The following is a 115,343-nucleotide window of genomic DNA, read 5'->3' as shown; positions in this document are numbered from 1 at the left end:
GGAGAGCTGACCGGTATGGCGGTCGAGGGCGCCTCGTCCTTCGCGCAGACGGAGGGCGGCTGGCAGCTGGAGGTCGAGGTCATGGAGCTCGCGAGGGTGCCCGACACGATGAGCCTGATGGCGACCTACCAGGTGGAGCTCGACGCGGAGGGCCAGCTCACCGGCTACCGGCGCGTTCGTCGCTACGAACGCGGACGGGCCGATTCGCAAAAGGCCGGCGGCCGGTAGGCCGCTCGGCGAAGGAACGTCCCGACAACATTCACGAAGCAAGGAGGTGCGGTCGGCATGACCGTAGTCCCGGCACAGCAGTCCGGTGGCGGAGGCGGCTCGAGCGGTCTTTACGACGTGCTGGAGCTCGTCCTCGACAGGGGTCTGGTCATCGACGCGTTCATACGTGTCTCCCTGGTCGGCATCGAGATCCTCAAGATCGATGTACGGGTCGTGGTGGCCAGCGTCGACACCTATCTGCGCTTCGCCGAGGCGTGCAACCGGCTGGACCTGGAGGCGGGGCCGCGCAAGAGCCCGGGCCTGCCCGACCTGGTCGGCGAGATCACCGAGTCCGGCGCTCGCGGCAAGTCCAAGGGCGCGCTTTCCGGCGCCGCGGAGACCATCTCCGGTGCCTTCAAGCAGGCCCGTGACGAGGGCTCCGCCCAGGAGGAGCGGGAGTCCAGGCCGCGGGCGCGCAAGAGCACCACCGCGCGCAGGAAGGAGGAGCAGGAGTGAGCACCTACGTGTACGGCATTGTCGCGAGCTCGCACGCCGACCTTCCGGACGGCCTGGCCGGCGTCGGTGATCCTCCCCTGCCGGTGCGCATCCTGAAGGAGGGCACCCTGGCGGCGGTCGTCAGCGACGCCCCCGACGGGCTGCGGCCCAAGCGCAGGGAACTGCTCGCCCACCAGACCGTACTCGCCGAGGCGGGCGCCGACGGCTGCGTGCTGCCCATGCGGTTCGGCAGTGTCGCCCCCGACGACAGTTCCGTCACCGGGGTCCTCGCCGAGCGCACCGAGCACTACGAGGAGCGCCTGCGGGCCCTCGAAGGCAGGGTCGAGTACAACGTCAAGGCCTCGCACGTCGAGGAGGCCGTCCTGCACCAGGTGATGGCCGAGAGTCCCGAACTGCGGAGCCTCGCGGAGACCAACCGGCAGTCGGGCGGCGGCAGTTACGAGCAGAAGATCCAGCTCGGCGAGATGGTGGCCGCCGCGGTCAAGGCCAAGGAGGCCGAGGACGCGGCAGACGTGCAGCAGAACCTCGAGCCGCTGGCCGCGGCCACCAGTGTGGGCCCCGAGTCCACCGGCTGGCTGGTCAACGTCTCGTTCCTGGTCGACCGCGACTCGGCGGCCCGGTTCCTGGAGGCCGCGGAGGAGCTCCGCAAGGACCGTCCGCACCTCGAACTGCGCGTCAACGGGCCGCTGCCGCCGTACAGCTTCGTCGAGCCCGGCCCGGCCGAACCGGCGGGCACCAGCACGGAGTAGGTGCGCCATGGGACTCATCTCGGAGGTGCTGCTGTTGCCGTTCGCCCCGGTGCGTGGCAGCGGCTGGGTGATCGAACAGGTGGTCAAGGAGGCCGAGCGGATCTACTACGACCCCGCTACGGTCCGGACCGAACTCGCGCGTCTGGAAGAGCGGTTGGACGCCGGCGAGATCACGGAGGAGGAGTTCGACCAGCAGGAGGACGAGCTCCTCGACCGGCTGGAGAGCGCGACGCGCAGAAGCGCGGGGACGGACGACGGGTGGACAGGATGAATCGAACGGCATTGGGTCTCGCGGTCGGGGCCGGGTATCTCCTCGGACGTACCAAGAAAATGAAGCTGGCCTTCGCCGTCGGCTCCTTGGTGGCCGGCAAGCGGCTGAACCTGACCCCCAAGGGCATCGCGGACCTGGTCTCCCAGCAGCTGCGGGACAACCCGCAGTTCAAGGAGATCGGGGACCAGCTGCGTCAGGATCTGCGCGGGGTCGGCAAGGCCGCCTCCGGCGCCATGGTCGAGCGGCAGATCGACGCGCTCGCGGACCGGCTGCACGGCCGCACCGCCGAGGTGCGCGACCAGCTCGAGGGCATCGTGCCGGGTGAGGACGCGGACGACGAGGCCGAGGACGAGGCGGACGAGGAGTACGAGGAGCCTCAGGACGCCGAGGAGGACGAGGAGCCTCAGGACGCCGCCGCGGAGGAAGAGGAAGAGGAGGACGAAGAAGAGGAGGAGCCCAGGACGGCGGCGAAGAAGGCGCCGGCGAAGAAGACGGCCAAGAGGGCCCCCGCGAAGAAGGCCCCCGCGAAGAAGGCCCCCGCCAAGAAGGCCGCGGCCCGCACACCGGCCGCGAAGAAGACCGCGTCGGCCCGCAAGACGGGCACGAGCACCGCAGCGAAGACCGCCTCGGGTACCGGTTCCCGGGCCCGGCGGCCGAAGGGAGGCGGTGACCGATGACCGATACCCTCGGATCCGCCAAGTCCGCGACCTCCGCGGCAGGCAAGGCGGCGGGCGGCAACCCGCTCTCCGGAGTGGCCCACAGCGAGGCCGCCGACCGGCTCAAGGAAGAGGTGCAGGAGTACCTCGCCGCGCAGGCCACGCGCCTGCTGACCGGCGTCGGCCACAAGCTCGGGGACACCACGGCCAAACTCAACGACATCGCCGAGGGCAACAGCCCGGGCTTCGCCAAGCTCGCCCTCGAAGGCGGTCGCAAGGTCGCCGAGGGCAAGGGACCGCTGCGCACCGCGCTGGAGCTCGGCGGCTCGCGGATGAAGGACAAGGTGACCGGCGCGTTCAAGAACCTCGGTGGCAAGGGCGGCAAGGGCAAGAAGAGCGCGGGCAAGAAGCCGACCGTGATCATGGAGACGATCGACGTCGGCGTGCCGCTGCGCACCGCCTACGACCAGTGGACGCAGTACCAGGACTTCAGCACCTTCGCCAAGGGCGTCAAGAGCGCGAACCGCGCCGACGACACCACCAGCGACTGGCAGGCGAAGGTCTTCTGGTCCAACCGCAGCTGGAAGGCGAAGACCACCGAACAGGTGCCGGACGACCGGATCGCCTGGACGTCGGAGGGCGCCAAGGGCACCACGAAGGGCGTCGTCTCCTTCCACGAGCTCGGCGAGAACCTCACCCGGATCCTGCTGATCATCGAGTACTACCCGACGGGTCTGTTCGAGAAGACCGGCAACATCTGGCGCGCCCAGGGCCGCCGCGCCCGCCTCGACCTGAAGCACTTCGCCCGCTTCATCACCATCAAGGGGGAGGCGCAGGACAGCTGGCGCGGTGAGATCCGCGACGGCGAGGTCGTCATCTCCCACGAGGACGCGGTCGCCCAGGAGGACGAGGAGAACGAGGAGAACGGCGAGCCCGAGGAGGGTGCCGAGGCGCGGGATGCCGAGGACACCGCCCCGGAGGACGATGAGCAGTACGAGGACGAGGGCCCGTACGCCGAGGACGAGGAACCGGAGGACGAGGAAGCGGAGCCCGAGGGCGAGTACGAGGAGGAGGACGAAGCCGAGGAGGGCGAGCCGGAGGCCGCCGAGGACGAGTACGAGGAGTACGACGAGGAGGAGCCTCGGGCCGAGGACACCCGTGAGAAGGCCAGGACCCGACGATGAGCATGCCGAGCCGGATGCCGGAGCCGTACGGCCAGAGCGGCGGTGCCAACCTCGCGGACATCCTGGAACGCGTCCTCGACAAGGGCATCGTCATCGCCGGCGACATCCGGATCAATCTGCTCGACATCGAACTGCTCACCATCAAGCTCCGCCTCATCGTCGCCTCCGTCGACAAGGCCAAGGAGATGGGCATCGACTGGTGGGAGGACGACCCGGCCCTTTCCTCCGGCGCCCGCCGCAACGAACTGTCGCGTGAGAACGCCGAGTTGCGAGAGCGGCTGGCCCGGCTGGAGGAACTGGAGCTGAGCCGCGCCCCGAAGGAGACCCGCGCCCTGAAGGAGGGCACGGCCCCGAAGGAGAGCCGTGCCCCGAGGGCCGGCCGCGCCCCCAGGGCCGGCCGTGCACCGAAGGAGGGCCGCGCCCCGAGTGAGGGGCGCGCCCCGAAGGACGTCCGAGAGGAGTCACCATGACCGGACTGCGTTACGTGTACGCCGTCTGCCACCCCCTCGGCGCGCCCCTCCAGGCCGACCTGCCGGGGGTGGCGGGCGATCCGCCCCGACTTCTCACCCACCGCGGCCTGATCGCCGTGGTCAGCCATGTGCCGGAGCGGGACTTCGCCGAGGAGCCGCTCCGCCGCCGTCTGGAGGACCTGGACTGGCTGACGGAGACCGCCCGCGCCCATCAGCAGGTGATCGACTCCCTCACTGCCGTCACCACCCCGCTGCCGCTCCGGCTCGCCACGGTGTTCCGGGACGACAGCGGGGTCCGCGTGATGATGGAGGAGCGCGAGGAGGACTTCCGGCGCGTCCTGGACCGGCTCGAGGGGCGCGTCGAGTGGGGGGTGAAGGTCTACGTCGAGCCCGAGGCCCAGGAGACCGAGCAAGCCGTGACGAAGCCGGCTTCGGGCCGGGACTACCTGATGCAGCGGCGCTCGAAGGCCCGGGCCCACGACGACACCTGGCAGCGTGCCGAACGGTTCGCCGGAAGTCTCCACGAGACGTTGTCCGCGCACGCCGAGGACGCCCGCCTCCACCCTCCGCAGAACTCCGCCCTTTCCAAGGCGTCCGGACAGAATGTGCTGAACGCCGCCTATCTCGTTCCGCGCGCGGAGTCCGAGGAATTCGTGGAAATAGTGGACCGCACCAAGGGTGAGGAATCCGGAATTCGTGTCGAACTCACGGGGCCATGGGCGGCCTATTCCTTCGTGGAGTCCGCCGGTGAGCCGGGGGAGGGCGCATGACCGTGGTGGAGCGCCGTGAGGTCGCCCTCGTCGACCTGCTCGACCGGCTGCTGGCCGGCGGGGTCGTCATCACCGGGGACATCACGCTGCGCATCGCGGACGTCGACCTCGTCCGCATCGACCTCAACGCGCTGATCAGCTCCGTCAATGAGCAAGTACCGTCGCCATGGGGGGACTCGCCGTGACAGAACGCCGCAACCATCTCGACCTCGAGCCCGACACCGTCGAGCGCGATCTGGTGAAACTCGTGCTGACCGTCGTGGAGCTGCTGCGCCAGCTGATGGAACGGCAGGCGCTGCGCCGCTTCGACACGGGTGACCTGAACGAGGAGCAGGAGGAGCGGATCGGGCTCACCCTGATGCTGCTCGACGACCGCATGACCGAGCTGCGCGAACGCTACGGACTGCGGCCCGAGGACCTGAATCTGGACCTCGGGCCGCTGGGACCGCTGCTTCCCCGGGAGTGAGTCGCTCACGCCCGGGGAGGCGGGTGTTGCTTATTCCGTTGTTGCTTCGGTGCCTCGGTTCACCACCTGTACCAGCGGCCCCTGCCTCCCGCGGAATTGGTTCCGCGAGCCAGGAATCCGAGCAGCCACAGGACGAGGACCGCGAGGGCGATCCACCAGAGCAACTTCACCGCGAATCCGGCGCCGAAGAGGATCAGCACCAACAGCAGAACCAGCAGAACGGGAACCATAGTGTCAACCTCCTGCAATGCGGGTTTCCCGGATTGCGGAAATCATTCGCGCGCCATTTGCGAACTGTTCACGAGTCGCCCGCGAGTTCACGCCTGATTCACACCTGACTCGATGTGTTCGGTGTGTTCGGTGTGTTCGGTGAGCTCGGTCGGCGGATCAGCGGGCCTTTCGGCACAGGATCTCCGCGTGCAGGACGCTGAACCAGCCGTCCTCCCGTCGACCCCACTCCCGCCAGGCCTCCGACAGGGCGTGCAGTTCCTCCACCGTGGCGTGCCCGCCCTGCGTGGCGCGCTCGGCGTACGCCGAGGCCACGGTGCGGTCGGCCCACAGGCCGCTCCACCAGGCCCGCTCCTCGGCAGTGCTGAAGGTCCAGGTGGCGGAGGTGGCCGTGATGTCGGTGAACCCCGCGGCCAGCGCCCAGGACTTCAGCCGGCGCCCGGCGTCCGGTTCGCCGCCGTTGGCCCGGGCCACCCGGCGGTACAGGTCCAGCCAGTCGTCCATCCCGGACGAGGCGGGGTACCAGGTCATCGCCGCGTAGTCCGAGTCGCGGACGGCGACGTACCCGCCCGGCTTCGTCACCCGCAGCATCTCGCGCAGCGCCTGCACCGGGTCGCCCACGTGCTGGAGCACCTGGTGGGCGTGGACGACGCAGAAGGTGTCGTCCGGGTAGTCCAGGGCGTGCACGTCGGCGACCGCGAAGTCGATGTTGGCCAGACCCCGCCCGGCCGCCGTCGCCCGCGCCTGCTCCAGGATCCCCGGCGCATGGTCGACGCCGGTGACGTGCCCGTCGGGGACCAGGGCGGCCAGGTCGGCGGTGATGGTGCCGGGACCGCAGCCGATGTCCAGGATCCTCATATGGGGCTTCAGTGAACCGAGCAGGTAGGCCGCGGAGTTGGCGGCGGTCCGCCAGGTGTGCGAACGCAGCACCGACTCGTGGTGTCCGTGCGTGTAGACGGCCGTCTCCTGTGCTTTCGGCATGGCTCTACCCCTTCTCGACGAACCGGGTCCCCGGTTCCCTCACGGTACGCCGATGCTCGGATGGTGAGACCGATCGTCTTGGAATGTGGGCTGACGTTCCGTCAGTCGTCCTCCGTGTCCGGCTGACTTCGCCGACGCAGGCGCGCGGCGTACCGGACGGCGAACGCGGCGCCGACGCCCAGCGCCGTGCCCGCGAGCACGTCGCTCGGGAAGTGGACGCCGGTGTACACCCGGGACATCGCCACCGAGAACGCGACCGGCGCCACCACCGCGCCCCAGACCGGCGACTCCAGGGCGATTCCGGCCGCGAAGGCCGCCGCCGACGCGGAGTGACCGGACGGGAAGGAGGTGGTGACCGGCTGCCGCTTCAGCCGCCGCCCCAGCGGCACCGCGTCCAGTGCGGGCCGGGACCGGCGCACCGAGCGCTTGCCGACGGTGTTGATGGTGAGGGACGCCAGGCCGAGGGAGGCCAGCCCGCGCGCGGCGGCGCGGCGGGCGCGGGGCGTGCCGGACACGGCGAGAGCCGCCGCCGTCGCGAACCAGAGCACGCTGTGGTTCGCGCTGCGGCTCAGTCGCGGCAGGATCGGTTCGGCGGCCGGCCAGTGCCGCTCGGCGGCGAACGCGAACACCTGGTCGTCGAGGGCGAGAAACAGATCGCGCAGGCCGTGCCGGCCGGGCTTCAGGACGCTGAGATCGACGTCGGGCATCATGCGCTACGCGTACCCTGAAGTGGCCGTTTCTTGTGCGGGGGCGGCTTTCGACACCGGAGGGTCACTGCATGCGACTGCTGCTCGTCCGCCACGGCCAGACCCCCACGAACGTGGACTACCTGCTCGACACCGCCGTCCCCGGCCCCGGCCTCACCGCACTCGGCTCGCGGCAGGCCGCCGCCCTGCCGCGGGCCCTCGCCGACGAGGACATCGAGATCCTCTACGCCTCCACCCTCGTGCGCACCCGGCTCACCGCCGCGCCGCTGGCCGCCGCCCGCGGTCTCGACATCCTGGTCCGCGACGGCATCCGGGAGATCTCCGCGGGCGACCTGGAGATGGTGCCCGGCAACTCGGAGCGCGGCGAGCTCTACGTGCGCACCGTGTTCGCCTGGGCGGAGGGCGACGTCGAGCTGCGCATGCCGGGCGGCGAGAGCGGCACCGAGTTCCTGGCGCGGTACGACGCCGTCATCGCCGAGGCCGCGGCGAGCGGCGCGGGCACCGTCGCGGTGGTCAGCCACGGCGCCGCGATCCGCGCCTGGGCGGCCACCCGCGCCGACAACGTCGACGTTCCCTTCGCCGCGGCCAACCGCCTCGCCAATACCGGCACCGTCGTCCTCGAAGGCTCCCCGGGCGACGGCTGGAAGGCCCTGTCCTGGGCGGGAGCGACGGTCGTGCCCGCAGGCGAGGGCGGCCCGGCGGGACAGCCGGTGGCGGGCGCCGGCGGCTGACGGGCGGCGGCGCGCCCTCCCGGGCCGCCGCGCATAACGGTTTGCCGCATCCCGTGAGCGGACCGCAGAATGCGTCCCCATGGGACACCTGGAAGCCGCGCACCTCGAGTACTACCTCCCCGACGGGAGGGCGTTGCTCGGCGACGTGTCCTTCCGGGTGGGTGAAGGGGCCGTGGTGGCGCTGGTCGGACCCAACGGCGCCGGCAAGACGACCCTGCTGCGGCTGATCTCGGCCGAGCTGAAACCGCACGGCGGGACCGTCACCGTGTCCGGCGGCCTCGGCGTGATGCGCCAGTTCGTGGGCTCCGTGCGGGACGAGACGACCGTCCGCGACCTGCTGGTGTCCGTGGCCTCGCCCCGCATCCGTGAGGTCGCGAAGGCCGTCGACAAGGCCGAGCACGCGATCATGACCGTCGACGACGAGGCCGCGCAGCTCCAGTACGCGCAGGCCCTCTCCGACTGGGCCGAGGTGCGCGGGTACGAGGCCGAGACGCTCTGGGACATGTGCACCACGGCCGCGCTCGGCGTCCCCTACGACAAGGCCCAGTTCCGCCTCGTCCGCACCCTCTCCGGCGGCGAGCAGAAGCGGCTCGTGCTGGAGGCGCTGCTGCGCGGCACCGACGAGGTGCTCCTGCTCGACGAGCCGGACAACTACCTCGACGTGCCCGGCAAGCGGTGGCTGGAGGAACGGCTGAAGGAGACCCGCAAGACGGTCCTCTTCGTCTCCCACGACCGCGAACTCCTCTCCCGCGCCGCCGAGAAGATCGTCTCCGTCGAGCCCGGCCCGGCCGGCGCCGACGCCTGGGTGCACGGCGGCGGTTTCGCCACCTACCACGAGGCCCGTCGCGAACGCTTCGCCCGCTTCGAGGAGCTGCGCCGCCGCTGGGACGAGAAGCACGCCCAGCTGAAGAAGCTGGTCCTGAGCCTCCGTCAGGCCGCCTCCATCAGCCATGAGCTGGCCTCCCGCTACCAGGCCGCCCAGACCCGGCTGCGCAAGTTCGAGGAGGCCGGCCCGCCGCCGGAGCCGCCCCGCGAGCAGGACATCACGATGCGCCTCAAGGGCGGCCGCACCGGCGTCAGGGCGGTCACCTGCAAGGGACTCGAGCTCACCGGTCTGATGAAGCCCTTCGACCTGGAGGTCTTCTACGGCGAGCGGGTCGCCGTTCTCGGCTCCAACGGCTCGGGCAAGTCGCACTTCCTGCGGCTGCTGGCCGGCGACACCGTGACGCACACGGGGGAGTGGAAGCTCGGCGCGCGCGTGGTGCCCGGGCACTTCGCGCAGACCCACGCCCACCCCGAGCTCCTGGGCCGCACGCTCCTGGACATCCTGTGGAGCGAACACTCCCAGGACCGGGGCGCGGCCATGTCCCGGCTGCGCCGCTACGAGCTGACCCAGCAGGCCGAACAGACCTTCGACCGGCTCTCCGGCGGCCAGCAGGCCCGCTTCCAGATCCTGCTGCTGGAACTGCAGGGCGTCACCGCCCTGCTCCTCGACGAGCCGACCGACAACCTCGACCTGGAGTCCGCCGAGGCCCTCCAGGAGGGCCTGGAGGCCTTCGACGGTACGGTCCTCGCCGTCACCCACGACCGCTGGTTCGCCCGCTCCTTCGACCGCTACCTGGTCTTCGGCAGCGACGGCCGGGTCCGGGAGACCGCGGAGCCGGTGTGGGACGAGCGGCGTGTGGAGCGGGCCAGGTAGCGAGCCGGCCCGCGCGGAGAGCCCACGGAGAGCCCGGGGGCCCAAATGTTCGTACAGTGGAGGCGGAGACGTGCTCCCGGGTGAGGTACCCGAACCGCATGGACGAACACGACGAGCGGGGCATGACCATGACCGGAGTCGACCCGGACCGGCTGGACGACCAGCAGCTGATGAAAGAGCTGGAGACGATCCACCGCACGCGCCACGACACCCTGCTGTACGGCTCGAACGACGCCCTGCGTGCCCACAACGGCCGCATGGCACAGCTGGAGGGCGAGTACCTGCGCCGTAACCCGCGCCGCTTCGTCTCGCCGGGCCGTACCCGGGACGGGGCGAGGGAGCGGGCCGTCGGAGTCGACGAGGTCCGCTCGCGCCGGGCTCCGGCCGGGAGCCGGACGTCCGGGGAGGGCGGCGGCCAGGCGGGCACCCCGGTCGGCAAGTGGGGTCCGGGACGCCCGGGAACGACGAGCGGCCCCGGCGAGGCCTGAGCCCACCGGAGCCGCCCGACCGCTTGCGCTGGGTCGCATACTGTCTACAGTTTCCCGCAGACCGCAGACCGCAGACCGCAGACCGCAGACCGCAGACCGCAGACCGCAGACGACCGGTCGTCGACCGACGGCCGAGGGGTCAGCGTGCTTCCTGTGTGAACACGTCCAGGAACGCCTCGCAGAAGGCCTTCAGGTCGTCCGGCTTGCGGCTGGTGACGAGCTTGCTCGGGCCGTGGTCGCAGATCTTCACCTGCTCGTCGACCCAGGTGGCGCCCGCGTTGCGCAGATCCGTCGCGAGGCTCGGCCACGAGGTCAGGACCCGGCCCCGTACCACGTCCGCCTCGACGAGGGTCCACGGGGCATGGCAGATCGCGGCGACCGGCCGGCCCTGCTCGAAGAAGTCCCTGACGAACGCCACGGCCTTGCCGTCGGTGCGCAGGAGGTCGGGGTTCGCGACGCCGCCCGGCAGGACCAGCCCGCCGAAGGACTCCGCGGACGCCTCACCGACGACCTCGTCCACCGAGAACGTGTCCGCCTTGTCGAGATGGTTGAACGCCTGGATCTCGCCGGATTCGGTCGACACCAGGACGGGCTCGTGGCCCGCGTCCACCGCTGCCTGCCAGGGGTCGGTGAGCTCGACCTGCTCGACGCCTTCGGGCGCCGTCAGAAAAGCGATGCGCATGAGGGTCAACGTCCTTTCCGTGTCCTTGCGGCCCTTACCTCAGTGGGCCCGTTCCCGTCGGCCGGGTCCCGCGTCGTCACCGGCCGCTCCCGACCAGCGCCTCGGCCAGCTCCTGGACATTGGTGTAGCGGTCCTTGCCCGGCAGCTGCCGGACCGCATCCACCAGCGCGTCCGGCGCGTTCTTGCGGCGCAGGCCCACGGCCAGCGCGCCCGCGCCCGCGGGGAAGGAACTCCGCCCCAGGGTCCGTGCCAGCTCCAGTCGCACGGTTTCCAGCGTCGCCCGGGAACTCCCGGGCACCACCGGCCCGCCCCAGATCTCGGGGTCGTCCTCGGCGGACGGCTCGGGGTCGTGCCACTCCTCCACCCGCGTGGGGTGTCCGGACCTCAGCAGACCCTGCAATTCGTGCTTCATCTCGTCGTCCCGGTGCACGCTCAGCCGGTCGCTGCCTCGCTGCATGTCTCTCCCTCCGGGTCTTCGTCGGTGTCGGTGGCCACCGCGTACCCGAGGACAGGGAGCCGACACGGGGTCGCCGTGCTACTTCTCCTGCCGCCCCGGCAGGAACTCCTGCACCTTCGCCCTGAAGCCCTGTTTGATCATGGAGCCCCGGTCGGCGTCGCCCTTGAAGGCCGAGGCGACCGTGGCCTCGATCTGCTCCCAGGTGGCGTGCGGCGGGACCGCGGGCACCGCCGGGTCGGTGAGGAACTCGACGACCGCGGGGCCGTCCGCCTCCAGGGCCGTCCGCCAGCCCTGCTCCACGTCCTGCGGCGTCTCCACCCGCACCCCGGTCAGCCCCAGGGAGCGGGCGAACGCCGCGTACGGCACGTCCGGCAGCTCCTGCGAGGGCAGGAACGACGGGGCGCCGCCCATGGCGCGCATCTCCCACGTCACCTGGTTCAGGTCGCGGTTGTTCCACACCGCGACGATCAGCCGCGGGTCCGGCCAGCGGTCCCGGTACTTGGCGGCCGTGATCAGCTCCGCGAGACCGTTCATCTGCATCGCCCCGTCCCCGACCAGCGCGATCACCGGCCGGTCCGGATGAGCGAACTTCGCGCCGATCGCATACGGCACGCCGCAGCCCATGGTCGCCAGCGTGCCGGAGAGGGAACCGCGCATGCCGGGGCGCAGCGTGAGGTGGCGGGCGTACCAGTTCGCCACCGAGCCCGAGTCCGAGGTGACGATCGCGTCCGGCGGGAGCAGCGGGGACAGCGTGCGGGCCACGTACTCCGGGTTGATCGGGTCGGCCGACAGCCGCGCCCGCCGGTCCAGCACGTCGTCCCAGCGCCGTACGTTGTCGCAAACGGTTTCGAACCATTCCCGGCCGCGTTCCTCGCCCCTGATCATCGGGATCAGCCGGCGCAGGGTCTCCCGGGCGTCGCCGACGAGGTTCACCTCGTACGGGTAGCGCATCCCGATCATGTGCGGATCGATGTCGATCTGTACGCCCCGCGCCTTGCCGAACTCCGGCAGGAACTGCGTGTACGGGAAGGACGAGCCGATCGTCAGCAGGGTGTCGCAGTCGCGCATCAGCTCGTAGGACGGCCGGGTGCCGAGCAGACCGATCGAGCCGGTGACGTAGGGGAGTTCGTCACTCAGCGCGTCCTTGCCGAGCAGCGCCTTCGCGACGCCGGCGCCGAGCAGTTCGGCGATCCGCTCGACCTCGGTCCGGGCCCCGGCGGCGCCCTGTCCGATCAGGATCGCCACCTTGTCACCTGAGTTGAGGATGTCGGCGGCCGAGCGCAGGGACTCCTGCGACGGGATCGTCGTCCCACCGCTCAGGCCGAGACTGGACGGCACCATCCTGAACCCGTGGGCGGGCGCCTCGTAGACCAGCTCCTGCACGTCGCCGGGGATGATGACCGCGGTCGGGCAGCGGCGGGCGCAGGCGGTGCGGATCGCCCGGTCCAGGACGTTCGGCAACTGCTCGGGGACCGTCACCGTCTCCACGAACTCCGAGGCGACGTCCTTGAACAGTGTGTGCAGGTCCACCTCCTGCTGGTACGAGCCGCCCATCGCCGAGCGGTGCGTCTGACCGACGATCGCGAGGACCGGCACATGGTCGAGTTTCGCGTCGTACAGGCCGTTGAGCAGGTGGATCGCTCCCGGCCCCGAGGTCGCCACGCATACCCCGAGGCGGCCGCTGAACTTGGCGTAGCCGACCGCCTGGAACGCGGACATCTCCTCGTGCCGAGACTGCACGAAACGCGGCTCGTCCCCCGCCCGGCCCCAGGCGGCGAGCAGGCCGTTGATGCCGTCGCCCGGATAACCGAAGACCTGCTCCACCCCCCACTCCCGCAGCCGCTGAAGGACGTGGTCGGAGACCTTGACGCTCATGGAAGTGACCTCCTGGGCAGGGGACATGAACACGATGTGAAGGTCGTGTCCCGTTCCGTGTGACCCCTGGGGCCACCGGAAAACCTGGGCGGTGTTTGGCGGGGGGAGTCCGGGGCAGGCGCGACTCAGTGCTTCGGACCGGAGGCACGTCCGTGGGAGGCAGCGACTCCGCGCCCCGCGGCGGCCCGGTCGGGCCGCTGTCGCGCTTCCCCGGTGACCGGCCAACCCAGAGCACTTCCAAGGGAGTTGCCACACCCCATGCCGAACAGAGCGAACGCGAAGCGCCATCCGCACGACGACGCCCCCGACACCGCCGACGCCTTCCGCAGGCTCGCCGCCCTGCCGCCGGGGCCCCAGCGCGACACGCTCCGCTCCCAGATCGTCGAGGCCTGGCTGCCCATGGCCGACCGTCTCGCCGGCCGCTTCCGCAGCCGCGGCGAGGCCTTCGACGATCTGCGTCAGGTCGCCGCCCTCGGTCTGGTCAAGGCCGTGGACCGCTACGACCCCGAACTCGGAAACGCTTTCGAGAGCTACGCCGTCCCCACCGTCACCGGCGAGATCAAGCGGCACTTCCGCGACCACATGTGGACCCTGCACGTACCGCGCCGGGTCCAGGAACTGCGCAACCGGGTGCGCTTCGCCGACCAGGAACTGGCCCAGACCGTCTCCGGGCGGCGGCCCACCGTCGCCGAGATCGCCGAGCGCGCGCAGCTCAGCGAGGAGGACGTGCGCACCGGGATGGGGGCGCTGGAGAGCTTCACCGCGCTGTCCCTGGACGCGGAGCTGTCGGGCGGCGAGGACGGCTACTCGCTCAGTGACGTGCTGGGGGTGACGGACCCGGCCCTGGGCACGGTCGTCGACCGGGAGGCCGTCAGGACACGGCTCGCCGCGCTTCCCGAACGGGAGCGGGCGATCTTGTACATGCGGTTCTTCGAGGACATGACGCAGAGTCGGATCGCGGAGCGGCTGGGCATCTCGCAGATGCATGTGTCCCGGCTGATCAACCGGTGCTGCAACCGGTTGCGGGAACAGGTCCTGAACGACGTGGCGTAGCAGGAACCCGCGGGTGCGAGGCGGCCGTGGTCACCCGGTTGGCGGCCTGCGTCCCGCCAATGGCGTCCGGCCGCGCGCGGCCGGCGGGTCCTCGGGCTCTGATGGCGGTGGGGCGGCAACGCCCCGCTCGCAGCCGTCGGCCGAAGGAACCGTCCCATGCGTCGCACCGCTCACCTCCTGTCCACCCTCGCCGTGGCCGGCGCCGTCCTGGTGGCCGTCGGTCCGGCGGCGTCCGCGGATCCGGCGGCGGAGGTCAGCCCGGGCAGCGTCGCCCCGGGCGGCAGCGTCACCGTGTCCGTCTCCTGCGGTCCCCTCGGCGCCGCCGCGCCCGAGAGTCTCGACGCCACCTCGCAGGCCTTCGCCGAGGGCACCGTCACACTGAGCAAGGTCCCCGGCGCCGATGGCGCTCAGTCCGGGCCCGCCTACCGGGGCACCGCCCGCATCGCGCCCGCCGCCGATCTGGAGGTGAGCCCGGAGGCGGTCGGACCCGACTCCGCCTGGACCGTCGACGGCAGCTGTCCGGCGGCGCCCGGCGGGCAGGGCAAGCCGTGGAGCGCGACGCTGGACGTCGCCCGTGGCGCCCCGCAGCCGTGCGGGTCGGCGTCCGCCGCCTCCTGCGCCACCGGCCGGCCGTGCCCGCCGGCGCAGGACACCTCCCCGGGGCACACCGACACCTGCCGCACCGTCGAGCCGTGCGCCTCGCCCGAGCCCCGGCCGCGTGCCGCCGCGTCCCACGAGGCCGGCTGCGCCCCCGCCACCGTCGGGCACGGTGTGCAGGCCGGTGAGGGCGGCGCCTTCACCGACTCCGTCCCCGCGCTCGCCGCCGGTGGCCTGCTGATCGCGGGCGCGCTCGGCCTGGCCGTGCACCGGCTGCGCCGCCGGGACTCCGAGGGCGGCGTCTGACCCGCCGGAGAGCCCGTCCGGCCCGCGCTGTGACCGGCGCAACGTGCCGGACGGCCATGGGGTGGGGTCCCACGGGGTACTCAGAGCCCAGGGGCACGACCGGCCCCGTACGAGCGCTCGGCCCCGCAGGGCCGCCGGGCCCCGCACGGGACGCGACGCCCCGCCCGGCCCACGACGACGCCCGGCGGCCGGGTACGGCACAGCGCGGCGGGCACCGCACCGGGCGCGGCATCACACCCGGCACGGCACCCGGACCAGGCAGGACGACAGCACCAGGCAGGGCATCAGGGACGGACTGCGCGGAGGACGGCATGCGGCGGACGGCAGTGGAGGACCACGGGCCCGTCCGCTACGGCCCGCCACTGCCCCTGGACGGCCTGCCGGTGCTGCCGGAGCTCGTCTCGGTGCTCGCCCGGGCCGCCGGCCGTGCCGACGCCGAGCCGGTCGGCGGCGGCCCCGCCCTGCTGGACGCCGCCGGCGGCTACTGGGAGCGGCGCGGGACCCCCGCCGAGCCGGCACGCATCGTGGCCGGGCCCGGCGCCCCGGCCCTGCTGCTCGCGCTGACCGCCGCCCTGGGCGGCGACGTCCTGGTGCCCCGGCCCTGCGCGGCCTGGTGGGCGCCGTACGCCCGCCTGCTGGGGAGACCCGTCTTCCATGTGGCGACACCCGCCGAGTGCGGCGGCGTCCCGGACCCCTACGCCCTGCTGGAGACCGTGCGCCGGGTGCGCGCCGAGGGCGGCGACCCGCGGCTGCTGGTGCTGTCCGTCGCCGACGACCCCACCGGGACCGTGGCGCCGCCCGAGGTGCTGCACGAGGCGGTGGAGGCCGCCGCGGGCGAGGGCCTGCACCTGGTCAGCGACGAGACCTGGCGCGACACGCTGCACGCTCCGCACGACACCGTGCTGGTCAGCCCCGCCGAGATGCTGCCCGAGCAGGTCACCGTCGTCAGCGACCTCGCCGGTGCGCTGCTGCCCACCGGCTGGCCGGCGGCCGTCGCCCGGTTCCCCGCCTCGGCCGTCGGCGACGACCTGCACGCGCGGGTGCTCGACGTCCTCACCGCGCTCGGCGCGCGCGTGGCCGCTCCGGTCGCCGCCGCGGCCGCGTACGCCCTGACCGAGCCCGAGCCGGTCACCGCGCGCGTCGCCGCCGCCGTACACCTGCACGCGCGCGTGGCGGACGCCGTGCACGCCACCGTGGTCGCCGCGGGCGGCCTCGCCCTCCCGCCCCGGGCCGGCCGTCACCTGTACGTCGATCTCGGCCCGCTGCGCACCGCGCTCGCCGCGCACGGCGTCGGCGACGCACAGGACCTGGAGGACTTCCTCGCCGCCCGGCTCGGGATGCCCGCGCCGGGCGGACACCGCTTCGGGGACGAGCTCGGCGCACTGCGCGTCCGGCTGTCCACCGGCATGCTGCTGGACGGTACGGACGCGCAGCGCACGGAATGCCTCACGTCACCCGCACCGTTGGAACTGCCACACGTGCAACGCGCGTTGATGCTCTTGAGGTCGGTCTTCGACGATCTCCGTGACGACGCTCAGCGATGGGAGCCTCCTCGATGACGCAGCAGTCCGAGTCGACCACCACCGGCACGGTGACCACCGAGGACGCCGACGCCCCGGCCCCCCTGGCCCCGCTCGCGCCCCCCGCCCCGCCGCTCGCCGCGCCCCGCCCCCTGGGAGAGCGGCGGGTGTGGCCGCGGACCTTCCACGACCGGCTGACCTCACCCCTGCCCAACCTCAAGGCCTTCGCCCGGTTCGCCCGCGAGGGTTCCGTGCGGCCCGGCCGGGAGGGCCTCGCCGACATTCCCCGGCTGCCCTTCGCACCCGCCCCGCTGCCCCGGGTGGACGCCCGTACCGTCGCCGTCTCCTGGGCGGGGCACGCCAGTTGGGTGGTGAGCGTCGGCGGCCTCACCGTCCTGACCGACCCGGTCTGGTCCCGCCGCATCCTCGGCACCCCGGCCCGGATCACTCCCGTCGGCGTCCCCTGGGAGGCGCTCCCGCGCGTCGACGCCGTCGTCATCAGCCACAACCACTACGACCACCTCGACGCCCCCACGCTGCGCCGGCTCCCGCGCGACACACCCGTGTTCGTGCCGGCCGGGCTCGGACGCTGGTTCCTGCGCCGCCGGTTCACCCGGGTCACCGAGCTGGACTGGTGGGAGGCGGCCGAACTCTCCGGCGTGCGCTTCGACTTCGTGCCGTCCCACCACTGGTCCAAGCGGTCCCTCACCGACACCTGCCACTCCCTCTGGGGCGGCTGGGTGCTCACCGCGCCCGACGGACAACGTGTCTACTTCGCCGGTGACACCGGCTACGGCCACTGGTTCTCCCGGATCGGACAGCGCTACCCGGGCATCGACCTCGCCCTGCTGCCCATCGGCGCCTACGACCCCCGCTGGTGGCTCAGCGACGTCCACTGCGACCCGGAGGAGGCGGTCCGCGCCACCCTCGACCTCGGGGCGCGGCGGACGGCCCCGATGCACTGGGGCACGTTCGTGCTGTCCGCCGAGCCCGTTCTCGAGCCCCTCACGCGCGTGCGTGCGGCCTGGGAGAAGGCGGGGCTGGACCGGGACGACCTGTGGGACCTGCCGGTGGGAGGCGCACGGGTACTGGAGTGACGCGGGTACCGGAGTGACGCGGGTACCGGAGTGACGCGGGTACCGGTGTCGTACGGGTACCGCGGTGACGCGGGCACCCGAGGCGTACGGGTCCTCGGGCTGCTCGGGTACCGAAGTCGTACGGGTACCGGGGTGGCACGCGTACCGAAGCACGTCGCGTGCCGGAGCGGAGCGCGTACTGGTGCGGTACGCGTACCGGTGTGACACCGGTCCGGCACACCGCGGCTGCCGTACCGGCACGGGCGCCGGACGGCAGGGCTCCCGGGCTACGCGGCCCCGGTTCCCCGGGCCCGGCGCCACAGGCTCGGGGCCGCGCTGATCACCACGGTCAGCGCGACCGCCGCGACCACGCCCTCCCAGGGCTCGGGGAACAACGAGCCGCCGAGGATCCCGATCAGCTGGTAGGTCATCGCCCAGGCCAGACATGCCGGGAGATTGCCCCGCGCGAAGCGGCGCAGCGGCCACTCCGCCATCAGACAGGCCAGCATCACCGGTATCCGGCCCGCCGGCACCAGCCGGGACAGCACCAGTACGGTCGTGCCGTGGTGGGCGAGCTTGTCCTGCGCCTGCTCGAGCCGCTCCTCGGGAGCCCGCGAGCGGATCGCCTCCAGCCAGCGCGAGCCGTTCTTCGACCGCATCCCGCGCCGCCCCAGCCAGTACAGCGTTGCGTCCCCGCAGAACGCCGCGAGCGACGCCGTCAGGAACACCATCGCCAGCGCGAACGGCACCGTCTGATGGACGGCGACCGCCGCCGCCGTACTCACCAGTGCCCCCGTCGGCACCACCGGCACCAGCGCCCCGATCAGCACCAGCAGGAACAACGACGGATAGCCGAGGGCCTGCTGCGTGGCCTCCGTCGGCACTACCGTCGCGGTCACGGCGAGCCACCACTTCACCGGGAGACCTCCGGGCGCACGCTCTCGCCGTGCCCGAGCCGGTGCACCACGACCTCCGGCGCGCGCTGCGCCGCCAGCCGTACGAACTCCTCGCCGGGAGCATGGAATTCATGGGGGCGCACGGCGTCCATGCCGATCGGCCAGTAGGTGCCGTAGTGCACCGGCACCGCGGTGCGCGGCGCCAGCCGGACCAGTGCCTCGGCCGCGCGCCCCGCGTCCAGGTGCCCCTCGCCGAGATGCGGTCCCCAGCCGCCCACCGGGAGCAGCGCCACGTCGACCGGCCCGACCTCCTTGGCCATGTCGTCGAACAGGCCGGTGTCCCCGGCGAAGTACGTCCGGGCCTCGCCCTCGACGACGTACCCGAGCGCGGGGGAGTGGTGCCGTCCGACCGGCAGCCGCCGCCCGTCGTGGCGCGCGGGCACGGCCCGTATCCGCACGTCGCCGACGGTGGTCTCGTCCCCCGGCGCCATCTCGCTCAGCCGCAGGTGCCGCAGACGGCGCAGCCCGGGGACGGCGCGCGGCGCGCCCCGGGGCACCAGCAGGCGCGTGCCCGGCGCAAGGCGCGCAAGCGAGGGCACATGCAGATGGTCGGCGTGCAGGTGGGAGACGAGCGCCACGTCCGCGCGCCAGGCGCCGGGCGGAGGCAGCGCGCCCCGGCGGCGGCGCAGATGCGCGAGACGGCGCGCGAACAGGGGATCGGTGAGCACACGTACGTCCGAATCCTCGACCGTGCAGGTGGCGTGCCCCCACCACGTGATCTCCACCGCCACCTCTTTGCCTCCTTCGCGCGACTCCCCCGAAGCCTACGGGCAGGAGTAGGGTCGGCGGCGAAACCCGGAGGTGAGGGGGACGCCATGGGACCGGTGCGGGTCACGGCGATCGCGAGTCTGACGCCGCTCGAGGAACTGGACGCCGATCCCTTCCTGGTGGACTCCCGCAGCCAGCACGCGATGTGCGCGCGGTGGGCCGCCGAGCGCGGCTACGTCGTCAGCCGGGAACTGCTGGTCCGCGGGCTGCGCGCCGACCACTGCGTGCTGTGGGACGGCATCCGGGCCGGCGTCGACCTGTTCGTGGCGCCCAGCCGCCGGGTGCTGGAGAGCGCGCTGTCGTCCGTGGAGGAGTTCTCCGCGGAGTGCGCGCGGCGCGGTGTGCGGGTGGAGACGGTCGGCAGCGCCGAGCCCGCCTACGACGCGCAGATGAAGGCCAGGGTGCACCGGCGACTGTCGATGCCGACGGCCGGCTACGACGGGCGGTAGCCGCGGGGTGCCTGTCACCGCGATATGACAGGGTGGAGGGCGGCCCCCGGGCGTCGGGGCCGGAACGTGAGGTGTACGGGGCGTGCGTGGGGTGCGGTGGCGGCGGGCCGTCAGTCAGGCCGGGCGGAGCGCCGCGGTGTGGGGCGTCTCCACGCTCACGATGCTGGTGCTCGCGGGGATCCTGCCCGACTTCCGGCTCCAGTCCGCCGACGGCGCCAGCGCCACCACCATCGCCATGACCGCCGCCGTCGGCGCCGGGGTGTTCGGTGTGCTGTCGGCCCTGGTCTGGCCCCTGCTGGTGCGCCTGCTGCTGCTCGTACCGGCGCTGGTCCTCGGCCTGCTGGTGTTCTTCCTCAACGGCTCGCTGCTGCTGCTCGCCCTGCGCCTGAACCCCTCCGGGCAGAGCGAGGCCGCCCCGGAGACCGCCGTGATCGTCGCCGCCGTGATGTCCGCCGTCGCCTCCGCGACGGGCGGCGCCCTGGCCGTACGCGACGACGACGCCTACCGCCGCCGCCTGTACCGGCTCGCCGACCGCCGCCGAAGAGGCGGCGCCGCCTGCCCCGCCACGCCCGGCACCGTCTTCCTCCAACTCGACGGCGTCGGCCACGACGTGCTGGCCGCGGCGGTGCGCAAGGGGCTGATGCCGACCGTCGCCGGATGGCTGGGCAGCGCCCCGCAACAGGGCCGTGGGCAGGGCCGCGCGGGCAGCGGCGCCCCGCGCGCCAGCCACCGGCTCACCCGGTGGCACACCGACTGGTCCAGCCAGACCGGCGCGAGCCAGCTCGGCATCCTGCACGGCAGCAACCACGACGTGCCCGCCTTCCGCTGGTACGAGAAGGACACCGGTGAGGTGATGGTCTGCAACCGTCCCACCAGCGCCGCCGAACTCCAGCGCCGCGCGGTCGAGCGCACCGGTGACGGCGGGCTGCTGTCCGCCGACGGCGCGAGCCGCGGCAACCTCTTCAGCGGCGGCGCGGACGAGCAGGCCCTCGTGCTGTCCATCGCGACCCGCCGACGCAGCCGCGAGACACGGTCCCGGTCCGGCTACTTCGCCTACTTCTCCGACCCGGCCAACGCCGTGCGCACCGCGCTGTCGTTCGTCGCCGAGGTCGGCCGCGAGAGCGGCCAGTCCACCCGCGCCCGGCTGCGCAAGGAGCGCCCACGCGTCGGACGCGCCGGCCTCTACCCGCTCGTCCGCGCCTTCGCGACCGTCGTCGAACGCGACGTCGTGGTGGCCGCCGTGATGGGCGACATGCTCGCCGGCCGCACCGCCGTCTACGCCGACCTGGTGGCGTACGACGAGGTCGCGCACCACTCCGGGCCGCTCGGCCGGGACACCGAGCAGGTCCTCGGCCGCCTCGACCGGGCGCTCGCGCTGATCGAGAACGTGGCCGAGCACGCACCGCGCCCCTACCGGATCGTCGTCCTGTCCGACCACGGCCAGAGCCCCGGCGAGACGTTCCGCGCCCGCTACGGCCTCACCCTCGGCGACCTGGTGCGGGCCGGCTGCGGGCTGCCCGTGCCGCGCAAGGCCGAACGCACCCACAGCGGCGCCGAGGCCCGGGCGGCCGTCCGCGCGGCGCTGCGCCGGCCCGTCGAGGAGAGCGGCGAACGCCACCGCCCGACCGGCCGCCGCTCGGAACCGATCGTGCTGGCCTCGGGCAACCTCGGCCTGATCTCGTTCCCGGACGTGCCGCACCGGATGAGCAAGGAGGAGATCGACGCCCGCCACCCCGCGCTGCTGACCACCCTCGCCAACCACCCCGGCATCGGCTTCCTCCTCGTCCGCAGCGAGGAGCACGGCGGGGTCGTCCTCGGCGCGTACGGCGCGGAGATACCGCTGGACCAACTCGACCGGACACCCGGCCCGCTGGCCGCCTTCGGGCCCGGAGCCGCCGACGCAGTGCGCCGCACCCACTCCTTCCCGCACACCGCCGACATCATGGTCAACTCCTTCCACGACCCGGCCGACGGCGAGGTCCTCGCCTTCGAGGAGCAGATCGGCTCCCACGGCGGCCTCGGCGGCGCACAGGCCAGGCCGTTCCTGCTGTCCCCGCTCGCGCTGTCCGCCCCCGTCGAGGACGACGAGGAGCTGATCGGCGCGGAGCACGTGCACCGCGTCCTGCGCCGCTGGCTGCGCGAGTCCGACGGGCCCCAGGTACCGCTCGAGACGGCACCGGAGGAGCGCGCCGCCTGAAATTGGGCTGCGCCGAAGGAGCCGTACGCACACACTGTCCGTACCGGTCCGGTCGTCCGGATCCCGCGCGCTCGCGCCCCTTCCGCATCCCTCGAGGAGCCTCTGACTTGCAGGCTGCCGTCACTGTCACGCCTTCCCGTATCCCCGAACTGCTCCTCGGTCTCGCCACCGTGCGGCCGGTGTTCCTCTGGGGCGCCCCCGGTATCGGAAAGTCCTCGCTGGTCAGGGACTTCGCCGAGTCGCTGGGGCTGGAGTGCGTGAGCCTGCTCGGCACACAGCTCGCGCCCGAGGACCTGATCGGCGTCCCCCAGATCCGGGACGGCCGGTCGGTGTTCTGTCCGCCGGAGGCCATCGCCCGTGACGAGCCGTACTGTCTGTTCCTGGACGAGCTGAACGCGGCCACGCCCGATGTCCAGAAGGCGTTCTACTCCCTCATCCTCGACCGGCGGATCGGCAACTACGAGCTCCCCAAGGGCTCGATCGTCATCGGCGCCGGGAACCGGGCCACGGACAACGCGCTCGCCCGGCCCATCGCCTCCGCGCTCGTCAACCGCCTCACCCATGTGCACCTCGAGGCGTCCGCGAAGGACTGGCTGACGTGGGCCGCGAACAACGACATCCACCCGTGGATCCTCGACCACCTCACCGACCGGCCCGACCACCTGTGGTCCAAGCCGCCGAAAACCGAGGAACCGTTTTCCACCCCCCGTTCCTGGCACATGCTCTCCGACGCGCTGCACTCCTTCGGGCCCGACCTAGACGAGGACACGCTCACGGTGCTGGCGCACGGCACGCTGACGCCCACGCACGCCACCGCCTTCCGCGGCTACGTCAAGATCGTGCGCAGCCGGTACGGCATCGAGGCCATCCTCAAGGGCGAGGCCCCCTGGCCGCGCCGGGTCGAGGACCGTGACCTGCTCTACTACCTCGCCGACTCGTTCCGCGGCCGGCTCGTCAAGGAACTCCCGGCCGTCCGGGAGCACATGTCGGCGAAGGGTCGGCAGACCGCGTACCGCGCCAAGTCCCTGCTCGTGCAGCTCGCCGAGATATCCGTCGAGGTCGCCCAGACCGTCATCGCCTCCGACGCCGACGGCAACCCGGTGCTGCCCGCCTGGTTCCTGGTCGAGGCGGCCCGGGACATGCCCCGCCTGGTGGAGGCACGCCGGTGAAACGGGAGGACCGCGACAAGAAGAAGCGGGACCTCGCCGCGGAGGCGTTCGAGTCCGGAAGGCTGGCCCTGCGCGGCAACCCGGCGCTCGCGGCCGTCGACTTCGACACCTGCCGCCGCGAGGAGTGCACCCTGGCTCCCCGCGACGGACTCGTCCGCGCGGACTCCAACGGCACCCTGCACGCCCACCCGACCCGGCTCGCCGACCCCGACCGCTGGGCCTGGTCCCTCGCGCACGCCGCCCTCCACCTCGGCTTCGGACACCTCCCGGCATCCCCGAACGAGCGCGCCCAGCCCGACCGGTACGACCTCGCCGCGCGCTGCATGGTCGTCAACCGTTTTCTGCTGACGTTTCCGGTCGGCCGCGCCCCCGACGAGCTGCCGCCGTCGTACCCGGGCGGTGACGAGGAGCAGCTCGCCGCCCGCTGGCGGCGCACCGGGCTGCCGGCCGCCTACGAGCACTGCGGCACCGCGGGGACGGCCGCCGACCAGGTGCTCGTGCGGTGGACCTGGTCCGGGCGCCAGATGCCGGACTGGCCGCTGGCCTTCGCCACCGCCCTGACCCGGACCGTGTCCGCCGCGATGGACATGGCGGGCGGCCGCCGCGCCTCCCTCGACGGCGCGGTGACCCCCTTGCGTCCCTGGGAGCGGGCGCTGAGCTGGTTCGTCTCGTCCTACCCGCTGCTCGGCGGCCTCGCGGCGGGCATCACGCTCGTCGCCGACGCCGAACTCGCCCGCGCGCACGGCATCTCGATCGCCGCCGTGAACGCGGAGGCGGGCGAGATCTACATCAACCCGCTGCGCCGCTACGAGGACGAGGAATGGCGGTTCGTCCTCGCCCACGAGATGCTGCACGCCGCCCTGCGCCACGGCGACCGCTGCGGCACCCGCGACCCCTACCTCTTCAACGTCGCCTGCGACTACGTCATCAACGGCTGGCTGCGCGAGATGCAGGTCGGCACGATGCCCGAAGGGCTGCTGTACGACGCCGAGTCGGCGGGCCTGTCCGCCGAGGAGGTCTACGACCGCATCACCGTGGACCTGCGCCGGATGCGACGGCTGGCCACCCTGCGCGGCAAGGGCCTCGGCGACATCCTCGGCGCCCCGCTCGGCCCGCCCTGCGACCACGTCGACCTCGACGGCTTCTACCGGCGCGGTCTCGCCCAGGGCCTCGAACTGCACCAGCGGCAGGAACGCGGCTTCCTGCCCGGCGGGTTGGTGGAGGAGATCCGCGCCCTCAGCCACCCGCCGCTGCCCTGGGACGCCCGACTGGCCCGCTGGTTCGACGAGTTCGTGCCGCGCCCCGAGCCGGTGCGGACCTACGCCCGGCCCGCGCGTCGGCAGGCCTCCACCCCCGACATCCCGCGCGCCGGCCGCTGGTTCCCGCCCGAGGAGATCGCCCGCTGCACCTTCGGCGTCGTCCTGGACACCTCCGGCTCCATGGACCGCACCCTGCTCGGCAAGGCGCTCGGCGCCATCGCCTCGTACGCCGAGGCCCGCGACGTCCCGGCCGCCCGGGTCGTGTTCTGCGACGCGGCCGCGCACGACGCGGGCTATCTGCCGGTCACCGAGATCGCCGGCCGGGTCCGTGTCCACGGCCGCGGCGGTACGGTCCTGCAGCCCGGCATCGACCTGCTGCACCGCGCCGACGACTTCCCGCCGGGCGCGCCGCTGCTCGTCATCACCGACGGCTGGTGCGACGTGCTGCGGGTACGGCGCGAGCACGCGTACCTGATCCCGCAGGGTCGCCGACTGCCGTTCACCGCGCGGGGGCCGGTGTTCCGGGTGCGGTGAGCGACCCGTCGCACCGGTCTGGTCAGTGGCGTGCCCAGTGTCCGGAGCGGACCCGTCCGAAGTCGTTCATCAGCTGGACCGCGGGACCGCCGAAGCCGCCTCCGGGGGAGTCGGTGAAGGACACCATGGTGCCCAGGGAGTCGGCCAGCGACATGAATTTGCTGAGGGTGACCCGGTCGTCGCGGAACTCCGGGGCCGGATGGTGGGCGTGTGCGGCCTCCAGCGCCTTCAGGTGGCGCTCCAGGCGGCGCTTGGCCGCTTCCTTGTCCCGTTCGTACAGGTCGTCCAGCGCGTGGAAGGTCACCTCGCTCGTCCACAGTCCGATGCCGTGCACCAGGACCGTCTCCGCGGCGAGGGAGGTGTCCCGCGCCAGGTCGAACTCGTGCCGACGGCTCTCGCGGGCCAGGGTGTCCACGTACTGCACGGTCGCCGTCCCCAGCGCGGACGGCTCCCGGCCGGTCGGCACCCGTACCTCCAGGACCACCCAGTAGGTCTCCTCGAAGGCGAGGTCGGGTGCGAAGATCCGCATGCCCTTCTCGGTGGTGATGATGTCGGGCAGGGCGTCGGCGCCGTAGTCGCTGCGGGCTCGCTCGGCGGCCTGCCGCGCCTGCTGGAACACCTCTGCCCGCGCTCTCGGGTCGGTGACCGGGTCGTGCCCGTACACGTGCCGGATCTCCACCACCGGGTCGATGTCCAGCCGGAGCTGGATGTCGACCGCGGCCAGGTGGTCGCGCCGGACGAGGTCCTCCAGCAGATCGGCCTTGACCTGCTCGGGCCGGGTGACGAAGGTCGAGTGTCCGCCGGCCACCCCGGCGAGCGCCGACAGTTCGGGCATGCGCGCGTCGGAGCCGAAGCCGAAGCACGACACGGTGAGGCCGCTGCGCACCCGGGCCCCGATGTTCCTGCGGATGTTGACCCAGTCCCGTTCGCCGGAGTTCGGGGAGCCGTCGGACAGGAGATACAGGCAGCTGACGGTGCGCCCGCTCACCGCGTTGCGGCCGATCTCGTCGATGCCGTACTGCACCCCGAGGTTGATGTCCGTGCCGCCGTCCGCTTCAAGTCCGGAGACGACCGACGCGAAGTTCCCCGACCGCTCCAGTTCCTCCTTGGTGGCCGCGGGCAGGACGGTGCGCACCCGGTGGTCGAAGGTGATGATGCCCAGGCAGTCGGTGGGACGCAGCTGTCCGTAGATCGTGTGCAGCGACGATTTGACGGTGTCGAGCTTCTCGCCGTGCATCGAACCGCTGGTGTCCACGACGAAGACGAAGTTGACGGGCAGCGGTGCGGAGGCGAGAGCAGGGTCCTCGGGCGTCGGGCCGGCCTTGAGGGCGATCTCCACGAAGTGGGTCGTCGCCTCGTGCGCCTTGAACTCACCCGTCACCGCGGTGAGTCCATGACTGACGGCGATGGCCTCCCCGCTCAGCGGTCCGGGAACCTGCCCGTCCCGGGACACCACGAAGTCGTCGAACCTGATGTGCTCCTGCCCGACGATCACGCCCTGTTCGATGAGTTCCTTCACCCCGAGCGCGGAACGGGTGCCGAAGGCGTTGTTGCGGCGCACGTAGAGGCCGTCGTGGGGGAGGGGGCGGGAGATGTCGCGGGGGGTGTGGGGACGGCCGGGGGGACCGGCCGGCCACCCGGCGGAAGCGGGCGTCGAGGGGGGCGGCAGCATGAAGTCGGCGTCCGGCCGGAGGAAGTCGGGGAGCGGTGCCGGTGCCGAGTCATAGGAGGGCTGCGGGCCGGCGTAGCTGGGCGGCGGCGCGGCCTGGGCCCTGTAGGAGTCGGAGTAATAGGTGGGCTCGCGGTCGCCGCCGAAGGGCAGGTGGCGGTCCTCGACGGACGCGGCCTGGGCATCCCCCGCACCTTGCGGGGGCGGTTTCTGGGCGGCCCGGCGGCCCCTCGGCATCAACCGGTCCGACAGCCCGGTGTCCGAGGACTCGCCTCGAAGTTCGGCAGAGAAACGCCGGGTGGCCTCGGGCGCCGTGGGCCACGGCCGGATCACCAGCCCCTGCCGCAACCAGTGCCACAGGGGTTCGTCGGGACTTCCCGGGGGCGGAGTCGTGACGTCGGGATGGATCACGACGGTGAACCCGTCCGGCGGCGCGTACAACGGGTCGGGAGCCGTAGTCAGGGTGGGGGCGGCCGACAGACCGCGGGCTTCCGCGAACGCCCGGCACCGCGCCTCCCGCCCACCGTGACGGTGACGGGACAACCATCCGCGCCCCGGTGCCGACGGTAACCGGGTGAGCAGCAGCGCCGGGCCCGGCAGCGGCGGCCCCGGCACCGGCGCGGTCGCTCCCGCGCCCGTGCCGCACATCACCAGCACGCCCCGGGCCCGCAGGAAGTTGGACAGGACCTCGCCGTTCGGCGGCGACGGTGCCGGGGCCCCGTCGCCGGGATGGACCAGGACGACAGCGCCGGGCCGGTTCGCGACGAACGCGTCGACCTCCTCGGGTGTCCGGGCGATCACCGGGGCCGGTGACCCTGACCACCGGGACTGCCGCCGGAGCCTCCTCTCCCATGCCTCGCCGGTGCCGTCACCGGCGAGCGGCCCCACGTACAGGACCGTCTCCGCGCTCGCCGCGGCGTTCGGTTCAGTCGGCATGCACACCCTCCGTCGTTCTTGTGGGAAGCGGACAGCGCGCCTCGAAACCGGTCCGCGTGCGCATCCCGCCGTCGAACATGTTCTCGGCCCGCAACCGCCGCAACCACGTGTCGAGTTCGGCGCTCAGCCCGGTACTCTCCCCGGCCAGCCGCACCGCCTGGTCCCGCTGCGCGGGATCGTTGCCGAGCAGCAGAAGCGTGATCTTCAGGGCGAGGGCGTGCGGGCTGCGGGCGTCCAGGCCCAGTGCCTCGTCGGCATAGCGGGCGGCCCCCTGCTGGTTTCCGCGGGCGAGGGCGATCCGGGCCTTCCAGTACCAGAACTCCTCCGACTCCCGGTCCAGACGGGACGCCTCCAGCGCACGCTCCGCCGGCTCCGGCTCGTCCCGCTCCACATGTCTGCGCACGGTGGTGAGCGACCGCTCGACACCGGTCGTCCCGGCGGCACGCGGTGCCCGGCGGGAGCCGCCGGTGGCCACCCGGGCCGCGATGAACAGCACGGCCAGCAGGAACACCAGGAGCATGCCGACGAGCACGACGAACTGCTGGACGCTCTTGCTCTCGGCGAGCGTGGCGAAGATACCGAGGATCGCGACGGTGAAGGTGAGCACGATGACAGCGCCGAAGAGGGCGGTCGCCTGGGTCGCGGTGAGCGCACGGAACATCTTGTTGCGGATGATGTCGCGCACGAAGTCCCGGTAGAGCAGGTACAGCACACCGAGCGCGACGCCGCCAAATCCCGCTATGCCCCCGAGGACTTGGAAGAGTTCGAGCATGTATGGACTGTATGGCTTCACCATGTCGCCCGTCAGGACTTCCGAGGGCCGCGATGCCCGGCTGTGATATCCGGCCGAAACGGGCGAAGCCCCGGCGACGCGCCCGGCGGTGGCCGCCCTGTCCGGTGGGTGGATCGACGCCGGGTGTGATCGGATGGGTGCCAGGCATCCGTCAACGGAACCGCCCGCTGTCTCCACCGTCACAGTTCGAAAGGATTCGTCGTGGCAACCACGCGCTCCGCACACACCGTCTGGGAAGGCAACCTGCTCGAGGGCAACGGGGTCGTGACCTTCGACTCCTCCGGCATCGGTCAGCAGCCGGTGTCGTGGCCCTCGCGCGCCGAGCAGGCGAACGGCAAGACCAGCCCGGAGGAGCTGATCGCCGCCGCCCACTCCAGCTGCTTCTCCATGGCGCTGTCGCACGGCCTGGCCGGTGCCGGTACCCCGCCCACCAAGCTCGTCACCTCCGCCGACGTCACCTTCCAGCCGGGAGAGGGCATCACCGGCATCCACCTGACCGTGGAGGGCACCGTCCCCGGTCTCGACGACGACGCGTTCGCCGCCGCCGCCGAGGACGCCAAGAAGAACTGCCCGGTCAGCCAGGCGCTCACCGGTACGACCATCACCCTGTCGGCCAAGCTCGCCTGAGCCGCCGCGTCGGGTCCGGGGCGCGGGAGCCGTACGAGGCCCCCGTGCCCCGTCGTGCCGTCCGGCCCTCCCTCGTCGGGCAGTGCCGGGCGGGGGAGGACCGGGTCAGACGAGTCCCGTCAGCCCCCTGATCGCGGACTGCGCCCACTCCTGCGCCCCGACCGCCGTCCCGGCCGCGAGGCCGGTCGCGACGGGTGCCAGGGCTCCCTTGAGCATGGTCACCGAGCGGCGGAGCCTGCCCGGCTCGGGCGACTGCGGACCGGTGATCTCGGCGAGGACCTCCTGGGCCGCGCTCTCGGCGTCCTGGCGCTCCTGGTCGCCGAGCCCGGCCGCGGGCAGCTGCCGGAGCAGCTCGGACACCAGCGTCGCGAGCGCCTCGTGTCCCGGAGCGACCGTGTTGTTGAGCTGCTGGTTCTGGGTGGCCGTCTCGTTGTTCCAGGCGAACTGGGAGTTCGAAACACCCCCGTTGAACACCGGACCGTCGTAATGGTGCACCTGCTGGGGGTCGTTCATCGGCCGACTCCGTCCTGATCGCTCTCGTTGCTCTCGTTGCTCTCATCGTTCTGGTTGGTCTGCTGCTGTATGACGTTGGTGTTGTTCCACGCCAACTGGGCGCTGTGGACCGCCTCGACGAAGACCGGCCCGTGGTAGTGGTTGACGATCGTCGGCGGCGGGGGCGGCTCCGTGATCTCCCTGACCGGCAGCGACGTGCGGAGTTCGACCAGTCTGACGCGGCCGTTGTGCTGTACGGCCACCCCCGTCGCCCCGGTCACGGCACAGCCCGCCAGCCGGCCGCCGCAGGCTTCGTCGCAGCGCAGCCCGGTGGCCGCGCAGTCCTCGAAACGACTGTCGGCGACGTCCAGATACGCGGAGCCCGTGCCGCACAGGCCGTACGACTCCGCGCCGGTGACGGTGAGGTTCCGCGCGACGAGCCGCGCCGTGCCGAACGCCAGGGCCCCACCGGTGCTCACGGCGGAGACCTCGCTGTCGTGCACGTGCAGCTGCGCCTCCTCGCCGGCGCCGAACCCCAGCAGCCCGCGCACCGCCGACACCCTTCTCAGGGTCACCCGGGACTGTCCGACGGCGGCCACGGCGGCCATGTCGAAGTCGAGGATCCTCGCGTCGGTGAGCTCGGCCGTCGTACCGCCGTTGCCCCGCGTCTCCAGGCCGAACGGGCAGTGCTCGACGCGGACCTGCGCGAACTCGGCCTTGCTCTCGTCCCAGACCCGCAGCGCGACGCCGGTCAGGCCGCGGACGTCGACACGGGTGAAGTGGCCTCTGGCCTTGTCGGTGACGGCGATGCCGACATTGCCGGCCGAGACGCGGCAGCCGGTCACCCGCGGGGCACCGCCCCGGGTCGACAGCACCGCGACGTTTCCCGCGCCGGTGATCTCGCAGTCCTCGAACGTGCCACGGCCCGAGTCCTGGACGTGGATGCCGGTGTCGCGGCAGTCGGCGAACACACAGCCGCGCACCGCCGGGTCGGCACCGCTCGCCACCAGGATCCCGTTCTCGGCGTCGGTGACGCGGGTGCCCTGCACGGAGCCCCGGGACTGCTCGATGAAGGCCAGGCCCGCCATGTGGGTGGCGACGACCGTGCACCCCTCGACCGTCAACTCCGCTCGGGTGTCCGCCATGACGGCCGCCTGCTCGGCGCCGGTGACCTCGCACCCGAGGAGGTGGGCCCAGGCGTCGCTGACGCGTACCCCGTGGATCCGGCTGCCGTCGAACCGGCTGTCCCGGACCAGCACCCGGGCGTTCTCGATCACCGCGACCGCGTTGTCGGCGGCGTCGGTGAAGCGGCACCGCTCGACCTGCCCGGCGGCGCCGGCGAAGACGGTCCGGCCGTACCGGAACTCGCTGTCCGTCAACGTCATGGACGTGCCCGGCCGGGCGTGCGCACAGACCCCGTTGTGCGCCCGGATCGCCACACGGTCCAGGGTGAGGGTTCCCGCGTGGCAGTCGACGACGCCGGCGTCGGCGTCCCGGCCGACCAGTACCAGGCCCCGGACCACGACCGAACCCGAGACGTCGAGCACGGTCCCGCGGGGAACGCTCACCACCACGGAGCCTGCGTCACCGAGCGCGGCCAGTTCGATCTCGCCCCGGACGGAGAGCCGTTCCTCGTAGTGGCCGGGAGTGATCTCCACCCTCGCGGCCCGGCCCCGCGCGGCCGCGGCGCGCAGCGCGGACCCGATGTCGGGGTGGGTGCCACGACCCCCGTGCGGCGCGACCACGTACCTCTTGACCATGCCCGCGTCCCCCGCAGCGCCCGCCCGTGACGAATCGTCGACTCCCGGTCACCGATGCTACCGGAGGGGTCGGCGGCACCGGGGGTGCAGGCGGTGGCCTTCACCCGGCCTCCTCCTCGCCGCGGACGCGCCCCGGTGGCGGCTCAGGGTTTGCGGGCGACCCCCGCGTACACCGGCACGATGCCCTCCGCCTGGACCGCCACGTCCTCGGGCTCGGGGCGCCAGCCGGAGACCGGGATCACGCCCGGCCCGAGCAGTTCCAGGCCCTCGAAGAAGCGGGCGAACTCGGCCAGGGAACGCGGGTAGAAAGGCGTTCCACCGCGCCGGAAGTTCTCCGCGGCCTTCTCGATGGCCGCGGGGTTCAGGTCGGGGGTCACCTGGGAGAGGATCAGCCAGCTGCCCGGCGCGAGCGCGGCGACGTACTTCTTCAGCAGGCCGTGCACGTCGTCGCCCGCCGGGTCGTCGCTCAGGTAGTGGGTGAGCGCCACCAGCGACAGGGCGACCGGCCGCGTGAGGTCCAGGGTCTCGGCGGCCCGGTGCAGCAGTGTGTCGAGGTCGCGGACGTCGGCGTGCGCGTACCGGGTGGAGCCCTCCGCCGAACCGTGCAGCAGGGCCTCCGCGTGCCGCAGCACGATCGGGTCGTTGTCCGCGTACACGACCTTGGACTCCGGGGCCACGCCCTGCGCCACCTGGTGCAGGTTGGGTTGGGTGGGGATGCCGGTGCCGATGTCGAGGAACTGGCGTATCCCGGCCTCGGCGGCGGTGCGGACGGCCCGCTGCATGAACCGTCGGTTGGCCCGCGCCCCGCGCAGCACCGTGCCGTCCACGGCGAGGATCCTGCGGGCCAGTTCCTCGTCGACGGGGTAGTTGTCCTTTCCGCCCAGCCACCAGTCGTAGACGCGGGCCGGATGCGGCCTGCTGGTGTCGACGCGGGCGGGTGCCTGCTCGGCCTCGGATCCGGTCATGCGGGTCTCGCCTCCAGGAGAGTCAGGAGCCAGGGGTCGGAAGTCAGCACGTGCTCAGAGGCTTTCGCGGGCGTTCCGCAGGATCTTCTTGGTGTGCTGCGCGGACGCGGCGTGCGTCGTCATGTGGTCGAGGACCTCCAGGTGCGCGGAGACCTCCTTGCGATCGTCGAGGTACAGCGCGCCGGTCAGGTACTCGGTGACGACCATGTCGGGCAGTTCGGGCTCGGCGAAACGGAACAGCGAGAACGGCGCGGACGTCCCCGGATGCGGGCCGGCCGCGAACTCGGAGACCTGCAGGGTGACGCGGTCGCGCTCGGCGAACTCCACCAGCCTGTCGAGCTGTTCGGACATCACGTCGGCGTCCACGCTCACCGGACGGCGCAGCACCGTCTCGTCCATCACCACCCACAGATGGGGCGGATCGCCGCTGTCCAGCAGCCGCTGGCGGGCGAGGCGCAGCGACACATGCCGTTCGATCGACTCCGGGGTCGTCTGCCCGACGGTCCCGGCTTCCAGTACGGCGCGCGCGTAGGCCTCCGTCTGGAGCAGCCCGGGCACGAAGTGCGGCTCGTACGAGCGGATCAGCCGGGCCGCGCCCTCCAGGCTCACGTACAGGCTGAACCACTCCGGCAGCACATCGTGGTAGCGCTGCCACCAGCCGGGCCGGTTCGCCTCCTCGGTGAGCGAGACGAAGGCCTCGGCCTCCTCGGCGCCGACGCCGTAGGCCTCCAGCAGCACCTGCACATAGGGGACCTTCAGGGCGACGTCGGCCGTCTCCATGCGCCGCACGGTCGCCGGGGCCACGCGCAGGGCGCGGGCCGCCTCCTCGCGGCCGAGGCCGGCCGCCTCACGCAACTCCTGGAGCCGCCTGCCAAGTACCACCTGGCCCACCGTGGGTGCGGGCCGTCGTTCACTCACCCCACGTCTCCCCTACGCCTCGAGGCACGCGGGTCAGTGTGCCACGTTCCGGCGTCACTCTCACGGGAACGGAGTCGAACATTCATCTGGATTCTTGTCTGAGGTGGCGTCAGTTGATGAGCGAGTGGAGGTACTTGACCGTGGCGGGATCCGCCGGGAGGAACGTCTCGACGGCCAGCTCGGCGACCGTCACGTCCATGGGGGTGTTGAAGGTGGCGACGGACGAGATGAAGGAGAGCACGCGCCCCTCGTGCTCGATCAGCATCGGCAGCGCGAAGTGCTGGACGGGATCGGCGGGTTCTTCCACGGGCCCGCCTGCCGTCGTCGGCCCGTCCTCCGCCACCGGGTACGCGGCGACCTCCTCGTACAGCTCCCGCAGCGGTGCCGAGCGGTACAGGGCGATCTGCCGCTCCATCTGCGCCAGCAGGTGACCGCGCCACTCGCGCAGGTTGCGGATGCGCGGCGCGAGACCCCGCGGATGGAGGGTGAGGCGCATCGCGTTGAGCGGCGGCGCGAGCAACGACTCCGGGACGCCCTCCAGCAGCATCGTGATCCCACGGTTGGCCGCCACCACGTCGTACCGCGCGTCCATCACCAGCGCCGGATAAGGCTCGTAGCCCTGGAGCAGCCGCTCCAGACCCGCGCGCAGCGCGTCCAGCGCCGGGTCGTCCAGCGGGGTCCGCGGGTAGTGCGGGGCGTAACCGGCCGCCAGCAGCAGCGCGTTGCGCTCACGCACCGGCACGTCGAGATGCTCGGCGAGCCGCAGCACCATCTCCTCGCTGGGCCGGGACCGGCCCGTCTCGACGAAGCTGATGTGCCGGGCCGAGGAGTCGGCGCGCAGGGCCAGCTCCAGCTGACTCATCCGCCGCCGCTCCCGCCAGCCCCGCAGCAGCGGGCCGACGCCCTGGCCCGCGGGGGCGGCGGAGGAGGCGTTCGTACCGGACGGGACAATGGTCATACGCAAGACCGTAGTTGAGGAGCGCTTGGATGAACGACTGGCGGAAGTCTTCCCTGGAGTCGACGGCGGTGTACCGCGCCCGGGTACGGGGCTGCCTCCTCGGCGGGGCGCTCGGCGACGCCCTCGGCTACGCGGTCGAGTTCTCCTCCCTCGATCAGATCCGCGCGGCCCACGGACCCAGGGGCCTGACCCGGCTCGTGCCCGACGCCGAGGGTGTGGTCGGCCGCGTCAGCGACGACACCCAGATGACCCTGTTCACCGTCGAGGGCCTTCGTACGGCGGCCAGGAGGGCCCGGCTCAAGGGGATCGGCGGGGCGGAGACCGCCCTCGTGCGCCAGGCGTACGGCCGCTGGCTCGAGACCCAGCAGCGGCCGGGGCCGGCCGACGGGGTCACGGGCGGCCTCCTCGCCGAGCGCTGGCTGTACGCCCGCCGCGCCCCGGGCAACGCCTGCCTGTCCGGGCTCGCCCAGACCCACGTTCCCGACCCGCGGGCCGAGCTGAGCGGTGCGCCCGGGCCGGTCAACCCCGGGTCCAAGGGCTGCGGCACCGTGATGCGCTCGGCGCCGTTCGGTCTGGCCCACCCCTTGGCCGACTTCGCCTTCGGCATGGCCGCCCGCTGCGCCCAGACGACCCACGGCCACCCGACCGGCTACTACGCGGCCGGAGCGCTGGCCGCGATCGTGGCGCACCTGACGCGGGGGGAGTCCGTCGAGGGCGCCACCCTGCGCGCCCTGCGGCTGCTCGGTCGCCACCCCGGCCACGAGGAGACCTCGGCGGCCCTGAACCAGGCCCTCGACCTGGCCGCCGAGGGCGATCCGAGCCCCGAGAAGGTGGAGCGGCTCGGCGCCGGCTGGGTCGCCGAGGAGGCCCTCGCCATCGGCGTCTACGCGGCGCTGGTCACGCACGGGGTGGAGGACGCCCTGCTCCTGTCCGTGAACCACTCCGGCGACAGCGACTCGACGGGTTCGATCTGCGGCAACATCCTGGGCGCGCGGCACGGCGACGGCGGGCTGCCGCACGAGTGGCTGGCGCAGGTGGAGGGCCGGGCCGTGATCGCTGCGCTGGCGGACGACCTGGCGGCCGAATGCCTGCGCGACTGAGCCGAGAGCCGCACTGGTGACCAGGGCCGTCACGGCTTTCCTGTGGCACGCTGGACAGGTACGCGACATCAGGAAGGGAGCCGTGCCATGGCCGTCGAACCGCTGTCGCAGAAGGAGATCGAGGACCGGCTGTCCGAGCTGCCCGGCTGGTCCCTGGACGGCGACCGCCTCGCCCGCGCCTACCGGCTCGACTCCCATTTCGCCGCGGCCGCCCTGGTCGTCCATGTCGCGCGGATCCAGGACGAGCTCGACCACCATGCGGAGCTCACCCTCGGCTACAACACGGTGTCCCTCGCCGTGAACACCCACAGCGCGGGCGGCACCGTCACCGATCTCGACGTCGAACTCGCCCGCCGGGTGGAGGCCGTGGCCCCCGCGCACGGAGCGCGCTGACCTGCGCCGACCGCGCAGACTTGCGCCGAGCCGCGCGACGGAAGGGGCGGTGCGGGCGCGGCGGGAGGCGGGCGGCTCGGGGACTGTACGGGCAAGGGTGCGGTGGTCGGTGGTCACGGAACGGGGGCGCGGGTGCTGGACTACGACGAGGAAGCCGAACGCTACGACGCCTGGCGCGGCGGCGAGCCCAGGGCGGCGGCGGCCGCGGAGGGCGTCCTCGGTCTCGTGCCGGCCCGGGCGCGCAGCCTGCTGGACGTGGCCTGCGGCACGGGCATCGTCACCCGGCGCCTCGCGGCCGGGCGCCCCGGCCTGCGGGTGACGGGCCTGGACCGGGCGCCGGCCATGGTCGGCCACGCCGCCGCCCGGTTGCCCGGAGCGGTCGTCCTCGCCGACGGCCGCCGACTCCCCTTCCGGGACGGGGAGTTCGACGCCGTGAGCAGCGTGTGGCTGCTGCACCTGGTCGAGGACGTCACGGACGCGCGGCGGATCGTCGCCGAGTGCGCCCGGGTGCTGCGGCCCGGCGGGGTGTACGTCACCACCGTCGACAAGGGTGCCTCCCACAACGTGGGCAGCGACATCGATGTCGTGCTGTCCTCGCGCCCGCACCGCCCGGCCTCCGACACCGCGGCGCTGGTGGCGTCGTACGCTGCCGAAGCCGGCCTGGTCCCGGCCGGGCAGGCCCGTTTCGCCGGGCGGGGGCAGGGCCGCAGCCCGCGCCGGGCCATCGTGGACCTGCGCCGCGGCTGGTTCGTCACCCTGCCGCCCGGTCACCCCCTGGCCGAGGGGTTCGCCGCCCGCCTCGCGGCGCTGCCCGACCAGGACCGGCCCCGCCCGGACCCCGCGTTCACGCTGAGGGCGTTTCGGAAACCGGTTCCCGGTCCGCTTCCGGACGGGTGAAGTCCATGATCCAGTTGGTCAGCCAGGTCTCCCCGCCGTCCAGTGAGAAGGCCTGCTCCCAGCGGGCGGACGTGTCGCACACCCCGGACCAGACGAACCGGGCCCGCACGTCCTTGCCGTCGTGCGTGTCGTCGCCGTAGAACTCACCGCGGTCGCGACGGCCGCCGTGGTGTCCGTCGTCGTCGCCGAAGCCGCCGATCACCGGCGGGAACAGCCTGCCGCTCCGGCTGGACGACCAGTTCAGCGACCACTGGCCGCTCTCCCGGTCGAAGAGCCTCAGGGTCAGCCCCTTCGCTCCGAGGTGCGGCATGTCGATCTCGTCGATGTTCGCGGCCCCGTCGAACAGCGGCCGGCAGTGGGCCGTGGACGGGAACTCCTCCCAGTCGCTGTCGGGGTCGAGGAACTCGGTGCGCCGGCGGTGCCGGACCTCCCACGCGCCGTGGAGGAAGTCGAAGTCGTGCGGGCTGCTCATGAGCGGTCCCCCGTCGTTCCCTCGGGCAGGGAATCGGTCAAGTAGGCGTCGAGGTCGGGGACTTCGGGTGCGCGGCGGGCAAGCATGTGCCGTACCCACGCGTCCCGTTCGTGCAGGATCGGCGGCAGTTCCCAGACGCAGCCGATCCAGGGCCGGTCGGTCGCCGCGAAGTGGCTCGGGTCGTCGTCCGGGCAACCGAGCACCGACTGGCCCGCTGCCGCGCCCCGGAAGTGCAGGACGTTGTCCCACACCCAGCTGTAGACGTTGAGGTAGGCGCCGTCGTCGCCGCCCCGGTGCAGTACGACGAAGGTGGCGGGCGGCGTCCCGTCCGGCGCCGGCAGCAGCTCGGGAAGGATCGCGTATGCCGCCCTCTCCACGTCGGGCGCGATGCCCGCCGGGTCGGAGGTGACGTGGTAACGCTTGATCCACCGCCCCGCCACCTCGATCGGCGGGAGCACTGTGAGCAGTTTCTCCGCGAAGGGGAGCGTGGGGGAGGGAGACGTGGACGGGGAGGGAGCGAGGGGGCGGAGATCATCAGAAACATCGGAAACATTGGAAGCAGGGGTCATGGGCAGGACGCTAGGCCCGCTTCACTGACACCATGTGTCAGTGAAGTCCAGCCGACTCGTGTCGATCCTGCTGCTGCTCCAGACCCGGGGCCGGATGACCGCCGCCCAGCTCGCGGAGGAGCTGGAGGTGTCGGTGCGTACCGTCTACCGGGATGTGGAGGCACTGGGTGCCGCGGGTGTCCCGCTGTACGGCGACGCCGGTCATGCCGGCGGCTACCGCCTGCTCGACGGTTACCGCACCCGTCTGACAGGACTGACCGCCGACGAGGCGGAGGCCCTTTTCCTGGCCGGTGTCCCCGGCCCCGCCGCCCAGCTGGGCCTCGGTCCGGTCCTGGCCGCCGCCCAGCTGAAGGTCCGCGCCGCGCTGCCGCCGGAACTGCGGGCGCACACGGACCGGATCAGCGGCCGCTTCCACCTGGACGCTCCCGGCTGGTACACGGACGCGGGGGTGGACGAGACGCCTCATCTGGCGGCGGTCGCCGACGCGGTGTGGAACAGCAGGATCCTGCATATCGTATACCGTCGCTGGCGTGAGCCCACCGACGTCGAACGCCGGCTGGAGCCCTACGGCCTGGTCCTGAAGGCGGGACGCTGGTACGTCGTCGCCGGCCCGGGACCGCGCACCTTCCGCGTCGACCGGATACTCGAACTCACCGCCTCCGACGAGGTGTTCACCCGGCCGGACGGCTTCGACCTGGCCGCCCACTGGACGGCGTACCAGCAGGGCTTTCGCGAGCGGCTGTACGGGGACGGGGCGGAGGCGGTGGTGCGCCTGGCCCCGGGAGTGACCCTCGCCCGTGCGGTGCCACTCGACGTACCCGCCGCGGCGGACGACTGGACGGTGGCCAGGGTCCCCATCGAGTCCGTCGAGCACGCCCACGCCGAATTCCTGCGGCTGGGCGCGGACATCGAGGTGCTCCGGCCGCCGGAACTGCGTGAGCGGATCGCCCGGACGGTGTCAGAGCTGGTGGCGGTGTACGGCAACTCGACTGGTGGCGGCGGCAACTGAGAGACGGAACCCATCCGTCCCTCCCTGGAGGTACGTCTCGTGCAGCACCCGCATCCGCACCCGCCTTCCCATCCGCACCCGGAACCTCGTCCGCACGTGGATCCCCCGTCGCGCAGGCACCGCAGACGAAGGGTCGTCCTCTCCGCGCTGGCCGCCACCACGGCCCTGGTCGGCGCCGGACTGACCACACTCGGCGCCGGCACCGCCGAGGCCGCCACGGCCCGCCAGGTGGAGGCCCTCGACCGGGGCGTCGTCAGCGTGCACACCGACAGCGGCAACCTGGTCAGCTGGCGCTGGCTCGGCACCGACCCCGACAGCGTCTCCTTCAACGTCTACCGGGCCGGCGCCAAGGTCAACTCGGCGCCGGTCGCCGGCTCCACGAACTACTTCCACTCCGGCGCCCCGTCTCAGGCCGACTACACGGTCCGCGCGATCGTGAACGGTGTCGAACAGGCCGACTCCGTCCACGCGATCCCGTTCCGCACCGGCTACAAGGACGTTCCCATCACCCCGCCGGCCGGCGGCACGACCCCCGACGGCGTCGCCTACACCTACGAGGCCAACGACGCCTCCATCGGAGACCTGGACGGCGACGGCGCCCTGGACATCGTCCTGAAGTGGCAGCCGACCAACGCGAAGGACAACTCCCAGTCGGGCTACACCGGCAACACGATCGTCGACGGCGTCAAGCTCGACGGCACCCGCCTGTGGCGCGTCGACCTCGGCCGCAACATCCGCTCCGGCGCCCACTACACACAGTTCCAGGTGTACGACTACGACGGCGACGGCAAGGCCGAGATCGCCATGAAGACCGCCGACGCGACGGTGGACGGCACGGGCGCGGTGATCGGCAGTTCCTCCGCCGACTACCGCAACTCCAGCGGCTACGTGCTGTCCGGCCCCGAGTACCTGACCATGTTCAACGGCCAGACCGGCAGGGCGATGAGTTCCGTCGACTACGTACCGGCCCGCGGCACGGTCTCGTCCTGGGGCGACTCGTACGGCAACCGCGTCGACCGCTTCCTCGCGGGAACCGCTTACCTGGACGGTTCCCGCCCCTCGCTGATCATGGCACGCGGTTACTACACGCGTACCGTGATCGCCGCCTGGGACTGGCGGAACGGCGCCTTCACCCGCCGCTGGACCTTCGACAGCAGTTCCTCCACCAACACCGGCAAGGGCTACGACGGCCAGGGCTCGCACAGCCTCTCCGTCGGGGACGTCGACGGCGACGGCAACGACGAGATCGTCTACGGCGCGATGGCGGTCGACGACAACGGAAACGGCCTGTGGACCACGAAGACGGGCCACGGCGACGCCCAGCACCTCGGCGACCTCGACCCCTCGCACGCCGGCCTCGAGTACTTCAAGGTCTCGGAGTCGACCGGCCAGCCCGCCGAGCTGTACATCAACCCGGCGAACGGCACCGTCAACTGGAAGCTGGCCGCCTGCTGCGACAACGGCCGCGGAGTCGCCGGTGACATCTGGGCGGGCAACGACGGTGCCGAGGTCTGGTCGGCCTCCGACACCTCGATCCGTGACGAGGCGGGGGCGACCAAGGGCCGGGAGCCGTCCTCCGTCAACTTCCTCTCCTGGTGGGACGCCGACCCCGTCCGCGAACTCCTCGACGGCACCCACATCGACAAGTACGGCACGTCCTCGGACACCCGCCTGCTGACCGGTTCGGGCGTCCACTCCAACAACAGCACCAAGGCGACCCCGTCGCTGTCCGGCGACATCCTCGGCGACTGGCGCGAGGAGGTCATCTGGCCGACCAGCGACAACACGGCGCTGCGTATCTACTCGACGCCGTACGAGACCACGACACGCATCACGACCCTGCTCCACGACACGATGTACCGCACCGGCCTGGCCTGGCAGAACACCGCCTACAACCAACCGCCGCACCCGAGCTACTTCCTCGGCAACGGCATGCCGACGGCACCCCGCCCGACGGTCTACACGCCCTGAGCGAGCGAGGGGTGCGCGTCCCGGTCCCCGGGGCGCGCACCCACGGTCGTCAGCTCACCGTGCAGCTCTGCTCACCCAGCTTGAACGCCGCCGGTTTCGCGTTCGATCCCGACCAGCTGCCCGTGAAGCCGAAGCTGACGGACGAGCCGGCCGCCACGTTGGCGTTCCAGCTCACGTTCTTCGCCGTCACCGTCGAACCCGACTGCGTGTAGTCGGCGTTCCACAGTTGCGAGACGGTCTGGCCGTTGGCGAAAGCCCAGTCGAGGTTCCAGCCGGACCAGGCGCTCGTGCCCGTGTTGGCGAGCTTGACGTCCGCCTGGAAGCCCCCCGACCACTGGTTGGTGATGGTGTACGTCACCGCGCAGGCACCGGTCGGTGGGGGGTCGGTGGGGTCCGTCGGGTCCGTGGGATCCGTACCCCCGTCCCCGCCGCCGGTGTCGGAGGTGTCGCCGTAGACGACACCCCGGCCGTTCGTCGAGACGTAGACCCGCCCGTACACCCGCGGGTCGCCCGTGATCGCCGCTCCCGTCCAACCCCACTGGTGGACATCGTCGTTGACTCGGGTCCAGGTCACGCCCTTGTCCGTCGAGCGGAAGATGCCACGCACTCCGGCGATCTTCGCGCTGGTGTAGAGGGTCTGGTACGACGCGCCCGTCGCCGCCTTTCCGAACCCGATCGTGTCGGCCTGCTCGACACCCGACAGCTTGGTGAAGGTCGCGCCGGAGTCCGTGGAGTGCCACAGCCCGTACGCCCCGTCGCTCGCCCCGCCCGCCAGCCAGACATCGCCCTTCGTGCCCGGCAGCGCCTTGAATCGCACGCTGTCCCCACTGGGCAGACCGGTCGCCGCGGACCCGGTGAAGGTCGCGCCGCCGTCCGAACTCACGTAGAACTTGCCCGACTTGAAACCGTAGAAGGTCTTGGGGTCGACCCGGTCGGACTCGACGACCGCGTCGGCCGGGATCCCGCTCGACGCCTGCCACGAGGTGCCGAAACCGGTGGTGTACTGCACCCCGGCGCCCGCCGGGCTCCACACGAAGCGGCTGCCGTCCGCCGCCGCGGCGATCGTCCCGCCACCGCTGACCCCCGAAGGATCCGTCCCCGCGAACCAGTTGGCGCCGTTGTCCGTCGAGAACGCCACGTGCGGCCCCGAGTCCAGGTTGCCGACGCGCACCACGGTGTTCGGGTTCGTCTCGGCGTAGTCCAGGCTCGTCGTCGACGTGAAGTTCGGGGAGGTGAACATCATCGACGGCACCTTCGTCAGGTCCGTGTGGCGGAAGCCGCCGATGTCGCCCAGCGCACTGAGCAGCGGAGCGCCGGACGGCGGAGAGGCGATGTCCAGGACCGCCGTCTCCTCCAGCCCCTGCACCATCGGCTTGATGGTGAACTGGCCCCCGCTGTCCCAGTTGGCCAGGTTCTCCGTGCCGTAGAGCGTCGCCCCCGTGCCGTACATCATGCGACTGGAGTTGAACGGGTCGATCTCCAACGCCTCGGTCATCCAGCCGAGTTTGGGAGACTGCTCCGGCGGCGACGGGTTGGCGCCCCAGGTCAGCCACGGCGACGACGAGACGTCCATCGTGTACCGGTTCGCGCGGTTGGGATACGACGTGTAGTCCCACGCCTTCGTCCAGGTGCCCCCGCTGTCCGTCGAGCGGAAGATCTGGGTGTCCGGCCACCAGGAACTGTAGGCGGTGGCCATGACGGTGCCCGGCTTCTGCCGGTCGATCGTCAGCCCGCTGAAGCCGTAGTACGTGTCGGCCTCCGCCACCGGGCTGATGTCCGTCCAGGTCCCGGTCGCCGTCGCGTATCTCCACAGCCGGCCCTTGCCGCCGTCGTACGGCCCGCCCTTGTCGCTGTATGCGATGTACAGATAGCCGTTGACGGTATCCAGTACACCCTTGTGTGCCAGGTATCCCGTCGGCTGCCCGGCCAGCCGTGTCCAGGTCGCGCCCGCGTCCGTCGACCGGTACACGGCGTTGTCCTTGTCCGCCACGCCGACGTAGATCGTCTTCGTCGCGCTGCCGGACGTCCCCGTGGACTCGTCGAAGGTGACCCAGACGATGCCCTGGTTGTCGGAGGCGTACCCGCTGGTGTCGGTGGGATCCTGCTGGTAGTTGCCGACGTTGGGGAAGTTCGCCACCTGCGACCAGGTGACTCCCGAGTCCGTCGACCGCCACAGGCCCTTGCCGCTCGGCGCGCCCAGATACAGCACGCTGTTCCTGTTCGGGTCGACCGCCAGGCGCTCGCCCATGCCGCGGCCGGGCATGTTGCCGCCCAGCTTGTAGGGCAGGTCCGTCTTCTGCCAGCTCGCGCCCCGGTCGGCGGAGCGCAGCACGGCCCCGTTGCCCGGATCCCAGCTGTTGGTGTACGTGCCGACCGCCGCGTACACCTTGTTCGGGTCGACGGAGTCGGAGGCCAGGCTCACTACGCCCGTATGTCCCCAGTCCGCCCAGCCGACCGAGTCCAGCAGCGGCGTCCAGGTCTTGCCCGACTCCTGCCAGCGGTACGCGCCGCCGATGTCGGTGCGGGCGTAGGCGAGGTTCTTCTCCTTGCGGTTGAAGACGATGCCGGGCACGAATCCGCCGCCGTCGATCCGGGCGTTCTTCCAGGTGTACGACTCTGCGGCCAGCGTCGTCTGCGGGCTGCCGTCCGCGGCCAGTACGGGCGGACTGCCCGCGATCAGGCCGGCGGCGAGCGCCGACACGGCCATGAGGATGCCGGTTCTTCGCACGGTGGGGGTCCTTCCTCGCGAAGCCATGTGTGCGGGGGATGGGGGACGTGCGACTGCCGGGCGGCCCCCTGTGCGGTGGGGGGCCGCCCGGCCTGGGCCCCGCCGTCAGGTGGCGGGGCCACGTACGCGAAACCTCGAGCGACCGCGCCGCCGGGCGGTGCCACCCCGCGCTTCCTGGCCCCGAAGGGGCGACCAGGGGGCGCGGGGAGCCGCGTGACCGGCCACATCCGGCCCGCGGACGAACACCGTCCGACCCGCGGCGCGCTCAGCGGGGGACTATTCGAGAAGCTCCGCGTACGAGCCCATGGCCAGGGCGATGTCCGCCTGGGCCCAGAAGCGGTGGTACGTGAACACGGGCGCGGCTCCGCCCGCGAGATAGCTCTCGATCTTCGACCAGGCAGGGTCGTTCTTGTAGAAGGACCGCAGCGAGGCGAAGGTCGAGGAGGAGTTGATCGCGTCGCCGTTCGGCATCTTGCCGCTGAAGGTGCTCGGGACGTACACGCCGTCGTCGAAGCGGTTGTAGTCGGCGCGGGTCTCCGGCACCGCGATGCCGAGGGCGTCCTGGTTGTTGGCCCACATACCGTCCAGGAGAGCCTTCGCGGTCGTCCTCGCCTCCGTGTCACCGGACTTGGCGGCGTAGTACGTCAGGGTCTTGGCGTACGCGGCGGCCACACCGACGTCGTTGGTGTAGTCGGCGACGGTGACGTGAAGTCCCGTGTTGGCTCCGGGACTTGACGCGTTCCAGGTGTCGGGCTGACCCGACCACTGGAGCGTGGAGGGGATCAGGAAGCTGCCGTCCGGGTTGATCGTGGTCTTGGACAGCGCCCAGTCGACCCACTTGTCGAGGACCGCCTTGGCGCTCGCGTTCCCCGTCTGCTGGTAGTACTCGGCGACCCGCTCCATGGACCACGCCTGGAAGCCGAACCACTGGTTGGACGGCGGGTCGTGGTAGACGGGCTGCTGGTCGTAGTACATGCCGTAGAAGGTCGACGTGCCGGTCGGGGGAGTCGCGTAGCGGCCCGCCCAACTGTTCGTCGCCCCGCCGGCGATGGCGCCTTCGCTGGACTGCAACCAGCGGTAGAACTCCAGCTGCCGGGACAACGACTTCGCCCAGTCCGCCTGGCCCGTCGCCGACTTGGGCTTCAGGTCGGCGTAACTGCTGAGCGCGTAGGCGGCCAGCGGGTTCTGGTAGCCGCCGTGGGTGTGACTGGACCCGATGCGCCAGGCCCAGCCGGCGCTGGTGTCCGTGGCGCCGCCCCAGGCGTAGTACCAGGACATCAGGTAGTGCGAGGCGTCCTTGCCGGTGCCGGCCGCGCAGGCGGTCGGCCCGACGCAGTTGCCGATCTTCTTGAAGTACTTGTCGTACATCGAGTAGCGCAGGTAGTCGCCCATCTTCGCGGCCTTGCCGACGGTCGCGGAGACGTCACTGCCCTTGCCCTGTGCCTCGGCCCAGATGTCCGCCCAGTACGCGGCCTGCACGGCCCGCGCGTCGGCGTCCGGGGCGTTGGTGAACTTCCACTGCTTGGCGTAGGAGGCATCGCCGGTGAACAGGTCCAGATACCCGTTCGTGCCGCCGTACTTGAAGGCGTCGCAGGTCGGCTGCGGCACCGTCTCCCACACCGACTCCTGCGAGCCGCGCTGGAAGGTGTTGATGTACGACGGGCCGGTGTCGGTCGGGCCGGCCTCACACTTACCGGGCGCGTTGCCGTAGCCGTAGGTGTTGTCGACGTCCTGAAGCCAGTGCATACCGTAGACGTCGTCCGTACCGTATGCAGTCTTCAGTTCACCGGCTATGGGATCCGATCCCACGGACACACCGGTGTCCAGCTTCGCCGGATACTCGTTCGGCGTGTCCAGCTCGGGTGCGTACGTCGCCGGCTTGGAGGCGTTGTAGAACGAGTTGGTCGGCTGGTCGGCGTGGGTGGGGATCATGTACTTCTCCATGATGTCCCAGGCGCCGTTGAACTTGGTCCAGTCGCCGGTGATCTTGCCGTACATCGCCTGCAGCCAGAGAAGGTAGCTGTAGGCCTCGGAGGTGGTCTCGTGCCCCTGGTCCGGGGCCTCGACGATCAGGGTCTCGACCGAGTGGTACGGGATTCCCTCGGGGGAGAAGTAACCGTTTGCCGGGTTGGTGATCTTGCCGTAGAGGTCGAGGAACCGGGCGTCGTACGCCTTGGTGCCCGCGATCTCGGTGGCCGTGACCGAGGCCTTCGCGTGCCCGGTGGCCGTCGACTCGAAGGTCGCGGCGCCCGTGCCCGAGGCGTTGGCCGTGATGGTCACGTTCTGGGCGGCGCTCCAGTTGGACGGTGTGAAGGTCAGGCTCGCGCCGCCCGTCACCGTCAGGCCGGTGTTGCCGGTGGTGCGGGCGGTCGTGACGGTCACGTTGGCCGACGGCTGGGTCGACAGCTTCAGCGAGTAGGTGCCCGTCTTGCCCTGCTGCACGGCGAGTTGGTTGGTGGAGGCGACCACGGCCGGTCCCGAGGCGACCGTGATGCCGACCGGGGTCGACGAGGCCGAGGCGCCCAGGCTGTCGTACGCCTTGGCGACCAGGGAATGACTGCCCACGGACAACCCGGAGGCGGACAGTGTGTACGGCGAGCTCGTGTCCGTACCCAGCAGGGTCGTGTCGTCATAGAACTCGATCTTGCTGATGGTCGCGCTGTCGGCGGCCGCGGCGGTCGCCGCGAGCGGCACCGCGTCCCCCTGCGTGTAGACCGCGCCCGCGGTCGGGCTGGTCAGCACGGTGACCGGCGGCTGGTGCGCGCCGACACACGTGGTGCCGTTGACCGCGAAGCTCGCGGGAGCGGCGTTCGTCCCGCTGTAGGTGAACTGCCCGCCCGTGCTGACCGCGGCTCCGGCGGCGATCGTCCCGTTGTAGGAGGCGTTGTTCACCGTGATCTGCTGACCGGACTGCGACCAGCTGCCGTTCCATCCGTTCGTCAGCTTCTGGTTGCCCGCGTAGGAGTACGTCAGGGCCCAGCCGCTGATCGGGTCGGTGCCTCGGTTGGTGAGGGTGAGGTCTGCGGTGAAGCCGGAGCCCCAGTCATTGGTCTTGTAGTCCACGCTGCACTGAAGTGCGGCCGCCTGGGCGGGAGTTGTGCTTGTGCTCAGCATGGCGAGGGGAAGCGCGAGGGCCGCCAGAGCGGCGGTCCACAGGCGCCGCGCCCCGCGGCGTCTGCGTGAGGGATCCATGGTGCTGGTTCCTCCTTGCGGCTCGGAGAAGTGGGGGAGGAGCAACAAGCCTTGAACCAGTGGGAGCGCTCCCATAGTGGGGATGGGGGTGGGGGCGGTCAAGATGCTTGAAGAGTCGAAAAGATTCGACGAGGGACGTTGAGGGAAAGTCAGTGACGCCTCTGTTCTTTGCCGACACTTGGCGCTAGCTTCGAGACACCAGTGGGAGCGGTTCCATCAGTCGACGCGTCTGTTCTCGACGCGCCTGAGCTGCAAGGAGTCGCTCATGCGACACCCCCCGCGTTCAGTACTTTTAGCCGTGGCCGGCACGGTCGCCCTCGTTGCGGGCGCCCTGTTACCGGTCGTCACGGCGCAGGGAGCCGTGCCCGCGTGCACGGTCGAGTACTCGGTCACCGGCCAGTGGGACGCCGGCTTCCAGGGCGCAGTGAAGATCACCAACAATGCGGCAGCCCTGGCCAGTTGGAACCTCACCTTCGACTTCGCGGACGGCCAGAAGGTCACCCAGGGCTGGAGCGCCAAGTGGTCCCAGTCCGGCACCACCGTCACCGCCGCGAACGAGAGCTGGAACGGCTCCCTGGGCACCGGCGCGAGCGTCAGCGCGGGCTTCATCGCCTCCACCTCGAAGTCGAACGCCGCACCGACGGCGTTCAAGCTCAACGGCACGACCTGTAACGCCGACCCCGACCCGACCCCCACCTCTACGCCCACCCCCACCACACCTCCTACGACGGACCCGCCGGACACCGGTGACGAGCCGCCCGCACTGCGCGTCTCCGGGAACAAGCTCGTGGACGACGGCGGAAACTCCCGTCGTCTGCTCGGCGTGAACCGTTCCGGCGGCGAGTTCATGTGCGTACAGGGACGCGGCATCTGGGACGGACCGGTCGACGACGCCTCCATCAAGGCGATCGCCGACTGGAACGTCGACACCGTGCGCATCCCGCTCAACGAGGAGTGCTGGCTGGGCCTTTCGAACATCGACTCCGCGTACGGCGGCACCAACTACGTCAACGCCGTCAAGGAACTGGTGACCCGCGTCGAGGCGCACGGCATGACGCCGATCGTCGAACTGCACTGGAACTACGGTCAGTACACGGGTAATTCGGCCGGCTGCTCGGATGTGCACGCCAGCTGCCAGAAGCCGATGCCCGACATGCAGTACACCCCGTCGTTCTGGACCTCGGTGGCCAACACCTTCAAGAACGACCAGGCCGTCGTGTTCGACCTGTTCAACGAGCCCTACCCGGACCGCGCCACCTCCACGACCACCCAGGCGTGGCAGTGCTGGCGGGACGGCGGCACCTGTCCCGGCATCGGGTACGAGGTCGCCGGTATGCAGGATCTCGTCGACTCCGTACGGGCGACCGGCGCCCGGAACGTGATCCTGGCCGGCGGGCTCGCGTACTCCAACGACCTGAGCCAGTGGCTGACGTACAAGCCCACCGACCCGACCGGCAATCTCGCCGCCGCGTACCACGTCTACAACTTCAACACCTGCGCGAACGAGAGCTGCTGGAACTCCACCCTCGCCCCCGTCGCGGCCCAAGTGCCGCTCGTTGCAGGGGAGATCGGGGAGAACACCTGCTCGCACGGTTTCGTCGATCAGGTCATGAAGTGGTTCGACGACCGGGGCCTGTCGTACCTGGGCTGGACCTGGAACACCTGGGACTGCTCCACCGGTCCGTCCCTGATCTCCGGCTACGACGGGACGCCCACGGCGTACGGGGCCGGCCTGCGCGATCATCTGCGCGCACTCGACGGATAGGCGCCACCGGACCGATCAGCCGGGCCGATCAAGCCGGGCCGAATCCGTTCTGTTCGAACGCGATCGACGGCCGATCAGCACCACCGAAGAAACGGACACCACCCGCAACCGAGAAGGAACCCGCACTCATGAGCCGTAGCAGAACAGCGGTACTCGCCGCGCTGGCGCTGGTCGCCGGCGCCTCCGGGACGGCGCTCGCCGTCGTCCCCGGCGATCCGGGCATCGCCGCCATCCCGTGCAGCGTCGACTACAAAGTGCAGAACGACTGGGGCAGCGGCTTCACCGCCGCCGTCACCGTCACCAACAACTCTGCCGCGAAGTCGAGTTGGTCGGTGAAGTGGGCGTACGCCGGCACCCAGAAGGTCACCAACGGGTGGAACGCGAAGGTCACCCAGGCCGGTACGGCGGTCACCGCCAACAACGAGACCTACAACGGGACGCTGGCGACGGGCGGTTCGGTCAGCTTCGGATTCCAGGGCACCTACAGCGGCACCAACGCGATCCCGACCACGTTCACCCTCGACGGCGTGACCTGCAACGTCGACAGCGGTACCGGGACCCCGACCGACCCCGGCACACCGACGGACCCCGGCACCCCGTCCGCCAAGGTCGACAACCCCTACGTCGGCGCCAAGGTGTACGTGAACCCCGAATGGTCGGCGAAGGCCGCCGCCGAGACGGGCGGCAGCCGCATCTCCAACCAGCCGACCGGCGTCTGGCTCGACCGTATCGCCGCCATCAACGGAGTGAACGGCGGCATGGGGCTGCGCGCCCACCTCGACGCGGCCCTCGCCCAGAAGGGCAGCGGTGAGGAAGTCGTCCAGCTGGTCGTCTACGACCTTCCCGGACGTGACTGCGCCGCCCTCGCCTCCAACGGCGAACTCGGCCCGACGGAGATCGACAAGTACAAGACGCAGTTCATCGACCCGATCGCGACGATCCTCGCCGACAGCAAGTACGCCGGCCTGCGGATCGTCACCACCATCGAGATCGACTCGCTGCCCAACCTCGTCACCAACACCGGCAGCCGGCCCACCGCCACCGCGGCCTGCGACACCATGAAGGCCAACGGCAACTACGTGAAGGGCGTCGGCTACGCGCTGGACAAGCTCGGTGCGATCCCCAACGTCTACAACTACATCGACGCCGGTCACCACGGCTGGCTCGGCTGGGACGACAACTTCGCCCCCTCCGCCCAGCTCTTCTACCAGGCGGCCACCGCCGAGGGTGCGACCGTCGACGACGTACACGGCTTCATCACCAACACGGCGAACTACAGCGCCCTGAAGGAGAACAACTTCACCATCAACGACTCCGTGGCCGGCAAGTCGGTCCGTGAGTCCAAGTGGGTGGACTGGAACCGTTACGTCGACGAGCAGTCCTACGCCCAGGCGTTCCGGAACCAGTTGGTCACCGCCGGCTTCCGGTCGAACATCGGCATGCTGATCGACACCTCCCGCAACGGCTGGGGCGGCACCGCCCGGCCCACCGGACCGGGCGCCACGACCAGCGTCGACACCTACGTCGACGGCGGCCGCTACGACCGTCGTATCCACATCGGCAACTGGTGCAACCAGTCGGGCGCCGGCCTCGGGGAGCGTCCGCAGGCGGCTCCGGCCGCCGGGATCGACGCGTATGTGTGGATGAAGCCGCCGGGCGAGTCCGACGGCTCCAGCTCCGCCATCCCGAACGACGAGGGCAAGGGCTTCGACCAGATGTGCGACCCGACGTACACGGGCAACCCGCGCAACGGCAACAACCTGTCGGGTGCCCTGGCGAACGCGCCGCTGTCCGGGCACTGGTTCTCGGCCCAGTTCCAGCAGTTGATGCAGAACGCGTACCCGCCGCTGTAGGTCCGTGGCCGATACGCGAGTCGCTCCGCACGGCAGTGCGGTGAGACGACGGTGATTCGCCGGGGTCGGCGGACAGCCCTCCCGGGCCGACCGACCCCGGTGGTCGCGAACTCCACCGGTGAGCAGTTCCCGTCCGGTCGCTCCAGCTCGTCGGGAGCGGCCGGACAGGCGCGATCCGGTTTGCCGTCGGCGTCACGTCTGTTTGCCGCACCGGCAACAAAGGTGGCCCCGGACCGGTGCGTCGGCGCACGCTGACGGCACACCGGACGAGAGGCTGACACCATGGCGCACCACCCACACGAGCCCCGCGACGACCGGCGCACCCCGGGCCGAGGCCACGCCCCTGGTGCCAAGCACGGTGACGGCCAGGGCCACAGTCACAGTCACGGCCACGGCCACGACACCGACATCGACTGGGCCGAGATGGCACCGCATCTCGAAGCGCAGGCCGAACTCTTCACGCCCCTGTACGAGCGGGCCCTGTCCTGGCTCGGGAGGGAGGTGACCGAGCCGGGACTGATCGTGGACGTGGGCAGCGGCCCCGGGGTCGTCTCCTGTCTGTTCGCCGAGACGTTCTCCGGTGCGCGGGTCACGGCGGTGGACGGTTCCGCGCCGCTGCTGGAGCGGGCGCGGCAGCGAGCCGACCGGCTCGGGTACGGCGACCGCTTCGACACCTTGACCGGTGAACTTCCCGATGTGTTGGCCGAGTTGGACTACCCGGCCGATCTGCTGTGGGCCGGCCGCAGTCTGCACCACCTGGGCGACCAGCGCGCCGCTCTGGCCGCCTTCGCGGAGCGCCTCGCGCCCGGCGGCACGCTGGCGATCATGGAGGGCGGTCTACCGCCCCGGTTCCTGCCGCGGGACCTCGGTTTCGGGCGACCCGGCCTGGAGGCCCGGCTCGACGCGCTGCAGGAGGAGTGGTTCGCCCGGATGCGGGCCGACCTGCCCGGCTGCGTCGAGGAGGCCGAGGACTGGGCGGCGCTGCTCGGCGCGGCCGGTCTGAAGCACGCCCGCACCCGCAGCTTCCTGCTCGACCTGCCCGCGCCCGCCTCCGACCGGGCCCGCGCCTATGTCGCCGCGTCCCTGTCGCGGCTGCGGGACGTCTTCGGTGACGTCCTGGGCTCTGATGACCGCGCCATGCTGGACCGGCTGCTCGACCCGCAGGACGAGGCGGGCGTGCACCGCAGGGCGGATGTGTTCGTGCTCGCCGCGCATACCGTGCACACGGCGGTGAAGCCGGTCCAGTAGCCGGCCCGAGTGCCAAGTCTCTTTGATGGGGCTTGACTTGGAGAGCGCTCCAGGTGATGGACTGCGTGCCGCGCAACGTACGTCGAGCATCGGGCGGTCAACGACACGGTGCAGCCGACGTACGCGGCCAGGACGCGCAGCCGACGCAATGGGGGGCACACCATGAGCAACGTCTCGGGCACTTCGGATTCTCCGGTCGCACTGATCACCGGCGGCGGCAGCGGCATCGGTGCCGCCGTCGCACGGCAGCTGCTGGACGCCGGGTACCGGGTCACGGTCACCGGCCGCGGCGAGGAGCGGCTGCGGGCCCTCGCAGCGGAACTCGGTGAGCCGAAGGGGCTGCTGACGGTGGCCGGGAACGCCGCCGACTACGACTGTGTACAGTCGGCGGTCGACCGTACGCTCGATGCCTACGGGCGACTGGATACAGTCGTCGCGAACGCGGGCTCCGCCACCCACGACTCGGTCGCGGAGGGTGACCCGGCCGGATGGACCGACATGGTCCTGACGAACGTACTCGGACCCGCGCTCCTCATCCGCGCTTCGATCGACGCGCTGAAGGAGACGCGGGGACGGATCGTGCTGATCGGGAGTGTCGCCGGCTTCGTACCCACCCCGGGCAACATCTACGGGGCGACGAAGTGGGCGGTGACCGGCCTCGCGGAGAACACCCGCCGCCAGGTCACCGAGTGGGGGGTCGGCGTGACGCTGATCGCGCCCGGCCGCGTGGAGACCCCCTTCTGGGACAGCTACGGCAGCCTGCCGCCCGGGCATCTGCTGACCGCCGACCAGATCGCCGACTCCGTCGTGTGGGCCATCGGGCAGCCGGCTGGCGTCGACATCAACACCGTCGTCGTACGGCCGATCGGCCAGCCCAACTGAGCGGTCTGCCGACACGTCGAGGGCGCCCCCCGCCTCGGGGGGGGGCGCCCTCGACGCACGCGGGGGAACCTCAGCCGACGTCGAACGTCGCCGGGTCCGGACCGATGCGCCGGTCTTCGTTGAGGGCGCTGATCGCCGCCAGGTCCTCGGTGTCCAGGCTGAAGTCGAACACGTCGATGTTCTCCTTGATCCGCGACGGCGTCACGGACTTCGGGATCACGACGTTGCCGAGCTGGAGGTGCCAGCGCAGCACGACCTGCGCCGGGGTGCGGTTGTGCTTCTGGGCGATCGCCACGACCGCCGGGACCTCGAGGAGGCCCTTGCCCTGGCCGAGCGGGGACCACGCCTCGGTGGCGATGCCCTGCTCCGCGTGGAACTCGCGCGAGGCGTGCTGCTGGAGGTGCGGGTGCAGCTCGATCTGGTTGACGGCCGGGATGACCGACGTCTCGCCGATCAGCCGCTCCAGATGAGCCGGCAGGAAGTTGGACACGCCGATGGCACGCACCCGGCCGTCCGCGAGGAGCTTCTCGAACGCCTTGTACGTGTCCACGTAAGCGTCGCGGGAGGGCAGCGGCCAGTGGATGAGGTACAGGTCCAGGTAGTCCAGGCCGAGCTTCTCCAGCGAGGTGTCGAACGCGCGGAGCGTCGAGTCGTACCCCTGGTCGCTGTTCCAGAGCTTGGTGGTGACGAAGATGTCGTTACGGGGCACGCCGGAGGAGGTGATGGCCTTGCCGGTGCCCTCCTCGTTGCCGTAGATCGCCGCTGTGTCGATGCTGCGGTACCCGGCCTCCAGCGCGGTGGAGACCGCCTGCTCCGCCTCGTCGTCCGGCACCTGCCAGACACCGAAGCCCAGCTGGGGCATCTCCACGCCGTTGTTGAGGATGATCGGGGGGACCTTGCTGCTCACGAGCTCTTGATCCTTCGGTTGTCCGTCAGAGTGGTACTCCCATCGTCAACGAGCACGGCGAGTGATGCATTCCTGACCCCCCGAATTCGTCTCGGGAGCCGGTTCGGCAGCCTGCCTTGCCCGTTGTCGGGAGCCGGTCGGAAACGTGTTTCACGCCGCCGCCGGAAACCTTACGAGCGGTACAGCGCATCGACCTCGTTCGCGTAAGCGTTTTCGATGGCCTTGCGCTTCAGCTTCAACGACGGGGTCAGCAGCCCGTGCTCCTCCGTGAAGGGCTGGGCGAGGATGCGGAAGGTGCGGATCGACTCGGCCTTCGAGACCAGCGTGTTGGCCGCTACGACGGATCGGCGCACCTCCGCCTCCAGATCCGGGTCGCTCACCAGCTCGACCGGGGTCAGCTGCGGTTTGTTGCGCATCTGCAGCCAGTGCTCGACGGCCTCCTGGTCGAGGGTGACCAGAGCGGCCACGAACGGCCGGTCGTTGCCGACGACGATGCACTGGTTGACCAGCGGATGATCACGCACCCGCTCCTCCAGCAACCCCGGCGAGACGCTCTTGCCGCCGGAGGTCACCAGGATCTCCTTCTTGCGGCCGGTAATGGTGAGGTAACCGTCTTCGTCGAGTGATCCCAGGTCACCGGTGGCCAGCCAGCCGTCGTGCAGGGTCTCGTCGGTGGCCTTGGGGTTGTTGAGATACCCCTGGAACACGTTTCCGCCGCGCAGCCAGATCTCGCCGTCGTCCGCGATATGCACGGTCATGCCGGGGATCGCCTGACCGACGGTGCCGTATCTGGTGCGTCCGGGCGGGTTGGCGGTCGCGGCCGCCGTCGTCTCGGTCAGGCCGTAGCCCTCGTAGATCTGCACGCCCGCGCCGGCGAAGAACAGACCGAGCTTGCGGTCCATGGCCGAGCCGCCGGACATGGCGTGCCGCACCCGGCCGCCCATCGCCGCGCGCACTTTGGAGTAGACGAGCTTGTCGAACAGCTGGTGCTGCATCCGCAGCCCCGCCGAGGGGCCGGGACCGATGCCCCAGGCCTTCGCCTCGATCGCCTCGGCGTAGTTCACGGCCACGTCGACGGCCTTCGCGAACGGCCCCGCCTTGCCTTCCCGCTCCGCCTTGCGGCGGGCCGCGTTGAACACCTTCTCGAAGATGTACGGCACGGCAAGGAAGAACGAAGGTCTGAAAGCGGCCAGGTCGGGGAGCAGGGCGGCCGCGTGCAGCTGGGGCTGGTGGCCGAAACGGACCTTGCCGCGGATCGCGGCGATCTGCACCATCCGCCCGAAGACGTGCGCGAGCGGCAGAAACAGCAGGGTCGCCGCCTCGTCGCCCTTCTTCGAGTGGAACACCGGTTCCCAGCGTTCGATGACGGTGTCCGCCTCGAACATGAAGTTGCCGTGCGAGATGACACAGCCCTTGGGCCGGCCGGTCGTGCCCGAGGTGTAGATGATCGTCGCGGTCGAGTCGGGGGTAACCGCTTCCCGGTGCCGGTGCACCACGTCGTCCTCGATGGCGGCGCCGGCGTCGTACAGCTCCTGCACACAGCCCGAGTCGAGCTGCCACAGCTGCCGCAGCCGGGGGAGACGGTCGATGACGGTGGCGATCGTCATCGCGTGGTCCTCGTGCTCGACGATCGCGGCCGTGCACTCGGCGTCGTAGAGCATCCAGAAACACTGCTCGGCCGAGGAGGTCGAGTAGACCGGCACCACCTGGGCGCCGATCGTCCACAGGGCGAAGTCGAAGAGTGTCCACTCGTAGCGGGTGCGGGACATGATCGCGACGCGGTCACCGAAGCGGATGCCCTGCGCGAGGAGGCCCTTGGCCAGGGCGAGGACCTCGTCGCGGAACTCACCGGCGGTCACGTCCCGCCACTCGCCCCCCTCGTCCTTGCGGCCGAGAGCGACGTAGTGCGGGTCCTCCTGGGCGTGCCGGAACACGACGTCGGCCAGACCGCCCACCGGCGGTGCCAACGCCAACGGAGGGTTGGTGAACTCGCGCAAACCCGCACCCCGCTTCTCATGGCCGCACAGCGCCGTGAAAGCTACCCCACCCGACGGCGGGAGGGGAGGGGGGCGGAAAACGAGTGATGCTCTTGTCTGCGCTGGTCAGTGCCGGAAAATGGGCTCACATGGGGAAGGGTCGGACAGAAAACTGACGGAAGAGTAAGTTTCGGCACCGTAATCTCCACCGAATCTGCCCGTCCCGCTTACTCTGCCCGCCCCTTCCCGCGGCGGTCACGGCCCGCGCCACCCGACCCCCGTTGTCGAGGCCACGGGCGGGGGCTCCGTCACGGACGGGGGGCCGCCCCTTCCTTCGACGTCGCGGTCGCCTCGGCCTGCGCCGTGCCGGCCACGGCCGCGTGCGGTGTTCTGACGAGGACGAGGACGAGCGCCGCGGCGACCAGGCCCGTGCAGCCCGCCGTCACGAGCGCCGCGTCGAGCCCGGAGGCGAACGCCGACCGCAGGGTGTGCTCGGAGAACGTGCCCCGCAGCGCGTCGGCGCCACCGCCCGCGAGCGCGTGGGAGGCGTCGTGCGGGAGGGCGTCGGTCATCCGGGAGGTCACCACGGTGCCGAATACCGCGACCCCGAGCGCGTACCCGAGCTGCCGTACGGAGTTCACGGCTCCGCCCGCCATCCCGGCCCGCGCCGGTTCCACCGCGGCCAGTGCGGCACCGGCGACGGTAGGCGCGACGAAACCGGTTCCTATGCCCACCAGCACGAACCCGGGCACCAGCGCCGTCCAGTCCGAACCGGCGCCGAGCACAGCCTGGCAGAAACAGCCCGCGCCGATCAGCAGGAGTCCGCCACCGATGGTCAGCCGGGCAGAAACGCCGTGGAACCGCTTACCCACCACGACCGCCGTGACCATCGCCGCCACCGTCATGGGGAGCAGCGTGAGTCCACCGCGCACCGGGCTCATCCCCAGCAGCGTCTGCATCCAGATGGACAGGTACGGCGTCACGCCGAACGCCACGCCGTTGAAGGCGAGCGCGCCCACCATCACCCCCACGAACGCGGGTCGGCGCAGCAGCGACAGGTCGAGCAGTGGATGCGCCGCCCGCCGCTCCGCCAGCACGAAGCACACCAGCGCGAGCGCGGCGAGCCCGAACGAGGTGAGCGTCGCCGACGCCGTCCAGCCGTCCTCGCCGGCCCGTACGACGGCGTACGCCGTCCCGCCCGCGAAGACCGCGAAGGTCGCCGTGCCCGCCCGGTCCACCCGCATCCCGCGCGGCCCCCTGGACTCCGGCACCGCCTTCAGCGTCAGCCACACCGCGACCACACTCACCGGCAGGTTCACGTAGAAGATCCATCGCCAGCCGGGCCCCTCGGCGAGCAGCCCGCCCAGCACCGGCCCGACCGCCGCGGCCGCGCCGCTCACCGCGCCCCACACCCCGAGCGCGGCCGACCGCTGCCGGCCCTGGTAGACCGAGCCGAGCAGCGGCAACGTCGTCGCCAGCATCGCGGCCGCCCCCACCCCCTGGAGGGCCCGAGCGGCGACGAGAGTGTCCGGCCCGCTCGCCAGCCCGCACAGCAGCGACGCCGTCGCGAACACCACCACCCCCACCACGTGCACCCGGCGGCGCCCCAGGACGTCGGCGGTGGCCCCGGCCCCCAGCAGCAGCGCGGCCAGCGCCAGCGCGTACCCGTCGACGACCCACTGCAGATCGCTCAGCGACGCGTGCAACGCCCGCGCCATGTCCGGCAGTGCCACGATCACGATCGTCACGTCCAGCAACAACATGAACGTGCCCAGGCACACCGCTGTCAGCGGCCCCCATGTGCGCATGTCCCACTCCTCGATATGTCCTCTGCGATGGATGCGAAGCGCTCCGTACGATGGACGAGACGCGGCCGATCACCGGGGTATCCGATGTCGTGCCGACGGAATCCGACGGGGGACAGTGCGATGGAGACGGAATTCCACATCCACGGCAAGCTGGACGGACTGGATCTCCAGTTGCTCTCGGCGCTGGAGGTGGACGGGCGGGCCTCCTTCAGCAGACTCGGCGGAATCCTGGGCGTCTCCGACCAGACGGTCGCGCGCCGCTTCCGCCGGCTCAGCGCCGAGGCCGGTCTGAGGGTCGTCGCCGTCCGGGACGCGGAACGCCTCGGCCAGGACCAGTGGATGCTGCGGCTGCGCTGCGCACCCGACAGCGCGACGGTCATCGCGGACGCGCTCGCCAAACGCCCCGACACCTACTGGATCGGGCTGGGCTCCGGCGGCACCGAGATCGTCTGCATGACCCGGCCCCGCCATCCCGGCGACCACGACGACCTGCTCCTCGGCAAGCTCCCGCGCACCCCGAGCGTCGTGGAGATCCGCGCCCAGCAACTCCTCCACCGCTTCTACGGCGGGCCGACCGGCTGGCTGCGGAAGTTCGGTGCGCTGGACAAGGAGCAGATCGCCGCTCTCACGCCGCGCCACGACGCGAACGCGTCGGCGGGGCCGGCGGGGCTGACGAGGCCGGCGGGCCCGGCCCGGATCGAACCCGAGGACGAGCCTCTGCTCGCCGTCCTGGAACGGGACGGCCGGGCCACCTATCCGGAACTGCAGCGCGCCACCGGTCGCTCCGAGTCCGCCGTCAAACGCCGCCTGGCCGCCCTGCTCGCCTCGGGCGCCGTCTACATCGATGTCGAGTACCACTCCGAGTTCCTCGGCTACCCCCTCGCCGCCGTCCTGTGGATCACCACGGCGCCCTCCGCCATGCATGCCGTCGGGCAGGCGCTGGCCACCCACGACGAGATCGCCTTCGCCTCGGCCACGGCCGGGCCCTCCCACATCGTCGTCACGGCGGTGGTCCGGGGCACGGCGGGTCTCTACGCCTACCTCAGCGGGCCTCTGGGGCGCCTGGAGGGCGTCCAGCACGTGGAGGCGACGCCGTTCATGCGGCGTGTGAAGCAGCTGACGTATCAGCATGCTGGGCGGTAGGCGGTAGGCGGTAGGCGGTAGGCGGTAGGCGGTAGGCGGACCTGTCGTGTGCGGTATGCGGGATTCGGTATGCATTGTGCGACATGCCGCATACCGCATACCGCATATCGCATGCCGACAGTTCAGCCGACGCCGCCTCCCGGCAGGTCGAGTCGTCGACCGGACCCTGCCGCCCGTCGGTGCAGTCGGTCGCCGCCCGCCAGGACGGCCGCCGCCAGCGCGTCCGCAGCGCCCTGGGCCGAGGTGCGTCTGCGTCCGTGCACCAGCACGAAGTCGACCTGCCCCAGCTCCGGCAGACCAGCCCGCTCAGGGATCCGCACCAGGCCCGGCGGGATCAGGCCTCGCGAGTGGGCCATCACGCCGAGGCCGGCCCGGGCCGCCGCGATGAGACCGTTGAGGCTGCCGCTCGTGCAGACGATCCGCCAGGCCCGCCCTTGCCGTTCCAGCGCTTCCAGAGCGAGGGCGCGGGTGATGCCAGGAGGCGGGAAGACGATGAGCGGGACCGGGCGGTCCGCGTCCAGACGCAGCCTCTCCGCGCCGATCCACACCAGTCCGTCGTGCCACACCAACTCCCCCCGAGGGTCCTCGGGACGTCTCTTGGCCAGCACCAGGTCCAGTTTCCCGGCGGCGAGCTGCTCGTGCAGGGTGCCCGACAGTTCCACCGTCAGTTCGAGGTCGACCTCGGGATGGTCGTAGCGGAAGCCCTCCAGGATCTCCGGCAGCCGGGTCAGTACGAAGTCCTCGGATGCGCCGAAGCGCAGCCGACCGCGCAGCCGGGTGCCGGTGAAGAATGCCGAGGCCTGCTCGTGGACGTCCAGGATCCGGCGCGCGAATCCGAGCATCGCCTCGCCGTCCTCCGTCAGCTCCACGGAGTGCGTGTCCCGGGTGAACAGCGCCCGCCCGGTCGCTTCCTCCAGGCGTCGTACGTGCTGGCTGACCGTGGACTGACGCAGCCCGAGCCGCCGAGCGGCCTGCGTGAAGCTCAGGGTCTGGGCGACGGCGAGGAAAGTACGCAGATGGGAGGGCTCGTACACGAGCGCCACAGTAGCCCGTCGTGGGTTTGTTATCGCAATGCATGATGACAGTGAGAGCGGTATACCGGATTCCCGATCACGATACGGAGGAGGACGATGGGGAGGGGCTTTCCGAGCCCGGACGCACGCCCATCGAACAGCACGTGGAGCACCGTGAAACGCCTGCACTGGCCGAGTTGGATGCCGGTCGACCCCTACATCCTGCTGTTGCTCGGCACCGTCGGGTTCGCGGCGCTGCTCCCGGCGCGCGGCGCCGCCGCCGATGTGGCCTCGGGCGCTTCCACGGCCGCGATCGCCTTCCTGTTCTTCCTCTACGGCGCCAGGCTCTCCACCCGTGAGGCGCTGGACGGGCTGAAGCACTGGCGGCTGCACGTGACCGTCCTGGCCTGCACCTTCCTGATCTTCCCGCTGCTCGGTCTGGCCGCGCGCGGCCTCGTCCCGGTGTTCCTCACCCACCCGCTCTACCAGGGGCTGCTCTTCCTCACCCTCGTGCCGTCGACCATCCAGTCGTCGATCGCCTTCACCTCCATCGCCCGGGGCAACGTGCCCGCCGCGATCTGCGCGGGCTCCTTCTCCTCGCTGGTCGGCATCGTCGCCACCCCGCTGCTCGCGGCGGCCCTGCTCGGCAGCGGCGGCGGTGGCTTCTCCGCGGACTCGCTGGTCGAGATCGTGGTCCAGCTGCTCGTGCCGTTCGTCGCGGGACAGCTGCTGCGCCGTTGGATCGGCGGGTTCGTCACACGGCACAAGAAGGTGCTCGGGCTCGTCGACCGAGGCGCGATCCTGCTGGTCGTGTATACGGCGTTCAGTGAGGGAATGGTCCAGGGCATCTGGCACCAGGTCAGCGCCGTACGGCTGGGTGGGCTGCTCATCGTCGAGGCCGTTCTGCTCGCCGTGATGCTCGTCCTGACCTGGTACGGCGGCAAGGCGCTGCGGTTCAACCGCGAGGATCGCATCGCCATCCAGTTCGCGGGCTCCAAGAAGTCCCTCGCCTCCGGACTGCCCATGGCGAGCGTCCTGTTCGGCGCGCATGCGTCCCTGGCGGTGCTGCCGCTGATGCTCTTCCACCAGATGCAGTTGATGGTGTGCGCGGTCATCGCCAAGCGCAGGGCGAGGGACCCGCTGGAGGAGTCCCGGGAACCTGCGGACGAGAGTGCGCCGGCGGCTGCGACGTGAGATTCTGGCCGGTCGCCGGTCGCCGGTCGCCGGTCGCCGGTCGCCGGTCGCCGGTCGCCGGTCGCCGGTCGCCGGTCGCCGGTCGCCGGTCGCCGGTCGCCGGTCGCCGGGAGACAGTCGGCGGCGGTCCCGTGGGCGTACGAGGGGCGACGGTATGCAATGTGCGGTCGACCGCATCCCGGCCTCCATCGCCCCAGCTCACGGCACCAGGACGACCTTGCCCGAATTGGCCCGTGACTCGATCGTCGCGTGCGCCTCGGCGGCGTCCTCCAGGGAGAACTGCTTGTGTACGACGGGCTTCAGCGCCCCCTCCTCGAACAGCTCCCACAGCTCTCGGCGCCACCGCTCGTACAACTCCGGTTTCCCGCGCGCGATGTGGGCCATCTGGAAGCCGATCACGGACTTGGCGCCGACCAGCAGGTCGTATGCCTGGATCGTCCCGCCTCCGGAGCTGTACGCCACGAGTCGTCCGCCGGGCGCGAGGGATGCGATGGCGGGCGTGAGCAGCTCGCCGCCGACCGCGTCGAGCGCGTAGTCGACGCGGGTGTCCCAGTCCTCCTGGTCGTAGGTGACGACGTCGTCGGCGCCCAGCGCCCTCACGAAGTCGGACTTCGCGGGGTCGGACACGGCGCCCACGACGCGGGTCGCGCCGCGCGTGCGCGCGAGCTGTACGGCGAGGTGGCCGACTCCGCTCGCCGCGGCGGTGACGAGGGCCGTCTCGCCCGGTTCGGGCCGGGCGGCGGTGAGGGCGCCCAGCGCGACCAGGCCGCTGCGTACCAGGGCGACCGCGTCGACCTCGCCGGCGTAGTCCGGGACGGGCGAGGCCATGGCCTCGTGCAGGAGCGCGAAGTCGGCGTAGCCGTGGCCGAAGCACAGGCCGGTCACGCGATCACCCACCCGGAACCGGCCGACCCCGCTCCCGGCGGCCACGACCTCCCCGGCGATCTCGCCCCCGAGCGGAATCGGCTTCGCGGCCTCCGCGACCTTGCGGACGACGGGAAGGGTGGCGCCGATCGCCTCGCAGCGCACGAGGAGTTCGGCGGGGCCCGGTTCGGGGACAGGTGCCTCCTCCAGGAACAGGGGGCCGCCGGTGGAGTCGTATCGGACGCGGCGCATCACACCTCCAGAAGTCATGGGGAATCCCAACGGTATCCGGAAGTTCATTGGGGAGTCCAATGAATTATCGGTAGGGTGTGACCATGCCCGAAGCGCCCCTCTCCGCCATTCGCTCGCTGCCCAGCTGGCTCCTCGGCCGGGCCGCCGCCCGGGGTCGCGCCCTGGTGGCCGAGGCCCTCGCCGTCGAGGGTCTCAGGATGTGGCACCACGTGGTGCTCTCCGCCGTTCGTGACCTCGCCCCTGTCGCCCAGGCCGACCTCGGCCGCAGTGTCGGACTCGACCCCAAGGACCTGGTCGGCATCCTCAACGACCTGCAGCTCGCGGGACTCGCCGTGCGTGAACCGGATCCGAACGACCGCCGGAAGAACGCGGTCTCACTCACCGAAGAGGGACGACGGCTGCTCCGGCGCTGCGAGAAGGCCGCCCGGCAGGCGAACGACGTGTTGCTCGCCCCGCTTTCCGCCACCGAGCGCGACCTTTTGATGGGCCTGTTGATCCGGATCTCCGGTACGGAGGGCTGACGGCGGATAACGTTCCGTCATGACCGCAGCTCTTCCACTCGTCCCCGCGCGCAGCGCTCTCGTCCTCGTCGACCTGATGGATCGCATCGCCGCGTTGCCCCTGGAGCCCCACAAGGGAACCGAAGTACTGGCTGCCGCCGAGGAGTTGGCGGTAGCGTTCCGATCGGTCGGCGCGCTCGTCGTCCTGGTCCGCGTCGAACGTCCCGGCGTCACCGAGCAGCCGCCCGGCAGTGGGTTGGTGCAAGGGCTCCACCAGGAAGGCGACTTGGAGATCGTCAAGCGGACGATCGGTGCCTTCCAGGGGACCGGCCTGGACGATCGACTGCGCGAACACGGCGTGACGACCCTCGTGTTCGGCGGCATCGCCACCAACCTCGGGGTCGAGTCCACGGCCCGCGCCGCCGGTGACCTCGGCTACGACCTGGTCTTCGTCGAGGACGCGATGTCCGCTCTCACCGGGGCCGAACACGAGGCTTCGGTAAAGCTCGACTTCCCTCGACTGGGGACCGTGGCGCGCGTGGCCGACGTGCGATTCACGAGCGGCTGAGGCGGGGCCCCGCGGCGCAGGGGGCGCTCCCCGCCGGCCGGGGCCCCGCCGCCGTGCCGCGGGGAACCGGGTCAGCCCTGGGCGGCCGCGGTCCGCAGGGTGATGCGGTCCTCACCCGCGTACACGTTCATGGAACTGCCCCGCAGAAAGCCCACCAGTGTCAGCCCGGTCTCCGCGGCCAGATCCACGGCCAGGGAGGAGGGCGCCGAGACCGCCGCGAGCATCGGGATGCCCGCCATCACGGCCTTCTGCGCCAGCTCGAACGACGCCCGGCCCGACACCAGGAGGATCGTCCGAGACAGGGGCAGGTCGCCGTTCTGGAGGGCGCGGCCGACCAGCTTGTCGACCGCGTTGTGCCGTCCCACGTCCTCGCGTACGTCCAGCAGTTCGCCGTCCTCGGAGAACAGGGCCGCCGCGTGCAGTCCCCCGGTCCGGTCGAAGACCCGCTGGGCCGCGCGGAGCCGGTCGGGGAGGCTCGCGAGCAGTTCGGGTTCGATCCGGAGCGGGGGAGTGTCGGCGATGGGCCAGCGGGCCGTCGTGCGGACCGCGTCCAGGCTCGCTTTGCCGCACAGACCGCAGGAGGAGGTGGTGTAGACGTTCCGCTCGAGGGTGAAGTCCGGCATCGTCACGTCTGGGGCCGTCCGGACGTCCACCACGTTGTAGGTGTTGGATCCGTCGACCGTCGCGCCCGCACAGTAGACGATATTCAGTAGATCGGATGCGGCAGCCAGTACGCCTTCGCTGACGAGGAAACCGGCCGCCAGCGCGAAGTCGTCACCGGGTGTGCGCATGGTGATGGCCAGGGGCTTGCCGTTGAGCCGGATCTCCAGTGGCTCCTCGGCGACCAGGGTGTCCGGCCGGGCGGAGACCGCCCCGTCCCTGATGCGGATCACCTTGCGTCGTTCGGTGACTCGTCCCATGTCGTGATCAGCCCCGGTTCTGTACGTGCTGGTAGCCGAAGCGGCCCTTGATGCAGAGATTCCCGTGGGTCACGGGGTTGTCGTGCGGTGAGGTGACCTTCACGATCTCATTGTCCTGCACATGGAGCGTGAGGTTGCAGCCCACCCCGCAGTAGGCGCACACGGTCGTGGTCCGGGTCTGTGCGGACTCGTCCCAGTTTCCGGCCGCTCGCCGGTCGTACTCGGACTTGAACGACAGCGCTCCGGTCGGGCACACCTCGATGCAGTTCCCGCAGTACACGCACGCCGAGTCGGTCAGCGCGGCGTCGTGCTCGACGGCGATCCGGGCGTCGAAACCGCGTCCCGAAACAGAGATCGCGAAGGTGTTCTGCCACTGGTCACCGCAGGCGTCCACGCACTTGTAGCAGAGGATGCACTTGTCGTAATCGCGTACATACAGGTCGTTGTCGATCTTCGGTTCCTCGTTCAGCCGGGCCGCGTCGTGGCCGAAGCGATCCGGCTTCGCGTCGTACTCCTTGATCCATTCCGCAACCATCGGTGTCGTGGACAGGTCGACCGAGGACGCGAGCAGCTCAAGAACGATCTTGCGGCTGTGCCGGGCGCGCTCGGTGTCGGTGCGGACGTCCATGCCGGACTCCGCCCTGCGGGAGCACGCCGGCACCAGGGTCCGGGAGCCCTCGACCTCCACGACGCAGACCCGGCAGGCGTTCTTAGGGGTGAGGGTGTCGCCCTGGCACAGGGTCGGGACGTCCTTTCCGGCGGCCCGGCAGGCGTCGAGGATCGTCGATCCCTCGGGAACCCTGGCCTCCTGCCCGTCGATCGTGAACTCCACCAGCCGTCGCGGCACCCCCAGCGGTATCGCGGTCATGGAGCGGCTCCTGTGCGGACGGTCGCGGTCATTCGTACGCCCCCAGACGGTCGATGGCGGATTCCACGGCGTTCCATGCGGTCTGGCCCAGGCCGCAGATCGAGGCGTCCCGCATGGCGCGGCCGACCTCACGCAGCAGGGCGATGTCGGTGGCGGCCTCGGAGCCGGTCCGTTCCGCGATCCGGTGCAACGCCTCCTCCTGCCGTACGGTCCCGACCCGGCAGGGCACGCACTGCCCGCACGACTCGTCCCGGAAGAACTCGGCGATGCGCAACAGCAGTCGGGGCAGCGGGACGGTGCCGTCGAAGGCCATCACGACCCCGGAACCGAGCGTCGTGCCCGCCTCCCGGGTGCCCTCGAACGTCAGCGGGATGTCCAGTTCGTCGGGTCGTACGAAGCCGCCGGCCGCGCCGCCGAGGAGCACGGCACGCAGGTTCTCGCGCACCCCGGCGCGGGTCAGGAGCTCGCCCAGCGTCGCCCCGAAGGGGAGTTCGTACACGCCGGGGTGCTCGACGCTGCCCGACACGCAGAACAGCTTGGGGCCGGTGGACCTGGGTGTGCCGATCGCCGCGTAGGCCGGAGCGCCCATGGTGAGGATCGGCAGGACGTTCACCAGCGTCTCCACGTTGTTCTCGACCGTCGGCTTGCCGAACAGGCCCTTCTCCACGGGGAACGGCGGTTTCGAGCGCGGCTCGCCCCGGTACCCCTCGATGGAGTTGAACAGGGCTGTCTCCTCGCCGCAGATGTACGCGCCGGCGCCCCGCCGGATCTCGATGTCGAAGGCGTAGCCCTGGCCGAGGATGTCGTCGCCGAGGAGACCGCGAGTGCGTGCACAGTCGACCGCATATTGCATACGACGCAGGGCGCGCGGATACTCGCCGCGGAGGTACAGGTACCCCTTGTGCGCGCCGACCGCATACGCCGCGATCGTCATCGCCTCCACCAGCGCGTACGGGTCGCCCTCCATGAGCACGCGGTCCTTGAAGGTGCCCGGCTCGGACTCGTCCGCGTTGCAGACCAGGTAGTGCGGATGGTCGGGCTGGGATGCCGTGGCCTGCCACTTGCGTCCGGTGGGGAAGGCGGCGCCGCCGCGACCGAGCAGGCCGGAGTCGGTGACCTCGCGGATGACCCCGGAGGGGCCGAGCGCGAAGGCGCGGCGCAGGGCCGTGTAGCCGCCGTGAGCCCGATAGTCGTCGAGCGAGGACGGATCGACCACGCCGACCCGGTTCAGCAGGATCAGGGACGGGTCCCCTGCCTGGGGCACCGCGCCCGCCGCCGGCTCCTCCTCGGGCGCCGAGTCGGGGGCGCTCGCGGCGAGTACGGCCGCCTCGACGTTCGTCGGAGCCGACACCGCCGTACGCGCCGGATCGCCGGCCTTGACGGCGAGCGCGGCCGGGGCGCGCTCGCACAGGCCGAGGCAGGGGCTGCGCTCGACGCACACCCCACTGCCCGTGCCCAGGCGTGACTCGATCCCGGCGCACAGCGCGGCGGCGTCCGCGGCTGCGCAGGCGAGGTCCGTGCACACGTGGAGCACGGTGGCCGGCCGCGGCTTGACCGAGAACATCGCGTAGAAGGTGGCGACGCCGTAGGCCTCCGCCGGGGGTACGGTCAGGCGGCGGCACAGATAGTCGAGGGCACCCTCGCCGATCCAGCCGATTCGGTCGTTGATCGCGTGCAGCCCCGGCAGCAGCAGGTCACGGCGGTCGCGGGCCTCTCGTCCGCCCCGCGCCCACCGCAGGTCCGCGTCGCAACGGTCGGCGCCCTCCCACGAGGACTCGGGTGGGCCGAGAACGGCGTCCACGGCTGCCCGTTCGTCGTCCGTCGGTTTGCTGTCACCGAAGTGCAGGTCCACGACATCACCTCACGTAGGTCGGGGCCGGGAGCTTCTCGATCCGGATCGCCGACGCCTTGAACTCCGCCGTACCCGCGATCGGGCAATTCGCCTCGATCGTCAGCTGGTTGGTGTCCACCTCGTCGGGAAAATGCATGGTCATGAAAGCGAGGCCGGGCCGCAGGGCGGTGTCGATCCAGACCGGCGCGACCACGGATCCGCGCCGCGAGGTCACCCGAACCTCCTCGCCGACGACGATCCCGTAGTGCTCCGCGTCCTCCGGGCACAGCTCGACGTACTCGCCGCGACGCAGGGGGGAGGAGAAACTCCCGCTCTGGACACCGGTGTTGTACGAGTCGAGTCGCCGCCCGGTCGTCAGCCGGATCGGATACTCCTCGTCCGTGAGGTCGACCGGGGGATCGTGCTGGACGATTCCGAACGGCGCCCGGCTACCCCTCAGTTCTGGTCTCTTCTGCCACAACCGCCCGTGTAGATACGCGGGTTCGAGTCCGTCGATGCTCGGGCACGGCCACTGGATGCCCTGATGTGTCTCCAGCCGGTCGTACGTCATCCCGTAGTGGTCCGGGGACACCGACCTGAGCTCGTTCCAGACGGCCTCGGCGTCCGCGTACTTCCATTCGTGACCGAGCCGCGTCGCCAGGTCGCAGAGGATGTCGATGTCCTCGCGCGCCTCGCCGGGCGGTGTCACGGCGCGCCGCACCCGCTGAACTCTGCGCTCACTGTTGGTCGTTGTGCCTTCGGTCTCCGCCCAGCCGGCCGTGGCGGGCAGCACCACGTCCGCCAGCTCGGCGGTCTTGGTGAGGAAGATGTCCTGCACGACGAGGAAGTCGAGGGACCGCATACGGCGTACGGCCTGCTCGCTGTCCGCCTCCGACTGGGCGGGGTTCTCGCCGATGCAGTAGACGGCCTTCAGCGAGCCCTCCTCCATCGCCTCGAACATCTCCGTGAGATTCAGTCCGTAGTGCGGCTGGATGACGGTGTCCCAGGCGGACTCGAACCTCAGCCGGGCATCGGGGTCGAGGATGTCCTGGAACCCGGGGAGGCGGTTGGGGATCGCGCCCATGTCGCCACCGCCCTGGACGTTGTTCTGCCCGCGCAGCGGCTGAAGGCCGGAGCCGTAGCGGCCCACGTGCCCGGTCAGCAGCGAGAGGTTGATGAGCGCGCGCACGTTGTCCGTGCCGTTGTGGTGCTCGGTGATGCCGAGCGTCCAGCACAGTTGGGCACGCTCGGCGCGGGCGTAGGCATGCGCCAACTCCCTGATGGCGGCGGCCGGTACACCCGTGACCTTTTCCGCGAGGGACAGCGTCCAGGGCTCCACGAGCACCTTGTACGCCTCGAAGTCACTGGTCGCGCGTTCCACGAACGCCTCGTTGGCCAGACCCGCGTGGATGATCTCGCGGCCGATCGCGTGTGCCATCGGGATGTCCGTGCCGACGTTGAGGCCGAGCCAACTGTCCGCCCACTCGGCCGTCGACGTCCGGCGCGGGTCGACCGCGTACATCCGGGCGCCGTTCCTGACCCCCTTCAGCACATGCTGGAAGAAGATCGGATGCGCGAAACGCGCGTTGGACCCCCACATCACGATGACGTCGGTGTGCTCGATCTCCTCGTACGACGACGTCCCGCCACCGGAGCCGAAGGCCGCCGACAGGCCGGCGACGCTCGGCGCGTGGCAGGTCCGGTTGCACGAGTCGACGTTGTTGGTGCCCATGACGACCCGGGCGAACTTCTGCGCCACATAGTTCATCTCGTTGGTCGCGCGGGCGCAGGAGAACATACCGAACGCGTCGCGGTTGCGCTCCAGTCCCCGCGCGGTGCGCTCCAGCGCCTCTTCCCAACTCGCCTCTCGAAAAGGTTCGTTGCGGGAGTCTCTGACGAGCGGTCGGGTGAGCCGGGTGTAGGTCTTCGGGGTCCGGTCGCGTTTCCTCATACGTGCTCCCCAGCGTTCATGCGGCGCTCCTCAGCGCGAGCAGGTCCGAGATGGCGTGCACGGTGCGCAGGGTGGGCACTTCCACGCCGGTGATCTCCGCCAACTCGACGACGGCCGCCAGGAGCACGTCGAGTTCGAGCGGCTTGCCGCGCTCCAGGTCCTGGAGTGTGGACGTGCGGTGGTCGCCGACCTTCTCCGCGCCCGCGAGCCGACGCTCGATGGAGACGCCCACCTCGCAGCCCAGGGTCTCGGCGACCACGAGCGTCTCGCGCATCATCGTCTCGATGACCTGGCGGGTACCGCCGTGCAGGCACATCTGCCGCATGGTGGCGCGGGCCAGCGCGCTGATCGGATTGAAGGAGATGTTGCCCAGCAGCTTGAGCCAGATGTCGTTGCGCAGGGCCGGTTCCACCGGGCACTTCAGCCCGCCGGCCTGCATGGCCTCGCTGAAGGCCAGACAGCGGGTCGAGACGCTGCGGTCGGGCTCACCGACGGAGAAGCGGGTTCCTTCCAAGTGGCGTACGACTCCCGGCCCTTCGAGCTCGGTGGCCGCGTAGACCACACAGCCGACGGCCCGTTCGGGCGCGAGCACCGCACTGACCGCGCCGTCCGGGTCCACACTCTCGATGCGCAGACCGTCGTACGGGCCGCCGTGGCGGTGGAAGTACCACCAGGGGATGCCGTTCTGGGCGGCGACCACCGCGGTGGAATCGTGCAGCAGGGGTTCGATCAGCGGCCCGCACGCCGCGTACGAGTTGGCCTTGAGGCCCAGGAAGACGAAGTCGACCGGGCCGATCTCGCCCGGGTCGTCGGTGGCGTGGGCGCGGGCGGTGAAGTCGCCGCGCGGACTGAGCACCCGCACCCCGTCCCGCCTCATGGCCGCGAGATGCGGTCCACGGGCGACGAGATGCACGTCGGCGCCGGCGCGATGGAGTGCTGCACCGACGTAGGCGCCGATCGCACCGGCGCCGAGGACTGCGACTTTCATTGCGAGGGAGCTCCGTTCGGTCGAGGGTACCGAGGAACTGTCGAATCCTGTCGACGAAATATTGTCTACAGTATGGAGGATGGGGCGGCAAGGGTTCGCGCAGCGCCGAGGCGGTTCGCGGCGAGCGCGAAGGTGGTGTGGGGAACGGGCGAGATCCGGGAACGATTGCGGAAGCGGTTACGGAAACCGGTCGGTCCGACCGTTCGGCGCAGCCTGGATACCGTTCACCGCATACTGTCGACGCACCGCCTTTTCAACGCCCGCGCCGCTTCCTACCGTTCAGGACTCATGAGTCCCCCTGTCGCACCGGCCGGTTGGAGCCGCTGGCTCGTCCCCCCGGCCGCTCTCTCGGTCCATCTCTCCATCGGCCAGGCCTACGCGTGGTCCGTGTTCAAGCCTCCGCTGGAATCCTCGCTCGGCCTCAGCGGCACCCAGAGCGCGCTCCCGTTCCAGCTCGCCATCGTCATGCTCGGCCTGTCCGCCGCCTTCGGCGGCACGCTGGTCGAGCGCAACGGACCGCGCTGGGCGATGACCGTCGCCCTGGTCTGTTTCTCGTCCGGTTTCCTGATCTCCGCGCTCGGGGCCGCCACCGAGCAGTACTGGCTGATCGTCCTCGGCTACGGCTTCGTCGGTGGAATCGGCCTCGGTATCGGTTACATCTCGCCCGTCTCCACACTGATCAAGTGGTTCCCGGACCGGCCCGGTATGGCCACCGGCATCGCCATCATGGGCTTCGGTGGCGGCGCACTCATCGCCTCGCCCTGGTCGGCGCAGATGCTGGAGTCGTTCGGATCCGACAGTTCCGGCATCGCCCTCGCGTTCCTCGTACACGGGCTTTCGTATGCGGTATTCATGGCGCTGGGTGTCCTGCTGGTGCGGGTACCGCGCGGCGCGCAACCGGTCGTGGGCGGGCCCAGCGCCGTCGAGGGCGTCCAGGTCTCGGCGAGCAGGGCGGTGCGCACTCCGCAGTTCTGGTGCCTGTGGGTCGTGCTCTGCATGAACGTGACCGCGGGTATAGGGATCCTGGAGAAGGCCGCCCCGATGATCACGGACTTCTTCGCCGACACCTCCACCCCGGTCTCGGTGTCCGCGGCCGCAGGTTTCGTCGCCCTGCTGTCCGCGGCGAACATGGCGGGCCGGATCGGCTGGTCGTCGACCTCCGACCTGATCGGACGAAAGAACATCTACCGGGTCTACCTGGGTGTCGGTGCCCTGATGTACGCCCTCATCGCGCTGATCGGCGACTCGTCGAAACCCCTGTTCGTGCTGTGCGCGCTGGTGATCCTCTCCTTCTACGGCGGCGGTTTCGCGACGATCCCCGCCTATCTGAAGGACCTGTTCGGGGCCTACCAGGTCGGCGCGATCCACGGGCGGCTGCTCACCGCCTGGTCCACCGCGGGCGTGCTCGGTCCGCTGATCGTGAACTGGATCGCCGACCGGCAGGAGGATGCCGGAAAGCACGGCTCGTCCCTCTACACCCTGTCCCTGTTCATCATGATCGGGCTGCTGGCCGTCGGCTTCGTCGCCAACGAACTCGTCCGGCCCGTCCACGCCCGCCACCACCATGTCCCCGCCCAGAGGGAGGCCGCCGATGTCGAACGACAGCAGCCCGAGTCCGCAGCCTGACAGGCGCCCACTGATCGCCTTCGCCTGGTTGTGGGTGGGCGCACCGCTGGCCTACGGGCTCTATGAGCTGGTACAGAAGGCGACGCAGCTGTTCACGAAGTAACCGGGTAGCAGTGTTTCTCGGGGGGTGGGTGTTCGGCGGGTACGCGTTCGGCGGTTGCTCGGGCGTCCGAGGGCTATGGGGAAGCCGACAACCCGGGAACCGGTTTCCTGTCGCTTCACGCGCCCTCGTACCCGTGAGTCACTGATCAGACTGGTGGATCCCGCTACCCAAGGCAACGAGGGGACCCCCCAATGAACGGCTCGCGCATCGCCGCCGTCGGCCACTACCAGCCCGCCAAGGTGCTCACCAACGAGGATCTGGCGGGCCTGGTCGACACGAGTGACGAGTGGATCAGGAGCCGGGTGGGCATCCGCACGCGCCACATCGCGGGCCCCGACGAGCCCGTGGACGAGCTGGCAGCGCACGCCGCCGCCAAGGCGCTCGCGGCGGCCGGCCTCGCGCCGAGTGACATCGACCTGGTGCTGGTCGCGACCTCCACGGCCGTCGACCGCTCGCCGAACATGGCAGCCCGGGTCGCCGCCCGTCTCGGCATCCCGCAGCCGGCCGCCATGGACATCAACGTCGTCTGCGCCGGTTTCACCCATGCGCTGGCCACCGCCGACCACACGGTCCGCGCGGGCGCCGCGACCCGTGCCCTGGTCATCGGAGCCGACAAGATGTCCGAGGTGACCGACTGGAGCGACCGCACGACCTGTGTGCTCGTGGGCGACGGAGCGGGCGCCGCCGTGATCGAGGCCTGTCCGGACGGAGTGGAGCCCGGTATCTCGCCGGTGCTGTGGGGCTCGCTGCCCGAGATGGGGCACGCGGTGCGTATCGAGGGGCAGCCGGCACGGTTCGCGCAGGAGGGGCAGAGCGTGTACCGCTGGGCCACCACGCAGTTGCCGCCGCTGGCGCGACAGGCCTGCGAGCGGGCGGGCCTCACCCCCGCGGACCTCGCCGCCGTCGTCCTGCACCAGGCGAATCTGCGCATCATCGAACCCCTCGCGCAGAAGATCGGCGCCGTCAACGCGGTGGTCGCGCGTGACGTCACCGAATCGGGTAACACGTCTGCCGCCAGCATCCCGCTCGCCTTCTCCAAGCTCGTCGAGCGGGGCGCCGTCTCCACGGGGGACCCGGTACTGCTGTTCGGCTTCGGCGGCAACCTGTCGTACGCGGGACAGGTCGTGCGCTGCCCGTGAGCGGGGGTGGCACCGCGGTCTCGAGTGGATTCCCGCGGGCGGGGCGCGGCGTAGTGTGACGCGATCGACTGTGCCCGGCTCTGGCTACTGTGCGCCGTAGACTGTAGACGAAAGACAATCGATACTCGGCTGTAGACAGTCGACCGGCTACGGACAGCCGAGTACGTCAATCGATATGTGGCTTTCCGGTTGCAGTTGCCCGGTGTTGCCCAGGAGGGGGACCGACCGATGTTGTCGACAGGACTGCCGCAGGGCGCGGTGCCCAAACTCGAACGCCCCGGCCCGCTGCGCGACCGCGTCTACGAGGCACTGCTCGAACTCATCACCACTCGTGCCCTCCAGCCCGGCCAGCATCTCGTCGAGAGTGAACTCGCCACGCACCTCGGCGTCTCGCGGCAGCCGGTGCGCGAGGCGCTCCAGCGGCTGAACACCGAGGGTTGGGTGGACCTCAGGCCCGCCCAGGGCGCGTTCGTGCACGAGCCGACCGAGGACGAGGCGGACCAACTCCTCACCGTGCGCACGCTGTTGGAGGCTGAGGCGGCGCGGCTCGCCGCGGCGCGCGCGGACAAGGCCGGCATCGAGGCCCTGGACGAGATCCTGGCCCAGGGCATGCTCGCCGTGGCCGGTGACGACGTGGACACCGCGGTCGCCCTGAACGCCCGGTTCCACGCGAAGATCATCGAGCTCGCGGGCAACGCGGTGCTCGCCGAACTGGCGGCCCAGGTGGATCGCCGGGTGCGCTGGTACTACACGCCGATCGCCCGGCAGCGCGGTCATCAGTCCTGGATCGAGCACCGCGACCTGATCGCGGCGATCGCCGCCCACGACGAGCAGTCGGCCACCCGACTGATGCGTGAACACACCGAGCACACCCGGCGTTCGTATCACGACCGCCCCAAGTCCTGAGCCTGCTCGGGACAGGTTTCTCACCGGACTTGGACCGGTTTCGGGTGCCTCGGTTCCGCTCTTTGTCCTGTGAGTGGAGAAAGTTGACGGCAATCAGTGCACAGCTTCTTCCCAGGTTCGGCAGGCGCTGCTACGTTCCCTTCGAAAGCCCGACACTGGTGGCCGAACTGAGGCGGGGAGGGGCTCGTGAGACGTATAACGGCGCGACCCGCGAACGCCCATCAGGCCCGTCTGCTCAAGCTGTTGCGCGACGGCGGCCCCAACTCCCGCGCCCAACTGGGTGATCAGGTCGACCTGTCGCGGTCCAAGCTGGCCGTGGAGGTGGACCGGCTCCTGGAGACGGGGCTGGTCGTGGCCGACGGACTCGCCGCCTCGCGCGGCGGGCGCCGCTCCCACAACGTCCGGCTCAACCCCGGGCTGCGCTTCCTCGGTGTCGACATCGGCGCGACCTCGGTCGACGTCGCCGTCACCAACGCCGAACTGGAGACCCTCGGACACCTCAACCAGCCCCTCGACGTACGTGAGGGTCCGGTCGCGGTCTTCGAGCAAGTCCTGTCCATGGCCGCGAAGTTGAGGGCGACGGGACTCGCCGAGGGCTTCGACGGCGCCGGCATCGGCGTACCCGGGCCGGTTCGTTTCCCCGAAGGTGTGCCGGTGGCACCGCCGATCATGCCCGGCTGGGACGGCTTCCCCGTGCGGGAGGCGCTCAGCCAGGAGCTGGGCTGCCCGGTGATGGTCGACAACGACGTGAACCTCATGGCGATGGGGGAGCAGCACGCGGGCGTCGCCCGCACCGTCGCCGATTTCCTCTGCGTCAAGATCGGCACCGGGATCGGCTGCGGCATCGTCGTCGGCGGCCATGTGTACCGCGGTACGACCGGCAGCGCGGGCGACATCGGGCACATCCAGGCCGTGCCCGACGGCCGGCCGTGCGCCTGTGGCAACCGGGGTTGCCTGGAGGCCTACTTCAGCGGTGCGGCCCTGGCCCGGGACGCGCTGGAGGCGGCCCAGCAGGGCCTCTCGGCGGAACTCGCGGCACGGCTGGCGACGAACGGCGGCCTCACCGCCGTCGATGTCGCCGCCGCGGCGGCCGCGGGAGACGCCACCTCTCTGGAGATGATCCGCGAGGGCGGCAACCGTGTCGGCCAGGTCATCGCCGGACTCGTCTCGTTCTTCAACCCCGGCCTGGTGGTGATCGGCGGTGGCGTGACCGGCCTCGGCCACACCCTGCTCGCCGCGATCCGCACCCAGGTGTACCGCCAGTCGCTGCCCCTGGCGACCGGCAACCTACCCATTGTTCTCGGGGAGTTGGGCCCCACCGCCGGCGTCATCGGCGCGGCCCGGCTGATCAGCGACCACCTCTTCTCACCCGCGTAAGCCGCTACCCGGCACGGTCTCACCAGCACAGCGTGTCGCTCCGCCCTGCCCCGCCCCGCACTGTTCTGCCCTGCTCTGCCCTGAGAACAACGACTTGTTCTGCCCTGACTCCGGCCCGCACGTCCGCCGAGGGGAACCCACATGGCAACAGAACCACCCCTGCTCAGCATGTCCGGCATCACCAAGTCCTTCCCCGGAGTACGGGCGTTGGACGGAGTCGACCTCGCCGTCCAGGCCGGTGAGGTGCACTGTCTGCTCGGCCAGAACGGTGCCGGCAAGTCCACCCTCATCAAGGTTCTGGCCGGCGCCCATCAGCCCGACGACGGCGTCATCCGCTGGCAGGGCGACCCCGTCACCCTGCGCTCCCCGATCGCCGCCATGCGTCTCGGCATCGCCACCATCTACCAGGAACTCGACCTGGTGGAGCACCTGTCGGTGGCCGAGAACGTCCACTTGGGACATGAACCCACGGCCGCCGGATTCGTCGTACGGGGCAAGGTGGCGCGCGCCTCGACGAGCGCCCTGCTGAAGCGCCTCGGGCATGCCGAGATCGATCCGGCCCGACTGGTCGGGGAGTTGTCGGCGGCGCAACAGCAGATCGTCTCGATGGCGCGTGCGCTCTCCCACGACGTGCGGCTCATCGTGATGGACGAACCGTCCGCCGCGCTCGACCCCGACGAGGTCGACAACCTGTTCCGTATCGTCGGCGACCTGACCGCCGACGGAGTGGCCGTCGTCTACATCTCGCACCGGCTCGAGGAGATCCGCCGCATCGGCGACCGCGTGACCGTACTGAAGGACGGCCGCGCGGTGGCGGGCGGGCTCCCGGCGAAGACGACGCCGACCCGTGAGGTCGTCGCGTTGATGACGGGGCGCAACGTCGAGTACGTCTTCCCCGAGCGGCCGTCGGGTGACGTGGTCGCCGCCACGGACAGTGCCGGAGGAGTGGCCGGAGTCGGCGGTGCCGGGTCTGCCGCCGGGACACCCCTGCTGGAAGTGCGAGGGCTGGCCCGGGAGGGTGAGTTCGCGTCCCTCGACCTGACCGTGCGGCCCGGGGAGATCGTGGGGCTCGCCGGACTGGTCGGCTCGGGGCGGTCGGAGATCCTGGAGACGATCTACGGAGCGCGGAAACCGAGTGCCGGTCAAGTCCTCGTCGACGGCACGCCGTTGCGCCCGGGCAGTGTGCGGGCGGCGGTACGGGCCGGGCTCGGACTGGCCCCCGAGGAACGCAAGGCGCAGGCCCTGCTGATGCTGGAGTCCGTCACGCGCAATGTCTCCGTCTCCTCCATGTCCCGCTTCTCGCGCGGGGGTTGGATCGACCGGCGTGCCGAACGGGGCGCGGCGCGGGCCGCGACGCGCGAGTTGTCGCTGCGCCCCGACAATCCGTCCGCCCCCGTGCGCACGCTGTCCGGCGGCAACCAGCAGAAGGCGGTCCTGGCCCGCTGGCTGCTGCGTGGCTGCCGGGTCCTGCTCCTCGACGAGCCGACGCGTGGCGTCGACGTCGGTGCCCGCGCCGAACTGTATGCAGTCGTCCGTCGACTGGCCGACGAAGGCCTCGCCGTGCTGCTGGTCTCCAGTGAGGTGCCCGAGGTGCTCGGCCTCGCCGACCGCGTGCTGGTGCTCCGCGAAGGCCGCGTCGTCCACACGGCGCCTGCCCGTGAGCTGGATGAACACCGCGTACTCGATCTCGTCATGGAAGGAAGCCCGGCGTCATGACGCAGCCCGTCTCCCCACCGCGGGACAGCACCGACAAGGTGTCGCAGATCCCGCCCCCGGCCTGGCGTACCACAGTGGCCCGCGCCGACGTCCGCACCCTCTCCCTGCTCGGCGTGCTCGCCGCGCTCGTCGTGATCGGCGGGGTCACCAAACCGGACGAGTTCCTCGACACCCGCAACCTGCAACTCGTCCTCACCCAGGGGTCCGTGATCGGTGTCGTCACCGTCGGGATGACCTTCGTCATCACCTCCGGGGGCATCGACCTCTCGGTCGGGGCGATCGTCGCGCTGGCCTCGGTGTGGGCGACCACGGTCGCCACCCAGGAATACGGTTTCGCGGGCATCTTGTTCACGGCGGTGATCGTCGGACTGGGCTGCGGCCTGGTCAACGGTCTGCTCATCGCGTACGGCGGGATGGTGCCGTTCATCGCGACGCTCGCCATGCTGGCCTCCGCCCGCGGACTGGCCCTCCAGCTCACGGACGGCCGGACGCAGATCGTGACCGTGGACGGCGTCCTCGATCTGGGCGAGCGCGACGCCTATGTGCTCGGCGTCCCGCCACTTGTGATCGTCTTCGCGATCGTGACGGTCATCGGCTGGTTGGTGCTGAACCGCACCACGTTCGGTCGCCGCACGGTGGCCGTCGGCGGCAACGCGGAGGCCGCCCGGCTCGCCGGCATCGACGTACGCCGTCAGCGGCTGTACCTCTACCTGTTGTCCGGCCTGTGCTGCGGCATCGCCGCCTTCCTGCTGATCATCCTGTCCGGCTCGGGACAGAACACCAACGGCAACCTCTACGAACTCGACGCCATCGCGGCCGCCATCATCGGCGGCACGCTGCTCACCGGGGGGCGCGGCACCATCACGGGCTCCGTGCTCGGCGTACTGATCTTCACCACGATCACCAACATCTTCGCCCTGAACAACCTGCAGAGCGACGTCCAGCAGATCGCCAAGGGCGCGATCATCGTCGCCGCCGTGCTGGTCCAGCGCCGTACCGCGAGCACGACCTGAGGAAAGGGTTCACCGTCATGCCAGAGCCGACACCCTTCACGAACCGCTTCACCAGTCGCAGAGGAATGCTCTTCGGGGCCGCCGCAGTCTCGGCCGGTACCCTCCTCGTGGGTTGCACCAGCAATGATTCCAAGGATGAGGAGCCGGCCGCGAACGACCAGCCGGCCGCCGACGACAAGCCCGGCAAGCAGGTCACCATCGGCTTCGCCGGACCGCAGGCCGACCACGGCTGGCTCAACGCCATCAACGACAACGCGGAGAGCCGAGCGAAGAAGTACTCCGACGTGACGCTGGAGATCACCGAGGGCTCGAACGACACCGCCCAGCAGATCGGCCAGATCGAGACCCTCATCAACAAGAAGGTCGACGTCCTGGTCGTACTGCCCGCCGACGGCAAGGCCCTCACCCAGGTCGGCCTGAAGGCGATGCGCGCGGGCATCCCCGTCGTCAACCTCGACCGGATCTTCAACACGCCACAGGCGTACCGGTGTTGGGTCGGCGGCGACAACTACGGAATGGGTCTCAATGCCGGGCACTACATCGGGGAGAAACTCAAGGGAAAGTCCGACGCCCGCGTGATCGAGCTGGCCGGCCTGGACAACCTGGAGCTGACCAAACAGCGCACCCAGGGCTTCGACGACGCGCTGAAGAACTACCCCAACATCAAGAAGGTCGCCCGACAGGCCGCCGAGTTCACGGTCGAGTCGGGGCAGGCCAAGATGGCCCAACTGCTCCAGGCACAGCCCAGGTTCGACGCCCTGTGGAACCATGACGACGACCAGGGTGTGGGTGCGCTGCGCGCCATCGAGCAGGCCGGACGTGACGACTTCCTGATGGTCGGCGGAGCGGGCGCTCTCGCCGCCTTCCAGGCGATCAAGCAGGACAAGGGTGTCCTGAAGGCAACCGTTCTCTACCCGCCGACCATGGCCGCCTCCGCCATCGACCTCGCCCGCGCGCTCGGCCAGGGCAAGGGGGTCGGCGGTCTCGCCGAGTACGAGATCCCAGCCTCGATCACCCTCTACTCGGCGGTCGTCGACAAGACCAACGTCGACCAGTACATGTCCACCGGCTTCAAGTAGGGCGTGCTGTCCGGGGGACGGTCGCATGTCACCCGTTCGGCAGCGGTACACGGGATATCGGCTACGGGATACGAAGTGCGGGATACGGGCGACGAGCGAGCGGCCGCGGGCTCCGTGCGCCGGGCGCTCTGCCGAGCGACCTGAACCGCGGGCGTGGTGCGGGAGTCACCGATTTCCCTTGGGTTCGCGCCGGCACCGCACGGCGCCGGCGCGGTCGTCACCTCTCCCTGCGAAGGGCCGCCGGGTCCGGGGACGGTGCGGCGTCCGATGGGTCGCATCCACCGCATCGGCCCCGTCCATCCCGTCGACCGGGGAGGGCCCGGTCCGACGGGCCTGCCGCGCCCGAGCGTGCCCCGTTCGAGCCGAACCCGCCCACCGGGCGGCATCAGCTCCGTCCGGCGACACCAGCTCCCCCTGGGCGTCCGCCGGACGGCCCGGGTCTTGTGCCTGACGGCGTCCCGCCCCCCACCGTGCCACGACGACAAGGAGGACAACCGTATGGAACAGCCGCAGCAGTCAGCAGGACCGGAGGCGGGCAAGCAGCCGCTCCGTGTGGGGATGGTCGGTTACGCGTTCATGGGCGCCGCCCACTCCCAGGGCTGGCGCACCGCGGGCCGAGTCTTCGATCTTCCCCGCCGTCCGGTCCTCGCCGTGATCTGCGGTCGCGACCCCTCCGCCGTGCGGGCGGCTGCGGACCGGCACGGCTGGGCGGCTACCGAGACCGACTGGCGTGCTCTGATCGCCCGGGACGACATCGACCTCGTCGACATCTGCACCCCCGGCGATTCCCACGCCGAGATCGCTGTGGCGGCGCTGGCCGCCGGCAAACACGTCCTGTGTGAGAAGCCCCTCGCGAACACTGTCGAGGAGGCCGAGACCATGGCCCGTGCTGCCGAAGCAGCTTATGAGCGCGGCCAGTTGGCGATGGTCGGCTTCAACTACCGACGGGTCCCGGCCACCGCCCTGGCCCGGCGGATGGTTGCCGAAGGCCGACTGGGCACACTGCGCCACGTACGCGTGACGTATCTTCAGGACTGGCTGGTCGACCGCGAGTTCCCGCTGACGTGGCGACTGCGCAGGGAACTGGCCGGCTCCGGTTCGCTCGGTGACCTGGGCGCGCACATCGTCGACCTCGCACAGCATCTCGCGGGGGAGCGGCTCGCGGGAGTCTCCGCGATCACCGAGACCTTCGTACGGCAGCGGCCGTTGCCCGGTGGTCCGACGAGCGGCCTGAGCGCGGTCTCCGCCCACGGCACCGGAACGGTCACCGTGGACGACGCGGCCCTGTTCACCGCTCGCTTCACCTCCGGCGCGCTCGCCTCCTTCGAGGCGACCCGGTTCGCCACCGGACGCAAGAACGCCCTGCGTCTCGAACTCAACGGTGAGCGCGGCTCGTTGGCCTTCGATCTGGAGCGCCTCAACGAGCTCTGGTTCCACGACGCCACCGAACCGAGCACACACGCCGGCTTCCGCCGCATCCTCGTCACCGAACCCGACCATCCCTACCTGAACGCCTGGTGGCCGCCGGGCCATGGGCTCGGCTACGAGCACAGCTTCGTCCACCAGGTCCGTGACCTGGTGCACGCCGTCGCCGAGGGCAGCCGCCCCGAACCTTCCTTCGCCGACGGGCTACAGGTCCAGCGCGTCCTGGCGGCGGTCGAGGAGAGCGCCGAGAAGAACTCCGTCTACACCCCGATAGCGGACTGAGGACCAAGGAGGGCCTGGAGCATGCCGCGTACATTCACACTCTTCACCGGCCAGTGGGCCGACCTGCCCCTGGAAGAGGTCTGCCGCCTCGCCCGCGACTTCGGTTACGACGGGCTCGAACTAGCTTGCTGGGGAGATCACTTCGAGGTCGACAAGGCCCTCGTGGATCCCGGGTACGTGGAGTCCCGCCACCAACTCCTGGACAAGTACGGGCTGAAGTGCTGGGCCATCTCCAACCACCTGGTGGGGCAGGCCGTCTGCGACGCCATCATCGACGAACGCCACCAGGCCATCCTGCCCGCCCGTATCTGGGGCGACGGCGAACCGGAGGGCGTCCGGCGGCGAGCCGCCGCCGAGATCGCCGACACCGCCAGGGCCGCGGCCGCCTTAGGCGTCGACACGGTGATCGGCTTCACCGGATCCGCCATCTGGCACCTGGTCGCCATGTTCCCGCCCGCGCCCGAATCAATGATCGAGCGGGGCTACGAGGACTTCGCCGAGCGCTGGAACCCCATACTCGACGTCTTCGACGCGCAGGGAGTGCGGTTCGCGCACGAGGTGCACCCCAGCGAGATCGCATACGACTACTGGACGACCGTACGCACGTTGGAGGCGGTCGACCGTCGACCGGCCTTCGGCCTCAACTTCGACCCGAGCCACTTCGTGTGGCAGGACCTCGACCCGGTCGGCTTCCTGTGGGACTTCCGCGACCGCATCTACCACGTGGACTGCAAGGAGGCCCGCAAGCGTCTGGACGGCCGCAACGGGCGCCTCGGCTCCCACCTGCCCTGGGGCGACCCGCGACGCGGCTGGGACTTCGTCTCCGCCGGCCACGGCGACGTCCCCTGGGAGGACGTCTTCCGCATGCTGCGCTCCATCGACTACCAGGGCCCGATCTCCGTTGAGTGGGAGGACGCCGGGATGGACCGGCTCCAGGGCGCTCCCGAGGCCCTGGCCCGCCTCCGGGCCTTCGACTTCGAGCCGCCCTCCGCGTCCTTCGACGCGGCATTCGGCAACTGAGCCGGCTGAGCCAAGCGCGGCAACCGAGCCCCCCACAGGCTCACCCGACTGTTCATCCGTCACCGGGATGACGGCGCATCCCGGCATTCGCACCCGCCCGTACAACCAGCCCCACTCTGGAGGCATCCGTGCACGGGAACGACCCCACCACCGGCACCCGCAGAGCCGAGACCCGCCCACGACGTCCATCGATGCGCAGAGCCGTCGCCCTGCTGAGCGGCGCCCTGCTGGCCGGCGCGTCGCTCACCCTCACCGCACCCCAGGTCGGCGCAGCCGTCGCCGACCCGGTGGTCGCGGCGGCCGAGGACTTCCAGCAGGTCACCCTCGCCAAGGGCGAGGCCGAGGTAGGCGAGCCCATGTCGCTCGCCGTGCTGCCCGACCGCTCCGTCCTGCACACCTCACGCGACGGCGAACTCCGGCTCACCGACGCAGCCGGCAACACCCGACTGGCCGGCAAGCTCGATGTCTACTCCCACGACGAGGAGGGCCTCCAAGGCATAGGGGTGGACCCGCAGTTCGCGGCCAACCGCTTCATCTACCTCTACTACGCGCCGCCCTTGAACACCCCGGCGGGCGATGCCCCGGAGACCGGAACGGCCGCCGACTTCGCGCCCTTCGACGGCGTCAACCGCCTTTCCCGCTTCGTGCTCGGGACGGACGGCATGCTCGACGTCTCCAGCGAGACGAAGATCCTCGACGTTCCGGCCTCGCGCGGCCTGTGCTGCCATGTCGGCGGCGACATCGACTTCGACGCGGCAGGGAACCTCTACCTGTCCACCGGCGACGACAGCAACCCCTTCCAGTCGGACGGCTTCACGCCCATCGACGAGCGTGACAACCGCAACCCCGCGTTCGACGCCCGCCGTTCCTCCGGCAACACCAACGACCTGCGCGGCAAGATCCTGCGCATCAAGGTGAACACCGACGGCTCGTACGCCGTCCCGGACGGCAACCTGTTCGCGCCCGGTACGGACAGGACGCGGCCCGAGATCTACGCGATGGGTTTCCGCAACCCGTTCCGCTTCAGCGTCGACAAGGCCACCGGCATCCTCTACGTCGGCGACTACGGCCCCGATGCCGGCGCCGCCGATCCGGCTCGCGGACCGGCCGGTCAGGTCGAGTTCGCACGGGTCACCGGGCCCGGGAACTTCGGGTGGCCGTTCTGCACGGGCGACAATGACCCGTATATCGCATACGATTTCGCGACCGGTGTATCCGGTGAGCCCTTCGACTGCGCCGCGCCGAAGAACACCTCGCCGCACAACACCGGCCTCACCGACCTGCCCCCGGCCCAGCCCGCCTGGATTCCGTACGACGGCCCGTCGGTACCCGAGTTCGGCGACGGTTCCGAGTCTCCGATGGGTGGCCCCGTCTACCACTACGACGCCGCGCTCGACTCGCCGGTGAAGTTCCCGGAGGCCTACGACGGGAACTTCTTCGCCGGTGAGTTCGGCCGCCGCTGGATCAAGCGCGTCGTCGCCGACGCGAACGGCGCCGTGCAGTCGATCAACAGCGTCCCGTGGACCGGCACCCAGGTGATGGACATGGCGTTCGGGCCCGACGGGGCGCTGTACGTCCTCGACTACGGCACCGCCTGGTTCGGCGGCGACGAGCACTCGGGTCTGTACCGCATCGAGAACGCCACCGACGGCCACTCCCCGGTCGCCCAGGCCGCAGCGGACCGCACGTCGGGACAGGCCCCCCTGAGGGTACGTTTCTCCTCCGCCGGAACGACCGACCAGGACGGCGACGCGCTCGCCTACCACTGGGACTTCGGTGACGGCGGCACCTCTACGGCGGCCGACCCCACGCACAAGTACAAGAAGAACGGCACGTACACCGCGACGCTGACCGCCGAGGACGGCTCCGGCCGTACCGGCAGCGCGAGCGTGCAGATCGTGGTGGGGAACACGGCGCCGAAGGTGGTGCTGGAAACACCGAAGGACGGCCAGTTGTTCAGTTTCGGTGACGCGATCCCGTTCAAGGTCAAGGTCACCGACCCGGAGGACGGCAAGGCGATCGACTGCTCCAAGGTCGAGGTCACGTTCGTCCTCGGCCACGACAGCCACGGTCACCCGGTAACGTCGGCAACCGGTTGCACCGGCACCCTCCAGACCAGCGCCGACGGCGGCCACGACGAGGACGCCAACATCTTCGGAGTCCTCGACGCCGAGTACACCGACGGCGGAGGCGGCGGCCAGGCGCCGCTCACCTCGCACGACCAGAACGTCCTTCAGCCCCGCCACCGCCAGGCCGAGCACTTCGGTGACTCGTCCGGTGTCGCGGTCATCACCAAGGACGTCGCCCACGGCGGCAAGACGGTCGGCGACATCGACAACGGTGACTGGATCTCCTTCACGCCGTACGTCCTCGGCAACGCCACGAAGGTCACGGCACGTGTCTCATCGGGCGGCGCAGGCGGAACGCTGGAGATCCGCGCCGGCTCGCCGACGGGCACCCTGCTCGGCAAGGCCACCGTCCCGGTGACCGGCGGCTGGGAGACCTTCCAGGACGTCAGCGCCGACCTGTCCCGCACCCCGCGCGGCACCACCACGCTCCACCTCGTCTTCAAGGGCGGCTCCGGCGCCCTCTTCGACGTGGACGACTTCACCTTCACGACCGGCTGAGAGGAGGGCACGTGATGTATGCAACCCGCCGACTGGCCACCGTCGCGGTAGGCGCGGCGCTGCTCCTCGGCAGTGTCTCGGGTCCGGCTGCCTCGCACTCGGGGGACAGCGGGAGCAACGGCACGGGGAAGGGAAACAGCGGGAAACGGGTACTGGTCTTCTCCAAGACGGCCGGCTTCCGGCACGACTCGATCCCGGACGGCGTCGCCGCGGTGCGAGAACTCGGTGCGACGGGCGGCTTCGGGGTCGACGCCACCGAGGACGCGGGCGCCTTCACACCGGGGAACCTGCGGCGCTACCAGGCCGTCGTCTTCCTGTCGACGACCGGGGACGTGCTGGATTCCGCACAGCAGGCCGCCTTCGAGGGCTACATCCGGCACGGCGGCGGCTATGTCGGGGTCCACGCGGCGGCGGACACCGAGTACGACTGGGAGTTCTACGGCGGCCTCGCCGGCGCCTGGTTCCAGTCGCATCCGGCGATCCAGCCGGCGACGGTCGACGTCGAGGACCGGGCCCACCCGGCGACCTCGGGGCTCGCCCGTACCTGGAACCGCACCGACGAGTGGTACAACTACCGCTCCAACCCGCGCGAGCGGGTGCACGTCCTGGCCTCGCTCGACGAGCAGTCGTACACGGGCGGCACCATGAACGGCGACCATCCGATCGCCTGGTGTCAGAACTATCAGGGCGGCCGCGCCTTCTACACCGGGGGCGGTCACACGAAGGAGTCGTACGCGGATCCTGCATTCCGTAGACACCTGCTGGGCGGGATACTGTATGCGGTCGCCGATGTGCAGGCCGACTGCCGACCGGAGAACGGATACCGTCCACTCTTCGACGGCACGTCCCTGGACGGCTGGCAGCAGGCCGGACCCGGCTCCTTCACCCTCTCCGACGACGGCACGCTGACGTCCACGGGCGGAATGGGCATGCTCTGGTATGCCGGTCGTAGCTTCGGGGCGTACTCCGTGAAGCTCGACTGGAGGACCACAGCAGCCGGCCCGGGCGACCCCGGCGACGACAACTCCGGTGTGTTCGTGGGCTTCCCGCCGTCGGACGACCCGTGGTCCGCGGTGAACAACGGCTACGAGATCCAGATCGACGCCACCGACGTCCCCGAGAAGACCACCGGGTCGGTCTACGGCTTCCGGTCCGCCGACCTGAAGAAGCGGGACCGCGCGCTGAACCCACCGGGGGAGTGGAACACGTACGAGATCCGGGTGGAGGGCGAGCGTCTGCGCGTCTGGCTCAACGGCGTGAAGATCAACGACTTCACCAACACCGATCCGGCGCGGAGTCTGCGCGACGGCCACCTCGGCCTCCAGAACCACGGAGCCGACGACCAGGTGTCCTTCCGTGACGTCCGGATCAGGGAACTGCCCGGCCAGGGCCAGTGAACGGCGGCGGGCGGGGGACGCCGTACCCCCGCCCGCCGTCACCACTCCAGCCGCGCACGACAAGGAGGCCGTCCATGTCCGCGTCCCTTTCCCGTCCCCCGCGCGTCGGCGTCTGGCTGATCGGGGCCCGCGGTTCCGTGGCCACCACCGTGGTCGCGGGCTGCGCCGCCGTCACGGCAGGCCTGCACCCGCCGACGGGCCTGGTCACCGAGATGCCCACGTTCGCCGACAGCGGCTTGCCCACCTTGTCCTCCCTCGTCTTCGGCGGACACGACACGACCGGCTGCCCACTGCCCAAGCGCGCTGAGCAACTGGCCGCCGGCGGAGTCCTCCCGGTGGGCCTCCCCGCGGCAGTCGAGGCCGAACTCACCCTTGCCGATGAGGAGATCAGACCCGGAGGCCCCGTTCCGGGAGACACCCGCAGCGACGAGCGGCTGATCGGAGAGTTCGCCGCCGACATACGCGACTTCGTACGGCGGCACGGTCTCGCACGTGCGGTGGTGGTGAACGTGGCCTCGACCGAACCGGCGGCGGCGACCGGCTCCGAGCTGCCGCCGAGCTCCCTCTACGCGGCCGCGGCCCTGCGAGCCGGCTGCCCGTACGTGAACTTCACCCCGTCCACGGGACTGCACCACCCCGCGCTGGTCCCCGTGGCGGAGTCGAGCGGACTGCCGTACGCCGGCCGTGACGGCAAGACCGGGCAGACGCTGCTGCGTTCCGTCCTCGGGCCGATGTTCGCCCAGCGGGCACTGGCCGTCCGGGCCTGGTCCGGCACCAACCTCCTGGGCGGCGGTGACGGAGCCGCCCTGGCGGACCCGGCCGCCGCCGAGGCGAAGAACGCGGGCAAGGAACGCGTCCTCGCCGACACCCTCGGGACCACTCCCGAGGGCCGGGTCCACATCGACGACGTTCCGGTACTGGGGGACTGGAAGACGGCCTGGGACCACGTCGCCTTCGACGGCTTCCTGGGCGCCCGCATGATCCTCCAGACCATCTGGCAGGGCTGCGACTCCGCGCTCGCGGCACCGCTCGTCCTCGACCTGGCCCGCCTCGCCGCCCGGGCCCATGAAGTCGGGCTGTCCGGCCCGCTCGGCGAACTCGCCTTCTTCTTCAAGGACCCCGTGGGCGAAGCGCCGTCGGCCCTGGCGGAGCAGCACGCGCAACTGGAGCGGTTCGCCCGACGGCTGAGGGACGGCGGGGGAGGGGGCGACGGGAGCGGCGAGACCGGCGAATGCCAGCCGCCCGGGGCACGGCGCGATCACCCGACGAGGTCGGGCGAGGAGGCGGGATGAGCCGGGGCGACGTGGTGCGCGGAGCTCAGAGGCGAGCGGACGCGTCGGCCACCGCGCCGGACGGGGGGATGTTCGCGGAGGCCGGTGCGTCGGGTCGTTGTGCGGCTCCCGAGACCGACACGTCGGAGGGGAGGGCGGCTTCGGAGTCGGGCGCATCGGACGGGTGGGCGGCTTCGGAGGCCGGTACGCCGGGCGGGCCTGCCGGCGTGGTGACCGGTGCCTCCGGGCGGAGCCGCGCTCGCGTGCGGGCCTGGGCCGAACTGCTGCGGCTGCCGGCCCTCTTCACCGTCCCCGGCGACGCGCTGGCGGGCGCCGCCGCGCTCACCCGGCGCCCCGACCACCGCACCCTGCTCGCCATCGGCTCCTCCTGCTGTCTGTACGAGGCCGGCATGGTTCTCAACGACTGGGCGGACCGCGCGGAGGACGTCGTCGATCGCCCCCACCGCCCTCTCCCCTCCGGCCGCGTGAGCCCCGCCGCCGCCTTCACGGTGGCCTGCGCCTTCACCGCCGCCGGTCTCGCCCTGGCCGCCGGGGCGGGTCGCCCGGCCCTGACGATCGCGGTTCCGCTCGCGGCCACCGTCTGGTCCTACGACCTGGCCCTGAAGCACACGCCCGCAGGCCCGTTCGCCATGGCCGCCGCCCGTGGGCTGGACCTCCTCCTCGGTGCCGCGGCCACCGGGGGGCGCGCCCGCCCGGCGCTCCCCTCCGCCGCACTCCTGGCCACGCACACGCTCGCGGTCACGACCCTGTCCCGCCAGGAGACCCGCGAGGGCACGCCGACGGCAGCCCTGGCCGCTCTGGCCACGACAGGCGCACTGACCTGGCTGGTGCAGCGTCGGCGGACACTGGGCCCGCCACCGAACCGACGGTCACCCGACAGACAGGCGCACGGTCGTCGTGGGATGCCGGAGCCAGGATCCGCACACCGCTCGCCCGCGCCGCTGACCGCAGCGCTCGCCGCCACCTACGCCGGCACCACGGCACGCGCGTACCTGCACGCCTCCCTCAACCCGTCCCCTCCTCTCACCCAACAAGCCGTCGGCGCCGGCATCCGCGGCACGATTCCCCTCCAGGCCGCGCTCATCGCCCGCTCGGGAGGTACCACTGCCACTGCCACCGCGCTGCTCACGGCTGCCCTGACGCCGGTCGCCCGGAGACTCGCGAGGCGGGTGAGCATCACGTGAGCCTCGGACCTGTGAGCCGCGAGAGCGGCCCCGAGGAGAAGGCCCCGAACGCGATCGCCCCGCTCCCACCCTCGCCGCTGCCGCCCCTGGCATCGCTGCCTTCGCCTTCGCCCCCTCCTTCGCCCTCACCCCCTCCTTCGCTCCCGCTCCGCCTCGGCTACGGCACGAACGGCCTCGCCGATCTCCGCCTCGACGACGCCCTCGCCCTGCTCTCCGACCTCGGCTACGACGGTGTCGGACTGACGCTCGACCACATGCACCTCGATCCGTTCGCCCCGGACCTCGCCGTCCGCGTCCGACACGTCGCGCACCGACTGGACGCCCTCGGGCTGGACGTCACCATCGAGACCGGCGCCCGCTATGTGCTGGACGCGCGTCGCAAGCACGGCCCCTCCCTCCTGGACCCGGAGCCGGACGATCGCGCCCGCCGCGTCGACCTGCTGCTCCGCGCCGTCCGGATCGCCGGTGACCTCGGCGCGCACGCCGTCCACTGCTTCAGCGGAACCCTCCCGCCGGGTACGGCGCCGGAGACCGCATGGCGGCGCCTCGCCGAGACGCTCGCCCCCGTCCTGGACGCCGCCGCGTCCGCCGGCATCTCCCTCGCCGTCGAACCCGAACCCGGTCACCTCCTGGCAACCCTCGCCGATTTCCACCGGCTCCGCCGAGCTCTGGACGACCCGGCGTTCCTCGGCCTCACGCTCGACATCGGCCACTGTCAGTGCCTCGAGCCACTCCCGCCCGCCGACTGCGTACGCGCAGCGGCCCCATGGCTGCGCCACGTCCAGATCGAGGACATGCGCCGTGATGTCCATGAACACCTTCCCTTCGGGGAGGGCGAGATCGACTTCCCGCCCGTCCTGGCCGCACTCGCCGACACCGGCTACCGCGGGCTGACGGTCGTCGAGCTGCCCCGCCACTCCCACGCCGGCCCCCACCACGCCGAAGCCTCCCTCCCGTTCCTCCGCCGGGCGGCGGCATCCGCTCAAGTCACCGTCACCGTCACCGACCACGCCGATCCGAAGCCAGCCGGCCCCCCGGTCCCGAGCGCCGGCCCCACCAGCGGGCCCACTGCCGTCCCAGCCAGCGGCCCCACCGTCGGGCCTTCCGACCGGCAGCGGCCACCAGCCGTCGTCCCACTCCCGAGCCGCTCCGGGGCGGCGAACCTGCCCCTCGCGCCACCTGGCGAGCCCTCCGCCACCCCAGAAGGGAGTACTCCATGACCCACCCCCACGCCGCCCCGGCAATCCCGGAAGCGGAACGCGCGGGCACCACCCCGGCCCGCACACCCCTCGACGTCCTGCACGGCCACCTCGACACCCATCTCGAGGCGACCGCCCGCGTCTGGTTCCGCCGAGCTCTCGACGAGGCTGCCGCCCATCCGGGCACCCATGGGCCCATCTCGGTGTGGGAGTTGCGCCTCGCGGAGGCCGGACGACGGTGCGGCGGTCGTTACGCCGACGCCGCCCGCGTCCTCATCCTCCGCGCGGCCCGCGCCGACCCGGAGTCCCTGGCCCGCGTGTACTTCCAGGGCACCGCCGAAGAACGTCGCGCGGTCCTGCACGCGCTGCCCCACCTCGTGGCCGGGCCCGATGCCCTCCCGCTGGTCGAGGACGCCCTGCGCACCCATGACACCCGGCTCGTCGCGGCCGCCGTCGGCCCCTACGCCGCCCGTCACCTCGACGCCCACGCCTGGCGCCACGCCGTCCTGAAGTGCCTCTTCGCCGGAGTGCCCGTCGACGAGGTGGCGGGCCTCGAACAGCGCGCCCGCGCCGACGCCGAACTCGCCCGCATGCTCGGCGACTACGCCACCGAACGCACCGCCGCGGGCCGCCCCGTACCCCGCGATCTGCACCGCGTCCTGACGCTGACCGGTCTGAACGACCCGACGGCTCTGACCGACCCGACGGCTCTCACCGACCCAAACGTTCCTGCCTCGACCGACTCGGGCGCACCCACCCCAGACCTCCACCGCACGGACCCCCCTGGCACGGACGGTTCCCACCGTCCGGCCCACCCCCACGGCAAGGAGTCCTGATGCGCATCTTCGACCCCCACATCCACATGACCTCGCGCACCACCGACGACTACGAGGGGATGCACGCGGCCGGCGTCCGCGCCGTCGTCGAGCCGGCCTTCTGGCTGGGACAGCCCCGTACCTCGACCGCCTCCTTCCTCGACTACTTCGACTCGCTTCTCGGCTGGGAACCGTTCCGGGCCGCGCAGTACGGCATCGCCCATCACTGCGCGCTCGCCCTCAACCCCAAGGAGGCCAACGACCCGCGCTGCGCCGCCGTCCTGGAGGAGCTGCCGCGCTATCTCGTCAAGGACCACGTCGTGGCCGTCGGCGAGATCGGCTACGACTCGATGACCCCGGCCGAGGACACCGCGCTGGCCGCCCAGCTCCAGCTGGCCACCGACCACGCCCTGCCGGCCCTCGTGCACACCCCGCACCGCGACAAGCTCGCCGGCCTGCGCCGCACCCTCGACGTCGTCCGTGAATCCGCCCTGCCGCCTGACCGGGTCCTGCTCGACCACCTCAACGAGACCACCGTGAAGGAGGCGAAGGACGCCGACTGCTGGCTGGGCTTCTCCGTCTACCCCGACACCAAGATGGACGAGACCCGCATGATCGGGATCCTCCGTCTGTACGGGCCGGAGAAGGTCCTCGTGAACAGCGCCGCGGACTGGGGAAGGAGCGACCCGCTCAAGACCCGAAGGGTCGCCGACCTCATGCTCGCGTCGGGTTTCACCGCGGACGACGTCGATCTCGTCCTGTGGCGCAACCCCGTCGCCTTCTACGGCCTCAGCGGCCGTCTCGCCCTCCATGTGACCGCCCCCGACCCCACCCACGAGGGCAATTCCATCCTGCGCGGCGGGGAGTGAACGATGCGTTTCCGTCACCCCGACGGCTCGACCGTCCACCTCGCCTACTGCACCAACGTCCACCCCGCCGAGACCCTCGACGGCGTCCTCGCGCAACTCCGCGACCACTGCGAACCCGTCCGGCGCCGCCTCGGCCGCGACCGGCTCGGTGTCGGGCTGTGGCTCGCCAGGGATGCCGCGCGGTCCCTCGACGCCGACCCGTCGGCCATGCGCGGTCTGCGCACCGCACTCGACCGGCGGGGGCTCGAGGTCGTCACCCTCAATGGTTTCCCGTACGAGGGTTTCGGCGCCGAGGAGGTCAAGTACCGGGTGTACAGGCCCGATTGGGCAGACGCCGAACGCCTGGAGCACACCACCGCACTGGCCCGTGTCCTGGCCGGACTTCTGCCCGACGATGTCACCGAGGGCACCATCTCCACCCTCCCGCTCGGCTGGCGCACCGCCTGGAACGCGGCACGCGCCGCGACGGCCCACTCCGCCCTGCGCACCCTCGCCGAGCGCCTGGACGCGCTGGAGGAGCTGACCGGCCGCTCCGTCCGGGTCGGCCTGGAACCGGAACCCGGCTGCACCGTCGAGACCACCGCCGACGCCCTCGCCCCGCTCGCGGCCGTCGGCCACCCCCGTATCGGTGTCTGCGTCGACACCTGCCATCTCGCCACCTCCTTCGAAGACCCGGACACCGCCCTGGACGCGCTCGCCGAAGCCGGCGTCCCCGTCGTCAAATCCCAGCTGTCGGCCGCCCTGCACGCCGACCGCCCCCGTCTCCCCGCCGTCCGCGAAGCCCTCGCCGCGTTCGACGAACCCCGCTTCCTGCACCAGACCCGCACCCTCACGGCCACCGGGCTGCGCGGCACCGATGACCTCGGCGAGGCACTCGGCGCCGCCGCTCTGCCCGACACCGGCCCCTGGCGCGCCCACTTCCACGTCCCCCTGCACGCGGCCCCCGCCGCGCCCCTCACCTCCACGCTCCCCGTCCTCAAAGCCGCGCTGACCCGCCTGGTCGGCGGCCCGCACCCGCTGACCCGTCACCTCGAGGTCGAGACCTACACCTGGCAGGCCCTCCCACCCGCACTGCGGCCCCGCGCCCGAGCCCAGCTCGCCGACGGCATAGCCGCCGAACTCGCCCTGGCACGCGATCTCTTGACCGACCTCGGCCTCAAGGAGCTCCCATGAGCAGCCCGGCATCCGGCGGCACCGGGCCCCAGGACCCGCCCGGACCCCAAGCCCACGCCTCTGCCCCCAGGACGCCCGTGCCCCTGCTCGTCCTCGACGTCGTCGGTCTCACCCCCCGTCTGCTCGATCACATGCCCCACCTCAAGACCCTCGCCCAGGGGGGCTCCCGCGCACCGCTCGGGACCGTCCTGCCGGCCGTCACCTGTGCCGCGCAGTCCACCTTCCTCACCGGGACGCTTCCCGCGGAGCACGGCATCGTCGGCAACGGCTGGTACTTCCGCGAGCTCGGCGACGTCCTGCTGTGGCGTCAGCACAACGGTCTGGTGGCCGGTGACAAGCTGTGGGACGCCGCCCGGCGGGCGTACCCCGGTTACACGGTCGCCAACATCTGCTGGTGGTACGCCATGGGCGCCGACACCGACTACACCGTCACCCCCCGTCCGATCTACTACGCCGACGGCCGCAAGGAACCCGACTGCTACACCCGCCCTGCGGCCCTGCACGACGAACTCACCGAGAAACTCGGCACCTTCCCCCTCTTCCACTTCTGGGGACCGGGCGCGGACCTGGTCTCCAGCCGGTGGATCATCGACGCGACCCGCCACATCCTGCGCACCCGCAATCCCGACCTGGCCCTGTGCTACCTCCCTCACCTCGACTACGACCTCCAGCGTTTCGGCCCTGACGACCCCCGCTCCCTCCGGGCGGCCGCCGCCCTGGACACGGCGGTGGCCCCCCTTCTGGCCGACGCCCGGGCCCAGGACCGTACCGTCGTGGCGCTGTCCGAGTACGGCATCACCCGGGTGAGCAGGCCCGTCGACATCAACCGCGCCCTGCGCCGCGCGGGCCTGCTCGAAGTGCACACCCAGGACGGCATGGAGTACCTCGACCCGATGGCGTCCCGTGCCTTCGCGGTCGCCGATCACCAGCTCGCCCACGTCTACGTGCGCCGTCCCGAGGACCTGCCCCGCGTGCGGGAGGTGCTGGAGGAACTGCCCGGTGTCGGTGAACTTCTCGGTGACGAGGGCAAGAAGAGGCACGGCCTCGACCACCCGCGCTCCGGCGAACTCGTCGCCGTGGCGGAGCCGGACGCCTGGTTCACGTACTACTACTGGCTCGACGACGCCCGCGCGCCCGACTTCGCGCAGCTGGTGGAGATCCACCGCAAGCCCGGCTACGACCCGGTCGAGCTGTTCATGGACCCGCTCGACCCTTATGTGAAGGTCAAAGCGGCCACCGCCCTGGCCCGCAAGAAGCTCGGCCTGCGCTACCGCATGGCGGTGGTGCCCCTCGATCCGTCACCTGTTCGCGGCAGCCACGGCCGCCTTCCCGCGAGCGACGACGACGGTCCGCTCCTCATCTGCTCCACCCCCCGTTCGCTCGGCGACCGCGTCGCGGCCACCGACGTGAAAGCACTGCTGCTCCAACTTGCCGGTCTGTGCTGACCGGTTACCGACTGTCACAAGTGAAGCACTCACCACTGACAACGCCCTCCGATCCCGAGGAGTTCCAGACATGAGCCGCATCTCCGACATCGACCCCGAACTCACCCACCGTCTGACCAGACGAGGCATGCTCGGCGTCGCCGCGGGAGCCACCGCCGCCGCACTGCTGGGGGCCGCCGCCTCGCCCGCCGGCGCGGCACCCGCCACCGGCACCGGTGCCTCCACCACCGGCCGCGGCCGCCCCGTCCTGCCCCCCGGCCGGCTCGGCATCCAGCTCTACAGCCTGCGCGACAAGGTCTCCACGCTGGGCTTCGCCCCCGTCTTCGCCGAGTTGAAGAAGTACGGGTACGACGAGGTCGAGTTCGCCGGCTACACCCAGGGCTCCGCGGGCCCCATCACCCTTGCCCGGCTCAAGAGGCTGGCACGCGACAACGGACTGACGCCGATCGGCAGCCACGTCGGCTACTACGCCGACGACCCGAACGCCTACACCTTCGCCCAGAACCTCACCAAGGTCCTCGATGACGCCCAGGCCCTCGGCCTCAAGCACATCGGCACCGCCTCGGGGCCGTTCCGCTACGGCTCCACCGTCGACGCGTGGAAGCGCGCGGCCGAGGAGTTCAACACGTACGGAGCGGCGGCGCGGGCCCGCGGCATGAAGTTCTACCAGCACAACCACTCCGACGAGTTCGGCTTCGCGACCGACAACCCCAAGGTCCGTCTCTACGACGTACTGCTCGCCGAGACCGACCCCGACCTGGTGTTCCTGGAGATGGACATCTTCTGGGCGTACGCCGGACAGTTCCGCTTCTCGAAGCGGGCCGACGGTACGCCCGCGCCCTTCGAGCCGCTGGACTACGTACTGAGGCAGCCGCATCGCTATCCGCTCTTCCACGTCAAGGACGGCGTCAGCGACCCCTCGAACCAGTTCGGGTACCGGATGACCGACGTCGGGGACGGCGACATCGACTACCAGCGGTTCATCTCCGCCGTGACCCGGCTGCGCGGTGAGCGGTCGGCCCACCACTGGCAGGCCGAGCACGACAACCCGGTCGAGTCGTTCGCCTTCGCACGGAAGTCGAGCGCGCACCTGCACTCCTTGCGCGAGAAGTGCTGAGCTTCGGACGCCACCTGCGCTGACCGGGCGCACGCGCGTGTGGAGGCCCACCCCGGCAGATGACGGGGTGGGCCTCCACACGCGCGTGCGTCAGGCCGTTTCCTCGCCGAGCGGATGCGGGTTGGGGACGATTCGACGGCCGGCCGCCGGCCTGCCCGGCGCCTTCAGGAAGAGCGCCAGTACCGAGGAGGCGAGCCCGATGCAGCCCGCCAGGACGAACGCGCCCTCGTAGTCCCACGCGCCGACCACGATCGAGCCGACTCCGGAGCCCACGAGGCCCGAGATGAGCTTGGAGCTGTAGACCATGCCGTAGTTGCTGGCGTTGTTGTTCTCACCGAAGTAGTCCGCGGTCATCGCGGCGAACAGCGGGAAGATCGCGCCGCCGCCGAAGCCGGAGACCATGGAGCAGAACAGGAAGAACGGCATGCTGCCCATCTGACCGGAGACCAGCACCCCGAACTGTGCGGTACCGAGCACCAGGCAGACGATGATCAGGGTGTGCCGGCGTCCGTAACGGTCGGAGATCCAGCCGATGATGCCGCGCCCGGTGCCGTTGACGATCGCCTTCAGGGACATGGCCGTGGCCACGATCCCTCCGGCGAAGCCCATGTCCTTGCCGAACGGCACCTGGAAGGCGATACCGAAGATGTTGATCCCGGCCGTGCACAGCAGACAGAACCACATCATCCACAGGACGGGGGTACGCGCTGCCTCCTTGGGGGTGTACTGCTTCACCGCCGGCGGGTTCTTCTGCAGTGCCCGGCGGATCTTCGGGTCGTCGGTGAGCTTGAGCGGATCCACGTGCGCGGGCCACCAGTTCTTCGGCGGGTCCTTGAAGAACCACCCGGCGACCGCCACGACGGTGCAGCAGGTGAGGCCCACCATCACCAGTACGCCTTTGTAGTTGCTCAGGTCCATGTACGACGTGAACAGGAACACGAAGGGCACCGATCCGTAGGCGAAACCGCCGTTGACCATGCCGGTCTTGCCGCCCTTGCGCTCCGGGTACCACTTGCCGACCATGTTCACGCAGGTCGCGTAGACGAGGCCGGCGCCGATGCCGCTGCACATGCCGAAGCCGAGATAGGCGACGGCGACATGCGGCGCGTACGCGAGGGACAGATAGCCGAGGACCGTGCCCAGCGCGCCGAGCATCATCGCGTACCGCGCGGGCAGCCTGCCGCTCTCCCGCAGCTGCCCGGCCGGGAAGGCCACGGCCGCCTGGAAGAACACCCAGACGCCCATCAGCCAGAAGATGTGCCCACTGCTCCACAGGTGGGCATCGTGCAGTGTGTCCTCGGCCGACGTGAACGCGTACTCCGAGGAGCTGATGCCCAGCATGCCCATCCAGGGAAAGAGCACCATGGTCCAGCGTGGTCGCCCCATGATGTCCCGGTCGCTCTCGCCGATCCGGTACACACGGCCGTTGCGGTCCGTCACCTCCCGGCAGGGGAGGGACGGGGAGTAGTCGGTGGTTGTCATGTCGCTCAGCACCCCTTGCGTCGAAAGTTCTGGCCAGCGCCCCCTGTCCAATGCCTTTCGCGTGCGCTCGGGACCCGGGCCGGCCGACGCGCACCGTCGGCCGGCCCCGCGCCTGGGTCACGTCATGAACCGCCCCCCAACAGTCCCGCCGCACGCGCCCACCGGTACTTGGCGCCGAGCACCGCCACCGGCTGCTCGGTCGTGTACGGGTAGGCCACGACGCCCCGTTCGTAGAGGTACTGGCAGGCCTCCTCGACCTCGACGTCACCCGCGAGCGACGCCACGACGGGCTTCTCCACGCCGCGTTCGCGGAACTCGCCCACCACGCGCGCGGTGAGCTCCGCGAAGACCATCGGGGGAGTGACGATCGTGTGCCAGTAACCGAGCACCAGCGCGTGGATACGCGGATCCTCGAGCCCCAGCCGGATGGTCGCCTCGTACGTCGACGGCGGCTCGCCCCCGGTGATGTCGACCGGGTTGCCCGCCGCCCCGAAGGGCGGGATGAACGCGCGGAACGCCGTGTCGAGGTCCGGCGGGATCTCCATCAGGGTGAGGCCGTTGTCGGTCACGGCGTCCGACAGGAGCACACCGCTGCCGCCCGCGCCCGTGATGATCACGATGTTGTCGCCCTTGGGGGTGGGCAGCACCGGCAACCCGCGCGCGTACTCCAGCATGTCGTTCAGCCCCGGCGCCCTGATGACGCCCGCCTGGCGGAGGATGTCGTCGTAGACGGCGTCGTCGCCCGCGAGCGCCCCGGTGTGCGAGCCGGCCGCCTTCGCGCCCGCCGCCGTACGGCCCGCCTTGAGGACGACGATCGGCTTCCTCGGTACGGTCGCCCGCGCGGCCTCGACGAAGGCGCGGCCGTCCTTGAGGTCCTCCAGGTGCATCGCGATGCATTCGGTGTGCGGGTCCTCGCCGAACCAGGTGAGCAGGTCGTCCTCGTCGAGGTCCGACTTGTTGCCGAGCCCGACGATCGCCGACACGCCCGTCTTCGTGGTGCGTGCGAAACCCAGGACGGCCATCCCGATGCCACCGGACTGCGAGGTCAGTGCGACCCCGCCCTTGACGTCGTACGGCGTGCAGAACGTGGCGCACAGGTCCTGCCAGGTCGAGTAGTAGCCGTAGATGTTCGGCCCGAGCAGCCGGACGCCGTAGCGCTCGCCGATGGCCACGATCTCCTCCTGGAGGGCGTGTTCGCCGGTCTCCGCGAAGCCGGAGGGGATCAGCACCGCGTTGGGGATCCCCTTGCGTCCCACCTCCTCCAGGGCCGAGGCCACGAACTTGGCGGGTATCGCGAAGACCGCCACATCCACCTCTCCGGGAACGTCGGTGACACTCTTGTACGCCTTGCGGCCCAAGATGTCATCGGCCCGGGGATTCACCGGATGGATGTCCCCGGCGAAACCGCCGTCGACGAGGTTGCGCATCATCGAGTTGCCGATCTTGCCCTGCTCGTTGGAGGCACCGATCACGGCGACGGAGCGCGGCTCCATCAGACGGCGCATCGAGGTGAGGATCTCCGCGCGCGTGTAGCGCCGGCGCGCCGTGACCGGCGTGTCGGACAGGATCACGCGGATGTCCGCGGCGATCGCGCCCTCGGCCGTGGCGATCACCGGGTTGAGGTCCACCTCGGCGATCTCCGGGAAGTCCGCGACCAGCTGGGACACCCGGCGGATCTGCTCGGCGACCGCCCACCGGTCCACCCCGGCCCGCCCGCGCACGCCGCGCAGGATCTCCGCCGCCCGGATCGAGTCCAGCATGGACAGCGCCTCGTCGGCGTCCACCGGAGCCAGCCGGAAGGTGACGTCCCCCAGTACCTCGACGAGCACCCCGCCGAGCCCGAACGCCACGACCTTGCCGAACGTCGGATCCGTGACCGCCCCGACGATGACCTCCTGGCCCTTCGGCAGCAGTTCCTGGATCTGTACGCCCTCGACCCTGGCCCCGGCGTCGTACGCACGCGCGTTCTCGACGATCCGGTGGAACGCCGCCCGTACGTCCGACGCGCCCTCCACTCCGACGATCACCCCGCCGGCGTCGCTCTTGTGCAGGATGTCCGGCGAGACGATCTTCATCACGACGGGGCCGCCGAAGCGCGCCGCGTACGCGACGGCCTCCTCGACGTCCCTCGCCAGCTCCTCGCCGGGTACGGCGATTCCGTACGCGTCGGCGACCACCTTGCCCTCGGGCGCGGTCAGCGCGGTCCGTCCTTCGGAGCGCACCGCGTCGAGCAGCGCACGCACCCTGAGCATCCGGTCCTCGGCCATCACGTCAGATCACCCCGTTCGACTTGAGCAGGCGCAGCTCCTCGTTCCCGAGGCCGAGTTCGCCGACGTAGACCTCTTCGTTGTGCTCGCCGAGCAGCGGTGAGCCGGTCACCTCTACGGGGGAGTCGGAGAGCTTGAGGGGGCTGCCCACGGTCACGAACTCGCCGCGCCGCGGGTGCGGAACGCGGACCACCATCTCGTTGGCGACCAGTGACTCGTCCTCGATGATCTCCTTGGTGGACAGGATCGGCCCGCACGGGATGTTGTGGGCGTTGAGCCGCTCCAGCACCTGCCACTTGGGCAGCGTCGAGGACCATTCCTCGATCAGCTGGAACATCTTGCCGAGTCTGGGCAGCCGGGCCTCCGGCGTCGCCCACTCGGGATCGTCGGCCAGCTCGGGCCGGCCGATCAGCTCGCTGAGCGGCTGCCAGCCGACGGGCTGCACGATGACGTACACGTAGTCGTTGGGGCCGCCCGGCGCGCACTTGACCGCCCAGCCGGGCTGGCCGCCGCCGGACGCGTTCCCGGACCGGGGAACCTCGTCGCCGAAGTCGTCGTTGGGATATTCGGCGAGCGGTCCGTGTGCCAGGCGTTGCTGGTCCCGCAGTTTCACCCGGCACAGGTTGAGTACGGCGTGCTGCATGGCCACGTTGACCCGCTGCCCGCGCCCGGTGTTCTCCCGCTGGTACAGCGCCGCGAGGATCCCCGCCACGGCGTGCACACCCGTCCCCGAGTCCCCGATCTGGGCCCCCGTCGCCAGCGGCGGCCCGTCCTCGAAACCGGTGGTCGACATCGACCCGCCCATGGCCTGAGCGACGACCTCGTACGCCTTGAAGTTGGTGTACGGGCCGTCCCCGAACCCCTTGATGGAGGCATAGACGATCCGCGGATTGATCTCCTGGATGCGGTCCCAGGTGAACCCCATGCGGTCGACCGCGCCCGGACCGAAATTCTCGACCATGACGTCGGAGCGCCGGATCAGCTCGGTGAGGATCTCCTTGCCGCGTTCGGTCTTGGTGTTGAGGGTGATGCTCCGCTTGTTGCAGTTGAGCATCGTGAAGTAGAGGGAGTCGACGTCCGGGAGGTCGCGCAACTGCTTGCGTGTGATGTCACCGGACGGCGCCTCCAGCTTGACGACGTCCGCGCCGAGCCAGGCGAGCAGCTGGGTCGCGGACGGGCCCGACTGGACGTGCGTCATGTCGAGGACGCGAATGCCTTCGAGAGCCTTGGCCGCCGTTCCTGTCATCCCTGTCATCGGGGGCACCTCACTTGTACATCGTCTGGTTCATCGTGCCGGGGGCGTACGCGTCGGGGTCCACCCAGACGTTGATCAGCGAGGGCTTCCCGGACTCACGGGCGCGCCGCAGGGCGGGGCCGATGTCGGCGGGGTCGCGCACCTCCTCGCCGTAACCGCCCAGCATCTGGGCGAACTTGTCGTAGTGGACGTCGCCGAGGGTGTTGCCGATCCGCTCGCGCTCAGGGCCGTACTTGGCCGCCTGGCCGTAACGGATCTGGTTCATGGAGGAGTTGTTGCCGACGATGCCGACGAACGGGAGGTCGTAGCGCACGAGGGTCTCGAAGTCCCAGCCGGTGAGCGAGAACGCGCCGTCGCCGAAGAGGGCGACGACCTCCTTGTCGGGCCGTGCCTGCTTGGCCGCCAGCACGAACGGGACGCCGACGCCGAGGGTGCCCAGCGGCCCCGGGTCCATCCAGTGGCCCGGCGACTTGGGCTGCACGACCTGACCGGAGAAGGTGACGATGTCGCCGCCGTCGCCGATGTAGATCGAGTCCTCGGTGAGGAAGTCGTTGATCTCGCTGACCAGGCGGTAGGGGTGGATGGGCGAGGCGTCCGACCGCAGGTGCGGCAGCCGCTTGTCGAGGGCGCTCTGCTCGGCCGCGCGCAGTTCGTCGAGCCACTCCTTGCGCCTGGAAGCCCCCCCGTCGAGGCGCCCGGAGGCGGCCTCGGTCACCGACTTCAGCACCAGTGCGGCGTCGCCGACGATCCCGAGGTCGATGTCGCGGTTCTTGCCGACGGTGCGGTAGTCGAGGTCGATCTGGACGACCGTCGCGTCAGGCGACAGCCGTTTGCCGTACCCCATGCGGAAGTCGAAGGGTGTGCCGACGATCACGATGACGTCGGCGCCCGAGAAGGCGTAGCGGCGGGAGAGCTGGAAGTGGTGCGGGTCGCCGGGGGGCAGGGTGCCGCGGCCGGCGCCGTTCATGTAGGCGGGGATGTTCAGGGTGCGCACCAGCTCGATGGCGGCTTCGGTGCCCCGGGTCGTCCACACCTGGCTGCCCAGCAGGATCGCGGGCTTCTCGGCGTGCACGAGCAGGTCGGCGAGCTTCTCGACCGCCTCGGGGTCGCCGGCCGAGCGGGTCGAGGCCCGATAGGCGCCGGGCCGCGGCACCCGGGCCTTGGCCACCGGCACCTTGGCGTCGAGGACATCGCGCGGGATCTCCAGGAAGGCGGGGCCGGGCGCACCGTGGTAGCACTCACGGAACGCCATCGACACCATGTCCGCAGCGCGCGCCGTGTCCGGCACGGCCGCCGCGAACTTGGTGATCGGCGTCATCATGTCGACGTGCGGCAGGTCCTGGAGGGACCCCATCTTGTGCTGGGTGAGCGCTCCCTGGCCGCCGATCAGCAGCATCGGGGACTCCGCGCGGAAGGCGTTGGCGACACCGGTGACGGCGTCGGTGGTGCCGGGTCCTGCCGTGACGACGGCGCAGCCGGGCTTGCCGGTGATGCGCGCATAGCCGTCGGCGGCGTGGGCCGCGACCTGTTCGTGGCGTACGTCGACGACTTCTATGCCCTCGTCGACGCAGCCGTCGTAGATGTCGATGATGTGGCCGCCGCACAGGGTGTAGATGCGGTCGACCCCCTCTGCCTTGAGTGCCTTGGCAACGAGATGACCACCGGAAATCACGTCCTGGGTGTCGTCGGGCATGGCGAAGTCCCGTCCCTTCGTAGGGGGTGGAAGGCTCTCGCGGTACATTGCATACAGTCGACGAATACTGTATGAAGCTTGTTATCCCGCATCCGGTGGGTGGTGTCCAGGGGGCGTGCGGCACTTTCGGTCATCGGAGTTCGGCCTCGCGGCGGCTCGGCGGACTTCGGGATTCGACTTCACAGACGGGAGCCGAGATGGACCTGTACGAACACCAGGCAAGGGAACTCTTCGCGGAGCACGGCATCCCGGTCCCGCGGGCCGAGATCACCGACTCGCCCAAGGAGGCACGCGGGATCGCTCGTCGGCTCGGTGGGCGGGCGGTGGTGAAAGCCCAGGTCAAGACGGGTGGCCGGGGTAAGGCGGGCGGCGTCAGGATCGCCGCCGACCCGGCCGCGGCAGAACTGACGACACGGCAGATCCTCGGCATGGACATCAAGGGGCACACGGTCGGCACGGTGATGCTGGCCCAACCCGTCGACGTCGAGGCGGAGTTCTACGTCTCCTATGTGCTGGACCGCGCGGCCGGCCGTTTCCTCGCGATCGCCTCCGCCGAGGGGGGCATGGAGATCGAGGAGGTCGCCGCCACCCGGCCCGCGGCGGTCGCCCGTATCCCCGTCGACCCGGCGGAGGGCGTCACCTCGGCGAAGGCCGGCGAGATCGCCGCCGCGGCCGGACTGCCCGCGCAGACCACGGACGTCCTCGTCCGGCTGTGGCAGGTGCTGATCCGGGAGGACGCCCTCCTCGTGGAGGTCAACCCGCTCGTCCGCACCCGGCAGGGGGAGATCCTCGCTCTCGACGGCAAGGTCACCCTCGACGACAACGCGTCCTTCCGGCAGTCGCGTTGGGGAGCGGAGGCCGCCGGGCACGGCGACCCGCTGGAGGCGGCGGCCGCGGCCAAGGGCCTCAACTACGTGAAACTCGACGGCGAGGTCGGCATCATCGGCAACGGCGCCGGACTCGTCATGTCGACCCTCGACGTCGTCGCGGGCTGCGGCGCCCGCCCCGCCAACTTCCTCGACATCGGCGGCGGCGCGTCCGCCGGGACCATGGCCGACGGGCTGTCGGTCATCCTCTCCGACCCGGCCGTGAAGTCGGTCTTCGTCAACGTCTTCGGCGGCATCACCGCGTGCGACGCGGTCGCCGAGGGCATCGTGCGCGCCCTGGACACCGTACGGCTGACCAAGCCGCTCGTCGTCCGGCTCGACGGGAACAACGCGGCCCGGGGGCGGGCGATCCTCGACACCCACCGCCATCCGCTGGTCCAGCAGGCCACCACCATGGACGGCGCCGCCCGCCGTGCCGCCGAACTCGCCACCGCAGTCTGAGGAGACGACGCCATGGCCATCTACCTCACCAAGGAGAGCAGGGTCCTCGTCCAGGGCATGACCGGCGCCGAGGGCATGAAGCACACCCGGCGCATGCTCGCGGCCGGCACGAACATCGTCGGCGGCGTCAACCCGCGCAAGGCGGGCCGGGCCGTCGACTTCGACGACCGTGCGGTGCCCGTCTTCGGGTCGGTCGTCGACGGTATGCAGTCGACCGGCGCCGATGTCACGGTCGTCTTCGTGCCGCCCGCCTTCACCAAGGCCGCCGTCATCGAGGCAGCCGACGCGGGGATCGGTCTCACCGTCGTCATCACCGAGGGCGTCCCGGTCCACGACTCCGTCGCCTTCACCACCCATGCCGCCGCACGCGGAACGCGCGTCATCGGCCCCAACTGTCCCGGCCTGATCACCCCCGGCCAGTCCGACGCGGGCATCATCCCGGCCGACATCACCAAGCCGGGCCGCATCGGGCTGGTCTCCAAGTCCGGCACGCTCACCTACCAACTCATGTACGAGCTGCGCGACATCGGCTTCTCGACCTGCGTCGGCATCGGCGGCGACCCGGTCGTCGGCACCAGCCACATCGACTGCCTGGCCGCCTTCGAGGAGGACCCCGACACCGAACTCGTCGTCCTCATCGGAGAGATCGGCGGCGACGCGGAGGAGCGAGCGGCCGCCCACATCCGCGAGCACGTCACCAAACCCGTCGTCGGCTACATCGCCGGCTTCACCGCGCCCGAGGGCAAGACCATGGGACACGCGGGCGCGATCGTCTCCGGTTCCTCGGGGACCGCGCAGGCGAAGAAGGCTGCGCTGGAAGCGGCGGGGGTACGGGTGGGCGCCACACCGACCGAGACCGCGCGTCTCGCCCTCGCCGTCCTGGACGAAGGGGCCCGACGCCGCTGAAGTATGACGGCTCGTCACCCTACGGAGCCGGGTGCCTGGCCGGCGTCCTCCGTGGCCATGCACCATCCCGCCCCCGACTGTGCACCGAGAGCGGAGCAGCCCACATGGCAACCACCCTCACCCTCAAATCCGGCACGTCCTGGCCCGACGCCTGGCAGCGGTGCCTCACCGTCGCCCCCGAGGCCTTCCGTGAGGACCGTGTCCTCAACCTCTGGAACGCCTCCTGGCAGGCCGACGGCCGGACGCTGCCGGCCACCAGCCCGGTCGACGGCACCCCGATCGCCGGCCCGCCGCGGCTGGACGGGGGCACCGCCCACCGAGCCGTCCGCGCCGGTCTGGATCAGCACCGCGCCTGGCGGCACGTCCCGCTGGAGGAGCGGCGCGCCCGCATCGCCGCCACCCTCGACGCCCTCGCCGAACACCGCGAACTGCTCGCCCTCCTCCTCGTCTGGGAGATAGGCAAGCCCTGGCGGCTCGCGCAGGCCGATGTCGACCGGGCCGTCGACGGCGTGCGCTGGTACGTCGACGGCATCGAACCCATGCTGGACGGGCGGGCACCGCTGGACGGCCCGGTGTCCAACATCGCGAGCTGGAACTACCCGATGAGCGTGCTCGTTCACGCATTGCTGGTCCAGGCACTGGCAGGCAACGCGGTCATCGCCAAGACCCCGACCGACGGCGGTGTGGCCTGTCTGACGCTGGCCTGTGCGCTCGCCGCACGCGAGGGCGTCCCGATCACCCTCGTCAGCGGCAGCGGCGGCGAGCTGTCCCGGGCGCTGGTCCGGGCGCCCGAGATCGGCTGCGTCTCCTTCGTCGGCGGCCGCGACACCGGCGCCGCGGTGGCCACGGCCGTCGCGGACCTCGGCAAGCGACACGTACTCGAACAGGAAGGACTCAACACCTGGGGCATCTGGAACCACTCGGACTGGGAAACCTTCTCCGCGGTCGTGCCCAAGCTCTTCGACTACGGCAAACAACGGTGCACGGCGTATCCGAGATTCGTCGTCCAGCGTGCCCTGTTCGACGAGTTCCTGGCGGCCTACCTCCCGGCGGTGCGCACGCTGACCCTCGGGCACCCGCTGGCCGTGGAGAAGCGCGACGATCCGTATCCCCGACTGGACTTCGGACCGGTGATCAACGCGGCCAAGGCCAAGGAGCTGCACGGCCAGATCGCCGAGGCCGTCGACCGGGGCGCGGTCCCGCTGCACCGCGGCAGGCCGGCCGACGCCCGCTTCCTGCCCGGCCAGGACACCTCGGCCTACGTCCAGCCCGTCACGCTCCTCGGACCACCGCCTTCCTCGCCGCTGCACCACGCGGAGCCGTTCGGGCCGGTCGACACCATCGTCCTGGTCGACACCGAGGCGGAGCTGCTGGCGGCCATGAACGCGTCCAACGGCGCGCTCGTCGCCACGCTGTCCACCGACGACCGGAGCACCTACGAACGGCTGGCCCCGCAGATCCGCGCGTTCAAGGTCGGCCATGGCACCGCCCGCTCCCGAGGCGACCGCGACGAGCTCTTCGGCGGCTTCGGCGCGTCCTGGCGCGGTGCGTTCGTCGGCGGGGAGCTGCTGGTGCGCGCGGTGACACAGGGGCCGGCGGGGGAGAGGCTGCCCGGGAACTTCCCGGACTACCAGCCGATGCCCTGACCGAGCACCGGACGGCCGGACGGCAGGACGGCCGAGGCCGCGACGGTGCCTCGGCCGGCGGGCCCCGCGGGGGCATTTCCACTCGGATTGATCACCATCGCCGCAAACGATCGCTGATTGGTACGGACCGATACTCTCGGGGCGTGGTGAGTGATCGCGAAGCGCCGTCCCGGCCCCAGGAATACCGGCTCGGCCACCTGCTCCAGCACGCACAGGCGAAACTGGCCAGGAAGTCGGCGGAGGCGCTCGTCCCGTACGGGGTGGACGGCCGCGAGCCGGCCGTCCTGGTCGTGCTCGCCGATGAAGAAACGTTGTCGCAGGCCGAGGCGGCGGGCCGGCTCGGCGTCGATCGCACCACGACGGCGGTGCTCGTCGACGGTCTGGAGGATCACGGTCCGGTGGAACGGCGGCGCAGCCCTCGGGACCGCCGCCGCTACATCGTCCGGCTCACGGACGCCGGCCTGGTCTGCCTGGAGCGGGCCGAGGCGGAGCGCCGGGCCGCGGAGCGCCGGTTCCTCGCCCCGCTGGGCGATCAGGCCGCGGCCGAGCTGCTGCGGGCGCTGCGGATGCTCGTCGTCGAGGAGCCGACGTCGAAGTGATCGCGCGGTCACCCGGTGCGAGGTGCCCGCATGGCGGTCCCGTCACCCGTGCGGCCAGCGGATATGCAGGTGAGAGCCACTCCGAAACCTTGGTATTGTTGTGCCTGTCGCCGCGGGGAGAACTCACGCAGCGACAACACCTGGTCCGGGTGGCGGAATGGCAGACGCGCTAGCTTGAGGTGCTAGTGCCCTTTATCGGGCGTGGGGGTTCAAGTCCCCCCTCGGACACTCTTACTCTCCGTATCCAGCGGCCTCCGCTCGGTGAACGGTCAATTGCCCGCATTCGGCGTCCTGCCGGATGCGGGTTTTGTTGTTTCCGTATCCCTTGCCTCCGGAATGTCGCGGAAGCCCGTTTATCGGTTGTCCTGCAAGGCTGTGCGTCATCTCGCCCGCGGGGGCACTTCCCGGTCACTCCGCCGTTGCTCGCGAGCCCCGCTGACGAACCGTCAATGTTCACCTCCGTAGGCATATTGACGGTCTGTGACTCCATCTTGTGGTGATACGATCACGCTCGCTTGTAGAGCGGGCGGATGGGTGCAAGACGACATCTCCGACTACGGGGACAGTCCGGGCGGTCACCCGTCGACGCGGGCGGTCCGCCGGTCCACCCGCGTTGACGGGAATTCAGCAACTGGCCGTCAGTCGCCTGAAGAGAGTCTTATGACGCATTACATACAGAACCCGGTAATCTGGGCTCTCCTCGTGGCCGTACTCGCCGCCGTCGCCCTCATTGTTCGCCAGCGCAGGGCGGCGCGTGTCTTGAGGCAGGAGATAGCGGGGCTCAGGTCTCACTACTCCGCGTTGGAAAACGAGTACGCGCAATCCGTCGAGGCAGCTCAGGAACAAGCCGAAGAGGCTACGAAAACGGTCCTCAAGTCCGCGATGCGGACCCTTCAGGGCCTTGCCGCGGAACAGCAGTTGATTGTCTCCCGGCTGCAGAACAAATATGGTGAGTCGGTTATCCTCCAGGACCTTCTGGAGATCGACCACACGAACTCGCAGTTCGGTCGGCGGGCCCAGTCCATCGCCGTTCTCTGCGACGGCTGGCTGGGGCGCGCACGTGATGTCGCGTCCGTGTACGACGTGGTACGCAGCGCGCAGGGCAGGGTCCGCCATTACCGGCGGGTGGAAATTCTCTCGCAGGTCGACTTCGGCATCACGAGCCGTGCGGTCGAACCGGTCGCACTGGCCCTCGCCGAACTGCTCGACAACGCGACGAGCTATTCCAGCCCGGACACCGTCGTGGAAATCAATATTCGTACCGTGCCCAAGGGTATTTGCATCGTCGTCGACGACGCGGGTGTCGGTATGAACGACGAAGAGCGCGCCCGTGCCGACAAACTCCTGTCGAGCCAGCGGGTCTCGGGTGTTTCCGCGCTCGGCAACCCGCCGCAGTTCGGATTCGCGGTGATCGGTGTGCTCAGCGAGCGCTTCGGCTTCGAGGTGTCGGTGGACTCCACCTCACCCTACGGAGGCGTCCGGGCGGTCCTCCTCCTGCCGCACGACCTGCTCACCAACGCGCCCGAGCAGAAGGAGCCGACTCCGGTCGTTCCCGCCGCCGCCCCGGCCCGCAGCGGCCCCGAAGGCGGGCTTTCCAGCAGCACCACCGCCGACGGCCTGCCGAAGCGGCGTCGCAAGCGGCCCATGGCCATCGTGCCCGGCAGCGCGTCCGCGTCCACTCCCGCCCGCTCGGGCGCCGAGACGGCGGCGATCATGGGCGCCTTCCAGCGGGGCACCCAGTCGGGCCGGGCCACGCCTGCGAGTCCCGCGGAAAAGTCGAGCAGCACCCGTGGTGCTGGCAGCGAAGGGCATGAGGTCTCGTGAACGACGATCTGTCATGGATGCTTGACAGCGCCTTGGAGATTCCTGGGGCCCTGCACGCGGTCCTCATCTCCGCGGACGGCCTGCTGATGGCGCGGACGCAGGACTTCGACAAGGACGACGCGGACCGGGTGGCCGCCGCGATGAGCGGTGTGCAGTCGCTCAGCCGCTCGCTCGCGTTCTTCTGCGAGGACCCGCAGATGGGGTGGCGGCAGACGCTGGTCGAGTTCGACGGGGGGTGGGTCTTCCTGATCTCCGCCGGTGAGGGTGCCTACCTCGGCGTCTCCGCCTCGCCGGACGTCGACATGGCGGACATCACCTTCCGGATGCAGCAGCTCGTCGGCCAGCTCGGCAAGGCGCTGACGACACCGCCGCGCGAGAACCTCGGCGCACGGTCATGAACGGCTTCGACGAACTGGAGCCGCAGACGCCGGAGTTAGTGCGTCCGTACGTCATCACCAAGGGGCGTGGGCTGCCCGACGAGGGGCAGCTCTCCCTCATCACCCTGGTCACGGCGGCCGCCGATCACGAACAGCGGCCGACCCGGCTGTCCCCCGAGGAACAGAACCTGTTGGACCTGTGCTCGGCCGGCTACCTGTCGGTCGCCGAGATCGCCGGGCACACCCAACTGCCTCTGGGCGTGGTGAAGATCCTCCTCGCCGCCCTCACCGAAGGCGGCTACCTCATCACGCGCCCGCCGGTACAGCGGGCTCCGCTCGCCGACCGGGACATCCTGGAGGAGGTGCTGAATGGTCTCAGGGCCAAGTTTGGATGAGCAGGCCTACGTCCGTGACGGGGCGACGCAGACGGCGGTGAAGATCCTCGTCGTGGGTCACTTCGCGGTCGGCAAGACCACGTTCATCGGAGCGATCTCCGAGATCGAGCCGCTGACCACCGAGGAGACGATGACGCGGGCAGCCGAGTCGGTCGACGACCTCAAGGGAGTCCAGGGCAAGACCACCACCACGGTCGCCATGGACTTCGGCCGTCTGACCATCAGCGACCGTGTCGTGCTGTATCTGTTCGGAACGCCGGGTCAGCAGCGTTTCGTCCAGATGTGGGAGGACATGGCGCGGGGGGCCCTCGGCGCACTGGTGCTCGTCGACCCCGAGCGGCTCGCGGACTCCTTCGCTGTGATCGACCTGATCGAGCAGTACGGACTCGACTACGCCATCGCCGTCAACCACTTCGACGGCGCCCCCCTGCGGGACGAGATGGCTCTGCGCGACGCACTGGACCTGCTCGACGACACCCCCGTCGTCACCTGCGACGCGCGAGACGAGCGGTCGTCGGCCGACGCGCTGATCACCCTCGTCCGCCATCTCCAGGACCGTGCACACTAGGAGCAGACATGGACCAACCCACCGCACCCGTGCCCCCGCCCGGGTGCCCGGCGCATCAGGCCGGCGGCAGAGTTCCGCTGTACGGACCGGAGTTCGCAGCCGACCCGCAGGCCTACTACACGTACCTGCGGCACTACGGGCCCACCGCACCCGTGGAGATCACCCCCGGAGTCGAGGCCACCCTCGTCACCGACTACGCCAGCGCCCTCCAACTCCTCCAGGACTCCGGCTCCTTCCGCAAGGACGCGCGCCGCTGGCGGGACTTCAACGAGGGCCGGATCGCCCCCGACAGTCCCGTCCTGCCCGTGCTCGCTCACCGGCCCAACTGCATGTACACCGACGGCGCCGAGCACCTGAGGCTCCGTCAGTCCATCACGGACAGCATGGCGCGCGTCGACCCGATGCAGCTGAGCCAGAGTGTCGAGAAGATCTCCGACTTCCTCATCTCCCAGTTCTGCGAGCGAGGTTCGGCCGACCTGATCGGCTCCTACGCCAAGCAGCTTCCGCTGTTCGTGTTCAACGAGCTCTTCGGCTGCACCGCCGACATCGGCGACCGCGTCTTCTTCGGCATCTCCGGCATGTTCGACGGAGTCAACGCCGACAAAGCCATCGAGGTGCTGTTCCAGGCCGTCGGCGAACTGGTCGCCCTCAAGCGGCGCAAGCCCGGCGAGGACGTCACGTCCTGGCTGATGCAGCATCACACGGGCCTCAGCGACGAGGAGATGCTGCACCAGGTCGCCCTGCTGCTGGGCGCGGGCGCCGAGGCGCTGGTCAATCTCATCGGCAACACCCTGCACCGGCTGCTCACCGACGATCGGTACGCCCACGAGGGCGGGCTGATCGATGAGGCGATGGACGACACGCTGTGGGAGAACCCGCCCATGACGAACTTCGCCGCCCACTACCCGGTCGCCGACATGGAGTTCGCCGGCCAGAAGCTCACCGCCGGTGACCTGATGCTGGTCAGCATCGCCGCAGCCAACACCGGCCCCGCGCTGTCGGCGGCCCGAAAGGCCGGCAGCAACCGGGCTCATCTCGCCTGGAGCGCCGGTCCGCACGCCTGCCCCTCGAAGGAACCCGCCCGGCAGATCGCCGTGTCGGCCATCGAGAACCTCCTCAACCGGCTGCCCGACGTCGAGCTCAGCGTCCCCGAGGAGAGCCTGACTTGGCGTCCGGGACCCTTCAGTCGTGGTCTCGTCACACTCCCCGCGCGGTTCACCCCGGTCAAGCCGGTGAGCCGACCGGCCCGGCGGACCCCCACCCAAGCCCCGGCGCGTGAGGGTGCCGCAGCGCCCCGCCAGGCCGAACAGACAGGTGTGTGGAGCAAGTTCCTCAACTGGCTGACCAAGTGATGCGCCAGAATCTCGCAGCCTTCACGTCGATCGTGTGAACCTTCCGCCGCACGACCCTCCGGCTGACGTCCCGAACCCGCCCCCGGAATTCGAGTTCGCAGGCAGGAAGGCCGGATACCCGCCCCCCGAGGGCGGGTATCTGCTTGTCCGAGGTGTTTCGGAAGTGTTTGCCGGAGGTGGACCGGCGTTCCCCGCCGGTCCCCTGCCCGCCAGACCTCACGCCCCGCGCAGTTGTTCCAGATACGGCGCCACGTCGACCTGGATCGATGCGCCCTCCCGCTGCCCGTACTGACCCGCGATCCCGCTCAGATACGTCGCTATCTCCTTGCGCATGACCTCCGCTTCCGGCAGCACCGCTTCTCCGGTGACGAGCCGCGCCACCCAATGCGCCTGGGCCTCCACCATCCGGGTGATCGAACCGACCGGGCGGACCAGACCGATGAAGAACATCCCGGGACGGTCGGGGGCGACGACCCGCTTGTAGAGCTCGACCGTGCCCTGCGCGCCGACCGGACTGCCGGGCTGCAGGAAGGGGAAACCCATCTGGTAGCCGGTGCAGTACACCAACGCGTCGGCCTTCACCGATGTGCCGTCGGTGAAGGAGACCCGGTCGCCGTCGAGGGCGTCGATCGCGGGTCTCGGCGTGACCGCGCCGTGGCGGATACGGCTGAGGATCTCGTCGGAGATGGTGATCGCCGACGCGAAGATCGGGTGGTCCGGCTCGGGCAGACCGTAGTCGCCGAGCTTGCCGCGGGCCACCAGCAGAGCCTGTTCGACGAAACGGCGCTGCTCGGACAGCGACATACTGATCCACCACGGAGCGTCGGCGATCGTGTCGAGGGCCATGCCGAACAACTGCTTGGGCACGATGTGCAGCCCCCGGCGCACCGAGAGGACCGTCTGTTCCGCGTATCTGGAGAGGTCCGCGGCGATGTCCACAGCCGAGGCGCCGAGCCCCACCACGACGACGCGCTGTCCGGCGTAGTCGCTGCCGTCGCGGTAGTCGAAGGAATGCTGAATCGTTCCTGTGAACGTCTCGGCGCCCCGCGGCAGGGCGGGCATCGACGGCTCCGAGTTGTGCCCGGAGGCGACGATCACGTGCGTGAAGTGCCGGGACGAGAGCGTGCCGTCGGCATCCCGGCTGACGACCGACCACCCACCGTCGGCCCCCTGGCGCACGGACTCCACGGTCGTCCCCAGCTCGATGCGGTCCAGCACACCGGCCCACTCGGCGAACGAACGCAGATAGTCGGCGATCTGGCTGTGCCGGGGGTAGAGCGGGTAGGAGGCGGGCATCGGGTAGGCGGAGTAACCCGTCAGCTGCTTGGCGGTGTTGAGGTGCAGTGACAGATAGCCGGGGCCGCGCTCGCCCGCCCGCGGCTGACGCCAGATCCCGCCGACATCGCTCGCCTGCTCCAGACAGACGAAGTCGACACCGGCTGTCTTCAGGGCGTGCGCCGTCGCCAGCCCCGACAAGCCCGCACCGATCAGACACAGACGCACGGATTCCCCCACAGGTGAGACACCATCTTTTCGCGCACGGGCAGGTGACTGCCCACCCGGCGTTCCTCTCACTCTTCGACCGCCAGCGACGAGGATCACAGCGAACTCCGGAGGCGGCCGGGTGCCGGGGAGAAGAGGAGGAGCGGGGGAGAGAAGGTACGGAGCTACGAGTACGAGCACAGGGGCGAGTGCGTGTACGGAGGGGACGGCAGGGGCGGGAGGTGTGACTCCGGCAGGTCACTTCGGCTGTTGACTCCCGGTCTTTCACTCCCGGCTGTTCACTCCCGGGCGGATGCCCACAGCCCTCGCACATGTCCGAGATGTCGTGTCATGACCTCGTGCACGGCCCGCTCGTCGCGTGCCAGCAGGGCGTCCAGGAGCTCCAGGTGCTCCTCGGCGGAGGCCAGCAGCCGGCCCGAGGTGGCCAGTGCGGTCAGGCCGTAGAGACGGGCCCTGCCGCGCAGCCCGCGCACCACCTCGACCAGGTGGGAGTTGCCGGCGAGAGCGAGCAGGCCCAGGTGGAAGCGGGTGTCGGCCTCGACGTAGGCGATGAGATCGCCCGCGACCGCGGCGGTGACGATCTCCCGGGCGGCCGGGCGCAGCGCCTCCAGGGACACCGGATCGGCGGTCGTCGCCAGCGCCGCCACGGTGGGGATCTCGATGAGCGCGCGGACATGCGTGTACTCGTCGAGCTGTAGGTCGGAGACCTCGGTGACCCGGAACCCCTTGTTGGGCACCGCGTCCACCAGGCCCTCCTTGGCGAGGTCCAGCATCGCCTCGCGCACCGGGGTCGCCGAGACACCGAAGCGGGCGGCCAGGGCCGGCGCCGAGTACACCTCGCCGGGGAGCAGTTCACCCGCGATCAGCGCGGCCCGCAGCGCATCGGCCACCCGCTCGCGGTAGCTGCTCCGCCGGCCGCCGAGCGATGGAAGGGAGGGCACGGCGGCTGCCGGGCTGCTGTCGTGCGGGGCGGCCATGGGGATCTCCTGGAAGCGGGGGCACGGAAACTGCTGTGCCATGTCACGTATCTCTGTGCACCGTCAGTATCCATCGAGCCGCGGCCGCCGCGGTGGGCGTCACAGCACGAAGCCTGCGGGGAACGGGTCCGTCGGGTCGAGCAGGTACTGGGCCGTACCGGTGATCCAGGCTCGGCCCGTGAAGCTGGGCAACACTGCCGGACGGCCCGCCACTTCGGTCGTGGCGAGCAGTCGGCCCGTGAACCTGGTGCCGATGAACGACTCGTTCACGAACTCGGTGTGCAACGGCAGTTCCCCCCGGGCGTGCAGTTGCGCCATGCGCGCGCTCGTCCCCGTACCGCAAGGTGAGCGGTCGAACCAGCCAGGGTGGATGGCCATCGCGTGCCGGGAGTGGCGGGCGGTGGCGCCGGGCCCGTACAGGTGGACGTGATGACAGCCACGGATGGACGGGTCTTCGGGGTGGACCGGCTCCCCCTCGGAGTTGATCACCTCCATCAGCGAAAGGCCGGCTCGCAGGATGTCGTCCTTGCGGGCGCGGTCGAAGGGCAGCCCGAACTCCTCCAGCGGCAGGATCGCGTAGAAGTTGCCGCCGTACGCCAGGTCGTACGTCACGGTACGGCCGTCGGGCAGCGTCGCCCTGCGATCCAGGGCGACCGCGAAGGAGGGGACGTTCCGCAAGGTCACGGACGTGGCCGCGCCGTCCTCGACCGTCACCTCGGCGACGACGGGCCCGGCCGGGGTGTCCAGCCGGATGGTGGTGACCGGTTCGGCGACCTCGACCATGCCCGTCTCGACGAGCACCGTCGCCACCCCGATGGTGCCGTGCCCGCACATCGGCAGATAGCCCGAGACCTCGATGTAGAGGACACCCCAGTCGCAGTCCGGTCGGGTGGACGGCTGGAGGATCGCGCCGCTCATGGCGGAGTGCCCCCGCGGCTCGTTCATCAGCAACTGCTTGACATCGTCGCGGTGCTCGCGGAAGTACAGTCGCCGCTCGTTCATCGTCGCGCCGGGGATGGTGCCGATCCCGCCGGTGATCACACGGGTGGGCATGCCCTCGGTGTGCGAGTCGACGGCGTGCAGGACGAGCTTGCTGCGCATGAACTGCCCTTTCGATCAACCGAGTTGTGTTGCCCGGGCGGTTACGCCAGACCCGCCGCGACGGCCTTCTCGGTGGCCGCGCGGACGGTCGCCTCCTGGCCCGGCGACAGCGGGACCCGAGGTGGGCGGCAGCCACCGCCGTGGCGGCCGACGATGTCCATCGAGAGTTTGATCGCCTGGACGAACTCGACGCGCGAGTCCCAGCGCAGCAGCGGATGAAGCTGACGGTAGAGGGGCAGCGCGGTGGTGAGATCACCGGCGACCGCCGCCCTGTACAGCTCCACCGACGACTTGGGAAGAGCGTTGGGGTAACCGGCCACCCAGCCCTTGGCGCCCGCCACGGCCAGCTCCAGCAGCACATCGTCCGCGCCGATCAACAGATCCAGATCCGGAGCGAGTTCGGCGATCCGGTAGGCGCGGCGGACATCGCCCGAGAACTCCTTGACGCCGTGGATGTGACCCTCGCCGTGCAGCCGGGCCAGCAGTTCGGGGACGAGGTCGACCTTGGTGTCGATCGGGTTGTTGTACGCCACGACCGGCAGGCCCGCCGCGGCGACCTCCGCGTAGTGGGCCACGACGGCACGCTCGTCCGCGCGGTAGGCGTTGGGCGGGAGCAGCATCACCGCCGAGCAGCCTGCCCCGGCCGCCTGCTCGGTCCAACGGCGGGCCTCCGCCGAGCCGTACGCGGCGACACCGGGCATCACCCGCTCCCCGCCGATCGCGGCCACCGCGGTCTCCACCACCCTGGCGCGTTCCTCGGGCGTGAGCACCTGGTACTCGCCCAGGGAGCCGTTGGGTACGACGCCGTCACAGCCGTTCGCCACCAGCCAGGCGCAGTGCTCGGCGTACCGGTCGTAGTCGACGCAGAGGTCCTCGCGGAGCGGAAGCGCGGTGGCGACGAGGACGCCCCGCCATGGGCGGTGAGGGGAGGTGACGGGAGCAGCGGGAGCGGTGGGAGCGGTGGAATCGGGCATACGGTGAGTCATTCCTTCCGAAGGTGCCATGTGACATATCACTGAGGTGCCGAGGGATCGGCCGGAGCGGCCAGCACCCCCAGGGGTACGGGGCGGGCCAGCAACCGTCGTGCCGGAGTGAGGGCGCAGCCCGCGACGCCGGCCACTCCCGGCTCGCACATGCGGCCCTGGCACCAGCCCATGCCGGCCCGGGTCAGCAGTTTCACGGTGCGCAGGTCACCCGCGCCGAGTGTGCCGACGGCCTCGCGGACGGCGCCGGCGGTGACCTCCTCGCAGCGGCACACGACCGTCTCGTCGGTGACCTGCTCCGTCCACCGGGCGGGCCGGGCGGCATACGCGGCGTCCAGTGCCGCGAAGAACGACCGCAGCCCGGTACGGGCCCGCGCGGCGGGGGCCCACTCCCGCGGGTCGGGGACCGTGCCCGTCAGCCTGGCCGCCGCCGACCGTCCGGCGATGTGCCCCTCGGCGAGCGACAGCGTCGAGCCGCCGATCCCCGTGGTCTCGCCGGCGGCCCAGACGCCGGGGACGTCGGTGCGCTGTTCGTCGTCGACGCGCACGCCCGGTCCGTCGAGCCGGCAGCCGAGCCCCTCCGCGAGGTCGGTGTGCGGCAGCAGACCGTGGCTCACGGCGAGGGTGTCGCAGACGATACGTCGTTCCGTGCCGGGCAACGGCCGGCCTTCCGGGTCCAGCGCGGCGACGGTGACGGACTCCAGCCGCTCGGTCCCGTGCGCCTCCAGCACGGCATGACGGGCCATCACCGCAACGTGCTGACGCAGGAGTCGGGCCGCGTACCCGGCTCCCTCGGCGAGCTTCGTGGGAGCAGCGGCCCAGGTCCGCGTCCGACGTGCGAAATCCGCCGGTCCGGCCGACTCCACCAGGGCGACGACCTGGGCGCCCGCAGCCGCGAGGCCGGTGGCGACGGGAAGCAACAGGGGCCCGGTGCCGGCCACGAGGGCCGTACGGCCGGGCAGTACGAGCCCGCCCTTCAGCAGCGCCTGGGCACCGCCCGCGGTGACCACTCCGGGCAGTGTCCAGCCGGGGAAGGGCAGAACCTTCTCGTAGCCGCCGGTCGCCAGCAACACCCCGTCCGCGTGGACCGCCACGGACTCCTCCTGCTCCGGACCGATCAGCGCGTGCACGGTAAATCCGCCCGAGTTCCGCTCCACGCACCACACATGACGATCACTCAGTTCAGTGATGCGGTCGGCGGCAAGGTGGGTGTCGAGTCCGGCACGCAGTCGCTCCCAGGTGCGCCACTGGTGATGGAGGGCCTGTGGGCGACGCGCGCCGA

The 115,343-nt window shown here is 70.8% G+C and carries 98 protein-coding genes, 1 tRNA gene and 3 pseudogenes (2 of these 102 only partly in view); 64 read left to right on the top strand and 38 right to left on the bottom strand.

Features of this window, described 5'->3' with window-relative positions; genetic code table 11:
- The 10 genes and pseudogenes from OHU34_RS08915 to OHU34_RS08870 all read left to right on the top strand — a co-directional run.
- Positions 1–228 carry the 3' portion of a gas vesicle protein gene (locus OHU34_RS08915; protein ID WP_405765737.1) on the top strand. The gene continues 201 nt to the left of window position 1, outside the view, so 228 of the gene's 429 nt are visible here — the last part of the coding sequence; its start codon lies beyond the left edge, outside the window; its stop codon occupies positions 226–228.
- A 57-nt stretch (positions 229–285) separates the two neighbouring features.
- On the top strand, positions 286–723 hold the full coding sequence (locus OHU34_RS08910; protein WP_142266901.1) for a gas vesicle structural protein GvpA: 438 nt from the start codon (positions 286–288) through the stop codon (positions 721–723).
- Positions 720–1,472, top strand: a complete 753-nt coding sequence (locus OHU34_RS08905; protein ID WP_142266902.1) for a GvpL/GvpF family gas vesicle protein — start codon at positions 720–722, stop codon at positions 1,470–1,472. The genes OHU34_RS08910 and OHU34_RS08905 overlap by 4 nt, the downstream gene beginning before the upstream one ends.
- A 7-nt stretch (positions 1,473–1,479) precedes the next feature.
- The gene (locus tag OHU34_RS08900) at positions 1,480–1,743 is read left to right on the top strand and encodes a gas vesicle protein GvpG (RefSeq protein WP_142266903.1); all 264 of its coding nucleotides are present in this window, start codon (positions 1,480–1,482) and stop codon (positions 1,741–1,743) included.
- Complete coding sequence (locus OHU34_RS08895) at positions 1,740–2,420, top strand: DNA primase (RefSeq protein WP_142266904.1); 681 nt, start codon at positions 1,740–1,742, stop codon at positions 2,418–2,420. The genes OHU34_RS08900 and OHU34_RS08895 overlap by 4 nt, the downstream gene beginning before the upstream one ends.
- The gene (locus OHU34_RS08890) at positions 2,417–3,583 is read left to right on the top strand and encodes an SRPBCC family protein (protein WP_142266905.1); all 1,167 of its coding nucleotides are present in this window, start codon (positions 2,417–2,419) and stop codon (positions 3,581–3,583) included. Before OHU34_RS08895 ends, OHU34_RS08890 begins: the two co-directional genes overlap by 4 nt.
- A pseudogene (locus tag OHU34_RS08885) lies at positions 3,580–3,906 on the top strand (gas vesicle protein); the annotation flags it as partial. The gene OHU34_RS08890 and the pseudogene OHU34_RS08885, both read left to right, overlap by 4 nt.
- Positions 3,907–4,049: 143 nt before the next feature.
- Positions 4,050–4,823 (top strand): GvpL/GvpF family gas vesicle protein, encoded by a 774-nt coding sequence (locus OHU34_RS08880; protein WP_405765729.1) that lies wholly within the window; start codon positions 4,050–4,052, stop codon positions 4,821–4,823.
- A complete protein-coding gene (locus tag OHU34_RS08875; RefSeq protein ID WP_142266908.1) occupies positions 4,820–5,008 on the top strand; it encodes a gas vesicle protein in 189 nt (62 codons plus the stop codon). The genes OHU34_RS08880 and OHU34_RS08875 overlap by 4 nt, the downstream gene beginning before the upstream one ends.
- Positions 5,005–5,289, top strand: coding sequence for a gas vesicle protein K (locus tag OHU34_RS08870; RefSeq protein WP_020125588.1), 285 nt, complete (start codon positions 5,005–5,007; stop codon positions 5,287–5,289). Before OHU34_RS08875 ends, OHU34_RS08870 begins: the two co-directional genes overlap by 4 nt.
- A 59-nt stretch (positions 5,290–5,348) precedes the next feature.
- Here the strand turns inward: OHU34_RS08870 and OHU34_RS08865 are convergent, their stop codons facing one another.
- From OHU34_RS08865 to OHU34_RS08855, 3 genes and pseudogenes are all read right to left on the bottom strand, one after another.
- Positions 5,349–5,519, bottom strand: a complete 171-nt coding sequence (locus OHU34_RS08865; protein ID WP_054241705.1) for a hypothetical protein — start codon at positions 5,517–5,519, stop codon at positions 5,349–5,351.
- A 157-nt stretch (positions 5,520–5,676) separates the two neighbouring features.
- Positions 5,677–6,498 carry a class I SAM-dependent methyltransferase gene (locus OHU34_RS08860; RefSeq protein ID WP_405765725.1) on the bottom strand — a complete coding sequence of 274 codons (822 nt, stop codon included), beginning with the start codon at positions 6,496–6,498 and terminating at the stop codon, positions 5,677–5,679.
- A 119-nt stretch (positions 6,499–6,617) separates the two neighbouring features.
- Positions 6,618–7,208 (bottom strand): annotated as a pseudogene (locus OHU34_RS08855) (phosphatase PAP2 family protein); the annotation flags it as partial.
- A gap of 68 nt (positions 7,209–7,276) precedes the next feature.
- On the opposite strand from OHU34_RS08855, the gene OHU34_RS08850 reads away from it, so the two are divergent.
- The 3 genes and pseudogenes from OHU34_RS08850 to OHU34_RS08840 form a co-directional block, all read left to right on the top strand.
- Positions 7,277–7,936 carry a histidine phosphatase family protein gene (locus OHU34_RS08850; RefSeq protein ID WP_142266910.1) on the top strand — a complete coding sequence of 220 codons (660 nt, stop codon included), beginning with the start codon at positions 7,277–7,279 and terminating at the stop codon, positions 7,934–7,936.
- 79 nt (positions 7,937–8,015) lie between these two features.
- The gene (locus OHU34_RS08845) at positions 8,016–9,635 is read left to right on the top strand and encodes an ABC-F family ATP-binding cassette domain-containing protein (protein ID WP_054241590.1); all 1,620 of its coding nucleotides are present in this window, start codon (positions 8,016–8,018) and stop codon (positions 9,633–9,635) included.
- Positions 9,636–9,733: 98 nt separating this feature from the next.
- Positions 9,734–9,988: pseudogene (locus tag OHU34_RS08840) on the top strand (DUF6158 family protein); the annotation flags it as partial.
- 274 nt (positions 9,989–10,262) lie between these two features.
- Here OHU34_RS08840 and OHU34_RS08835 read toward each other — a convergent pair.
- From OHU34_RS08835 to OHU34_RS08825, 3 genes are all read right to left on the bottom strand, one after another.
- Positions 10,263–10,805, bottom strand: coding sequence for a type 1 glutamine amidotransferase domain-containing protein (locus OHU34_RS08835; protein ID WP_142266911.1), 543 nt, complete (start codon positions 10,803–10,805; stop codon positions 10,263–10,265).
- Between the two features lie 76 nt (positions 10,806–10,881).
- Entirely contained in the window at positions 10,882–11,262 is a 381-nt protein-coding gene (locus tag OHU34_RS08830; RefSeq protein ID WP_020125596.1) for a DUF2795 domain-containing protein, read from the bottom strand.
- A 78-nt stretch (positions 11,263–11,340) separates the two neighbouring features.
- The gene (locus OHU34_RS08825) at positions 11,341–13,137 is read right to left on the bottom strand and encodes a thiamine pyrophosphate-requiring protein (RefSeq protein ID WP_405765721.1); all 1,797 of its coding nucleotides are present in this window, start codon (positions 13,135–13,137) and stop codon (positions 11,341–11,343) included.
- Between the two features lie 258 nt (positions 13,138–13,395).
- Between OHU34_RS08825 and OHU34_RS08820 the strand changes: the two genes are divergently transcribed.
- From OHU34_RS08820 to OHU34_RS08805, 4 genes are all read left to right on the top strand, one after another.
- Positions 13,396–14,190: an RNA polymerase sigma factor SigF gene (locus tag OHU34_RS08820; RefSeq protein WP_142266913.1), complete on the top strand. Its 795-nt coding sequence runs from the start codon at positions 13,396–13,398 to the stop codon at positions 14,188–14,190.
- A gap of 156 nt (positions 14,191–14,346) precedes the next feature.
- Complete coding sequence (locus tag OHU34_RS08815) at positions 14,347–15,093, top strand: hypothetical protein (protein WP_230194223.1); 747 nt, start codon at positions 14,347–14,349, stop codon at positions 15,091–15,093.
- Between the two features lie 311 nt (positions 15,094–15,404).
- Positions 15,405–16,652 (top strand): aminotransferase class I/II-fold pyridoxal phosphate-dependent enzyme, encoded by a 1,248-nt coding sequence (locus tag OHU34_RS08810; RefSeq protein WP_405765719.1) that lies wholly within the window; start codon positions 15,405–15,407, stop codon positions 16,650–16,652.
- Positions 16,649–17,710 (top strand): MBL fold metallo-hydrolase, encoded by a 1,062-nt coding sequence (locus OHU34_RS08805; RefSeq protein WP_142266916.1) that lies wholly within the window; start codon positions 16,649–16,651, stop codon positions 17,708–17,710. The genes OHU34_RS08810 and OHU34_RS08805 overlap by 4 nt, the downstream gene beginning before the upstream one ends.
- A gap of 266 nt (positions 17,711–17,976) precedes the next feature.
- Here the strand turns inward: OHU34_RS08805 and OHU34_RS08800 are convergent, their stop codons facing one another.
- Both OHU34_RS08800 and OHU34_RS08795 read right to left on the bottom strand, forming a co-directional pair.
- Complete coding sequence (locus OHU34_RS08800) at positions 17,977–18,588, bottom strand: DedA family protein (RefSeq protein ID WP_142266917.1); 612 nt, start codon at positions 18,586–18,588, stop codon at positions 17,977–17,979.
- Between the two features lie 14 nt (positions 18,589–18,602).
- Positions 18,603–19,376 carry an MBL fold metallo-hydrolase gene (locus tag OHU34_RS08795; RefSeq protein WP_200839854.1) on the bottom strand — a complete coding sequence of 258 codons (774 nt, stop codon included), beginning with the start codon at positions 19,374–19,376 and terminating at the stop codon, positions 18,603–18,605.
- Positions 19,377–19,460: 84 nt separating this feature from the next.
- Here OHU34_RS08795 and OHU34_RS08790 point away from each other — a divergent pair, with 84 nt between their 5' ends.
- The 4 genes from OHU34_RS08790 (at position 19,461) to OHU34_RS08775 (ending at position 25,021) form a co-directional block, all read left to right on the top strand.
- Positions 19,461–19,862 (top strand): hypothetical protein, encoded by a 402-nt coding sequence (locus OHU34_RS08790; protein ID WP_020125604.1) that lies wholly within the window; start codon positions 19,461–19,463, stop codon positions 19,860–19,862.
- Between the two features lie 82 nt (positions 19,863–19,944).
- Positions 19,945–22,059, top strand: a complete 2,115-nt coding sequence (locus tag OHU34_RS08785; protein ID WP_142266918.1) for a phage holin family protein — start codon at positions 19,945–19,947, stop codon at positions 22,057–22,059.
- A gap of 107 nt (positions 22,060–22,166) precedes the next feature.
- Positions 22,167–23,228, top strand: a complete 1,062-nt coding sequence (locus OHU34_RS08780) for an ATP-binding protein (RefSeq protein ID WP_054241580.1) — start codon at positions 22,167–22,169, stop codon at positions 23,226–23,228.
- Entirely contained in the window at positions 23,225–25,021 is a 1,797-nt protein-coding gene (locus OHU34_RS08775) for a DUF2201 family putative metallopeptidase (protein ID WP_142266919.1), read from the top strand. Before OHU34_RS08780 ends, OHU34_RS08775 begins: the two co-directional genes overlap by 4 nt.
- Before the next feature lie 22 nt (positions 25,022–25,043).
- On the opposite strand, the gene OHU34_RS08770 is transcribed toward OHU34_RS08775, so the two are convergent.
- Positions 25,044–27,626 (bottom strand): VWA domain-containing protein, encoded by a 2,583-nt coding sequence (locus tag OHU34_RS08770; RefSeq protein ID WP_405765713.1) that lies wholly within the window; start codon positions 27,624–27,626, stop codon positions 25,044–25,046.
- A complete protein-coding gene (locus tag OHU34_RS08765; RefSeq protein ID WP_405765711.1) occupies positions 27,616–28,398 on the bottom strand; it encodes a tetratricopeptide repeat protein in 783 nt (260 codons plus the stop codon). The genes OHU34_RS08770 and OHU34_RS08765 overlap by 11 nt, the downstream gene beginning before the upstream one ends.
- A 222-nt stretch (positions 28,399–28,620) precedes the next feature.
- Here OHU34_RS08765 and OHU34_RS08760 point away from each other — a divergent pair, with 222 nt between their 5' ends.
- Complete coding sequence (locus tag OHU34_RS08760; protein WP_020125610.1) at positions 28,621–29,046, top strand: OsmC family peroxiredoxin; 426 nt, start codon at positions 28,621–28,623, stop codon at positions 29,044–29,046.
- 105 nt (positions 29,047–29,151) lie between these two features.
- On the opposite strand, the gene OHU34_RS08755 is transcribed toward OHU34_RS08760, so the two are convergent.
- From OHU34_RS08755 to OHU34_RS08735, 5 genes are all read right to left on the bottom strand, one after another.
- Entirely contained in the window at positions 29,152–29,559 is a 408-nt protein-coding gene (locus tag OHU34_RS08755; protein WP_142266921.1) for a hypothetical protein, read from the bottom strand.
- Positions 29,556–31,298, bottom strand: coding sequence for a right-handed parallel beta-helix repeat-containing protein (locus OHU34_RS08750; protein ID WP_405765709.1), 1,743 nt, complete (start codon positions 31,296–31,298; stop codon positions 29,556–29,558). The genes OHU34_RS08755 and OHU34_RS08750 overlap by 4 nt, the downstream gene beginning before the upstream one ends.
- A gap of 143 nt (positions 31,299–31,441) precedes the next feature.
- Positions 31,442–32,263, bottom strand: a complete 822-nt coding sequence (locus OHU34_RS08745) for an SAM-dependent methyltransferase (RefSeq protein WP_142266923.1) — start codon at positions 32,261–32,263, stop codon at positions 31,442–31,444.
- A gap of 54 nt (positions 32,264–32,317) precedes the next feature.
- Complete coding sequence (locus OHU34_RS08740) at positions 32,318–33,181, bottom strand: helix-turn-helix transcriptional regulator (RefSeq protein WP_142266924.1); 864 nt, start codon at positions 33,179–33,181, stop codon at positions 32,318–32,320.
- Between the two features lie 109 nt (positions 33,182–33,290).
- Positions 33,291–34,139, bottom strand: a complete 849-nt coding sequence (locus OHU34_RS08735) for a helix-turn-helix domain-containing protein (RefSeq protein WP_142266925.1) — start codon at positions 34,137–34,139, stop codon at positions 33,291–33,293.
- A 29-nt stretch (positions 34,140–34,168) separates the two neighbouring features.
- Between OHU34_RS08735 and OHU34_RS08730 the strand changes: the two genes are divergently transcribed.
- From OHU34_RS08730 to OHU34_RS08720, 3 genes are all read left to right on the top strand, one after another.
- Positions 34,169–35,239 carry an ADP-ribosylglycohydrolase family protein gene (locus OHU34_RS08730; RefSeq protein ID WP_405765705.1) on the top strand — a complete coding sequence of 357 codons (1,071 nt, stop codon included), beginning with the start codon at positions 34,169–34,171 and terminating at the stop codon, positions 35,237–35,239.
- 87 nt (positions 35,240–35,326) lie between these two features.
- Positions 35,327–35,632 carry a 4a-hydroxytetrahydrobiopterin dehydratase gene (locus OHU34_RS08725; RefSeq protein WP_142266927.1) on the top strand — a complete coding sequence of 102 codons (306 nt, stop codon included), beginning with the start codon at positions 35,327–35,329 and terminating at the stop codon, positions 35,630–35,632.
- 132 nt (positions 35,633–35,764) lie between these two features.
- Complete coding sequence (locus tag OHU34_RS08720) at positions 35,765–36,529, top strand: class I SAM-dependent methyltransferase (protein WP_142266928.1); 765 nt, start codon at positions 35,765–35,767, stop codon at positions 36,527–36,529.
- On the opposite strand, the gene OHU34_RS08715 is transcribed toward OHU34_RS08720, so the two are convergent.
- Together OHU34_RS08715 and OHU34_RS08710 are read right to left on the bottom strand one after the other, a co-directional pair.
- The gene (locus tag OHU34_RS08715) at positions 36,477–37,001 is read right to left on the bottom strand and encodes a hypothetical protein (RefSeq protein WP_142266929.1); all 525 of its coding nucleotides are present in this window, start codon (positions 36,999–37,001) and stop codon (positions 36,477–36,479) included. The two genes, OHU34_RS08720 and OHU34_RS08715, sit on opposite strands and share 53 nt — an antisense overlap.
- The gene (locus tag OHU34_RS08710) at positions 36,998–37,459 is read right to left on the bottom strand and encodes a hypothetical protein (protein ID WP_405765701.1); all 462 of its coding nucleotides are present in this window, start codon (positions 37,457–37,459) and stop codon (positions 36,998–37,000) included. The genes OHU34_RS08715 and OHU34_RS08710 overlap by 4 nt, the downstream gene beginning before the upstream one ends.
- A 151-nt stretch (positions 37,460–37,610) precedes the next feature.
- On the opposite strand from OHU34_RS08710, the gene OHU34_RS08705 reads away from it, so the two are divergent.
- Positions 37,611–38,579, top strand: coding sequence for a YafY family protein (locus tag OHU34_RS08705; RefSeq protein WP_142266930.1), 969 nt, complete (start codon positions 37,611–37,613; stop codon positions 38,577–38,579).
- A 96-nt stretch (positions 38,580–38,675) separates the two neighbouring features.
- Positions 38,676–40,550 (top strand): rhamnogalacturonan lyase, encoded by a 1,875-nt coding sequence (locus OHU34_RS08700; RefSeq protein WP_405765698.1) that lies wholly within the window; start codon positions 38,676–38,678, stop codon positions 40,548–40,550.
- Positions 40,551–40,599: 49 nt separating this feature from the next.
- Here the strand turns inward: OHU34_RS08700 and OHU34_RS08695 are convergent, their stop codons facing one another.
- Positions 40,600–43,278 carry a cellulose binding domain-containing protein gene (locus OHU34_RS08695; RefSeq protein ID WP_230194209.1) on the bottom strand — a complete coding sequence of 893 codons (2,679 nt, stop codon included), beginning with the start codon at positions 43,276–43,278 and terminating at the stop codon, positions 40,600–40,602.
- Between the two features lie 276 nt (positions 43,279–43,554).
- Entirely contained in the window at positions 43,555–46,470 is a 2,916-nt protein-coding gene (locus OHU34_RS08690) for a glycoside hydrolase family 48 protein (RefSeq protein WP_142266933.1), read from the bottom strand.
- Between the two features lie 265 nt (positions 46,471–46,735).
- On the opposite strand from OHU34_RS08690, the gene OHU34_RS08685 reads away from it, so the two are divergent.
- From OHU34_RS08685 to OHU34_RS08670, 4 genes are all read left to right on the top strand, one after another.
- Positions 46,736–48,235 carry a cellulase family glycosylhydrolase gene (locus OHU34_RS08685; protein ID WP_405765694.1) on the top strand — a complete coding sequence of 500 codons (1,500 nt, stop codon included), beginning with the start codon at positions 46,736–46,738 and terminating at the stop codon, positions 48,233–48,235.
- 128 nt (positions 48,236–48,363) lie between these two features.
- On the top strand, positions 48,364–50,088 hold the full coding sequence (locus OHU34_RS08680) for a glycoside hydrolase family 6 protein (RefSeq protein WP_142266934.1): 1,725 nt from the start codon (positions 48,364–48,366) through the stop codon (positions 50,086–50,088).
- Positions 50,089–50,370: 282 nt separating this feature from the next.
- Positions 50,371–51,336: a trans-aconitate 2-methyltransferase gene (locus OHU34_RS08675; RefSeq protein ID WP_230194207.1), complete on the top strand. Its 966-nt coding sequence runs from the start codon at positions 50,371–50,373 to the stop codon at positions 51,334–51,336.
- 162 nt (positions 51,337–51,498) lie between these two features.
- Positions 51,499–52,218, top strand: coding sequence for an SDR family oxidoreductase (locus tag OHU34_RS08670; RefSeq protein WP_142266936.1), 720 nt, complete (start codon positions 51,499–51,501; stop codon positions 52,216–52,218).
- Positions 52,219–52,288: 70 nt separating this feature from the next.
- On the opposite strand, the gene OHU34_RS08665 is transcribed toward OHU34_RS08670, so the two are convergent.
- The 3 genes from OHU34_RS08665 to OHU34_RS08655 form a co-directional block, all read right to left on the bottom strand.
- Positions 52,289–53,125 (bottom strand): aldo/keto reductase, encoded by an 837-nt coding sequence (locus OHU34_RS08665; RefSeq protein ID WP_142266937.1) that lies wholly within the window; start codon positions 53,123–53,125, stop codon positions 52,289–52,291.
- 170 nt (positions 53,126–53,295) lie between these two features.
- Positions 53,296–55,122: a long-chain fatty acid--CoA ligase gene (locus OHU34_RS08660; protein ID WP_142266938.1), complete on the bottom strand. Its 1,827-nt coding sequence runs from the start codon at positions 55,120–55,122 to the stop codon at positions 53,296–53,298.
- Positions 55,123–55,409: 287 nt separating this feature from the next.
- Positions 55,410–56,909 (bottom strand): MFS transporter, encoded by a 1,500-nt coding sequence (locus OHU34_RS08655; RefSeq protein WP_405765689.1) that lies wholly within the window; start codon positions 56,907–56,909, stop codon positions 55,410–55,412.
- A 120-nt stretch (positions 56,910–57,029) separates the two neighbouring features.
- On the opposite strand from OHU34_RS08655, the gene OHU34_RS08650 reads away from it, so the two are divergent.
- Positions 57,030–58,052, top strand: coding sequence for an Lrp/AsnC family transcriptional regulator (locus OHU34_RS08650; protein WP_230194205.1), 1,023 nt, complete (start codon positions 57,030–57,032; stop codon positions 58,050–58,052).
- A gap of 122 nt (positions 58,053–58,174) precedes the next feature.
- Here OHU34_RS08650 and OHU34_RS08645 read toward each other — a convergent pair whose 3' ends face one another.
- The gene (locus OHU34_RS08645; protein WP_142266940.1) at positions 58,175–59,086 is read right to left on the bottom strand and encodes a LysR substrate-binding domain-containing protein; all 912 of its coding nucleotides are present in this window, start codon (positions 59,084–59,086) and stop codon (positions 58,175–58,177) included.
- 180 nt (positions 59,087–59,266) lie between these two features.
- On the opposite strand from OHU34_RS08645, the gene OHU34_RS08640 reads away from it, so the two are divergent.
- Positions 59,267–60,259, top strand: coding sequence for a bile acid:sodium symporter family protein (locus OHU34_RS08640; protein WP_200839965.1), 993 nt, complete (start codon positions 59,267–59,269; stop codon positions 60,257–60,259).
- 198 nt (positions 60,260–60,457) lie between these two features.
- Here the strand turns inward: OHU34_RS08640 and OHU34_RS08635 are convergent, their stop codons facing one another.
- Positions 60,458–61,375 (bottom strand): zinc-binding alcohol dehydrogenase family protein, encoded by a 918-nt coding sequence (locus OHU34_RS08635; RefSeq protein WP_405765685.1) that lies wholly within the window; start codon positions 61,373–61,375, stop codon positions 60,458–60,460.
- Between the two features lie 83 nt (positions 61,376–61,458).
- On the opposite strand from OHU34_RS08635, the gene OHU34_RS08630 reads away from it, so the two are divergent.
- Positions 61,459–61,896, top strand: coding sequence for a MarR family winged helix-turn-helix transcriptional regulator (locus OHU34_RS08630; protein WP_142266943.1), 438 nt, complete (start codon positions 61,459–61,461; stop codon positions 61,894–61,896).
- A 19-nt stretch (positions 61,897–61,915) separates the two neighbouring features.
- Positions 61,916–62,443, top strand: a complete 528-nt coding sequence (locus OHU34_RS08625; RefSeq protein ID WP_142266944.1) for an isochorismatase family protein — start codon at positions 61,916–61,918, stop codon at positions 62,441–62,443.
- A gap of 71 nt (positions 62,444–62,514) precedes the next feature.
- On the opposite strand, the gene fdhD is transcribed toward OHU34_RS08625, so the two are convergent.
- The 5 genes from fdhD to OHU34_RS08600 are packed head-to-tail and all read right to left on the bottom strand — an operon-like array spanning position 62,515 to position 69,001.
- On the bottom strand, positions 62,515–63,363 hold the full coding sequence (gene fdhD, locus OHU34_RS08620; RefSeq protein ID WP_142266945.1) for a formate dehydrogenase accessory sulfurtransferase FdhD: 849 nt from the start codon (positions 63,361–63,363) through the stop codon (positions 62,515–62,517).
- A 7-nt stretch (positions 63,364–63,370) separates the two neighbouring features.
- A complete protein-coding gene (locus OHU34_RS08615; protein ID WP_142266946.1) occupies positions 63,371–64,231 on the bottom strand; it encodes a 2Fe-2S iron-sulfur cluster-binding protein in 861 nt (286 codons plus the stop codon).
- A gap of 28 nt (positions 64,232–64,259) precedes the next feature.
- Entirely contained in the window at positions 64,260–66,083 is a 1,824-nt protein-coding gene (locus OHU34_RS08610; protein ID WP_405765681.1) for an NADH-ubiquinone oxidoreductase-F iron-sulfur binding region domain-containing protein, read from the bottom strand.
- Positions 66,084–66,087: 4 nt separating this feature from the next.
- A complete protein-coding gene (locus OHU34_RS08605; protein ID WP_142266948.1) occupies positions 66,088–68,013 on the bottom strand; it encodes a molybdopterin oxidoreductase family protein in 1,926 nt (641 codons plus the stop codon).
- Between the two features lie 16 nt (positions 68,014–68,029).
- Positions 68,030–69,001: a 2-dehydropantoate 2-reductase gene (locus OHU34_RS08600; RefSeq protein ID WP_405765678.1), complete on the bottom strand. Its 972-nt coding sequence runs from the start codon at positions 68,999–69,001 to the stop codon at positions 68,030–68,032.
- A gap of 288 nt (positions 69,002–69,289) precedes the next feature.
- Between OHU34_RS08600 and OHU34_RS08595 the strand changes: the two genes are divergently transcribed.
- The 19 genes from OHU34_RS08595 (at position 69,290) to OHU34_RS08505 (ending at position 93,805) form a co-directional block, all read left to right on the top strand.
- Positions 69,290–70,627, top strand: a complete 1,338-nt coding sequence (locus OHU34_RS08595) for an OFA family MFS transporter (RefSeq protein WP_142266950.1) — start codon at positions 69,290–69,292, stop codon at positions 70,625–70,627.
- Between the two features lie 294 nt (positions 70,628–70,921).
- Positions 70,922–71,869 (top strand): beta-ketoacyl-ACP synthase III, encoded by a 948-nt coding sequence (locus OHU34_RS08590; RefSeq protein ID WP_142266951.1) that lies wholly within the window; start codon positions 70,922–70,924, stop codon positions 71,867–71,869.
- 228 nt (positions 71,870–72,097) lie between these two features.
- Positions 72,098–72,775 carry a GntR family transcriptional regulator gene (locus OHU34_RS08585; protein ID WP_020125645.1) on the top strand — a complete coding sequence of 226 codons (678 nt, stop codon included), beginning with the start codon at positions 72,098–72,100 and terminating at the stop codon, positions 72,773–72,775.
- 195 nt (positions 72,776–72,970) lie between these two features.
- Positions 72,971–74,152 carry an ROK family transcriptional regulator gene (locus tag OHU34_RS08580; protein WP_142268154.1) on the top strand — a complete coding sequence of 394 codons (1,182 nt, stop codon included), beginning with the start codon at positions 72,971–72,973 and terminating at the stop codon, positions 74,150–74,152.
- Between the two features lie 141 nt (positions 74,153–74,293).
- The gene (locus OHU34_RS08575) at positions 74,294–75,868 is read left to right on the top strand and encodes a sugar ABC transporter ATP-binding protein (RefSeq protein ID WP_405765674.1); all 1,575 of its coding nucleotides are present in this window, start codon (positions 74,294–74,296) and stop codon (positions 75,866–75,868) included.
- Positions 75,865–76,881 carry an ABC transporter permease gene (locus OHU34_RS08570; RefSeq protein WP_230194195.1) on the top strand — a complete coding sequence of 339 codons (1,017 nt, stop codon included), beginning with the start codon at positions 75,865–75,867 and terminating at the stop codon, positions 76,879–76,881. Before OHU34_RS08575 ends, OHU34_RS08570 begins: the two co-directional genes overlap by 4 nt.
- A gap of 17 nt (positions 76,882–76,898) precedes the next feature.
- Entirely contained in the window at positions 76,899–77,960 is a 1,062-nt protein-coding gene (locus OHU34_RS08565) for a substrate-binding domain-containing protein (protein WP_142266954.1), read from the top strand.
- Between the two features lie 498 nt (positions 77,961–78,458).
- Positions 78,459–79,667 (top strand): Gfo/Idh/MocA family protein, encoded by a 1,209-nt coding sequence (locus OHU34_RS08560; protein ID WP_230194194.1) that lies wholly within the window; start codon positions 78,459–78,461, stop codon positions 79,665–79,667.
- 21 nt (positions 79,668–79,688) lie between these two features.
- Complete coding sequence (locus OHU34_RS08555; protein WP_405765670.1) at positions 79,689–80,687, top strand: sugar phosphate isomerase/epimerase family protein; 999 nt, start codon at positions 79,689–79,691, stop codon at positions 80,685–80,687.
- A gap of 128 nt (positions 80,688–80,815) precedes the next feature.
- Positions 80,816–83,314 carry a carbohydrate-binding protein gene (locus tag OHU34_RS08550; protein ID WP_405765668.1) on the top strand — a complete coding sequence of 833 codons (2,499 nt, stop codon included), beginning with the start codon at positions 80,816–80,818 and terminating at the stop codon, positions 83,312–83,314.
- Positions 83,315–83,328: 14 nt separating this feature from the next.
- Complete coding sequence (locus OHU34_RS08545; RefSeq protein WP_142268155.1) at positions 83,329–84,711, top strand: ThuA domain-containing protein; 1,383 nt, start codon at positions 83,329–83,331, stop codon at positions 84,709–84,711.
- Between the two features lie 74 nt (positions 84,712–84,785).
- A complete protein-coding gene (locus OHU34_RS08540; RefSeq protein WP_405765666.1) occupies positions 84,786–86,003 on the top strand; it encodes an inositol-3-phosphate synthase in 1,218 nt (405 codons plus the stop codon).
- Between the two features lie 209 nt (positions 86,004–86,212).
- On the top strand, positions 86,213–87,187 hold the full coding sequence (locus OHU34_RS08535) for an SCO3242 family prenyltransferase (protein WP_308285886.1): 975 nt from the start codon (positions 86,213–86,215) through the stop codon (positions 87,185–87,187).
- Between the two features lie 95 nt (positions 87,188–87,282).
- On the top strand, positions 87,283–88,407 hold the full coding sequence (locus OHU34_RS08530) for a TIM barrel protein (RefSeq protein ID WP_405772190.1): 1,125 nt from the start codon (positions 87,283–87,285) through the stop codon (positions 88,405–88,407).
- Positions 88,404–89,222: an EboA domain-containing protein gene (locus OHU34_RS08525; RefSeq protein ID WP_405765664.1), complete on the top strand. Its 819-nt coding sequence runs from the start codon at positions 88,404–88,406 to the stop codon at positions 89,220–89,222. Before OHU34_RS08530 ends, OHU34_RS08525 begins: the two co-directional genes overlap by 4 nt.
- Complete coding sequence (locus tag OHU34_RS08520; protein WP_405765661.1) at positions 89,222–90,070, top strand: TatD family hydrolase; 849 nt, start codon at positions 89,222–89,224, stop codon at positions 90,068–90,070. The genes OHU34_RS08525 and OHU34_RS08520 overlap by 1 nt, the downstream gene beginning before the upstream one ends.
- A gap of 3 nt (positions 90,071–90,073) precedes the next feature.
- Positions 90,074–91,243 (top strand): metabolite traffic protein EboE, encoded by a 1,170-nt coding sequence (eboE, locus tag OHU34_RS08515; RefSeq protein ID WP_405765659.1) that lies wholly within the window; start codon positions 90,074–90,076, stop codon positions 91,241–91,243.
- Positions 91,240–92,688, top strand: a complete 1,449-nt coding sequence (locus tag OHU34_RS08510; protein WP_405765656.1) for a nucleotide pyrophosphatase/phosphodiesterase family protein — start codon at positions 91,240–91,242, stop codon at positions 92,686–92,688. The genes eboE and OHU34_RS08510 overlap by 4 nt, the downstream gene beginning before the upstream one ends.
- A 70-nt stretch (positions 92,689–92,758) precedes the next feature.
- The gene (locus OHU34_RS08505; RefSeq protein ID WP_230194188.1) at positions 92,759–93,805 is read left to right on the top strand and encodes a sugar phosphate isomerase/epimerase; all 1,047 of its coding nucleotides are present in this window, start codon (positions 92,759–92,761) and stop codon (positions 93,803–93,805) included.
- Positions 93,806–93,895: 90 nt separating this feature from the next.
- Here OHU34_RS08505 and OHU34_RS08500 read toward each other — a convergent pair whose 3' ends face one another.
- The 4 genes from OHU34_RS08500 to OHU34_RS08485 all read right to left on the bottom strand — a co-directional run bounded on the left by OHU34_RS08500 (position 93,896) and on the right by OHU34_RS08485 (position 100,502).
- The gene (locus OHU34_RS08500) at positions 93,896–95,287 is read right to left on the bottom strand and encodes an OFA family MFS transporter (RefSeq protein WP_142266966.1); all 1,392 of its coding nucleotides are present in this window, start codon (positions 95,285–95,287) and stop codon (positions 93,896–93,898) included.
- Between the two features lie 122 nt (positions 95,288–95,409).
- A complete protein-coding gene (locus OHU34_RS08495; RefSeq protein ID WP_405772188.1) occupies positions 95,410–97,554 on the bottom strand; it encodes an acetate--CoA ligase family protein in 2,145 nt (714 codons plus the stop codon).
- A gap of 4 nt (positions 97,555–97,558) precedes the next feature.
- On the bottom strand, positions 97,559–98,800 hold the full coding sequence (gene frc / locus OHU34_RS08490) for a formyl-CoA transferase (RefSeq protein WP_142268157.1): 1,242 nt from the start codon (positions 98,798–98,800) through the stop codon (positions 97,559–97,561).
- 19 nt (positions 98,801–98,819) lie between these two features.
- Positions 98,820–100,502, bottom strand: a complete 1,683-nt coding sequence (locus OHU34_RS08485; RefSeq protein WP_142266967.1) for a thiamine pyrophosphate-binding protein — start codon at positions 100,500–100,502, stop codon at positions 98,820–98,822.
- A gap of 197 nt (positions 100,503–100,699) precedes the next feature.
- Between OHU34_RS08485 and sucC the strand changes: the two genes are divergently transcribed.
- From sucC to OHU34_RS08435, 10 genes are all read left to right on the top strand, one after another.
- Positions 100,700–101,830: an ADP-forming succinate--CoA ligase subunit beta gene (gene sucC / locus OHU34_RS08480; protein ID WP_230194187.1), complete on the top strand. Its 1,131-nt coding sequence runs from the start codon at positions 100,700–100,702 to the stop codon at positions 101,828–101,830.
- Positions 101,831–101,842: 12 nt separating this feature from the next.
- A complete protein-coding gene (gene sucD / locus OHU34_RS08475; protein ID WP_230194186.1) occupies positions 101,843–102,736 on the top strand; it encodes a succinate--CoA ligase subunit alpha in 894 nt (297 codons plus the stop codon).
- A 104-nt stretch (positions 102,737–102,840) separates the two neighbouring features.
- Entirely contained in the window at positions 102,841–104,382 is a 1,542-nt protein-coding gene (locus OHU34_RS08470) for an aldehyde dehydrogenase family protein (RefSeq protein ID WP_142266970.1), read from the top strand.
- 143 nt (positions 104,383–104,525) lie between these two features.
- Positions 104,526–104,981: a MarR family winged helix-turn-helix transcriptional regulator gene (locus OHU34_RS08465; RefSeq protein ID WP_308285879.1), complete on the top strand. Its 456-nt coding sequence runs from the start codon at positions 104,526–104,528 to the stop codon at positions 104,979–104,981.
- Positions 104,982–105,124: 143 nt separating this feature from the next.
- Positions 105,125–105,209: transfer RNA gene (locus OHU34_RS08460), tRNA-Leu, on the top strand.
- 432 nt (positions 105,210–105,641) lie between these two features.
- Complete coding sequence (locus OHU34_RS08455) at positions 105,642–106,805, top strand: ATP-binding protein (protein WP_142266971.1); 1,164 nt, start codon at positions 105,642–105,644, stop codon at positions 106,803–106,805.
- Positions 106,802–107,203 carry a roadblock/LC7 domain-containing protein gene (locus OHU34_RS08450; RefSeq protein ID WP_020125671.1) on the top strand — a complete coding sequence of 134 codons (402 nt, stop codon included), beginning with the start codon at positions 106,802–106,804 and terminating at the stop codon, positions 107,201–107,203. Before OHU34_RS08455 ends, OHU34_RS08450 begins: the two co-directional genes overlap by 4 nt.
- Positions 107,200–107,577, top strand: coding sequence for a DUF742 domain-containing protein (locus tag OHU34_RS08445; protein ID WP_020125672.1), 378 nt, complete (start codon positions 107,200–107,202; stop codon positions 107,575–107,577). Before OHU34_RS08450 ends, OHU34_RS08445 begins: the two co-directional genes overlap by 4 nt.
- On the top strand, positions 107,552–108,145 hold the full coding sequence (locus OHU34_RS08440; protein ID WP_028806138.1) for an ATP/GTP-binding protein: 594 nt from the start codon (positions 107,552–107,554) through the stop codon (positions 108,143–108,145). The genes OHU34_RS08445 and OHU34_RS08440 overlap by 26 nt, the downstream gene beginning before the upstream one ends.
- Positions 108,146–108,153: 8 nt before the next feature.
- A complete protein-coding gene (locus tag OHU34_RS08435; RefSeq protein ID WP_020125674.1) occupies positions 108,154–109,497 on the top strand; it encodes a cytochrome P450 in 1,344 nt (447 codons plus the stop codon).
- A 216-nt stretch (positions 109,498–109,713) separates the two neighbouring features.
- Here the strand turns inward: OHU34_RS08435 and OHU34_RS08430 are convergent, their stop codons facing one another.
- The 5 genes from OHU34_RS08430 to OHU34_RS08410 all read right to left on the bottom strand — a co-directional run.
- Positions 109,714–111,000 (bottom strand): NAD(P)/FAD-dependent oxidoreductase, encoded by a 1,287-nt coding sequence (locus tag OHU34_RS08430; RefSeq protein ID WP_142268159.1) that lies wholly within the window; start codon positions 110,998–111,000, stop codon positions 109,714–109,716.
- 278 nt (positions 111,001–111,278) lie between these two features.
- Positions 111,279–111,977: a GntR family transcriptional regulator gene (locus OHU34_RS08425; RefSeq protein ID WP_230194185.1), complete on the bottom strand. Its 699-nt coding sequence runs from the start codon at positions 111,975–111,977 to the stop codon at positions 111,279–111,281.
- A gap of 99 nt (positions 111,978–112,076) precedes the next feature.
- The gene (locus tag OHU34_RS08420) at positions 112,077–113,078 is read right to left on the bottom strand and encodes a proline racemase family protein (RefSeq protein ID WP_142266974.1); all 1,002 of its coding nucleotides are present in this window, start codon (positions 113,076–113,078) and stop codon (positions 112,077–112,079) included.
- A 41-nt stretch (positions 113,079–113,119) separates the two neighbouring features.
- Entirely contained in the window at positions 113,120–114,052 is a 933-nt protein-coding gene (locus OHU34_RS08415; protein ID WP_405765648.1) for a dihydrodipicolinate synthase family protein, read from the bottom strand.
- Between the two features lie 38 nt (positions 114,053–114,090).
- Positions 114,091–115,343 carry the 3' portion of an NAD(P)/FAD-dependent oxidoreductase gene (locus OHU34_RS08410; protein ID WP_405765646.1) on the bottom strand. The gene runs 154 nt beyond the window's last position, so the window shows 1,253 of its 1,407 coding nt (coding positions 155–1,407); its start codon lies beyond the right edge, outside the window — the gene reads right to left on this strand; the stop codon is at positions 114,091–114,093.

Origin of the sequence: Streptomyces sp. NBC_00080 (assembly GCF_045041255.1) — a bacterium.
GTDB lineage: Bacteria > Actinomycetota > Actinomycetes > Streptomycetales > Streptomycetaceae > Streptomyces > Streptomyces coriariae.
Note: the sequence above shows the minus strand (reverse complement) of the source record. Positions and strands in the feature narration are given on the sequence as shown.

Excerpts from the sequence above, each read along its gene's own strand:
- OHU34_RS08910 (WP_142266901.1), top strand. The coding sequence starts at position 286 with ATGACCGTAGTCCCGGCACAGCAGTCCGGTGGCGGAGGCGGCTCGAGC.
- OHU34_RS08900 (WP_142266903.1), top strand. The coding sequence starts at position 1,480 with ATGGGACTCATCTCGGAGGTGCTGCTGTTGCCGTTCGCCCCGGTGCGT.
- OHU34_RS08895 (WP_142266904.1), top strand. The coding sequence starts at position 1,740 with ATGAATCGAACGGCATTGGGTCTCGCGGTCGGGGCCGGGTATCTCCTC.
- OHU34_RS08890 (WP_142266905.1), top strand. The coding sequence starts at position 2,417 with ATGACCGATACCCTCGGATCCGCCAAGTCCGCGACCTCCGCGGCAGGC.
- OHU34_RS08880 (WP_405765729.1), top strand. The coding sequence starts at position 4,050 with ATGACCGGACTGCGTTACGTGTACGCCGTCTGCCACCCCCTCGGCGCG.
- OHU34_RS08875 (WP_142266908.1), top strand. The coding sequence starts at position 4,820 with ATGACCGTGGTGGAGCGCCGTGAGGTCGCCCTCGTCGACCTGCTCGAC.
- OHU34_RS08865 (WP_054241705.1), bottom strand. The coding sequence starts at position 5,519 with ATGGTTCCCGTTCTGCTGGTTCTGCTGTTGGTGCTGATCCTCTTCGGC.
- OHU34_RS08860 (WP_405765725.1), bottom strand. The coding sequence starts at position 6,498 with ATGCCGAAAGCACAGGAGACGGCCGTCTACACGCACGGACACCACGAG.
- OHU34_RS08850 (WP_142266910.1), top strand. The coding sequence starts at position 7,277 with ATGCGACTGCTGCTCGTCCGCCACGGCCAGACCCCCACGAACGTGGAC.
- OHU34_RS08845 (WP_054241590.1), top strand. The coding sequence starts at position 8,016 with ATGGGACACCTGGAAGCCGCGCACCTCGAGTACTACCTCCCCGACGGG.
- OHU34_RS08835 (WP_142266911.1), bottom strand. The coding sequence starts at position 10,805 with ATGCGCATCGCTTTTCTGACGGCGCCCGAAGGCGTCGAGCAGGTCGAG.
- OHU34_RS08830 (WP_020125596.1), bottom strand. The coding sequence starts at position 11,262 with ATGCAGCGAGGCAGCGACCGGCTGAGCGTGCACCGGGACGACGAGATG.
- OHU34_RS08825 (WP_405765721.1), bottom strand. The coding sequence starts at position 13,137 with ATGAGCGTCAAGGTCTCCGACCACGTCCTTCAGCGGCTGCGGGAGTGG.
- OHU34_RS08820 (WP_142266913.1), top strand. The coding sequence starts at position 13,396 with ATGCCGAACAGAGCGAACGCGAAGCGCCATCCGCACGACGACGCCCCC.
- OHU34_RS08815 (WP_230194223.1), top strand. The coding sequence starts at position 14,347 with ATGCGTCGCACCGCTCACCTCCTGTCCACCCTCGCCGTGGCCGGCGCC.
- OHU34_RS08810 (WP_405765719.1), top strand. The coding sequence starts at position 15,405 with ATGCGGCGGACGGCAGTGGAGGACCACGGGCCCGTCCGCTACGGCCCG.
- OHU34_RS08805 (WP_142266916.1), top strand. The coding sequence starts at position 16,649 with ATGACGCAGCAGTCCGAGTCGACCACCACCGGCACGGTGACCACCGAG.
- OHU34_RS08790 (WP_020125604.1), top strand. The coding sequence starts at position 19,461 with ATGGGACCGGTGCGGGTCACGGCGATCGCGAGTCTGACGCCGCTCGAG.
- OHU34_RS08770 (WP_405765713.1), bottom strand. The coding sequence starts at position 27,626 with ATGCCGACTGAACCGAACGCCGCGGCGAGCGCGGAGACGGTCCTGTAC.
- OHU34_RS08765 (WP_405765711.1), bottom strand. The coding sequence starts at position 28,398 with ATGCTCGAACTCTTCCAAGTCCTCGGGGGCATAGCGGGATTTGGCGGC.
- OHU34_RS08755 (WP_142266921.1), bottom strand. The coding sequence starts at position 29,559 with ATGAACGACCCCCAGCAGGTGCACCATTACGACGGTCCGGTGTTCAAC.
- OHU34_RS08750 (WP_405765709.1), bottom strand. The coding sequence starts at position 31,298 with ATGGTCAAGAGGTACGTGGTCGCGCCGCACGGGGGTCGTGGCACCCAC.
- OHU34_RS08745 (WP_142266923.1), bottom strand. The coding sequence starts at position 32,263 with ATGACCGGATCCGAGGCCGAGCAGGCACCCGCCCGCGTCGACACCAGC.
- OHU34_RS08735 (WP_142266925.1), bottom strand. The coding sequence starts at position 34,139 with ATGACCATTGTCCCGTCCGGTACGAACGCCTCCTCCGCCGCCCCCGCG.
- OHU34_RS08730 (WP_405765705.1), top strand. The coding sequence starts at position 34,169 with ATGAACGACTGGCGGAAGTCTTCCCTGGAGTCGACGGCGGTGTACCGC.
- OHU34_RS08725 (WP_142266927.1), top strand. The coding sequence starts at position 35,327 with ATGGCCGTCGAACCGCTGTCGCAGAAGGAGATCGAGGACCGGCTGTCC.
- OHU34_RS08715 (WP_142266929.1), bottom strand. The coding sequence starts at position 37,001 with ATGAGCAGCCCGCACGACTTCGACTTCCTCCACGGCGCGTGGGAGGTC.
- OHU34_RS08690 (WP_142266933.1), bottom strand. The coding sequence starts at position 46,470 with ATGGATCCCTCACGCAGACGCCGCGGGGCGCGGCGCCTGTGGACCGCC.
- OHU34_RS08685 (WP_405765694.1), top strand. The coding sequence starts at position 46,736 with ATGCGACACCCCCCGCGTTCAGTACTTTTAGCCGTGGCCGGCACGGTC.
- OHU34_RS08680 (WP_142266934.1), top strand. The coding sequence starts at position 48,364 with ATGAGCCGTAGCAGAACAGCGGTACTCGCCGCGCTGGCGCTGGTCGCC.
- OHU34_RS08675 (WP_230194207.1), top strand. The coding sequence starts at position 50,371 with ATGGCGCACCACCCACACGAGCCCCGCGACGACCGGCGCACCCCGGGC.
- OHU34_RS08670 (WP_142266936.1), top strand. The coding sequence starts at position 51,499 with ATGAGCAACGTCTCGGGCACTTCGGATTCTCCGGTCGCACTGATCACC.
- OHU34_RS08655 (WP_405765689.1), bottom strand. The coding sequence starts at position 56,909 with ATGCGCACATGGGGGCCGCTGACAGCGGTGTGCCTGGGCACGTTCATG.
- OHU34_RS08650 (WP_230194205.1), top strand. The coding sequence starts at position 57,030 with ATGGAGACGGAATTCCACATCCACGGCAAGCTGGACGGACTGGATCTC.
- OHU34_RS08640 (WP_200839965.1), top strand. The coding sequence starts at position 59,267 with ATGCCGGTCGACCCCTACATCCTGCTGTTGCTCGGCACCGTCGGGTTC.
- OHU34_RS08635 (WP_405765685.1), bottom strand. The coding sequence starts at position 61,375 with ATGCGCCGCGTCCGATACGACTCCACCGGCGGCCCCCTGTTCCTGGAG.
- OHU34_RS08630 (WP_142266943.1), top strand. The coding sequence starts at position 61,459 with ATGCCCGAAGCGCCCCTCTCCGCCATTCGCTCGCTGCCCAGCTGGCTC.
- OHU34_RS08625 (WP_142266944.1), top strand. The coding sequence starts at position 61,916 with ATGACCGCAGCTCTTCCACTCGTCCCCGCGCGCAGCGCTCTCGTCCTC.
- fdhD (WP_142266945.1), bottom strand. The coding sequence starts at position 63,363 with ATGGGACGAGTCACCGAACGACGCAAGGTGATCCGCATCAGGGACGGG.
- OHU34_RS08615 (WP_142266946.1), bottom strand. The coding sequence starts at position 64,231 with ATGACCGCGATACCGCTGGGGGTGCCGCGACGGCTGGTGGAGTTCACG.
- OHU34_RS08605 (WP_142266948.1), bottom strand. The coding sequence starts at position 68,013 with ATGAGGAAACGCGACCGGACCCCGAAGACCTACACCCGGCTCACCCGA.
- OHU34_RS08600 (WP_405765678.1), bottom strand. The coding sequence starts at position 69,001 with ATGAAAGTCGCAGTCCTCGGCGCCGGTGCGATCGGCGCCTACGTCGGT.
- OHU34_RS08595 (WP_142266950.1), top strand. The coding sequence starts at position 69,290 with ATGAGTCCCCCTGTCGCACCGGCCGGTTGGAGCCGCTGGCTCGTCCCC.
- OHU34_RS08590 (WP_142266951.1), top strand. The coding sequence starts at position 70,922 with ATGAACGGCTCGCGCATCGCCGCCGTCGGCCACTACCAGCCCGCCAAG.
- OHU34_RS08585 (WP_020125645.1), top strand. The coding sequence starts at position 72,098 with ATGTTGTCGACAGGACTGCCGCAGGGCGCGGTGCCCAAACTCGAACGC.
- OHU34_RS08575 (WP_405765674.1), top strand. The coding sequence starts at position 74,294 with ATGGCAACAGAACCACCCCTGCTCAGCATGTCCGGCATCACCAAGTCC.
- OHU34_RS08570 (WP_230194195.1), top strand. The coding sequence starts at position 75,865 with ATGACGCAGCCCGTCTCCCCACCGCGGGACAGCACCGACAAGGTGTCG.
- OHU34_RS08565 (WP_142266954.1), top strand. The coding sequence starts at position 76,899 with ATGCCAGAGCCGACACCCTTCACGAACCGCTTCACCAGTCGCAGAGGA.
- OHU34_RS08560 (WP_230194194.1), top strand. The coding sequence starts at position 78,459 with ATGGAACAGCCGCAGCAGTCAGCAGGACCGGAGGCGGGCAAGCAGCCG.
- OHU34_RS08555 (WP_405765670.1), top strand. The coding sequence starts at position 79,689 with ATGCCGCGTACATTCACACTCTTCACCGGCCAGTGGGCCGACCTGCCC.
- OHU34_RS08545 (WP_142268155.1), top strand. The coding sequence starts at position 83,329 with ATGTATGCAACCCGCCGACTGGCCACCGTCGCGGTAGGCGCGGCGCTG.
- OHU34_RS08540 (WP_405765666.1), top strand. The coding sequence starts at position 84,786 with ATGTCCGCGTCCCTTTCCCGTCCCCCGCGCGTCGGCGTCTGGCTGATC.
- OHU34_RS08525 (WP_405765664.1), top strand. The coding sequence starts at position 88,404 with ATGACCCACCCCCACGCCGCCCCGGCAATCCCGGAAGCGGAACGCGCG.
- OHU34_RS08520 (WP_405765661.1), top strand. The coding sequence starts at position 89,222 with ATGCGCATCTTCGACCCCCACATCCACATGACCTCGCGCACCACCGAC.
- eboE (WP_405765659.1), top strand. The coding sequence starts at position 90,074 with ATGCGTTTCCGTCACCCCGACGGCTCGACCGTCCACCTCGCCTACTGC.
- OHU34_RS08510 (WP_405765656.1), top strand. The coding sequence starts at position 91,240 with ATGAGCAGCCCGGCATCCGGCGGCACCGGGCCCCAGGACCCGCCCGGA.
- OHU34_RS08505 (WP_230194188.1), top strand. The coding sequence starts at position 92,759 with ATGAGCCGCATCTCCGACATCGACCCCGAACTCACCCACCGTCTGACC.
- OHU34_RS08500 (WP_142266966.1), bottom strand. The coding sequence starts at position 95,287 with ATGACAACCACCGACTACTCCCCGTCCCTCCCCTGCCGGGAGGTGACG.
- OHU34_RS08495 (WP_405772188.1), bottom strand. The coding sequence starts at position 97,554 with ATGGCCGAGGACCGGATGCTCAGGGTGCGTGCGCTGCTCGACGCGGTG.
- frc (WP_142268157.1), bottom strand. The coding sequence starts at position 98,800 with ATGACAGGAACGGCGGCCAAGGCTCTCGAAGGCATTCGCGTCCTCGAC.
- OHU34_RS08485 (WP_142266967.1), bottom strand. The coding sequence starts at position 100,502 with ATGCCCGACGACACCCAGGACGTGATTTCCGGTGGTCATCTCGTTGCC.
- sucC (WP_230194187.1), top strand. The coding sequence starts at position 100,700 with ATGGACCTGTACGAACACCAGGCAAGGGAACTCTTCGCGGAGCACGGC.
- sucD (WP_230194186.1), top strand. The coding sequence starts at position 101,843 with ATGGCCATCTACCTCACCAAGGAGAGCAGGGTCCTCGTCCAGGGCATG.
- OHU34_RS08470 (WP_142266970.1), top strand. The coding sequence starts at position 102,841 with ATGGCAACCACCCTCACCCTCAAATCCGGCACGTCCTGGCCCGACGCC.
- OHU34_RS08455 (WP_142266971.1), top strand. The coding sequence starts at position 105,642 with ATGACGCATTACATACAGAACCCGGTAATCTGGGCTCTCCTCGTGGCC.
- OHU34_RS08445 (WP_020125672.1), top strand. The coding sequence starts at position 107,200 with ATGAACGGCTTCGACGAACTGGAGCCGCAGACGCCGGAGTTAGTGCGT.
- OHU34_RS08440 (WP_028806138.1), top strand. The coding sequence starts at position 107,552 with ATGGTCTCAGGGCCAAGTTTGGATGAGCAGGCCTACGTCCGTGACGGG.
- OHU34_RS08435 (WP_020125674.1), top strand. The coding sequence starts at position 108,154 with ATGGACCAACCCACCGCACCCGTGCCCCCGCCCGGGTGCCCGGCGCAT.
- OHU34_RS08425 (WP_230194185.1), bottom strand. The coding sequence starts at position 111,977 with ATGGCCGCCCCGCACGACAGCAGCCCGGCAGCCGCCGTGCCCTCCCTT.
- OHU34_RS08420 (WP_142266974.1), bottom strand. The coding sequence starts at position 113,078 with ATGCGCAGCAAGCTCGTCCTGCACGCCGTCGACTCGCACACCGAGGGC.
- OHU34_RS08415 (WP_405765648.1), bottom strand. The coding sequence starts at position 114,052 with ATGCCCGATTCCACCGCTCCCACCGCTCCCGCTGCTCCCGTCACCTCC.